Origin of the sequence: Pseudomonas sp. NFX224 (assembly GCF_048565165.1) — a bacterium.
GTDB lineage: Bacteria > Pseudomonadota > Gammaproteobacteria > Pseudomonadales > Pseudomonadaceae > Aquipseudomonas.
Map to the genome: position 1 here is coordinate 1,654,270 of NZ_CP183416.1, position 115,343 is coordinate 1,769,612.

The 115,343-nt window shown below is 59.5% G+C and carries 99 protein-coding genes (2 of these 99 only partly in view); 39 read left to right on the forward strand and 60 right to left on the reverse strand.

Annotated features, from left to right (window positions below; all coding sequences use genetic code 11):
• From kdsA to rpsB, 20 genes are all read right to left on the reverse strand, one after another.
• On the reverse strand, positions 1-339 hold the start of the coding sequence (gene kdsA, locus ACNYC6_RS07510) for a 3-deoxy-8-phosphooctulonate synthase (RefSeq protein ID WP_150704249.1). Its footprint begins 507 nt before the window's first position; 339 of the gene's 846 nt are visible here — the first part of the coding sequence; the start codon lies at positions 337-339; its stop codon lies off the left edge, out of view.
• Positions 340-344: 5 nt separating this feature from the next.
• The gene (locus ACNYC6_RS07515) at positions 345-1,976 is read right to left on the reverse strand and encodes a CTP synthase (RefSeq protein ID WP_419711753.1); all 1,632 of its coding nucleotides are present in this window, start codon (positions 1,974-1,976) and stop codon (positions 345-347) included.
• Between the two features lie 274 nt (positions 1,977-2,250).
• On the reverse strand, positions 2,251-3,579 hold the full coding sequence (gene tilS, locus ACNYC6_RS07520) for a tRNA lysidine(34) synthetase TilS (protein WP_419711754.1): 1,329 nt from the start codon (positions 3,577-3,579) through the stop codon (positions 2,251-2,253).
• A gap of 133 nt (positions 3,580-3,712) precedes the next feature.
• A complete protein-coding gene (locus ACNYC6_RS07525; protein ID WP_150704246.1) occupies positions 3,713-4,660 on the reverse strand; it encodes an acetyl-CoA carboxylase carboxyltransferase subunit alpha in 948 nt (315 codons plus the stop codon).
• Between the two features lie 140 nt (positions 4,661-4,800).
• Positions 4,801-8,322, reverse strand: a complete 3,522-nt coding sequence (gene dnaE / locus ACNYC6_RS07530) for a DNA polymerase III subunit alpha (RefSeq protein ID WP_419711755.1) — start codon at positions 8,320-8,322, stop codon at positions 4,801-4,803.
• Positions 8,323-8,538: 216 nt separating this feature from the next.
• The gene (gene rnhB, locus ACNYC6_RS07535) at positions 8,539-9,165 is read right to left on the reverse strand and encodes a ribonuclease HII (protein WP_419712927.1); all 627 of its coding nucleotides are present in this window, start codon (positions 9,163-9,165) and stop codon (positions 8,539-8,541) included.
• Positions 9,166-9,176: 11 nt separating this feature from the next.
• On the reverse strand, positions 9,177-10,307 hold the full coding sequence (lpxB, locus tag ACNYC6_RS07540; RefSeq protein ID WP_419711756.1) for a lipid-A-disaccharide synthase: 1,131 nt from the start codon (positions 10,305-10,307) through the stop codon (positions 9,177-9,179).
• 2 nt (positions 10,308-10,309) lie between these two features.
• Positions 10,310-11,086, reverse strand: coding sequence for an acyl-ACP--UDP-N-acetylglucosamine O-acyltransferase (gene lpxA / locus ACNYC6_RS07545; protein ID WP_419711757.1), 777 nt, complete (start codon positions 11,084-11,086; stop codon positions 10,310-10,312).
• Positions 11,083-11,523 (reverse strand): 3-hydroxyacyl-ACP dehydratase FabZ, encoded by a 441-nt coding sequence (gene fabZ, locus ACNYC6_RS07550; RefSeq protein ID WP_007907157.1) that lies wholly within the window; start codon positions 11,521-11,523, stop codon positions 11,083-11,085. Before fabZ ends, lpxA begins: the two co-directional genes overlap by 4 nt.
• A gap of 106 nt (positions 11,524-11,629) precedes the next feature.
• Positions 11,630-12,685, reverse strand: a complete 1,056-nt coding sequence (gene lpxD / locus ACNYC6_RS07555) for a UDP-3-O-(3-hydroxymyristoyl)glucosamine N-acyltransferase (RefSeq protein ID WP_419711758.1) — start codon at positions 12,683-12,685, stop codon at positions 11,630-11,632.
• A gap of 3 nt (positions 12,686-12,688) precedes the next feature.
• Positions 12,689-13,192 carry an OmpH family outer membrane protein gene (locus ACNYC6_RS07560; RefSeq protein ID WP_007990260.1) on the reverse strand — a complete coding sequence of 168 codons (504 nt, stop codon included), beginning with the start codon at positions 13,190-13,192 and terminating at the stop codon, positions 12,689-12,691.
• A gap of 44 nt (positions 13,193-13,236) precedes the next feature.
• Positions 13,237-15,612: an outer membrane protein assembly factor BamA gene (gene bamA, locus ACNYC6_RS07565; protein ID WP_419711759.1), complete on the reverse strand. Its 2,376-nt coding sequence runs from the start codon at positions 15,610-15,612 to the stop codon at positions 13,237-13,239.
• 74 nt (positions 15,613-15,686) lie between these two features.
• Positions 15,687-17,039 carry a sigma E protease regulator RseP gene (rseP, locus tag ACNYC6_RS07570; RefSeq protein WP_419711760.1) on the reverse strand — a complete coding sequence of 451 codons (1,353 nt, stop codon included), beginning with the start codon at positions 17,037-17,039 and terminating at the stop codon, positions 15,687-15,689.
• Between the two features lie 53 nt (positions 17,040-17,092).
• Positions 17,093-18,283, reverse strand: coding sequence for a 1-deoxy-D-xylulose-5-phosphate reductoisomerase (gene ispC / locus ACNYC6_RS07575; protein ID WP_419711761.1), 1,191 nt, complete (start codon positions 18,281-18,283; stop codon positions 17,093-17,095).
• Positions 18,280-19,086, reverse strand: coding sequence for a phosphatidate cytidylyltransferase (locus ACNYC6_RS07580; protein ID WP_419711762.1), 807 nt, complete (start codon positions 19,084-19,086; stop codon positions 18,280-18,282). Before ACNYC6_RS07580 ends, ispC begins: the two co-directional genes overlap by 4 nt.
• Entirely contained in the window at positions 19,086-19,841 is a 756-nt protein-coding gene (gene uppS / locus ACNYC6_RS07585; RefSeq protein WP_419711763.1) for a polyprenyl diphosphate synthase, read from the reverse strand. Before uppS ends, ACNYC6_RS07580 begins: the two co-directional genes overlap by 1 nt.
• 13 nt (positions 19,842-19,854) lie before the next feature.
• Positions 19,855-20,412: a ribosome recycling factor gene (gene frr / locus ACNYC6_RS07590; protein WP_403104918.1), complete on the reverse strand. Its 558-nt coding sequence runs from the start codon at positions 20,410-20,412 to the stop codon at positions 19,855-19,857.
• Positions 20,409-21,152, reverse strand: coding sequence for a UMP kinase (gene pyrH, locus ACNYC6_RS07595; RefSeq protein ID WP_003172271.1), 744 nt, complete (start codon positions 21,150-21,152; stop codon positions 20,409-20,411). Before pyrH ends, frr begins: the two co-directional genes overlap by 4 nt.
• A 210-nt stretch (positions 21,153-21,362) precedes the next feature.
• Positions 21,363-22,226 carry a translation elongation factor Ts gene (gene tsf / locus ACNYC6_RS07600; protein ID WP_419711764.1) on the reverse strand — a complete coding sequence of 288 codons (864 nt, stop codon included), beginning with the start codon at positions 22,224-22,226 and terminating at the stop codon, positions 21,363-21,365.
• A 192-nt stretch (positions 22,227-22,418) separates the two neighbouring features.
• Positions 22,419-23,156, reverse strand: coding sequence for a 30S ribosomal protein S2 (gene rpsB / locus ACNYC6_RS07605; RefSeq protein WP_419711765.1), 738 nt, complete (start codon positions 23,154-23,156; stop codon positions 22,419-22,421).
• A gap of 373 nt (positions 23,157-23,529) precedes the next feature.
• On the opposite strand from rpsB, the gene map reads away from it, so the two are divergent.
• The 5 genes from map to ACNYC6_RS07630 all read left to right on the forward strand — a co-directional run bounded on the left by map (position 23,530) and on the right by ACNYC6_RS07630 (position 30,083).
• Positions 23,530-24,312, forward strand: a complete 783-nt coding sequence (gene map, locus ACNYC6_RS07610) for a type I methionyl aminopeptidase (protein WP_419711766.1) — start codon at positions 23,530-23,532, stop codon at positions 24,310-24,312.
• Positions 24,313-24,357: 45 nt separating this feature from the next.
• The gene (locus ACNYC6_RS07615) at positions 24,358-27,060 is read left to right on the forward strand and encodes a [protein-PII] uridylyltransferase (RefSeq protein ID WP_419711767.1); all 2,703 of its coding nucleotides are present in this window, start codon (positions 24,358-24,360) and stop codon (positions 27,058-27,060) included.
• A gap of 89 nt (positions 27,061-27,149) precedes the next feature.
• The gene (dapC, locus tag ACNYC6_RS07620) at positions 27,150-28,349 is read left to right on the forward strand and encodes a succinyldiaminopimelate transaminase (RefSeq protein WP_419711768.1); all 1,200 of its coding nucleotides are present in this window, start codon (positions 27,150-27,152) and stop codon (positions 28,347-28,349) included.
• Positions 28,350-28,505: 156 nt separating this feature from the next.
• Positions 28,506-29,231 (forward strand): M12 family metallopeptidase, encoded by a 726-nt coding sequence (locus ACNYC6_RS07625; RefSeq protein ID WP_419711769.1) that lies wholly within the window; start codon positions 28,506-28,508, stop codon positions 29,229-29,231.
• 102 nt (positions 29,232-29,333) lie between these two features.
• Positions 29,334-30,083 (forward strand): peptidase M12, encoded by a 750-nt coding sequence (locus ACNYC6_RS07630; protein WP_419711770.1) that lies wholly within the window; start codon positions 29,334-29,336, stop codon positions 30,081-30,083.
• Positions 30,084-30,102: 19 nt separating this feature from the next.
• Here ACNYC6_RS07630 and ACNYC6_RS07635 read toward each other — a convergent pair whose 3' ends face one another.
• Positions 30,103-31,734, reverse strand: coding sequence for a Na+/H+ antiporter (locus ACNYC6_RS07635; protein WP_419711771.1), 1,632 nt, complete (start codon positions 31,732-31,734; stop codon positions 30,103-30,105).
• A 219-nt stretch (positions 31,735-31,953) separates the two neighbouring features.
• On the opposite strand from ACNYC6_RS07635, the gene ACNYC6_RS07640 reads away from it, so the two are divergent.
• The 4 genes from ACNYC6_RS07640 (at position 31,954) to ACNYC6_RS07655 (ending at position 35,121) form a co-directional block, all read left to right on the forward strand.
• Positions 31,954-32,316: an ArsC family reductase gene (locus tag ACNYC6_RS07640; protein ID WP_008057297.1), complete on the forward strand. Its 363-nt coding sequence runs from the start codon at positions 31,954-31,956 to the stop codon at positions 32,314-32,316.
• Positions 32,317-32,348: 32 nt separating this feature from the next.
• Complete coding sequence (dapD, locus tag ACNYC6_RS07645) at positions 32,349-33,383, forward strand: 2,3,4,5-tetrahydropyridine-2,6-dicarboxylate N-succinyltransferase (RefSeq protein ID WP_419711772.1); 1,035 nt, start codon at positions 32,349-32,351, stop codon at positions 33,381-33,383.
• Positions 33,384-33,511: 128 nt separating this feature from the next.
• Positions 33,512-34,717 carry an aminotransferase class V-fold PLP-dependent enzyme gene (locus ACNYC6_RS07650; RefSeq protein ID WP_419711773.1) on the forward strand — a complete coding sequence of 402 codons (1,206 nt, stop codon included), beginning with the start codon at positions 33,512-33,514 and terminating at the stop codon, positions 34,715-34,717.
• On the forward strand, positions 34,714-35,121 hold the full coding sequence (locus ACNYC6_RS07655; protein ID WP_419711774.1) for a SufE family protein: 408 nt from the start codon (positions 34,714-34,716) through the stop codon (positions 35,119-35,121). The genes ACNYC6_RS07650 and ACNYC6_RS07655 overlap by 4 nt, the downstream gene beginning before the upstream one ends.
• Before the next feature lie 37 nt (positions 35,122-35,158).
• On the opposite strand, the gene tcdA is transcribed toward ACNYC6_RS07655, so the two are convergent.
• The gene (tcdA, locus tag ACNYC6_RS07660) at positions 35,159-35,977 is read right to left on the reverse strand and encodes a tRNA cyclic N6-threonylcarbamoyladenosine(37) synthase TcdA (RefSeq protein ID WP_419711775.1); all 819 of its coding nucleotides are present in this window, start codon (positions 35,975-35,977) and stop codon (positions 35,159-35,161) included.
• Positions 35,978-36,241: 264 nt separating this feature from the next.
• Between tcdA and ACNYC6_RS07665 the strand changes: the two genes are divergently transcribed.
• From ACNYC6_RS07665 to ACNYC6_RS07680, 4 genes are all read left to right on the forward strand, one after another.
• Positions 36,242-38,833 carry a glycosyltransferase gene (locus tag ACNYC6_RS07665; RefSeq protein WP_419711776.1) on the forward strand — a complete coding sequence of 864 codons (2,592 nt, stop codon included), beginning with the start codon at positions 36,242-36,244 and terminating at the stop codon, positions 38,831-38,833.
• A 212-nt stretch (positions 38,834-39,045) separates the two neighbouring features.
• Positions 39,046-40,197 carry a succinyl-diaminopimelate desuccinylase gene (gene dapE / locus ACNYC6_RS07670; protein WP_419711777.1) on the forward strand — a complete coding sequence of 384 codons (1,152 nt, stop codon included), beginning with the start codon at positions 39,046-39,048 and terminating at the stop codon, positions 40,195-40,197.
• Positions 40,197-41,006 (forward strand): putative RNA methyltransferase, encoded by an 810-nt coding sequence (locus ACNYC6_RS07675; protein WP_419711778.1) that lies wholly within the window; start codon positions 40,197-40,199, stop codon positions 41,004-41,006. Before dapE ends, ACNYC6_RS07675 begins: the two co-directional genes overlap by 1 nt.
• A 75-nt stretch (positions 41,007-41,081) precedes the next feature.
• On the forward strand, positions 41,082-41,459 hold the full coding sequence (locus ACNYC6_RS07680) for a hypothetical protein (RefSeq protein WP_419711779.1): 378 nt from the start codon (positions 41,082-41,084) through the stop codon (positions 41,457-41,459).
• 134 nt (positions 41,460-41,593) lie between these two features.
• On the opposite strand, the gene ACNYC6_RS07685 is transcribed toward ACNYC6_RS07680, so the two are convergent.
• Complete coding sequence (locus ACNYC6_RS07685; RefSeq protein ID WP_007954750.1) at positions 41,594-41,803, reverse strand: cold shock domain-containing protein; 210 nt, start codon at positions 41,801-41,803, stop codon at positions 41,594-41,596.
• A 503-nt stretch (positions 41,804-42,306) separates the two neighbouring features.
• Here ACNYC6_RS07685 and plsB point away from each other — a divergent pair.
• From plsB to ACNYC6_RS07700, 3 genes are read left to right on the forward strand one after another with little or no spacing between them, the layout of a single operon-like run.
• Positions 42,307-44,811: a glycerol-3-phosphate 1-O-acyltransferase PlsB gene (plsB, locus tag ACNYC6_RS07690; RefSeq protein WP_419711780.1), complete on the forward strand. Its 2,505-nt coding sequence runs from the start codon at positions 42,307-42,309 to the stop codon at positions 44,809-44,811.
• A gap of 51 nt (positions 44,812-44,862) precedes the next feature.
• Entirely contained in the window at positions 44,863-45,261 is a 399-nt protein-coding gene (locus tag ACNYC6_RS07695; protein WP_419711781.1) for a YbaY family lipoprotein, read from the forward strand.
• Positions 45,262-45,288: 27 nt separating this feature from the next.
• On the forward strand, positions 45,289-45,978 hold the full coding sequence (locus ACNYC6_RS07700; protein ID WP_419711782.1) for a DUF4197 domain-containing protein: 690 nt from the start codon (positions 45,289-45,291) through the stop codon (positions 45,976-45,978).
• Positions 45,979-46,920: 942 nt separating this feature from the next.
• Here the strand turns inward: ACNYC6_RS07700 and ACNYC6_RS07705 are convergent.
• Positions 46,921-49,986 carry an efflux RND transporter permease subunit gene (locus tag ACNYC6_RS07705; protein ID WP_419711783.1) on the reverse strand — a complete coding sequence of 1,022 codons (3,066 nt, stop codon included), beginning with the start codon at positions 49,984-49,986 and terminating at the stop codon, positions 46,921-46,923.
• Between the two features lie 6 nt (positions 49,987-49,992).
• Positions 49,993-51,093, reverse strand: coding sequence for an efflux RND transporter periplasmic adaptor subunit (locus ACNYC6_RS07710; protein WP_419711784.1), 1,101 nt, complete (start codon positions 51,091-51,093; stop codon positions 49,993-49,995).
• Positions 51,094-51,186: 93 nt separating this feature from the next.
• Here ACNYC6_RS07710 and ACNYC6_RS07715 point away from each other — a divergent pair, with 93 nt between their 5' ends.
• Complete coding sequence (locus tag ACNYC6_RS07715) at positions 51,187-51,825, forward strand: TetR/AcrR family transcriptional regulator (protein ID WP_419711785.1); 639 nt, start codon at positions 51,187-51,189, stop codon at positions 51,823-51,825.
• A 66-nt stretch (positions 51,826-51,891) separates the two neighbouring features.
• Here the strand turns inward: ACNYC6_RS07715 and ACNYC6_RS07720 are convergent, their stop codons facing one another.
• Positions 51,892-52,674, reverse strand: a complete 783-nt coding sequence (locus ACNYC6_RS07720; protein WP_419711786.1) for a class I SAM-dependent methyltransferase — start codon at positions 52,672-52,674, stop codon at positions 51,892-51,894.
• Positions 52,675-52,767: 93 nt separating this feature from the next.
• Between ACNYC6_RS07720 and ACNYC6_RS07725 the strand changes: the two genes are divergently transcribed.
• Positions 52,768-53,388: an energy transducer TonB gene (locus ACNYC6_RS07725; RefSeq protein ID WP_419711787.1), complete on the forward strand. Its 621-nt coding sequence runs from the start codon at positions 52,768-52,770 to the stop codon at positions 53,386-53,388.
• A gap of 15 nt (positions 53,389-53,403) precedes the next feature.
• Here ACNYC6_RS07725 and ACNYC6_RS07730 read toward each other — a convergent pair whose 3' ends face one another.
• From ACNYC6_RS07730 to ppc, 7 genes are all read right to left on the reverse strand, one after another.
• Positions 53,404-54,099, reverse strand: coding sequence for an extensin family protein (locus ACNYC6_RS07730; RefSeq protein WP_419711788.1), 696 nt, complete (start codon positions 54,097-54,099; stop codon positions 53,404-53,406).
• A gap of 2 nt (positions 54,100-54,101) precedes the next feature.
• Positions 54,102-54,923: an isocitrate lyase/PEP mutase family protein gene (locus ACNYC6_RS07735; protein WP_419711789.1), complete on the reverse strand. Its 822-nt coding sequence runs from the start codon at positions 54,921-54,923 to the stop codon at positions 54,102-54,104.
• A 34-nt stretch (positions 54,924-54,957) separates the two neighbouring features.
• Positions 54,958-55,818 (reverse strand): DUF72 domain-containing protein, encoded by an 861-nt coding sequence (locus ACNYC6_RS07740; protein WP_419711790.1) that lies wholly within the window; start codon positions 55,816-55,818, stop codon positions 54,958-54,960.
• Positions 55,818-56,123: a hypothetical protein gene (locus ACNYC6_RS07745; RefSeq protein WP_419711791.1), complete on the reverse strand. Its 306-nt coding sequence runs from the start codon at positions 56,121-56,123 to the stop codon at positions 55,818-55,820. The genes ACNYC6_RS07740 and ACNYC6_RS07745 overlap by 1 nt, the downstream gene beginning before the upstream one ends.
• A gap of 294 nt (positions 56,124-56,417) precedes the next feature.
• Positions 56,418-57,092 (reverse strand): tRNA (adenosine(37)-N6)-threonylcarbamoyltransferase complex dimerization subunit type 1 TsaB, encoded by a 675-nt coding sequence (gene tsaB, locus ACNYC6_RS07750; RefSeq protein ID WP_419711792.1) that lies wholly within the window; start codon positions 57,090-57,092, stop codon positions 56,418-56,420.
• 95 nt (positions 57,093-57,187) lie between these two features.
• Positions 57,188-57,835 carry an adenylate kinase gene (gene adk / locus ACNYC6_RS07755; protein WP_419711793.1) on the reverse strand — a complete coding sequence of 216 codons (648 nt, stop codon included), beginning with the start codon at positions 57,833-57,835 and terminating at the stop codon, positions 57,188-57,190.
• A 288-nt stretch (positions 57,836-58,123) separates the two neighbouring features.
• The gene (gene ppc, locus ACNYC6_RS07760; RefSeq protein WP_419711794.1) at positions 58,124-60,754 is read right to left on the reverse strand and encodes a phosphoenolpyruvate carboxylase; all 2,631 of its coding nucleotides are present in this window, start codon (positions 60,752-60,754) and stop codon (positions 58,124-58,126) included.
• Between the two features lie 202 nt (positions 60,755-60,956).
• Between ppc and ACNYC6_RS07765 the strand changes: the two genes are divergently transcribed.
• The 3 genes from ACNYC6_RS07765 (at position 60,957) to ACNYC6_RS07775 (ending at position 62,788) form a co-directional block, all read left to right on the forward strand.
• Positions 60,957-61,301: a hypothetical protein gene (locus ACNYC6_RS07765; RefSeq protein ID WP_056856277.1), complete on the forward strand. Its 345-nt coding sequence runs from the start codon at positions 60,957-60,959 to the stop codon at positions 61,299-61,301.
• Positions 61,302-61,530: 229 nt separating this feature from the next.
• Positions 61,531-61,944 (forward strand): DUF4398 domain-containing protein, encoded by a 414-nt coding sequence (locus ACNYC6_RS07770; protein WP_419711795.1) that lies wholly within the window; start codon positions 61,531-61,533, stop codon positions 61,942-61,944.
• 46 nt (positions 61,945-61,990) lie between these two features.
• Positions 61,991-62,788, forward strand: coding sequence for an OmpA family protein (locus ACNYC6_RS07775; RefSeq protein ID WP_419711796.1), 798 nt, complete (start codon positions 61,991-61,993; stop codon positions 62,786-62,788).
• 77 nt (positions 62,789-62,865) lie between these two features.
• Here ACNYC6_RS07775 and ACNYC6_RS07780 read toward each other — a convergent pair whose 3' ends face one another.
• The 16 genes from ACNYC6_RS07780 to ACNYC6_RS07855 all read right to left on the reverse strand — a co-directional run bounded on the left by ACNYC6_RS07780 (position 62,866) and on the right by ACNYC6_RS07855 (position 79,612).
• On the reverse strand, positions 62,866-63,195 hold the full coding sequence (locus ACNYC6_RS07780; RefSeq protein WP_338584999.1) for a hypothetical protein: 330 nt from the start codon (positions 63,193-63,195) through the stop codon (positions 62,866-62,868).
• Positions 63,192-64,106 carry an alpha/beta hydrolase gene (locus tag ACNYC6_RS07785; protein WP_419711797.1) on the reverse strand — a complete coding sequence of 305 codons (915 nt, stop codon included), beginning with the start codon at positions 64,104-64,106 and terminating at the stop codon, positions 63,192-63,194. Before ACNYC6_RS07785 ends, ACNYC6_RS07780 begins: the two co-directional genes overlap by 4 nt.
• Before the next feature lie 138 nt (positions 64,107-64,244).
• Entirely contained in the window at positions 64,245-65,522 is a 1,278-nt protein-coding gene (locus tag ACNYC6_RS07790) for a flavohemoglobin expression-modulating QEGLA motif protein (protein ID WP_419711798.1), read from the reverse strand.
• Between the two features lie 34 nt (positions 65,523-65,556).
• Positions 65,557-66,111, reverse strand: a complete 555-nt coding sequence (locus tag ACNYC6_RS07795) for a hypothetical protein (RefSeq protein WP_419711799.1) — start codon at positions 66,109-66,111, stop codon at positions 65,557-65,559.
• Between the two features lie 43 nt (positions 66,112-66,154).
• Complete coding sequence (locus ACNYC6_RS07800; RefSeq protein ID WP_419711800.1) at positions 66,155-66,859, reverse strand: TetR/AcrR family transcriptional regulator; 705 nt, start codon at positions 66,857-66,859, stop codon at positions 66,155-66,157.
• 110 nt (positions 66,860-66,969) lie between these two features.
• Positions 66,970-68,472 carry a lysine--tRNA ligase gene (lysS, locus tag ACNYC6_RS07805; protein WP_150732066.1) on the reverse strand — a complete coding sequence of 501 codons (1,503 nt, stop codon included), beginning with the start codon at positions 68,470-68,472 and terminating at the stop codon, positions 66,970-66,972.
• 95 nt (positions 68,473-68,567) lie between these two features.
• Positions 68,568-69,663, reverse strand: a protein-coding gene (prfB, locus tag ACNYC6_RS07810; protein ID WP_419711801.1) for a peptide chain release factor 2 whose coding sequence is annotated in 2 segments (ribosomal slippage) — positions 68,568-69,590 and positions 69,592-69,663 — 1,095 coding nt in all. Because the reading frame shifts where the segments join, the coding sequence is not laid out codon by codon here.
• 112 nt (positions 69,664-69,775) lie between these two features.
• A complete protein-coding gene (locus tag ACNYC6_RS07815; RefSeq protein ID WP_419711802.1) occupies positions 69,776-70,777 on the reverse strand; it encodes a diguanylate cyclase domain-containing protein in 1,002 nt (333 codons plus the stop codon).
• Between the two features lie 48 nt (positions 70,778-70,825).
• A complete protein-coding gene (locus ACNYC6_RS07820) occupies positions 70,826-71,836 on the reverse strand; it encodes a chemotaxis response regulator protein-glutamate methylesterase (protein WP_419711803.1) in 1,011 nt (336 codons plus the stop codon).
• On the reverse strand, positions 71,833-74,118 hold the full coding sequence (locus ACNYC6_RS07825; protein ID WP_419711804.1) for a hybrid sensor histidine kinase/response regulator: 2,286 nt from the start codon (positions 74,116-74,118) through the stop codon (positions 71,833-71,835). Before ACNYC6_RS07825 ends, ACNYC6_RS07820 begins: the two co-directional genes overlap by 4 nt.
• On the reverse strand, positions 74,115-74,798 hold the full coding sequence (locus tag ACNYC6_RS07830; protein WP_419711805.1) for a chemotaxis protein CheW: 684 nt from the start codon (positions 74,796-74,798) through the stop codon (positions 74,115-74,117). The genes ACNYC6_RS07825 and ACNYC6_RS07830 overlap by 4 nt, the downstream gene beginning before the upstream one ends.
• On the reverse strand, positions 74,795-76,066 hold the full coding sequence (locus ACNYC6_RS07835; RefSeq protein ID WP_419711806.1) for a CheR family methyltransferase: 1,272 nt from the start codon (positions 76,064-76,066) through the stop codon (positions 74,795-74,797). The genes ACNYC6_RS07830 and ACNYC6_RS07835 overlap by 4 nt, the downstream gene beginning before the upstream one ends.
• Complete coding sequence (locus ACNYC6_RS07840) at positions 76,063-76,599, reverse strand: chemotaxis protein CheW (protein ID WP_419711807.1); 537 nt, start codon at positions 76,597-76,599, stop codon at positions 76,063-76,065. The genes ACNYC6_RS07835 and ACNYC6_RS07840 overlap by 4 nt, the downstream gene beginning before the upstream one ends.
• Entirely contained in the window at positions 76,599-78,221 is a 1,623-nt protein-coding gene (locus ACNYC6_RS07845; protein WP_419711808.1) for a methyl-accepting chemotaxis protein, read from the reverse strand. Before ACNYC6_RS07845 ends, ACNYC6_RS07840 begins: the two co-directional genes overlap by 1 nt.
• Positions 78,222-78,522: 301 nt before the next feature.
• Positions 78,523-79,245, reverse strand: a complete 723-nt coding sequence (locus tag ACNYC6_RS07850) for a tellurite resistance TerB family protein (protein WP_419711809.1) — start codon at positions 79,243-79,245, stop codon at positions 78,523-78,525.
• A gap of 118 nt (positions 79,246-79,363) precedes the next feature.
• Positions 79,364-79,612: a hypothetical protein gene (locus tag ACNYC6_RS07855; RefSeq protein ID WP_419711810.1), complete on the reverse strand. Its 249-nt coding sequence runs from the start codon at positions 79,610-79,612 to the stop codon at positions 79,364-79,366.
• A 292-nt stretch (positions 79,613-79,904) separates the two neighbouring features.
• Between ACNYC6_RS07855 and ACNYC6_RS07860 the strand changes: the two genes are divergently transcribed.
• The 8 genes from ACNYC6_RS07860 to ACNYC6_RS07895 all read left to right on the forward strand — a co-directional run bounded on the left by ACNYC6_RS07860 (position 79,905) and on the right by ACNYC6_RS07895 (position 89,954).
• Complete coding sequence (locus ACNYC6_RS07860; RefSeq protein ID WP_338584985.1) at positions 79,905-80,819, forward strand: LysR family transcriptional regulator; 915 nt, start codon at positions 79,905-79,907, stop codon at positions 80,817-80,819.
• 132 nt (positions 80,820-80,951) lie between these two features.
• Complete coding sequence (locus ACNYC6_RS07865) at positions 80,952-82,409, forward strand: gamma-aminobutyraldehyde dehydrogenase (protein ID WP_419712928.1); 1,458 nt, start codon at positions 80,952-80,954, stop codon at positions 82,407-82,409.
• 83 nt (positions 82,410-82,492) lie between these two features.
• The gene (gene ydcS / locus ACNYC6_RS07870) at positions 82,493-83,644 is read left to right on the forward strand and encodes a putative ABC transporter substrate-binding protein YdcS (protein WP_419711811.1); all 1,152 of its coding nucleotides are present in this window, start codon (positions 82,493-82,495) and stop codon (positions 83,642-83,644) included.
• A 239-nt stretch (positions 83,645-83,883) separates the two neighbouring features.
• The gene (locus ACNYC6_RS07875) at positions 83,884-84,921 is read left to right on the forward strand and encodes an ABC transporter ATP-binding protein (RefSeq protein WP_419711812.1); all 1,038 of its coding nucleotides are present in this window, start codon (positions 83,884-83,886) and stop codon (positions 84,919-84,921) included.
• A gap of 1 nt (position 84,922) precedes the next feature.
• Positions 84,923-85,870: an ABC transporter permease gene (locus ACNYC6_RS07880; protein WP_338584982.1), complete on the forward strand. Its 948-nt coding sequence runs from the start codon at positions 84,923-84,925 to the stop codon at positions 85,868-85,870.
• Positions 85,860-86,669 carry an ABC transporter permease gene (locus ACNYC6_RS07885; protein ID WP_419711813.1) on the forward strand — a complete coding sequence of 270 codons (810 nt, stop codon included), beginning with the start codon at positions 85,860-85,862 and terminating at the stop codon, positions 86,667-86,669. Before ACNYC6_RS07880 ends, ACNYC6_RS07885 begins: the two co-directional genes overlap by 11 nt.
• Positions 86,670-86,830: 161 nt before the next feature.
• Positions 86,831-88,255: a gamma-aminobutyraldehyde dehydrogenase gene (locus tag ACNYC6_RS07890; RefSeq protein ID WP_419711814.1), complete on the forward strand. Its 1,425-nt coding sequence runs from the start codon at positions 86,831-86,833 to the stop codon at positions 88,253-88,255.
• 214 nt (positions 88,256-88,469) lie between these two features.
• The gene (locus ACNYC6_RS07895; protein ID WP_419711815.1) at positions 88,470-89,954 is read left to right on the forward strand and encodes an APC family permease; all 1,485 of its coding nucleotides are present in this window, start codon (positions 88,470-88,472) and stop codon (positions 89,952-89,954) included.
• A 62-nt stretch (positions 89,955-90,016) separates the two neighbouring features.
• On the opposite strand, the gene ACNYC6_RS07900 is transcribed toward ACNYC6_RS07895, so the two are convergent.
• Together ACNYC6_RS07900 and ACNYC6_RS07905 are read right to left on the reverse strand one after the other, a co-directional pair.
• Entirely contained in the window at positions 90,017-90,574 is a 558-nt protein-coding gene (locus ACNYC6_RS07900) for a hypothetical protein (protein ID WP_419711816.1), read from the reverse strand.
• A gap of 5 nt (positions 90,575-90,579) precedes the next feature.
• The gene (locus ACNYC6_RS07905; protein WP_419711817.1) at positions 90,580-91,161 is read right to left on the reverse strand and encodes a ComF family protein; all 582 of its coding nucleotides are present in this window, start codon (positions 91,159-91,161) and stop codon (positions 90,580-90,582) included.
• A gap of 440 nt (positions 91,162-91,601) precedes the next feature.
• Between ACNYC6_RS07905 and ACNYC6_RS07910 the strand changes: the two genes are divergently transcribed.
• Positions 91,602-92,114, forward strand: a complete 513-nt coding sequence (locus ACNYC6_RS07910) for a Bro-N domain-containing protein (RefSeq protein ID WP_419711818.1) — start codon at positions 91,602-91,604, stop codon at positions 92,112-92,114.
• A 63-nt stretch (positions 92,115-92,177) separates the two neighbouring features.
• Here the strand turns inward: ACNYC6_RS07910 and ACNYC6_RS07915 are convergent, their stop codons facing one another.
• Complete coding sequence (locus tag ACNYC6_RS07915) at positions 92,178-92,363, reverse strand: hypothetical protein (protein ID WP_419711819.1); 186 nt, start codon at positions 92,361-92,363, stop codon at positions 92,178-92,180.
• Between the two features lie 415 nt (positions 92,364-92,778).
• Here ACNYC6_RS07915 and ACNYC6_RS07920 point away from each other — a divergent pair, with 415 nt between their 5' ends.
• From ACNYC6_RS07920 to ACNYC6_RS07950, 7 genes are all read left to right on the forward strand, one after another.
• On the forward strand, positions 92,779-94,404 hold the full coding sequence (locus ACNYC6_RS07920) for a glucan biosynthesis protein D (protein ID WP_419711820.1): 1,626 nt from the start codon (positions 92,779-92,781) through the stop codon (positions 94,402-94,404).
• Positions 94,405-94,681: 277 nt separating this feature from the next.
• Positions 94,682-95,596 carry a glutamate/aspartate ABC transporter substrate-binding protein gene (locus tag ACNYC6_RS07925; protein WP_419711821.1) on the forward strand — a complete coding sequence of 305 codons (915 nt, stop codon included), beginning with the start codon at positions 94,682-94,684 and terminating at the stop codon, positions 95,594-95,596.
• A 194-nt stretch (positions 95,597-95,790) separates the two neighbouring features.
• Positions 95,791-96,537 (forward strand): amino acid ABC transporter permease, encoded by a 747-nt coding sequence (locus ACNYC6_RS07930; protein WP_419711822.1) that lies wholly within the window; start codon positions 95,791-95,793, stop codon positions 96,535-96,537.
• Positions 96,537-97,208, forward strand: a complete 672-nt coding sequence (locus ACNYC6_RS07935; RefSeq protein WP_419712929.1) for an amino acid ABC transporter permease — start codon at positions 96,537-96,539, stop codon at positions 97,206-97,208. The genes ACNYC6_RS07930 and ACNYC6_RS07935 overlap by 1 nt, the downstream gene beginning before the upstream one ends.
• The gene (locus ACNYC6_RS07940) at positions 97,205-97,939 is read left to right on the forward strand and encodes an amino acid ABC transporter ATP-binding protein (RefSeq protein ID WP_007975082.1); all 735 of its coding nucleotides are present in this window, start codon (positions 97,205-97,207) and stop codon (positions 97,937-97,939) included. The genes ACNYC6_RS07935 and ACNYC6_RS07940 overlap by 4 nt, the downstream gene beginning before the upstream one ends.
• A gap of 223 nt (positions 97,940-98,162) precedes the next feature.
• The gene (locus ACNYC6_RS07945) at positions 98,163-100,058 is read left to right on the forward strand and encodes a sensor histidine kinase (RefSeq protein WP_419711823.1); all 1,896 of its coding nucleotides are present in this window, start codon (positions 98,163-98,165) and stop codon (positions 100,056-100,058) included.
• A 44-nt stretch (positions 100,059-100,102) separates the two neighbouring features.
• Positions 100,103-101,383 (forward strand): sigma-54-dependent transcriptional regulator, encoded by a 1,281-nt coding sequence (locus ACNYC6_RS07950; RefSeq protein WP_419712930.1) that lies wholly within the window; start codon positions 100,103-100,105, stop codon positions 101,381-101,383.
• Between the two features lie 52 nt (positions 101,384-101,435).
• Here the strand turns inward: ACNYC6_RS07950 and ACNYC6_RS07955 are convergent, their stop codons facing one another.
• The 4 genes from ACNYC6_RS07955 to ACNYC6_RS07970 form a co-directional block, all read right to left on the reverse strand.
• On the reverse strand, positions 101,436-102,344 hold the full coding sequence (locus ACNYC6_RS07955) for a hypothetical protein (protein WP_419711824.1): 909 nt from the start codon (positions 102,342-102,344) through the stop codon (positions 101,436-101,438).
• Positions 102,341-103,036: a hypothetical protein gene (locus ACNYC6_RS07960; protein WP_419711825.1), complete on the reverse strand. Its 696-nt coding sequence runs from the start codon at positions 103,034-103,036 to the stop codon at positions 102,341-102,343. The genes ACNYC6_RS07955 and ACNYC6_RS07960 overlap by 4 nt, the downstream gene beginning before the upstream one ends.
• Before the next feature lie 98 nt (positions 103,037-103,134).
• Positions 103,135-103,800 (reverse strand): DsbA family oxidoreductase, encoded by a 666-nt coding sequence (locus ACNYC6_RS07965; RefSeq protein WP_419711826.1) that lies wholly within the window; start codon positions 103,798-103,800, stop codon positions 103,135-103,137.
• A gap of 63 nt (positions 103,801-103,863) precedes the next feature.
• Positions 103,864-104,895: an alpha/beta fold hydrolase gene (locus ACNYC6_RS07970; protein WP_419711827.1), complete on the reverse strand. Its 1,032-nt coding sequence runs from the start codon at positions 104,893-104,895 to the stop codon at positions 103,864-103,866.
• A 203-nt stretch (positions 104,896-105,098) separates the two neighbouring features.
• On the opposite strand from ACNYC6_RS07970, the gene ACNYC6_RS07975 reads away from it, so the two are divergent.
• The gene (locus ACNYC6_RS07975; protein WP_419711828.1) at positions 105,099-110,300 is read left to right on the forward strand and encodes a dermonecrotic toxin domain-containing protein; all 5,202 of its coding nucleotides are present in this window, start codon (positions 105,099-105,101) and stop codon (positions 110,298-110,300) included.
• A gap of 111 nt (positions 110,301-110,411) precedes the next feature.
• Here ACNYC6_RS07975 and metE read toward each other — a convergent pair whose 3' ends face one another.
• The gene (gene metE / locus ACNYC6_RS07980; RefSeq protein ID WP_419711829.1) at positions 110,412-112,724 is read right to left on the reverse strand and encodes a 5-methyltetrahydropteroyltriglutamate--homocysteine S-methyltransferase; all 2,313 of its coding nucleotides are present in this window, start codon (positions 112,722-112,724) and stop codon (positions 110,412-110,414) included.
• Between the two features lie 110 nt (positions 112,725-112,834).
• On the opposite strand from metE, the gene metR reads away from it, so the two are divergent.
• Positions 112,835-113,752, forward strand: coding sequence for a transcriptional regulator MetR (gene metR, locus ACNYC6_RS07985; RefSeq protein WP_419711830.1), 918 nt, complete (start codon positions 112,835-112,837; stop codon positions 113,750-113,752).
• 56 nt (positions 113,753-113,808) lie between these two features.
• Here metR and ACNYC6_RS07990 read toward each other — a convergent pair whose 3' ends face one another.
• The 3 genes in view from ACNYC6_RS07990 to ACNYC6_RS08000 are tightly spaced (at most 22 nt apart) and all read right to left on the reverse strand, a layout consistent with a single transcriptional unit that may run on beyond the window.
• Positions 113,809-114,306: an N-acetyltransferase family protein gene (locus tag ACNYC6_RS07990; protein ID WP_419711831.1), complete on the reverse strand. Its 498-nt coding sequence runs from the start codon at positions 114,304-114,306 to the stop codon at positions 113,809-113,811.
• 2 nt (positions 114,307-114,308) lie between these two features.
• Positions 114,309-114,947, reverse strand: coding sequence for a LysE family translocator (locus ACNYC6_RS07995; RefSeq protein ID WP_419711832.1), 639 nt, complete (start codon positions 114,945-114,947; stop codon positions 114,309-114,311).
• A 22-nt stretch (positions 114,948-114,969) separates the two neighbouring features.
• A protein-coding gene (locus ACNYC6_RS08000; RefSeq protein WP_419711833.1) for an NUDIX hydrolase crosses the window boundary here: on the reverse strand, positions 114,970-115,343 show its 3' portion. 40 nt of this gene lie beyond the right edge of the window; only the last 374 of its 414 coding nucleotides appear in the window; the start codon falls outside the window, past its right edge; the stop codon is at positions 114,970-114,972.

Consider the following 115,343-nt stretch of genomic DNA (forward strand, 5'->3'; position numbering starts at 1 on the left):
CTGGATGATGTCGCAGACTTCAGCGACGACCGCGGCCTGCTCTGGCTCGTGGACGTCGGTGATGATCGGCACGCCGAAGGCTTGCTTGATGTCCTGGAAAATCCGCATGCCCTCTTCCAGGCCGGGGCCACGGTAAGAGGTCACGGAGGAACGGTTGGCCTTGTCGAAGCTGGCCTTGAACACGTAAGGGATACCCAGTTTCTGGGTAACCTTTACGTATTCTTCGCAGACCTGCATCGCCATGTCGCGGCTTTCCAGCACGTTCATGCCACCAAAAAGCACCATTGGCTTGTCGTTGGCAATCTCGATATCGCCTACGCGGATGATCTTCTGCGCCATCAGGTTTATGCCTTCTTCTGGTGTTGAGCCAAAGCAGCTTTAACGAAACCGCTGAACAACGGGTGACCATCGCGTGGCGTCGAAGTGAACTCCGGGTGGAACTGGCAAGCTACGAACCATGGATGATCCGGTGCTTCAACCACTTCAACCAGCGCGCCATCACCGGAACGACCGGAAATTTTCAGACCGGCTTCTTTTATCTGCGGCAGCAGGTTGTTGTTCACTTCATAACGGTGACGGTGACGCTCAACGATCACGTCCTTGCCGTAGCAGCCGTGAACCAGCGAACCCGGCTCCAGCAGGCAATCCTGCGCGCCGAGGCGCATGGTGCCGCCCAGGTCGGAGGTTTCGGTACGGGTTTCGACAGCGCCGGTGGCATCTTCCCACTCGGTGATCAGACCCACGACCGGGTGACCGCTTGCACGATCGAACTCGGTGGAGTTGGCGTCTTTCCAGCCCATGACGTTACGAGCGAACTCGATCACGGCCACTTGCATGCCCAGGCAGATCCCCAGGTATGGAACCTTGTTTTCACGAGCATATTGGACGGCAGTGATCTTGCCTTCCACGCCGCGCAGACCGAAGCCGCCAGGAACCAGAATCGCGTCGACGCCTTCCAGCAGCGCAGTGCCCTGGTTTTCGATGTCTTCGGAATCGATGTAGCGCAGGTTGACCTTGGTACGGTTGCTGATGCCGGCGTGACTCATCGCTTCGATCAGCGACTTGTAGGCGTCCAGCAGTTCCATGTACTTGCCGACCATGGCGATGGTGACTTCGTGCTCAGGGTTGAGCTTGGCGTCGACCACGGCTTCCCACTCTGACAGATCGGCACCGCCGCATTGCAGGCCGAAACGCTCGACGACGAAATCGTCCAGACCCTGGGAATGCAGGATGCCCGGGATCTTGTAGATGGTGTCAGCGTCTTCCAGGCCGATCACCGCACGCTCTTCAACGTTGGTGAATTGCGCGATCTTGCGACGCGAAGACACATCGATCGGGTGATCGGAGCGGCACACCAGTACGTCTGGTTGCAGGCCGATGGAACGCAGTTCCTTGACCGAGTGCTGGGTTGGCTTGGTTTTGGTTTCGCCGGCAGTGGCGATGTACGGCACCAGCGTCAGGTGCATCAGCATCGCGCGCTTGGCGCCGACTTCGAAACGCAACTGGCGGATGGCTTCGAGGAACGGTTGGGACTCGATGTCACCCACGGTGCCACCGATCTCGACCATCGCCACGTCAGCGTCACCGGCACCCTTGATGATGCGGCGCTTGATCTCGTCGGTGATGTGCGGAATGACCTGGATGGTTGCCCCCAGGTAGTCACCACGGCGCTCTTTGCGCAGCACGTGCTCGTAGACACGGCCGGTGGTGAAGTTGTTGTTCTGGGTCATGGTCGTGCGGATGAACCGCTCGTAGTGGCCCAGGTCCAGGTCGGTCTCGGCGCCGTCGTGGGTGACGAACACTTCACCGTGCTGGAACGGGCTCATGGTGCCCGGGTCGACGTTGATGTACGGGTCCAGCTTCAGCATGGTGACCTTAAGTCCCCGCGCCTCCAGGATGGCCGCCAATGATGCCGATGCAATGCCTTTCCCCAATGAAGAAACAACACCGCCCGTGACGAATATGTAGCGCGTCATGAAAAACCCTAGAAGTCTGCGTTAAAGCGGTCCGAGCCGCCGGGGAAAGCGAAGGAAGGCCGAAGCCCCCGATCACCTGCATTAATCACAGTGCACCTTTCAAAAAAACCGCCGCGTTGGGACAGACCGGAAGATGAAACACCGGTACGTTGCTCGCTACACATTTTTTGGAATCGCCCAGCAAAGACTGCTTGGTAATCGGCAACTCCTGCAATTCAGGCGAATCCACAGAAGTTGTATCAAGAAGGGAGCGTAGTCTACCGGAAAGCCCCTTTCAGCTCAAACCTTGATCTTCGTTGAGTGGCTGCCAATGCAGATTCCAGCCACCCGCTGCACCGCCATCCAGCCCCTGAAGGTTCGACACCGCCAGTAAATGCTCGCCTTTGAACAGCAGCGGCAATCTGCCGCGCACGAATTGCGGCACACCACGTTCGTTGAGCAAACGCTTCAAGTCACGATGACCACGACCCGGCAGATCCATGACCTCGCCTCCTTCACGATAGCGGATCTGCAAGGGACCATCGGGAATTTGCCCGGTCAGCGTGACAACGCCGTTATCAGGCAACGCCAGAGGCAGCGCGGGGTCGGGCCAATGGCCTGCGGCGACCAAGGGCTTCAACCAGCCACCAGACGACCACCAGATACGCCCTCCCGCCCGATGCAATTCGCCATCCGCCAAGCGCCAGATCGGTCGCGCATCGCCGGTGGCATCGCGCAAATCTTCCCAACCCGACCAGTGGTCACTGACCGGTAGCCGCGTCCGCGGTTCGAGCCAGTGGCTGAGCGCATTGCGTTGACGGGCAGCGGAGAGCTTTGCAAGCGCTGCCAACTCCAGAGACGGCAAGCCCAGCCAATCAAAATCACTTGGCGTGCCCGCCTGACTCAAGTCGATTTGCGCAAGATCATCGAGCAACCCCTGGGCCTCGCTCAGATGCGCAGCACTGCGCGCCATGGTCGCCATCGCTTGCGGCCAGCGCTCGGACAGCACCGGGAACACCTGATGGCGCAGGTAGTTGCGCGAGTACTGTCGATCCTGATTGGAAGGATCTTCGATCCAGCTCAAATGATTTTCGCTGGCATAGGCTTCCAGTTCAGCCCGCGTGACATCGAGCAATGGTCTCAGTAAATGCCCTCCTCCCAGCGGACGCTGGCGCGGCATTCCCGACAACCCCCTCACTCCGGCCCCACGTAAGAGACGAAACAACAGCGTTTCCGCCTGGTCGTCGCGGTGTTGCGCGGTGAGCAGCACTTCATTGGCTTGAGTGAACTGATTGAACGCGGCATAGCGCGCCTCCCGGGCCGCGCGCTCAAGGCTGGCGCCGGGCTGGACCTGCACGCGAACCACCCGCAGCGAAATGCCCAGCGCCTCACATTGCGATCGACAATGGTCTGGCCATGCGTCGGCCGCGGCCTGAAGACCGTGATGGACATGAATGGCGCACAGCGGCGGCAGGGGTTGGGCTTTTGCGAGGTGAGCGAGAAGGTGCAGCAGGACGGTGGAGTCGAGTCCGCCGGAGAAGGCGATGTGCCAAGCGCAGGCGTTGCGCCAAGGCTTCAGATTCAGCAAGAGTCTGGAAGGCAGATCAATTCCGGGCCGATCCATATATTTCCCTTCGCATAAATCAAATGTGGGAGCGAGCCTGCTCGCAATAGCGGTAGAACAGCCAACATGCTTGTTGAATGTTAAACCCTCATCGCGAGCAGGATCGCTCCCACATGGGTACAGCGCGGCCTGATTACAGACCGTAGCTCATCAGGCGCTCGTAACGACGGTCCAGCAGCGCCTTGTTATCGAACTTCTTCAGCATCGCCAGTTGCGAGCTCAGCTCTGCACGGATCGAAGCCGCCGCAGCGGCTGGGTCACGGTGCGCGCCACCCAGTGGCTCGCCGATCACTTTGTCGACAATGCCCAGGCCTTTCAGGCGCTCGGCGGTGATGCCCATGGCTTCAGCGGCGTCCGGTGCTTTCTCGGCGGTTTTCCACAGGATCGAAGCGCAACCTTCCGGCGAGATCACCGCATAGGTCGAGTACTGCAGCATGTTCAACTGGTCGCAAACGCCGATCGCCAATGCACCACCGGAACCACCTTCACCGATCACGGTGGCAATGATTGGGGTTTTCAGGCGAGCCATGACACGCAGGTTCCAGGCGATCGCTTCGCTCTGGTTGCGTTCTTCAGCGTCAATACCTGGGTAAGCACCCGGGGTGTCGATGAAGGTCAGGATCGGCATCTTGAAGCGCTCGGCCATTTCCATCAGGCGGCAAGCCTTGCGGTAGCCTTCCGGACGCGGCATGCCGAAGTTGCGGCGAACCTTCTCGCGCACTTCACGGCCCTTCTGGTGACCGATGATCATCACCGGCTGGTCGTCCAGGCGGGCGATACCGCCAACAATGGCAGCGTCATCGGAGAAGTGACGGTCACCGTGCAGTTCATCGAACTCGGTGAAGATGTGTTCGATGTAGTCCAGGGTGTACGGACGTTTCGGGTGACGCGCCAGACGTGCGATCTGCCAGCTGGTCAGCTTGCCGAATATGTCTTCGGTCAGCGTTTTGCTCTTGTCCTGCAGGCGGGAGATCTCATCGCCGATATTCAGCGAATTGTCATTACCGACCAAGCGCAACTCTTCGATCTTGGCTTGCAGGTCGGCGATCGGCTGTTCGAAATCTAGAAAATTCGGGTTCATAGGCGTCCGTCTTGGGTCGAGTCCCAAGTGATCTTGGGCCGGCCGGTTGTCTATTCGCGCCCTACCTTAAGGGAGAGGCGCGTTCAGGTCGAGATTAAAAATTCTGGTCAAGCTCAGGATGCGTGATGGCACCCTGACCGTTAACGGTATTGGAGGAAGACGTTGTCTCGCCCGAACTGGTCACGCAGGGCTTGAATCAATGCATCCGCCGGATCGATTCGCCAGCCTTCGCCGAACTGCAGCAAGGCTTTCGCATCGGGACTGGTGTAGTCCATGGTGATCGGGCACGCACCGCGGTGACGCTTCAACAACTCACCCAGCCAGCGTAGCTGATCGCCCTTGAGATCCTTGGCGTGCAGTTTCAAACGCAGGCTTTCTGCCAGGTTGGTGCGCGCATCTTCCATGCTCATCACCCGCTTGACCCGCAGCCGCAGGCCGCCGGAGAAGTCATCGTTGCTGACTTCACCTTCGACCACCACCATCGCGTCGGTCTGCAACAGCGACTGCGCGGAGTGGAAAGCATCGGCAAACAGAGACGCTTCGATACGGCCCGAGCGGTCGTCGAGGGTGATGAAACCCATCTTGTCGCCCTTTTTGTTCTTCATTACCCGCAGGGCGATGATCATCCCGGCAACGGTCTGCGTATCGCGAGCCGGTTTCAGGTCGATGATGCGCTGACGGGCGAAACGGCGAATCTCACCCTCGTACTCGTCGATCGGGTGACCTGTCAGGTACAGGCCCAGGGTGTCTTTTTCGCCCTTGAGCCGTTCCTTGAGGGTCAGCTCCTTGGCCTTGCGGTGATTGGCGTAGACGTCGGCATCTTCTTCAACGAACAGCCCGCCAAACAGGTCGGCATGCCCGCTGTCGTGGGTACGGGCGGTTTGTTCGGCAGCCTTGATCGCCTCTTCCATCGCGGTCAACAGGACGGCGCGGTTGCGGTCGATGTTGGCCTGATAGGCCTTCGGCTCATCATGGAAATACGGCCCCAGGCGATCCAGTGCTCCGCTGCGGATCAAACCATCGAGAGTGCGCTTGTTGATACGCTTGAGGTCGACCCGGGCACAGAAGTCGAACAGATCCTTGAACGGACCTTCCTGACGCGCCTCGGTGATCGCCTCCACCGGGCCCTCGCCCACACCCTTGATCGCGCCCAGACCGTAAATGATGCGGCCTTCGTCGTTCACCGTGAACTTGAACTCCGAAGTGTTCACGTCCGGCGCGTCGAGGCGCAGCTTCATGGTCCGCACTTCTTCGATCAAGGTCACGACCTTGTCGGTGTTGTGCATATCCGCCGACAGTACCGCAGCCATGAACGGTGCCGGGTAATGCGCTTTCAGCCATGCAGTCTGGTACGAAACCAGTCCGTAGGCGGCAGAGTGAGATTTGTTGAAGCCGTAACCGGCGAACTTTTCCACCAGGTCGAAAATGTTACCGGCGAGGTCAGCGTCGATATTGTTGGTGGCGCAACCTTCAATGAAGCCCCCCCGCTGCTTGGCCATTTCCTCGGGTTTTTTCTTACCCATGGCTCGACGCAGCATGTCCGCACCACCGAGGGTGTAACCGGCCATGACCTGGGCAATCTGCATCACCTGTTCCTGGTACAGGATGATGCCGTAAGTCGGCGCCAGTACTGGCTTGAGGCCTTCGTACTGGTAGTCCGAGTGCGGGTAGGCCAGTTCGGCGCGACCGTGCTTACGGTTGATAAAGTCGTCCACCATGCCCGATTGCAGCGGGCCGGGACGGAACAGGGCCACCAGTGCGATCAAGTCTTCCAGGCAGTCGGGCTTGAGCTTTTTGATCAGCTCTTTCATGCCGCGCGATTCAAGCTGGAACACCGCCGTGGTTTCGGCTTTCTGCAGCAGCGTGTAAGTCGGTTTGTCGTCCAGCGGAATAAACGCGATATCCAGCGGCGGTTCGTTGACCTTGGCGCGGTCGCGGTTGATGGTTTTCAGCGCCCAGTCGATGATCGTCAAGGTCCGCAGGCCGAGGAAGTCGAACTTCACCAGACCGGCGGCCTCAACGTCATCCTTGTCGAACTGGGTTACCAGGCCGTCGCCGGCCTCGTCGCAATAGATCGGCGAGAAGTCAGTCAGCTTGGTCGGTGCGATCACCACGCCACCGGCGTGCTTACCGACGTTACGCACAACGCCTTCAAGCTTGCGCGCCATCTCCCAGATTTCCGCAGCCTCTTCATCGACCTTGATGAAGTCGCGCAGGATCTCTTCCTGTTCGTAGGCTTTTTCCAGGGTCATGCCAACTTCGAACGGAATCATCTTCGACAGACGATCCGCCAGGCCATAAGACTTGCCCTGCACCCGAGCCACGTCCCGGACCACAGCTTTCGCCGCCATGGAACCGAAAGTGATGATCTGGCTTACCGCGTTGCGGCCGTACTTTTCGGCCACGTAGTCGATCACCCGGTCGCGACCGTCCATGCAGAAGTCGACGTCGAAGTCGGGCATGGAAACCCGTTCCGGGTTGAGGAATCGTTCGAACAGCAGGTCATATTCCAGCGGGTCAAGATCGGTGATCTTCTGCACATAGGCCACCAGCGACCCGGCGCCCGACCCCCGGCCAGGCCCTACCGGCACGCCGTTGCTCTTGGCCCACTGGATAAAGTCCATCACGATCAGGAAGTAACCGGGGAAGCCCATCTGGATGATGATATCCAGCTCGAAATTCAACCGGTCGACATAGACCTGACGCTTGGCTTCGTAGTCTTCGGTGGTGTCCTTGGGCAGCAGAACGCTAAGCCGCTCTTCCAGACCGTCGAAGGACACCTTGCGGAAATACTCGTCGATGGTCATGCCATCGGGAATCGGGAAGTTGGGCAGGAAGTGTGTGCCGAGCTTCACATCGATGTTGCAACGTTTGGCAATCTCAACGGTGTTTTCCAGCGCTTCGGGAATATCGCTGAACAGCTCAGCCATTTCCTCGGCGCTTTTGAGGTATTGCTGATCGCTGTAATTCTTCGAACGCCGCGGATCGTCGAGCGCACGGCCCTCACCGATACATACGCGGGTTTCGTGGGCAGCGAAGTCTTCCTGCTTGATGAAGCGCACATCGTTGGTCGCGACCAGTGGCGCACCGATCTTCTCGGCCAGGGCCACGGCGCCGTGCAGTTGCTCTTCATCATTGGGGCGATTGGTGCGCTGGATCTCCAGATAGAACCGGTCACCGAACACCGCCATCCACTCGCGCGCGAGGGTTTCGGCTTCGTCAGGGTTACCACTGAGCATGGCCTGGCCGATTTCGCCTTCTTTGGCCGCCGACAGCATAATCAAGCCAGCGCTGGCTTCGGCCACCCACTCGCGCTCGATGATGATCGAGCCGTTGCGCTGGCCGTCGATGAAGCCGCGGGAAATCAGTTCAGTGAGGTTGCGATAACCCACGGCGTTCATCGCCAGCAGGCTGATCCGGCTCAGCGCGTTATCCGGATCCTTGTTCGACAACCACAGGTCGGCACCGCAGATCGGCTTGATCCCGGCACCCATGGCGTTTTTATAGAATTTAACTAGGGAACACATGTTGTTCTGATCGGTGACCGCTACGGCAGGCATGTTCATGCCGACCAGGGTCTTGACCAGCGGTTTGATCCGCACCAGACCGTCGACCAGGGAGTACTCAGTGTGCAGGCGTAGGTGAACGAATGAAGCCGGCATAGTGATCCTGTCTAAAACGTGAAAACAACAATGCCCGGAAATCCGGCGTTTAAAGCTACTGCGCTTGGTAATACTGCGTTGAACGGCAACTCGAAATGCTCATTGACTAAAGTCAACTCCGCTTTCTCGCCGCCGTTCGCCTTGTCTTACCTGCGCTCGTGACGCTTTAAGACGCCGGATTGTACCGGGCCTTGGCAGAAAAAATCAGCCTCGCGACTAACTCTCTATAAGGCTTTCGCGCGCTTCGTAAGCGAGGCGTACCGGGGCAAACGAGCGCCGGTGAATCGGGGTCGGACCCAAGCGTGCCAGCGCTTCCAGATGAACAGGAGTCGGGTAGCCTTTATGACCGCCGATGCCGTAACCCGGATAAATCAATTCGAACGCGGCCATTTCGCGATCACGGCTTACTTTGGCCAGGATCGATGCGGCGGCAATGGCCGGCACCTTGCTATCGCCCTTGACCACAGCCTCGGAGCGCATTGGCAGTTTCGGGCAACGATTGCCGTCGATCATCGCCAGCTTCGGCTGGATGTGCAGCCCGGCAACAGCACGCTGCATGGCCAACATGGTGGCGTGCAGGATGTTCAGTTCGTCGATTTCTTCGACTTCAGCGCGGGCGATACACCAGCTCAGGGCTTTTTCGCAGATTTCGTCGTAGAGCTTCTCGCGGCGGGCTTCGGTGAGTTTCTTCGAGTCATTCAGACCGTGGATCGGACGGTTAGGATCGAGGATCACCGCCGCCGTCACCACGGCGCCACAGAGTGGACCGCGCCCGACTTCATCGACGCCGGCAACCAAATCTTCAACTTCAGCGACCAAGGTGAAATCCAGTCCCATCTGCATGCTTGTCTTACTCATTGTACTTGGCCGATCAGGTTGAGCACTGCATCCGCAGCCTGGTTGGAGGCGTCCAGACGAAGGGTGCGGTGAATTTCGTCGAAGCCACGGGTCTGCTCTTCTCCGTCCTCGATCAGAGGTGACAAGGTCTGGGCCAGCGCTTCGACCGTCGCATCGTCCTGCAGCAATTCAGGCACCAGCAGACGCTGGGCCAGCAAGTTCGGCAAGGAGACGTAAGGGCCTTTCACCATGCGTTTGAGAATCCAGAACGTCAGGGGTGCCAAACGATAAGCCACCACCATCGGTCGCTTGTACAACAGCGCTTCAAGCGTTGCTGTACCGGAGGCAATCAGCACGGCGTTGCATGCCGCCAGCGCCAGGTGCGACTTGCCATCGAGCAAGGTCAACGGCAGATCGCGACCGACCAACAGCTCTTCAAGCTGCGCCCGGCGCTGGGGGTTGGCGCAAGGCACGACGAATCGCACGCCCGGACGCAGTGCCCTTAGGCGCTGCGCCGTGTCCAGAAACAACGCACCAAGACGCCCCACTTCGCCGCCACGACTGCCAGGCATCAGCGCAACCAACGGCCCGTCAGGCAATCCAAGCTCGGCCCGCGCAGCCGCGCGGTCAGCTTCGAGCGGAATGGCATCAGCCAAGGTGTGCCCGACAAACCGCACCGGCACGCCCTTCTCTTCGTAGAATTTGGCTTCGAACGGGAACAGCGTCAGCATCAGGTCGCAGCCTTCGCGAATCTTCAGCACCCGCTTCTGCCGCCAGGCCCAGACCGAAGGGCTGACGTAATGCACGGTCTTGATCCCGGCCTGACGCAGCTTGAGTTCGATATTGAGGTTGAAGTCCGGGGCATCGATACCGATGAATACGTCCGGCTTCGCGGCGATCAGGTCGGCGACCAGCTTCTTGCGGCGTGCCAGCAGTTCGCGCAATCGGCCCAGCACTTCCACCAGGCCCATGACCGACAGGCGTTCCATCGGGAAATACGAGGTCAGGCCCTCGGCCTGCATCAGCGGACCGCCGACACCGATGAACTCCACCGCTGGGTGGCGAGCCTTGAGCGCACGCATGAGACCCGCGCCAAGAATGTCGCCGGAAGCCTCACCCGCTACCAGCGCAATACGCAGATTGGCCATGATTAACGGGTGATGCCGCGGGTCGAAGACTGGATGGAGTCGCGGAATACGGCGACTTCCGGGAACTGGATCGAAGGTTCGGCCAATTCGGTGAGTGCTTGCTCGACTGTCAGCCCCTGGCGGTAGACCACCTTGTAGGCACGACGCAGCGCGTGGATCGCATCTTCACTGAAGCCACGACGGCGCATGCCTTCGAAGTTCATGCTGCGAGCCTCGGCGGGGTTGCCGAAAACCGTGACGTAGGCAGGAACGTCCTTGCCGATGGCGGTCCCCATGCCGGAAAAACTGTGAGCACCGATGTGGCAATACTGGTGAACCAGGGTAAATCCAGAGAGGATCGCCCAGTCTTCCACGTGCACGTGGCCGGCCAACGCAGTGTTGTTGACCAGGATGCAGTGGTTGCCGATAACGCTGTCGTGACCGATGTGCGCGTAGGCCATGATCAGGTTGTGATCGCCCAAGGTCGTTTCCGAACGATCCTGAACGGTCCCACGGTGAATCGTCACGCCTTCGCGGATGACGTTATGGTCACCGATCACCAGGCGCGTTTCTTCGCCTTTGTATTTCAGATCCGGTGTGTCCTCACCTACCGAGGAGAACTGGTAGATTCGGTTGTGCTTACCGATTCGGGTCGGACCCTTAAGGATCACGTGCGGCCCGATGACGGTTCCCTCGCCAATTTCCACACCTGCGCCGATGATCGACCACGGCCCGACCTCGACACCGTCGGCCAGTACGGCCGTCGGATCGATGATTGCGCGAGGGTCAATCAAACTCATAGTTTGCGTTCCGCGCAGATGATTTCAGCGGAGCAGACCGGCTTGCCATCGACCGAAGCCTGGCACTCGAACTTCCAGATCTGACGCTTGCAGCTGAGGAACTTGGCCTCAAGGATCAGCTGGTCGCCCGGCAGCACAGGCTGGCGGAAGCGCAGCTTGTCGGAGCCGACGAAGTAGTAAAGCGTGCCGTCGGCCGGCTTCACGTCGAGCATTTTGAAGCCAAGGATCCCGGCAGCCTGAGCCATCGCCTCGATGATCAATACGCCCGGCATGATTGGATGCGCGGGGAAGTGACCATTGAAGAACGGTTCGTTGATGCTGACATTCTTGTAGGCGCGAATGCGCTTGCCTTCCACATCCAGATCCACGACCCGGTCCACCAGCAGGAACGGGTAACGGTGAGGCAGGTATTCGCGAATCTCGTTGATGTCCATCATTTCGGGGGGAAGCCTATGTAAAGATTGGGAGCGCGACTGACGCGCACTCCTCTAGCAAATCAAGGGCGCAGTTTAGCGACTGTGCACACTTGATATGGAAATGGTATCAGCCATCTGATGAAGCATTACCGCCAGGGGTCACTTCCCCTGCTTGCTTTTCCAGCTGTCGCAAACGCCGCGCGATGTCATCGAGCTGACGAATACGTGCCGCGCTTTTGCGCCACTCGGCTGCCGGCTGCATCGCCGTACCGGAAGAATACGCGCCCGGCTCGGTGATCGAGTGGGTCACCATGGTCATCCCGGTGATGAAAACGTTATCGCAAATATCGATATGCCCCACCAGCCCGACACCACCGGCGAGCATGCAGTGCTTGCCGATTTTGGTGCTGCCGGAAATCCCTACGCACGCAGCCATGGCCGTGTGATCACCCACCTGAACGTTGTGGGCAATCTGAATCTGGTTGTCGAGCTTAACGCCATTACCGATGATGGTATCGGCCAGCGCACCACGGTCGATGGCGGTATTCACGCCGATCTCCACGTCGTCACCGACCAGCACACCACCAATCTGGGCGATTTTCTGCCAGATACCTTTCTCGTTGGCAAAACCGAAGCCTTCGCCACCGAGCACGGCACCGGACTGAATCACCACCCGCTTGCCAATGCGAACGTCGTGATACAGGGTCACGCGCGGTGCGAGCCAGCCACCTTCACCGATAACGCTGCGGGCACCGATGAAGCAGTGCGCACCAATGGTGGCTCCTGCAGCAATATGCGCCCCGCTTTCGATAACCACAAAGGCACCGATGCTCGCGGCCGGATCAACCACCGCATCCGCCGCAATCACCGCCGTCGGGTGAACACCAGCAGCCGCTTTGGGCTTGGGGTCGAACAGGTGGGAAATACGAGCGTAAGCGGCGTACGGATCAGGTACCACCAGTGCATTGCCGGCAAAACCTTCAGCATCAGCGGCCTTGAGCAACAAGGCTGCGGCCTGGCTGCCTGCCAGGAACTTGCGGTATTGGGGGTTTGCCAGAAAGCTCAACTGAGCTGGGCCAGCCTCCTGCAAGGTGGCTAGCCCAGTAATTGCTTTCTCCGGGTCGCCACGCAGGGTGGCGCCGAGGAACTCGGCCAATTGGCCGAGCTTAATGGTCGCTGTCATGGATTACTTCAGCTGATTCATGCGCTCGATAACCTGGCGCGTGATGTCGTACTGAGGTTTGACATCAATCACTGCGCCACGCTCGAAGACCAGGTCAAAAGCACCTTTCTTGATGACTTCTTCCACAGCGCTATCCAGTTTCGGCTTGAGCTGCTTGAGCATTTCACGGTCGGCAACGGCTTTGGCTTCGTTCAGTTCCTTGGACTGGAACTGGAAGTCACGAGCCTTTTGCTTGAATTCAAGTTCCAGACGCTCACGCTCGCCTTGCTGCATTTTGTCGCCACCGGCCATCAGGCGATCCTGAATACCCTTGGCGCTGCTTTCCAGAGTCTTGAGCTTGGTCAGTTGAGGACCGAACTTCTTCTCGGCATCCACGGCGTATTTCTTGGCCGCATCGGATTCCAGCAGGGCCATCTGATAGTTCAGAACGGCGATTTTCATGTCGGCAAAAGCCGGACCTGCTACCAGTACGGAAGCCAGGAGAACCAATTGAGTCAACTTACGCACGATGCACCCCTAAAAATCCATTGTCGTTATCTTGGGTCAGACGCTTAGAACGTCTGGCCGAGGGAGAATTGGAACACTTGAGTTTCAGCGTCATCCGGTTTCTTGACCGGCATGGCCAGTGCAAAACTCAGAGGACCCAGTGCGGTGACCCAGGTCACACCCACACCGACGGAACTGGCCATATTGCTCAAGCTGATATCGTTGCACTTGGTGTTGGACTTCGTGCCATCGGCATTTGTGGTATCCGAGCACGACGAGTCGAACACGTTACCCACATCCCAGAATACCGAGGTACGCAGGGAACGCTGATCCTTCACGAACGGCAGCGGGAACAGAACTTCCACACCACCCTGGATCAGGACGTTACCACCGAACGGCAGCGGATCCTGGTCCGGATCGACTGCTGTGCCAGGGTTCTTGCCTGTACTTGGCGTACTGCGAGGACCCAGGGTGCTGTCCTTGAAGCCGCGAACCGAGTTGAAACCACCAGCATAGTAGTTTTCATAGAATGGCAAGCCATCGGTCGATCCGTAGCCATCGCCGTAACCCAATTCGGTATGCAGGCGCATGGTGTAGCTGTCGCTCAACGGCTGGAACAACTGGCCACGGTAATCGAGCTTGAAGAACGACAGGTCGCTGCCCGGCGTCGTGGTTTCCAGCACGAGGCTCTGGGAATGACCACGCGTCGCGAGCACGCCTTTGTTCAAGGTGGACTCGGACCAACCGGCCGAAGCCTTGAAGTTCAGGTATTTGTCGCCTTCCTTGTCAACGAAGTCGAAGATTTCGTCAACGGTGTAGACACCGGTCTTGATCTCGTCCTGCTGAGCCGTCAGGCCGAAGGTCAGACGCGAAGTCTCGCTGATCGGATAACCAACGCTCACGCCCGCACCCAGGCTGTCTACGGAGTAGCTCGCTACGTCGACGTCGAGGTCATCGTAGTCGGTGGTGCGGTAGAACGCGTTGTAACCCAGGCTCACGCCATCAGCAGTCCAGTAGGGGTCGACATAACCGAAGTTATAGCGGCTCTGGTATTCGCTGCGGGTCAAGCCGATGCTGACCTTGTTACCGGTACCGAGGAAGTTGTTCTGGGTGATCGAACCACCGAGGATCAGGCCCGCGCTCTGGGCGAAACCGACGCTAGCGGTAATCGAACCGGAGGCTTGCTCTTCAACGCTGTAGTTCACATCGACCTGGTCATCGACACCTGGCACCGCCGGCGTTTCAACGTTGACTTCCTTGAAGAAGCCCAAACGCTCCAGACGGGTCTTGGATTGGTCGATCAGGTAGGTCGAAGCCCAGCCGCCTTCCATCTGGCGCATTTCACGACGCAGCACTTCGTCTTCGGACTTGGTGTTGCCACGGAAGTTGATGCGGTTCACATAAGCACGTTTGCCCGGATCGACGGCGAAGGTGATATCTACGGTGTGATCATCATCGTGCGGCTGTGGCACGCCGTTGACGTTGGCGAAGGTATAACCCTCGTTACCCAGACGACGGGTGATCAGCTCGGAAGTGGTAGTCATCAGCTTGCGCGAGAACACTTGGCCTTTTTGCACGAGGAGCAGGGACTTGACCTGGTCTTCAGGCACTTTCAGGTCGCCGCTCAGCTTCACATCACGAACGGTGTACTTGTCGCCTTCGTTGATGTTGACGGTGATATAGACGTGCTTCTTGTCCGGGGTGATGGACACCTGTGTCGAAGCGATATCCATGTTGATATAGCCACGGTCCAGATAGTAGGAACGCAGGCGCTCCAGGTCACCGGAGAGCTTTTCACGGGCGTACTTGTCATCGTTCTTGAAGAACGACAGCCAGTTGGTGGTCTTGAGTTCGAACAGGTCGATCAGGTCTTCATCCGGGAAGACGGTGTTGCCCACAACGTTGATGTGCTGGATAGCGGCAACGGTGCCTTCGTTGATGTTGACCTTCAAGCCAACGCGGTTGCGCGGCTGCGGCACCACTTCGGTGTCGACGGTAGCCGAGTAGCGGCCCTGGGCGACGTACTGGCGCTGCAGCTCGTTACGTACACCTTCGAGGGTGGCGCGCTGGAAGATTTCGCCTTCGGCCAGACCGGACTGCTTGAGACCTTTCATCAGGTCTTCGGTGGAGATCGCTTTGTTGCCTTCGATCTCGATACTGGCAACCGACGGACGCTCGACTACTGTAATAACCAGGACGTTGCCGTCGCGGCCCAGCTGGATATCTTGAAAGAAACCGGTTTTGAACAGCGCACGAGTGGATTCCACCAGGCGACGATCATCCGCCTGTTCGCCGACGTTCAACGGCAAAGCACCAAAGACGCTACCCGCGGAGACCCGCTGGAGGCCATTGACGCGAATATCAGAGATAGTGAAGGACTCGGCGTGAACTTCGGCGATCATCAATACGGTGAGAACCGCAGTTAGCAGCAGACGTTTCATGAAGTCCTTTCTTATTCCAACTGGCAATAAACAAACTGCCGCAAAATGCGGCAGATTCGCAATTCAGCGAAGTGTTACAGACGACCCAGATCATTGACCAGAGCAAGCAACATCACTCCGACCACCAAACTGATCCCAATCTGTATCCCCCAACCCTGCACCCGATCCGACAAGGGACGACCACGCGCCCACTCGATCAGATAAAACAACAAATGCCCCCCATCCAGCACAGGAATGGGCAGTAAATTCAGAACCCCCAGGCTAATACTCAGATAAGCAAGGAAATTCAGGAAATCAGCGACACCCGACTGGGCCGAAGCGCCCGCCACTTTAGCAATGGTTATCGGTCCACTCAAGTTTTTTACCGAGAGCTCGCCGAACAACATTTTCTTGAGTGAATCGAGGGTCAGCACGCTCATGGTCCAGGTGCGTCGAGCCCCCTCTCCAATCGCGGCCAAAGGACCGTAACTGACCTCGCGAATCATCTCCGGTGGCCAGTCGACCGCCTTTACTCCCGCCCCCAGATAGCCGCTGGGCGACTTCTTCTCGCCGCGGGCAGCCAACATGACAGGGACGTCGATTTGAGCACCGTCGCGCTCGACCCGCAGCATGATTTTGGTATCAGGATGCATACGAACGGTATCGACCACTTGCTGCCAGTCATCCAGCGGCTTGTCATCAAGCGCCAACAGGCGATCACCGGTTTTCAGTCCGGCAGCCTGCGCCGGACCTTTCGGATCAAGCTCTGCCAGGACCGGCGGCAATGCCGGACGCCAAGGACGAATCCCCAGCGAGCGAATCGGGTCCGGCTCGTCAGCGCCCTTGAGCCATTTATCCAGCGCCAGCTCACGCGGCGAATCGATCGTGGTGCCCTGCTCACGGACCAGCAGCTGCAGGGAACCACTCTCCCCAAGGCGACGCACCAGTTGCAAATTCACCGCGGCCCAACCGGAAGTTGGCTCGCCGTCGATGGAGATGATTTCCTGGCCCGCGCTCAAACCCGCCTTGGCGGCGATACTTCCGGACTCTACGGCACCGATGACCGGGCGTACCTGCTCGCTGCCGAGCATGGCCACCACCCAGAAAAACCCGAGCGCCAACAAAAAGTTGGCTATCGGCCCGGCCGCGACGATGGCAATGCGCTGACGAACGGATTTGCGATTGAAGGATTGATCGAGCTGATCGGCCGGCACTTCGCCTTCACGCTCATCGAGCATTTTTACGTAGCCGCCCAGCGGAATGGCGGCCAGCACGAACTCGGTGCCTTGTTTATCGTGCCAGCGCAGCAGCGGCATGCCGAAGCCTACGGAAAAACGCAGCACCTTGACCCCACAGCGACGCGCGACCCAGAAGTGGCCGAACTCGTGGAAGGTAACCAGCACACCCAAAGCCACCAGGGTGCCGACAATCATATAGAGCGCGCTCATCTACTTTCTCCGCATTCCGATCCGGTGCTGCATGGGCCAACGCATTGCAGCATTTACCGCCCGTGACGACTCAACCATTGCTCGGCCAGCACACGCGCCTTGGCGTCCGCCGTGAACACTGCCTCGAGATCATCGACTGCTACCACAGGCTCAAGATTCAATGTTTCCTCGATGATACTCGCGATTTCCGGGTAACGAACCCGTCCGTCGAGAAACGCGGCCACAGCGACCTCATTCGCCGCATTCAGCATCGCTGGTGCGCTGTTACCCGCCTCGGCAGCCAGACGGGCCAGATGCAGACAAGGAAAACGCTCTTCGTCCGGCGCTTGGAAGTCCAGACGCGCGACGGCGAACAGATCCAGCGGCGGTACACCCGAATCAATTCGCTCAGGCCACGCCAGCGCGTTGGCGATTGGCGTGCGCATGTCCGGATTGCCCAATTGAGCCAGAACTGAACCATCGATGTAATCAACCAGTGAATGAATCACGCTTTGCGGGTGAATCACCACTTCAACCTGGGAAGGCTTGGCATCGAATAGCCAGCAGGCTTCAATCAACTCAAGGCCTTTGTTCATCATGCTGGCGGAATCGACCGAAATCTTGCGTCCCATGGACCAATTCGGGTGAGCACAGGCCTGCTCAGGCGAAACATGCGCCAATTCCGCCATCGGCGTCTGTCGGAACGGCCCACCGGAGGCTGTCAGCAAAATCCGACGCACACCAACAGCGCCGAGGCCACGGGCGAAATCCCGCGGCATGCACTGGAAGATCGCGTTGTGTTCGCTGTCGATCGGCAGCAGGACCGAACCACTCTTGCGCACGGCCTGCATGAATAATGCGCCGGACATTACCAGCGCTTCCTTGTTGGCCAGGAGGATCTTCTTGCCAGCCTCCACTGCCGCCAGAGTCGGACGCAAACCCGCCGCACCGACAATGGCCGCCATCACTGCATCGACTTCAGGGTCGGCGGCGACTTGACACAGACCTTCCTCACCCACCAGCACACGGGTCGAAAGTCCTGCGGCACTCAAGTCATCCTGCAACGCACGGGCAGCGCCGGCTTCAGGCACGACAGCAAAACGCGGCACGTGACGCACACAAAGTGCCAGCAACTCACTCAAACGGGTAAAACCGCTCAAGGCAAAGACTTGATAACGATCAGGATGACGAGCGATGACATCGAGGGTACTCAGACCAATCGAGCCGGTCGCTCCCAGAACGGTAATCTGCTGAGGACGGCTCACGGTGCAGCCATCCACAACAGCACGGCAAATACCGGGATGGCGGCGGTCAGGCTATCGATGCGGTCCAGCACACCACCGTGACCTGGCAGCAGATTGCTGCTGTCTTTGATCCCCGATTGGCGCTTGAACATGCTTTCAGTGAGATCGCCCACCACCGAGATAAACACGATCACAGCGGCACCGATCAAGCCCTTGAACAGCTCGGCAACCGTCCAGTCACGGAAGAACCCGACGAGCACGGTGATGACCAGGCTGAGGACCAGCCCACCATACACGCCTTCCCAGCTCTTGCCGGGACTGACCAGCGGCGCCAGCTTGCGCTTGCCGAAGGCCCGACCAGAAAAATACGCACCGATATCGGCGCCCCAGACGAGCACCATCACTGCCATGATCAGCCAGTTACCCAGCGGATACTTCTTGATCTCGACCAGGCCCTGCCAGGCCGGCAACAGAATCAGCAGGCCAATCACCAGCTTGCAGGCCGCACTGGCCCAATGCTCGCTGGAGCGTGGATACGTCAACACCAGGTAGGTCGCAATCCCCCACCAGATAACCGACGCTCCCAGCACCCAAGGCGAAAGGCCGGGAAGGATATGCATGATCAGCAACATCAACGCCACGACAGCGGCATAGGCGATACGCATCGGCTGGGCATCGAAGCCCGCCAGACGCGCCCACTCCCACGCACCGAGGGTCACGACCAACCCGATAAACAACGCAAAACCGGTCCCCTCGAGCAGGAAAAACCCGCACAGGGCAATCGGCAGCAGGATCAGCGCAGTGATGATTCGTTGTTTAAGCATTAAACCCGGGCTCCAGCCTCGACCTGCTCGCTCGTTTTACCGAAGCGACGCTGGCGAGATGCGAAATCGGCCAGCGCGTTTCGCATGGCGTCGTGTTTGAAGTCCGGCCAGAACAGGTCGGAGAAGTACAACTCGGCATAAGCGAGTTGCCACAGCAGGAAGTTGCTGATGCGGTGCTCGCCACCGGTACGGATGCACAAATCCGGCAACGGCAAGTCACCGGTGGCCAGGCAGGTTTGCAGCAAACCCGGCGTAATGTCTTCCGGACGCAAATGACCAGCCTGAACCTCCCGCGCCAGTCGCTGAGCGGCTTGCGCGATATCCCACTGACCACCGTAATTGGCGGCGATCTGCAGGATGAAGCGATTGGCGCCGGCCGTCATGGCCTCGGCTTCACGCATGGCAGCCTGAAGCTCAGGATGAAAGCGCGAACGGTCGCCAATGATGCGCAAGCTGATGTTGTTGTCATTCAGGCGCTTGGCCTCGCGACGCAACGCCTTGAAGAACAGGTCCATCAAGGCACTGACCTCATCGGCCGGGCGCTGCCAGTTCTCGCTGGAGAACGCGAACAGGGTCAGTACCTCAACCCCCGACTCTGCACACACCTCGATGACCGCACGAACCGCATCGACACCCGCTTTATGCCCGGCGACACCCGGCATAAAGCGTTTTTTCGCCCAGCGATTATTACCATCCATGATGATCGCGACATGGCGCGGCACCGCGGACGGCGCGACCTGCTTGGTCTTTTCCATGAAAACGCGACCCTTATACGGCCATCAGGTCTTTTTCTTTCTGCGCCAAATTCGCATCGATTTCAGCGACGTACTTTTTGGTCAGATCATCAATCTCGCCAGTGGCGCGACGCTCTTCGTCTTCGCTGATCTCCTTTTCCTTGACCAGGTCCTTCAGCGAGCTGTTGGCGTCACGACGGATGTTGCGCACGGCTACACGAGCGTCTTCAGCGACATCGCGAGCCTGCTTGGTAAAGCCCTTGCGGGTCTCTTCAGTCAGGGCCGGCATGGAGATCAGCAGCAGCTCACCCAGGTTGGTCGGATTCAGGTTCAGACCAGCGCTGCCGATCGCCTTGTCAACAGCACCCAGCATGTTGCGCTCAAAGGCAACGACTTGCAGGGTACGGGCGTCTTTAACGGTAATGTTCGCCACTTGCTTGATCGGGGTATCGGAACCGTAGTAAGGCACCATCACGCCTTCCAGAATGCTTGGGTGCGCCTGGCCGGTACGAATACGACCGAAGTTGTGCGCCAGCGATTCGACGGATTTCTTCATGCGCTCTTGAGCGTCTTTCTTGATTTCGTTGATCATTGTTGGCCTTCCTCGATCAGTGTTCCTTCAGCGCCGCCGTGCACGATGTTCAGCAGGGCGCCGGGCTTGTTCATGTTAAATACGCGCAGCGGCATCTTGTGGTCGCGGCACAGGCAGATGGCCGTCAGGTCCATAACACCCAGCTTGCGATCCAGCACTTCATCGTAGGTCAGATGATCGAACTTCTCGGCATGCGGGTCTTTGAATGGGTCAGCGGTGTAAACGCCATCGACCTTGGTTGCCTTGAGCACGACATCGGCATCGATTTCGATCGCACGCAGGCAGGCAGCCGAGTCCGTAGTGAAGAACGGGTTGCCCGTACCGGCCGCGAAAATCACGACTTCCTTGGCGTTCAGGTGGCGCATGGCTTTGCGGCGATCGTAGTGATCGGTCACACCCACCATGGAAATGGCCGACATCACGATGGCGGAGATATTGGCACGTTCAAGCGCATCGCGCATGGCCAAGGCGTTCATCACAGTGGCCAGCATGCCCATGTGGTCGCCCGTCACCCGATCCATACCGGCTGCGCTCAGCGCTGCACCGCGGAACAGGTTACCACCGCCGATCACCAGACCGACCTGAACACCGATGCCCACCAGTTGGCCAACTTCAAGCGCCATGCGATCCAGAACCTTCGGATCGATCCCGAACTCTTCCGAGCCCATCAGGGCCTCGCCGCTAAGTTTGAGTAGAATGCGTTTATAGCGAGCCTGATAACCACTGCCCTGCTGAGCCATTGCGAATCTCTCCTGCGGCGTATTTTAAAAATTCTTTGCGAGCTGTTTTCAGCTGGCGTTCACTCTAGCTTGGCGCTGCTTCAGCGCCATCGGAACATGGCTTTGTAAGCCAGTTCCAAATGGAAACCAATTAAAAATTGGTAACCCATCTGAAAAGAGGCTGCGCGCGTGAGCGGGCAGCCTCTTCAGGGCGACAGTTAAAAAACCGTCTTATTGCTTGGCGGCAGCCAGCTGTGCAGCAACTTCTTCAGCGAAGTTATCAACTGGCTTCTCGATGCCTTCGCCTACTTTGAAGTAGGTGAAGGAAACGATTTCAGCGCCGGCTTTCTTGGCCAGAGCACCAACGGTGATTTCCGGGTTCATAACGAAAGCTTGCTCAACCAGGCTGGCTTCGGCCAGGAACTTGGTGATACGGCCGGCGATCATCTTCTCGACGATTTCAGCTGGCTTGCCTTTCATCTTGTCTTCGTTCAGGGACAGGAAAACGCCCTTCTCGCGCTCGATGGCTTCTGGCGAAACCTGCGATGGCAGCAGGAACTCAGGGTTGCTTGCCGCCACGTGCATGGCGATCTCTTTGGCCAACTGAACATCGCCGCCCTTGAGAACAACAGCAACACCGATCTTGTTACCGTGCAGGTAGGTGCCGACTACGTCACCTTCAACGCGAACCAGGCGACGGATGTTGACGTTTTCGCCAACTTTGGCCACCAGGGCTTCACGAGCCGATTCCTGAGCGGCGATCAGTGGAGCTGCGTCGGTCAATTTTTCGGCGAAGGCTTTTTCTACGCTGGCAGCAACGAAGTTTTTAAAGTCGTCTTGCAGGGCCAGGAAGTCGGTCTGCGAGTTCACTTCCAGCAGCACGGCAGACTTGTCGTCAGCCTTGATGGCGATAGCGCCTTCAGCGGCAACGTTGCCCGCTTTCTTGGCAGCCTTGATGGCGCCCGAAGCACGCATGTCATCAATGGCTTTTTCGATGTCGCCGCCAGCCTTGGTCAAGGCCTTTTTGCAGTCCATCATGCCTTCGCCGGTACGCTCGCGCAGTTCTTTGACCAACGCTGCAGTAATCTCTGCCATTTCAAAATTCCTCTTGGATAGGTTATCAACCATTCCACCCGATCGAACGGGCGTTCAATTCTTCCCGAACCACCTTTGTAAGCTGCTGCACGTTACAGATGCTGTAGCTGCGCCGCCGACAAATGGTTTTCGAGGTGGCAAAAAGGGGGCCAAGCCCCCTTTTTGCTTACTGAGTCAACGCCAGGGCGTCAATTACTCAGCTGCAGCTGCCGGAGCTTCTTCAGCGAAAACTTCGGTGCCGCCAGCAGTGTTGTTGCGACCACGGATAACAGCGTCAGCCATCGAACCCATGTACAGCTGGATAGCGCGGATTGCGTCATCGTTGCCTGGGATGATGTAGTCAACGCCTTCCGGACTGCTGTTGGTATCGACTACGCCGATAACCGGGATGCCCAGCTTGTTGGCTTCGGTGATCGCGATGCGCTCGTGATCAACGTCGATAACGAACAGAGCGTCTGGCAGACCGCCCATGTCCTTGATACCACCCAGGGAACGATCCAGCTTTTCCAGGTCACGGGAGCGCATCAGCGCTTCTTTCTTGGTCAGCTTGGCGAAAGTACCGTCTTCGGCTTGTACTTCAAGGTCACGCAGACGCTTGATGGAAGCACGGATGGTTTTGAAGTTGGTCAGCATGCCGCCCAACCAGCGGTGATCGACGTACGGCGAACCGCAACGTGCTGCTTCTTCAGCAACGATCTTGCCAGCGGAACGCTTGGTGCCGACGAACAGAATCTTGTTTTTGCCCTGGGCCAGACGCTCTACGAAAGTCAGAGCTTCGTTGAACATTGGCAGGGTTTTTTCAAGGTTGATGATGTGGATCTTGTTACGCGCGCCGAAAATGTATTTACCCATTTTCGGGTTCCAGTAACGGGTCTGGTGACCGAAGTGCACACCGGCCTTCAGCATATCGCGCATGTTGACTTGGGACATGATAGTTCCTTAATAAGTCGGGTTTGGCCTCCACGTATCCCAATGACCAACCACCAGCAATTACGCTTGCGGCACCCAGGTCATCGTGTCGACACGTGTGTGGATTTAGGCTTTTCGGGGCATCCCCGGAAAGCGGCGCATTTTATATCACAGGGAAGGGAAAAACGGAACCCGGATTCTGAAAACCTGACAACCAGGGTGCTCCCTCCCTTGGAATCCGCCCAGAATGCACCATTCTATAGAGAGAAGCGATGTACAGAAGCGCGGATTTGCGCTGATCGTCTGGTAGAATCGCGTTTTTCAGGGCTGCGAACTTCGATCGCGCATTGCCCATTCCGTTTGTGAAGCGCCGTTGAGCGCAGAGAGAGCCTGTATGACCGTCACCCTCAAAACCCCCGAGGACATCGCAAAAATGCGCATCGCCGGCAAACTGGCCGCCGATGTGCTGGAAATGATTGCCGAACATGTCAAACCGGGCGTCACGACCGAAGAACTCGACCGCATCTGCCACGACTACATCATCAACGAACAGAAGGCCATCCCTGCCCCGCTCAACTACAAGGGTTTCCCGAAGTCCATCTGCACCTCGATCAACCACGTGGTCTGCCACGGCATCCCGAACGAGAAAGCGCTGAAGGATGGCGACACCCTGAACATCGACGTCACCGTCATCAAGGACGGTTACCACGGCGACACCAGCCGCATGTTCCACGTCGGCAGCGTGCCGGTCTGGGCTGAGCGCCTGTCGCAAGTGACTCAGGAATGCATGTACAAGGCTATCGAGTTGGTCAAACCCGGCTGCCGCCTGGGCGACATCGGCGAAGTGATCCAGAAGCACGCCGAGAAGAACGGTTTCTCGGTGGTTCGCGAGTTCTGCGGCCACGGTATCGGCAAAGTGTTCCACGAAGAGCCGCAAATCCTGCACTACGGCCGCGCCGGCACCGGCATGGAACTGAAGGCCGGCATGACCTTCACCATTGAGCCGATGATCAACCAGGGCCGCGCGGACACCAAGGTGCTGGGCGACGGCTGGACCGCGATCACCAAGGACCGCAAGTTGTCGGCACAGTGGGAACACACCCTGCTGGTGACCGATACCGGCTACGAGATCTTCACCCTGCGCAGCGATGACACCATCGCACGCGTTTCGGCCTGATCCGACCCGCACAGTTCCCAGCCTAATAGATAGGAAAGCCAATCGATGCCGCAGGTGGATCCCGAACTCTTCGACCGCGGCCAGTTCCAGGCTGAACTGGCTCTGAAGGCAAGCCCGATCGCGGCCTTCAAGAAGGCGATCCGCCAGGCACGCGAGGTGCTCGACGCGCGTTTTCGCAGCGGCCGGGACATCCGCCGGTTGATCGAGGATCGCGCCTGGTTCGTCGATAACATCCTGCAAAAGGCCTGGGAGCAGTTCAATTGGAGTGAAGATGCCGACATCGCATTGGTCGCGGTCGGCGGCTATGGTCGCGGCGAACTGCACCCTTACTCCGACATTGATCTGCTGATCCTGCTGGACAGCGCGGATCATGAAGTTTTCCGCGATTCCATCGAGCGTTTTCTGACACTGCTGTGGGACATCGGCCTTGAGGTCGGTCAGAGCGTTCGCTCCGTCGACGAATGCGCCCTGGAAGCCCGTGCCGACCTGACGGTAGTCACCAACCTGATGGAAAGCCGGACCATTACCGGTCCCGAGCATCTGCGCCAGCGCATGCTGGATGTCACCAGCACCGCGCACATGTGGCCGAGCAAGGACTTCTTCCTGGCCAAACGGGCCGAGCAGAAAGCCCGTCACCACAAATACAACGACACCGAATACAACCTGGAACCCAACGTCAAAGGCTCGCCTGGCGGCCTGCGGGATATCCAGACGATTCTCTGGGTGGCCCGTCGCGAATACGGCACCCTGAACCTGCGGGCGCTGGCGGGCGAAGGCTTCCTGGTGGAGAGCGAAAACGCCCTGCTGGCCTCATCCCAGGAATTCCTGTGGAAAGTGCGTTACGCCCTGCACATGCTCGCCGGTCGCTCCGAAGACCGCCTGCTGTTCGATCACCAGCGCACCATCGCCAAGTTGCTGGGGTTCGAAGGCGACGACGCCAAGCAGGCGGTCGAAAACTTCATGCAGCAGTATTACCGGGTGGTGATGAGCATTGCCCAGCTCAGCGACCTGATCATCCAGCACTTCGAGGAAGTCATCCTCGCGCCGGAAGACGAAGCGCCGCCACATCCGATCAATTCGCGATTCCAACTGCATGACGGCTACATCGAGGCGCGCAACGACAACGTGTTCCGTCGCACCCCGTTCGCCATGCTGGAAATCTTCGTGCTGATGGCCCAGCAGCCGGAAATCAAAGGCGTGCGTGCCGACACCATTCGCCTGCTGCGCGAAAACCGCCACCTGATCGACGACGATTTCCGCAACGACATCCGTAACACCAGCCTGTTCATCGAGCTGTTCAAGTGCAAGATCGGCATCCACCGCAACCTGCGGCGGATGAACCGCTACGGCATCCTCGGGCGTTATCTGCCGGAGTTCGGCTTTATCGTCGGGCAGATGCAGCACGACCTGTTTCACATCTATACGGTCGATGCCCACACCCTGAACCTGATCAAACACCTGCGTAAGCTGCAGTACACCCAGGTGTCGGAAAAATTCCCGCTGGCCAGCAAGCTCATGGGCAAGTTGCCCAAGCCTGAGCTGATCTACCTGGCTGGCCTGTACCACGACATCGGCAAGGGCAGGCATGGTGATCACTCGGAAATCGGTGCAGTGGACGCCGAGGCGTTTTGCCAGCGCCATCAATTGCCCGTGTGGGACAGCCGCCTGATCGTCTGGTTGGTGCAGAACCATCTGGTGATGTCGACCACTGCCCAGCGCAAGGACTTGTCCGACCCGCAGGTGATCCACGACTTCGCGCAGATCGTCGGTGATGAAACCCATCTCGATTACCTGTATGTGCTGACTGTCGCCGACATCAACGCCACCAACCCGACACTGTGGAACTCCTGGCGCGCCAGCCTGCTGCGCCAGCTCTACACCGAGACCAAGCGCGCATTGCGTCGCGGCTTGGAAAACCCGGTGGACCGCGAAGAGCAGATCCGCCAGACCCAAAGCGCAGCCCTGGACATTCTGGTGCGCGGCGGCAACGATCCGGACGATGTCGAGCAGTTGTGGGCGCAGTTGGGCGATGACTATTTCCTGCGTCATACCGCCGGCGACGTTGCCTGGCACACCGACGCGATTCTCCAGCAACCCTCCGACGGCGGGCCACTGGTGTTGATCAAGGAAACCACGCAAAGGGAGTTCGAGGGCGGCACGCAGATCTTCATCTACGCACCGGACCAGCACGATTTCTTCGCCGTGACCGTGGCCGCGATGGACCAGTTGAACCTGAACATCCATGACGCCCGGGTCATCACGTCCAGCAGCCAGTTCACCCTCGACACCTATATCGTGCTCGACACCGACGGTGACTCGATCGGCGACAATCCTGCGCGGGTCAAACAGATCCGCGACGGCCTGACCGAAGCCCTGCGCAACCCGGACGACTACCCGACGATCATCCAGCGCCGGGTGCCGCGCCAGCTCAAGCATTTTGCCTTTGCACCGCAGGTAACGATCCACAACGATGCCCAGCGTCCGGTGACCGTACTGGAACTGACCGCGCCCGACCGCCCTGGCCTGCTGGCCCGCGTGGGCACGATCTTCCTGGAGTTCGACCTGTCGCTGCAGAACGCCAAGATCGCCACCCTCGGCGAGCGCGTGGAAGACGTGTTCTTCATCACCGACGCGAACAATCAGCCGCTGTCCGACCCGCTGCTGTGCAGCCGGTTACAAGACGCAATCGTCGAGCAGTTGAGCGTCAACCAGGAACCCGATATCAAACTGTCGCGCATCAGTATCTGAGTTAAACCATTTCCCCCTGTGGGAGCGGGCTTGCTCGCGAAAGCGCTGTGTCAGCCAACACACAGCTCCCACATTGAAAGAGGCCCCCGATGAACAACGCTCTGTCCCAGCTCCAGCCCTACCCGTTCGAGAAACTTCGCGCCCTGCTCGGCAGCGTCACGCCCAACCCGGACAAGCGCCCTATCGCTCTGTCGATCGGCGAGCCGAAACACCGTTCGCCAAGCTTTGTCGCCGAGGCCCTGGCCAGCAATCTGGAAAAGATGGCCGTGTACCCGACCACCCTCGGCATCCCGGAGCTGCGTGAAGCCATTGCCGCCTGGTGCGAGCGTCGCTTCGGCGTGCCGAACGGCTGGATCGACCCGGCGCGCAACGTATTGCCGGTCAACGGCACCCGCGAAGCCTTGTTCGCCTTTACCCAGACCGTGGTGAACCGTGGCGACGACGCCCTGGTGGTCAGCCCAAACCCGTTCTACCAGATCTACGAAGGCGCGGCGTTCCTCGCCGGTGCCAAGCCGCATTACCTTCCTTGCCTGGATGAAAACGGCTTCAACCCGGATTTCGATGCTGTTTCGCCGGACATCTGGGAACGCTGCCAAATCCTGTTCCTGTGCTCGCCGGGCAACCCGACCGGCGCGCTGATCCCGGTCGACACCCTGAAAAAACTGATCGCCCTGGCCGATGAATACGATTTCGTAATCGCCGCGGACGAGTGCTACAGCGAACTGTACTTCGACGAACAAACCCCGCCGCCGGGCCTGCTCAGTGCCTGCGTGGAATTGGGCCGCAAGGACTTCAAGCGCTGCGTGGTATTCCACAGCCTGTCCAAGCGCTCCAACCTGCCAGGCCTGCGCTCGGGTTTTGTGGCCGGCGATGCGGACATTCTCAAAGGCTTCCTGCTTTATCGCACCTACCATGGCTGCGCGATGCCGGTGCAAACGCAACTGGCCAGCGTCGCTGCGTGGAATGATGAAGTACACGTGCGCGCCAACCGTGCGCTGTATCGCGAAAAGTATGACGCGGTACTGGAAATTCTCAGCCCGGTGATGGATGTGCAGCGCCCGGATGGTGGTTTCTACCTGTGGCCGAACGTGGCGGGAGATGACGCCGCCTTCTGTCGCGACCTGTTCGAACAGGAACATGTGACCGTCGTGCCAGGCTCTTACTTGTCGCGGGATGTCGATGGCGTCAATCCCGGCGCCGGGCGTGTGCGCATGGCGCTAGTTGCGCCGCTGGCAGAATGTGTTGAGGCGGCTGAACGGATCCGCACGTTCATTACAAAGAACAAGTAAGCTCACCACGCCTGCACTGTACAACGCAGTGCAGGCATTATTAAGTTGCCGCAACAGACCCTAACAAATAGAAACTTTACCCAATATATAACCACAACTAATCTCCAAGTCGATTCGAAGGAATCAAACTACAAAAACATGACAAGGAGATAGTCAATGCTTCATCCACACCCCTGTAAAATCATGGAGCCGGTGGACATACAAACTTCCTATGAAGCCGCCATCACTGAAAACCCTGACAATGGCAACACTGTAGCCGGTGGCGGTCGAAAAAAGAGAGGAGTTTCAACTCACTCCAAATTCTGGGCAAGTAACAGAACGCTGAAAGTAGCTTTTCTCAATCCACCGTCCGACATTCATCGTGAGACTGCCATAAAAGCAATCAAATCATGGCAGCCTTCCATCAACTTAAAACTGGAGTTTGTCAGCGGCTCAGAGGGTGACATTAGGATAACCATGGAGGCACCACTGAATTACTCCGCCATCGGCACCGATGCCACGTTGCGTGCCCCGGGTGAAAACACCATGAATATCGGCACCAGCCCTAATCATCCTTGGTTTGAAGCTGCCGTATTGCACGAATTCGGCCATGCATTGGGTCTAGAACACGAACACCAGCATCCAAAAGCCAACATACCGTGGAATAAACCTGTGGTATATGCCCACTACTGGACAGCCTTTCAATGGAGCAAAGAAGAGGTTGATCACAATTTGTTCCAATCACTGGAAATTTCAGCCGTTCGAACCACCCCTTATGATCCAACTTCTATCATGCATTACCCGGTACCCAATGAACTGACCATTGGTGACTGGTCGGTACAAAAAAATATTTCAGTGAGCCAGAATGATCGACGACTGATGCGCAAGATATACCCAAAGTAAAACCAAGCGCACAAAATACTATTTACCCGTAACAAAACAAATCTCAACACACTTGACGACAACTCCCCCATCAAAACAAACAAATTACACGGACGTAATACCATGAAAACCTTCACCCCTTGTCAAATGATACAACCTACAAATGACCTCGCTTCCTATCAAGCTGCCATTCAGGAGCGGTCTCAGAACGGCTTTATTAGTTCATCAGGCCGAAAAAAGAGAAACATCGGATCTCACACTAAATACTGGAAAAATGGAAAAACATTAAAAATCGCGATATCAAATGCAAACGATGAAGCTTTCGAAGCGGTAATAGCCGCGATCAGTAAATGGCTGCCTTACGTGAATCTCAAGTTTGAGTTTGTCAGAGGTGAAACAGGTGATATCTGGATTATTCTGAACGCCCCAATGGGGATCCAGTCCTCCGCTGTCGGCACCGACGCATTGATTGATGACATCGGAGGTACCGACGAAGAAAGGCGAGGTCCGAGCATGTATTTGAACTGGGTACCTGGCTATAGCCGCTTCGAATACGTCGTGATGCATGAGTTTGGGCATGCCCTTGGAGCTCAACACGCTCATCAACACCCTGACTCGGCAATACCCTGGAATGTACAAGGCACCTATGACTACTGTGCTCGCCAGTTTGGCTGGAGCAAGGAAGTCGTCGACGCCAACATCCTGCCCCTGCCTCGTAGCGATCAATACACCTACAGACCTTACGACGCGGATTCTCTAATGCATTACGAGGTAATACCTGAGTGGACTTTCGGAGGTTGGGGTCAGTCAGAGACGCACGCAATCAGTGACGGCGATATTGCCATGATGCGTGAAGCCTACCCAAAAAACTGAGGGCGACTACTGCAACTCGTTACTTCACCACCCCCAACTTGGCCTCACTCAAATCCAGCTCTCCCAACACCTCACGCAAAACGTCATCACCAATCTGGTGATGACGACTGAGGCTGTACAACTCCAGGCGTTGCGCCCGCAGCGCCTTCAAACGTAAACGCCGTTCCAGCAAGTCCATCTGAAAGGCCAGCGCCTGGGCTTCCGCCGAATCATTGAACACCTCCAATTGATGGCGATACTCGGACATGATCCGCGCCTTGAGCTCGGCGGCGAGCGCGGACTGGGCGGCGTCCTGCGGGTTGACCTCTTCGATTTCGAGCGCATGAATGGCCGCTTCGGCGGTTTTGCGCCAAGCCTCGCGTACCTCGTTGCGTCGTTTGTCGTCCGGGCTGGTCTCGATGCCCCGCAACATAATCGGTAACGCGATGCAGGCAACGATCAGCGACAGCAGGATCACTCCGGCGGCGGTGAAGATCAGCAGATCACGCTCGGGAAACACTTCCCCGCCCATCAGCATCGGTACCGACATCACGCCCGCCAATGTCACCGCGCCGCGCACACCGCCAACGGTCAGCAACCCGCAGGAGCGTGCGCTCGGCACTTGAGTGATCTCATCCTTTGCGCGCCAGCGTCTTATCAGAATGGACAGTCGCCAAATGCTCTGCACCCAGACGAATCGCAACACCAGCAGCACCAGGAAAATGGCCACGACATCGAGGCAGCGGTAGAGCAGCGTTGGCCACAATGAAGTCTCGTGGCTGGCCACCGCTTTGACGATGTCCGGCAACTGCAAACCGAGCAATAGAAAGATCAAGCCGTTAAACGCGAACTCCAACAGCGACCAGACACTGCGATTGAGCAGGCGGGTATTGGTCTGGCGCGGCAGCAGATCGAGCCAGCTCTGCATCATCCCCGCCGCCACGGCAGAGAGAATGCCCGACACGCCGACCCGTTCGGCCAGTACGTAAGCGGCAAACGGAAGCAACAACATAAACACGACGTGAGTGGCCGGATCATCCCAGCCGCGGGCGATCATCCATGCCCTCAGGCGCCCCACAAGCCAGCTCAGCGCCACCCCGACAGTCAGGCCGCCGACCGCCACCAAAACAAAGGAAATACTGGCATTGGCCAGCGAGAACACACCGGTCACCGCCGCGACCAAGGCAAACTTGAATGTCACCAGGCCCGAGGCATCGTTCATCAACGCCTCGCCCTGTAAAATGTGCATCAAAGGTGTCGGCAGGCGATTGCGGGCAATCGCCGAGACTGCCACCGCATCCGTCGGCGACAGTACGGCAGCCAGGGCAAACGCCACCGGCAACGGCACACCGGGCAACAACCAGTGAATGAAATAGCCGGCGCCGACCACGGTAAACAACACCAACCCAACCGCCAACGTCAGGATTGGCCCGCGCAGATGCCAGAACTCACGCTTGGGCATGCGCCAGCCGTCGGAGAACAACAGCGGTGGCAGGAACAGAAACAGGAACAACTCGGGATCGAGAGCTACATGCAATCCCAGCGTCGGCCAGGCGAGCAAGGCCCCGGCGGTAATTTGCACCAGCGGCAACGGCAGCGGAACCACCCGTCCGATCAGGCGCGAGACGCCGACCAGCATCAACAGGATAAGGACGGTGTAGGCGGTTTGCATAAAGCGGAAATCTCAGACAATCGACAGCGTTGAACTGCCATATTAGCCGCTTAGGATGCGTCTGACCGTTGTACCTATGTCGCAGCCCCCTTGTGGGAGCCACCCTGCTGGCTTCCACAGGTTTTGCAGTGGGAAATCGACCTCAAGCGCCGCGAAACCGTCCGGTCATGGCATAATCCGACACCTTTTTTCTCCAGCACCTGCAAAGGGGGCAATTCCTTGACCGTTTCAAGCAAAACGTTGCACCTTTTCGGCATCAAAGCCTGCGACACCATGAAAAAGGCGCGCACCTGGCTCGATGAACACGCTGTCAGCTATGACTTCCATGATTACAAAGCGGTCGGTATCGACCGTGAACACCTGACCCAATGGTGCAACGAGCACGGCTGGGAAGTGGTGTTGAACCGTGCAGGCACGACCTTTCGCAAGCTCGACGACGAACGCAAAGCCGATCTCGACCAGTCGAAAGCCATCGAACTGATGCTCGCACAACCTTCGATGATCAAGCGCCCGGTGCTCGATCTCGGTGACCGAACCCTGATTGGCTTCAAGCCAGATATCTACGCGGCCGCGCTCAAGTAAGCAGCCCGTTTCAATTTGTTAGAGGTATCAACATGTCCACTACCCCGTTCAGCCTGGCCTTTGGTGTCGGCACTCAAAACCGTCAAGGCGCATGGCTGGAAGTGTTTTACGCGCAGCCATTGCTCAACCCGTCGGCCGAACTGGTCGCTGCCATCGCGCCGATCCTGGGCTACAGCGAAGGCAACCAGGCCATCGCATTCACCACGGCTCAGGCCTCGCAACTGGCTGAAGCCGTCAAAGGCGTTGACGCTGCACAAGCTGCGCTGCTGACCCGTCTGGCCGAGAGCCACAAGCCACTGGTTGCAACGATCCTGGCTGAAGATGCTCAACTGTCTTCGACCCCTGAGGCTTACCTCAAGCTGCACCTGCTGTCCCACCGCCTGGTCAAGCCGCACGGTTTGAACCTGGCCGGCATCTTCCCGTTGCTGCCAAACGTGGCATGGACCAGCCAGGGCGCCATCGACCTGTCCGAACTGGCTGAACATCAACTGGAAGCGCGCCTGCGTGGCGAACTGCTGGAAGTGTTCTCGGTGGACAAGTTCCCGAAAATGACCGACTACGTGGTTCCGGCCGGCGTGCGTATTGCTGATGCCGCGCGTCTGCGCCTGGGCGCTTACGTGGGCGAAGGCACCACCGTGATGCACGAAGGTTTCATCAACTTCAACGCCGGCACCGAAGGCCCGGGCATGATCGAAGGCCGCGTATCCGCTGGCGTATTCGTCGGCAAGGGTTCGGACCTGGGCGGCGGTTGCTCGACCATGGGCACCCTGTCGGGCGGCGGCAACATCGTGATCAAGGTCGGCGAAGGCTGCCTGATCGGCGCCAACGCCGGTATCGGCATCCCGTTGGGCGACCGCAACACCGTTGAGTCGGGCCTGTACGTGACCGCTGGCACCAAAGTGGCGCTGCTGGACGAGAACAACAAGCTGGTCAAAGTGGTGAAGGCCCGTGAACTGGCCGGCCAGACTGACCTGCTGTTCCGTCGCAATTCGGAAACCGGTGCCGTGGAATGCAAAACCCACAAATCGGCGATCGAACTGAACGAAGCGCTGCACGCTCACAACTAAGTGCCGCAGGCACCTGTGGGAGCGAGCTTGCTCGCGATGCTTTTTGGCGGTCTTGCGGACGCCATCGCGAGCAAGCTCGCTCCCACAAGGTGCGGTGTACATACGCCCAAGTTAACAGGGCCGAACACATGATGATTCCCTCTCCCTGGCGCGCCGACTTCCCGGCCATCGCCGCTCTGCAACGGCAAGACCAGACCTATCTGGACAACGCCGCCACCACACAAAAACCTCAAGCCCTGCTCGACGCTTTGGCGCATTACTACGCCAATGGCGCGGCCAATGTGCATCGGGCGCAACACCTGCCCGGCGCGCACGCCACCCAGGCGTTCGAGGACAGCCGCCGCAAAGTCGCGCAATGGCTCAATGCCGGTGACAGCGGGCAGATCATTTTTACCCACGGCGCGACATCCGCGCTGAATCTCCTGGCCTATGGCCTGGAACACCTATTTCACCCGGGCGATGAGATTGTCATCAGCGCCCTGGAACATCACGCCAACCTGCTGCCGTGGCAGCAACTGGCGCACCGTCGCGATTTGAAACTGGTCATCCTGCCACTGGATACCGACGGCGTAATCGACCTTGAAGCGGCTGCAGGCTTGATCGGACCACGTACGCGCCTGTTGGCCGTCAGCCAGTTGTCCAACGTGATCGGCGCTTGGCAACCTTTGCCCGCGCTGCTGGCGATGGCCAAGGCGAACAACGCTTTGACCGTGATCGACGGCGCACAAGGCGTGGTCCATGGCCGTCATGACGCCCAGGCGCTGGGTTGCGACTTCTATGTGTTTTCCAGCCACAAGCTCTACGGTCCGGATGGCCTGGGCGTATTGTTCGGGCGCAACGACGCGCTGCAACAGCTGCGACCGTGGCAGTTCGGCGGCGAGATGGTGCTGGACGCCAATTACCACGACGCACGCTTTCGCCCGGCGCCGCTGGGTTTCGAGGCTGGAACGCCGCCGATCGCCAGTGTCATTGGTCTTGGGGCGACGCTGGATTATCTCGCCGGTCTCGACCAGGACGCCGTGTCTGCCCACGAAGCCGCGTTGCATGACTATTTGCTCAAGGGGCTGGAATCGCGCAACGGCATCCGTTTGCTCGGCAAGCCCCAACTGGCATTGGTCAGTTTTACCGTCGAGGGTGTGCATAACTCGGATCTGGCGCATCTGCTGACCGAGCAAGGCATCGCGGTACGCGCCGGCCATCACTGCGCCATGCCGTTGCTCAAACGCTTCGAACTGGCCGGGGCGATTCGGGTGTCGTTGGCGTTGTATAACGATTCCGAAGATCTTGAACGGTTCTTTGAGGCGCTGGATCAGGCGCTGGAGTTGTTGCGATGAACTTGCCTGCCGATGCCGTCACGGCGCTCGAAACCTTTGAGGCTGCCGCTGGCTGGGAACAACGCGCGCGATTGCTGATGCAGTGGGGCGAGCGTTTGCCTGCATTGAGCGATGAACAGATGTGCGACGCCAACCGCGTTCATGGCTGCGAAAGTCAGGTATGGCTGGTAGGCGAGTTGCGCGATGGTCATTGGCAGTTCCGCGCCAACAGCGATGCCCGCCTGATTCGCGGGTTGGTGGCGTTGTTGTTGGCGCGGGTCAATGGGTTGTCGGCGATTGAGTTGCAGCAAGTTGATTTAGCCGACTGGTTCAATCAATTGGGATTGGGGCGGCAGTTGTCGCAGTCGCGTAGCAATGGCTTGAATGCGGTGCTTCAGCGGATGCGGAGCCTAAGCGACGTGTAGGAGCTGCCGACGGCTGCTCCTACAGGGATCATCGCCATCAAACCTGAGGCTTGACCCGATCTGCCGGCCGCCGAACCCCAGCCACAATCTTGTCCACAGCCTTGGTCGCTGCGACCATGCCGAATGTTGCCGTCACCATCATCACCGCGCCAAAGCCACCGGCGCAGTCGAGTTTTACGCCATCGCCGACAAAACTTTTCTGCAAGCAAATGCTGCCATCCGGTTTCGGGTAGCGCAGCTGCTCGGTGGAAAACACGCACGGCACGCTGTAATGGCGGGTCACGGTACGCGAGAAGCCGTAATCACGACGCAGCGTCGAGCGCACTTTTGAGGCCAACGGATCGTTGAACGTGCGGTTCAGGTCGCAGACCTGGATCAGCGTCGGGTCGATCTGCCCACCCGCGCCGCCCGTCGTAATGATCTGGATCTTGCGACGCTTGCACCAGGCGATGAGCGCGGCTTTCGCATTCACGCTGTCGATGCAGTCGATCACACAGTCGATGTTCGGCGTGATGTATTCGGCCATGGTGTCGCGGGTGACGAAGTCCGGCACGGCATGCACGGTGCAGTCCGGATTGATCCCGCGCAAGCGCTCGGCCATCACTTCGACCTTGGGTTTGCCGACGGTGCTGTCCAGTGCGTGCAACTGCCGGTTGGCGTTGCTGACGCAAACGTCGTCCAGGTCAAACAGCGATATCTCGCCCACGCCGCAACGGGCCATGGCTTCCGCCGCCCAGGAGCCGACGCCACCGACGCCAACGATCGCCACATGGGCGGCCTTCAAGCGCTCAAGGCCCTCAATGCCATACAAACGGGCGATGCCGGCAAACCGTGGATCTTCTGTACTCATGACCATTACCCTAAAAACCGGCGCGCATTATAGGGCGGTCGGCGATCAAGAGCATCATCAAGCTATGAACGGGTATCTTCCAGAAAAACTACATCGAACGAAGATTTTCCCTACATGCTCTAACGAAAGAACTTAAGTTGAGTTGGGTTGCCCAACGTCCGGCATTTCCCTGTCTGCTGTACGTTCAGAGAACCGCCAGTGTAGGATGCGCGCCCTTTGGCGACCGCCAATGTTCTTACTGTTCCACAGCCTTTGGAACCCGAAATAGCTATGTCATCGCGTAAATTTGGACTCAACCTGGTGGTGGTGCTTGCCATCGCTGCCTTGTTTACCGGCTTCTGGGCGTTGATCAATCGCCCGGTCACCGCCCCCAACTGGCCTGAACAGATCTCCGGCTTCTCGTATTCGCCGTTTCAGCAAGGTCAATTCCCACAGAAAGAGCAGTATCCGACCGACGATCAGATGCGTCGCGACTTGGAGATCATGAGCAAGTTGACGGACAACATCCGTACTTACTCGGTCGACGGCACGCTGGAGAACATCCCGAAACTGGCGGAAGAATTCGGCCTGCGGGTGACTCTGGGGATCTGGATCAGCCCTGACCAAGAGCGCAACGAGCGGGAAATCACCCGCGCCATCGAAATCGCCAATTCTTCACGCAGCGTGGTTCGCGTGGTGGTCGGTAACGAGGCGATTTTCCGCAAGGAAATCACGGCCCAGGAACTCAGTGTCCTGCTGGACCGCGTTCGCGCCGCCGTGAAGGTGCCGGTGACGACGTCCGAGCAGTGGCACGTCTGGGAAGAACACCCGGAACTGGCCAAGCACGTCGACCTGATCGCCGCGCACGTCTTGCCTTACTGGGAATTCATCCCGATGGACAAGGCCGGCCAGTTCGTCCTCGACCGCGCCCGCGACCTGAAAAAGATGTTCCCGAAAAAACCGTTGCTGCTGTCCGAAGTGGGCTGGCCGAGCAACGGCCGCATGCGCGGTGGTGCCGATGCGTCGCCGGCCGATCAGGCGATTTACCTGCGCACACTGGTCAACAAGCTCAACCGTCAGGGCTTCAACTACTTCGTGATCGAAGCATTTGACCAGCCGTGGAAGGCCAGCGACGAAGGTTCGGTGGGCGCCTATTGGGGTGTGTTCAACGCTGCACGCCAGCAGAAATTCAACTTCGAAGGCCCGGTCGTGGCGATTCCGCAGTGGCGCGTACTGGCCATCGGCTCGGTCGTCCTGGCCCTGCTGTCGCTGACCCTGCTGATGATCGACGGCTCAGCCCTGCGCCAACGTGGCCGCACCTTCCTGACCTTTATCGCGTTCCTTTGCGGTTCGGTGCTGGTGTGGATCGGTTACGACTACAGTCAGCAGTACAGCACCTGGTTCAGCCTGACGGTCGGTTTCTTGCTCGCCCTCGGTGCCCTCGGAGTGTTCATCGTGTTGCTCACCGAAGCCCATGAATTGGCCGAAGCCGTGTGGGTGCACAAACGCCGCCGTGAATTTTTGCCGGTGGAAGGCGATTCCACGTACCGCCCGAAAGTCTCGATCCACGTGCCCTGCTACAACGAGCCGCCGGAGATGGTCAAACAGACCCTCAACGCCCTGGCCAACCTCGATTATCCGGACTTCGAAGTCCTGATCATCGACAACAACACCAAGGACCCGGCGGTCTGGGAGCCGGTGCGCGACTACTGCGAAACCCTCGGCCCACGCTTCAAGTTCTTCCACGTCGCGCCATTGGCCGGCTTCAAGGGCGGCGCGCTGAACTACCTGATCCCGCACACCGCCAAGGACGCCGAAGTGATCGCGGTGATCGACTCCGATTACTGCGTGCACCCGAACTGGCTCAAGCACATGGTGCCGCACTTCGCCGATCCGAAAATCGCCGTGGTGCAGTCGCCGCAAGACTATCGCGACCAGAACGAAAGCACCTTCAAGAAGCTCTGCTACGCGGAATACAAAGGCTTCTTCCACATCGGCATGGTCACCCGCAACGACCGTGACGCGATCATCCAGCACGGCACCATGACCATGACCCGCCGCTCGGTGCTCGAAGAACTGGGCTGGGCCGACTGGTGCATCTGTGAAGACGCCGAACTGGGCCTGCGCGTGTTCGAAAAAGGCTTGTCGGCCGCGTATTACCACGACAGCTACGGCAAGGGTCTGATGCCCGATACCTTCATCGACTTCAAGAAGCAGCGTTTCCGTTGGGCCTACGGCGCGATTCAGATCATCAAGCGTCACACCGCCAGCCTGCTGCGCGGCAAGGACACCGAGCTGACTCGCGGCCAACGCTACCACTTCCTCGCGGGCTGGTTGCCGTGGGTGGCCGATGGCATGAACATCTTCTTCACCGTCGGCGCGTTGTTGTGGTCGGCGGCGATGATCATCGTGCCGCAACGGGTCGATCCACCGCTGCTGATTTTCGCGATCCCGCCGTTGGCGCTGTTCGTGTTCAAGGTCGGCAAGATCATCTTCCTTTATCGTCGCGCCGTCGGCGTGAACCTCAAAGATGCATTCTGCGCGGCGCTGGCCGGCTTGGCGTTGTCGCACACCATCGCCAAAGCGGTGCTGTACGGTTTCTTCACCAGCAGCATTCCGTTCTTCCGCACCCCGAAGAATGCCGATAACCACGGCTTCTGGGTGGCAATTTCGGAAGCCCGGGAAGAGATGTTCATCATGCTGTTGTTGTGGGGCGCGGCACTGGGGATCTTCTTGGTGCAGGGCTTGCCGAGCAACGACATGCGTTTCTGGGTGACCATGCTGCTGGTGCAGTCGCTGCCGTACGTCGCGGCGCTGATCATGGCGTTCCTCTCCTCGCTGCCAAAACCGGCCGTCGAGGCGCAAACGGCGCCAGCGGTCTAAATCTCTGCGGATGCACTAAACGGCGGCCAATGGTCGCCGTTTTGCTTTAAGATAACCGCCATTTTGCGGGGCCTTGGCCCTAATGGCCTGACCCAATACCTGTGGGAGCGAGCCTGCTCGCGATGAGGCCGTCACATTCAAGATTTATGTTGGCTGTGAAACCGCTATCGCGAGCAGGCTCGCTCCCACATTAAGAACTTCCGGAGTTTTCCATGACGGCCCACGCCGACCTTTCGCCGACCCTTCAACTCGCCATCGACCTGATCCGCCGTCCGTCCGTGACGCCGGTCGACGCCGATTGCCAGAAGCAGATGATGCAGCGCCTGGGCGATGCCGGTTTTGCACTCGAGCCGATGCGCATCGAAGATGTGGATAATTTCTGGGCCACCCACGGCAAACACGACGGCCCGGTGCTGTGCTTCGCCGGTCACACCGACGTGGTGCCGACCGGTCCGGTGACCGCGTGGCAGATCGACCCGTTCAACGCACTGATCGACGAACACGGCATGCTCTGTGGCCGTGGCGCGGCAGACATGAAAGGCAGCCTGGCGTCGATGACGGTGGCCGCCGAGCGCTTTGTGGCCGACTACCCGGATCACAAGGGCAAAGTCGCGTTCCTGATCACCAGCGACGAAGAAGGTCCTGCACACCACGGCACCAAGGCGGTGGTTGAGCGCCTGGCCGCACGCAAGGAGCGTCTGGACTGGTGCATCGTCGGCGAACCGTCGAGTACCTCGTTGGTGGGCGACGTGGTCAAGAACGGCCGTCGCGGCTCGCTCGGCGCCAAGCTGACCGTGCGCGGCATCCAGGGCCACGTGGCTTATCCACACCTGGCGAAGAACCCGATCCACCTCGCCGCCCCGGCCCTGGCCGAACTGGCTGCAGAGCATTGGGACCACGGCAACGATTTCTTCCCGCCGACCAGTTTCCAGATTTCCAACGTCAACTCCGGCACCGGCGCGACCAATGTCATTCCGGGTGACCTGGTGGCGGTGTTCAATTTCCGTTTCTCCACCGAGTCGACCGTCGAAGGCCTGCAGAAGCGCGTGGCCGACATCCTCGACAAACACGGCCTGGACTGGCACATCGACTGGGCGCTGTCCGGCCTGCCGTTCCTCACCGAACCGGGCGCGCTGCTTGACGCCGTATCGTCGAGCATCAAGGACATCACCGGCCGCGAAACCAAAGCGTCCACCAGCGGTGGCACCTCCGACGGTCGCTTCATCGCGACCATGGGTACGCAAGTGGTTGAGCTGGGGCCGGTCAACGCGACCATCCACCAGGTCAACGAACGCGTGCTGGCAGCCGACCTCGACGTGCTGACCGAAATCTATTACCAGACCCTGATCAAGTTGCTCGCCTGATGCTTGCGTGTCCGATCTGCAGCGAACCGCTGAGTGCGGTGGACAACGGCGTGGCGTGTCCCGCCGGGCATCGTTTCGACCGCGCGCGCCAGGGTTACCTGAACCTGTTGCCGGTGCAGCACAAGAACAGCCGCGACCCTGGGGATAACCAGGCGATGGTCGAAGCCCGCCGTGATTTCCTGAACGCCGGGCATTACGCGCCGGTGGCCAAGCGTCTGGCGGAGTTGGCGGCAAGTTATGCGCCGCAGCGCTGGCTCGACATCGGTTGTGGCGAGGGTTATTACACCGCGCAAATCGCCAATGCCTTGCCGCACGCTGACGGCTATGCCCTCGACATTTCCCGGGAAGCGGTCAAACGCGCCTGCAAACGCAACCCGAAGATCACCTGGTTAATCGCCAGCATGGCCCGTGTACCGTTGGCTTCCGGCAGTTGCCAGTTCCTGGCCAGTGTCTTCAGCCCTCTGGATTGGGAAGAGGCCAAGCGCTTGCTCAGCGTCGGCGGCGGCCTGATGAAAGTCGGGCCGACCCGCGGCCACCTGATGGAACTGCGCGAGCGGCTGTACGACGAAGTCCGCGAGTACATTGACGACAAACATCTGGACCTGGTGCCGGAAGGCATGGTGCTGGCGCACAGCGAAACCCTGGAATTCAAGCTGACACTGGTCAACGGTCAAGACCGCGCCAACCTGCTGGCGATGACACCCCACGGCTGGCGTGCCAGTGCCGAACGTCGTGCGGCAGTGATCGAGCAGATCGAGCCGTTCGAGACCACCGTCTCGATGCGCTACGATTATTTCGTTCTTCAATAACCTTTTGGTCTCGGGCGGTGCCCGGGGCCGGCTAAATCCGCGAATGGATTTTTCAGACACGCAGTGAGGACATCCATGCGCCAACCCGATATCGAGATTTACCTGAAAGACGCCGACGCCGACCACAAAGCCATTTCCGCCTGGCTCGGCGCGGCATTGGGTCCGTGCACCGACTGGGTCCAGAAAGGCCAGACCTACAAGTGCAAAGCCGGCAACGTCCCGGTGACCTGGCTACCGAAAGCCGTAGGAAAGTGGAACAGCCTGTACCTGGAAAGCGACCAGACCCCGTGGGAAGACGACATCGCCTGCGCCCGCGCCGCGTTTGCCGCACTGAACGTCGAAGTGCGTTGCGCGCCGGGAACGTGGGTAGAAGAAGAAGGTGAAGAGACGGCGGATCGCTGGATTCGTATCAGCGCCGATGGTGAAGAAGAGATCACCTGGAAAACCGCTTGAAGCCTTAACACCGCCCTCTGTAGGAGCGAGCCTGCTCGCGATGGTCGTCAACGATAACGCGCCTGTTCAGGAAACGCGGCGTCATTGAGTTCTTCGCGAGCAAACTCGTTACTACAGGTTTTTTTGCGTGCGGATTACAACCCCACCACATCCTCAGCCTGCAACCCCTTCTGCCCTTCGACCACCGCATATTCAACCTGCTGGCCTTCGGTCAGTGAACGGTGGCCTTCACCGCGAATCGCGCGGTAATGCACGAACACGTCCACCCCGTCTTCGCGCTGAATGAAGCCGTAGCCCTTGGCGTCGTTGAACCACTTCACATTGCCGGTTTCACGTGTTGCCATCTGTTCATACTCCTTTTTTATTATTGATCGGGCTTTTCGCAGGAAAGCCTCGGGAACGTCAGCCTGCACATGCCGGCCCAATGAAGGCAGCGGCGACAGAGCGCCGAGTATATGACAGACGTTAAAACTCTCAACAGGAGTTTACTTCCGTGCTTTTTTGCCGATTTTCGATGAATCCGGCACACTAGGGGGCCTTCTCAATTAGTTTCCGCGCCGCGCCGGGCCTGCTGTTTTGCAGGGCAAGGCGCGAGAAGCGTGGTTTGGTCGTTCCAAATAAGCTTCGAGCAACGCAGCCCTGCAAAACAGCAGGCCCGGCCCTTCGGGTTGTGCCTTAAAGCTGGCCAGGCTGCGTTGCAGGCCTTGGAAAGGGAACAACCATTCCCTGCGGCCTGCGCCTTACCTGGCCAGCTTTAAGGCGACAACGCGGCGTGGAAACTAATTGAGAAGGCCCCCTACGCCCTCCCGAGCAAACGCTCGGTTTTATTCACTCATGCAGATGCCGTATGACCCGCTCCCCGTTCCGCCGTCTTGTGTTTGGCACCCTGCGCCGACTGCTTTACCTCTGGGTTCGCTCGGAGACGATCAACCAGTCGTCGTTCACCCTCAACCTCGACCGCAGTCGTCCGGTGTTCTATGTCCTGCAAAACCCTTCGCTGACCGACCTTGCCGTGGTCGACACCGAATGCAGCAAGGCGGGCCTGCCGCGCCCGGTGTTGCCGGTGTCCGTGGGTAATCTGCTGGAACCCGCCGCGTTTTTCTACCTGACCCCGGACCCGGACTGGCTCGGCCGCCAGGACAAACGCGGCGCACCGCCGACGTTGACCCGCCTGGTCAGCGCCCTGAGTCAGAACGCCGCCGAAGACGCGCAGATCATTCCGGTCAGCGTGTTCTGGGGCCAATCGCCCGATAGCGAATCCAGCCCGTGGAAGTTGCTGTTCGCCGACAGCTGGGCCGTTACCGGGCGCCTGCGTCGCCTGCTGAGCATCATCGTGCTGGGGCGCAAAACCCGCGTGCAGTTTTCCGCGCCGATCCACCTGCGCGAACTGATCGAGCACAACAAGGGCCACGAGCGCACCGTACGTATGGCCCAGCGCATTTTGCGGGTGCACTTTCGCAACCTGAAAGCCGCCGTGATCGGCCCGGACATTTCCCACCGGCGCAACCTGGTCAAAGGCCTGCTCAACCAGCCTTTGGTCAAGCAAGCGATCCTCGATGAAGCCGAGCGCGAAAACATCTCGCCGGAAAAAGCCAAGGCCCAGGCCCTGCGCTACGGCAACGAGATCGCCTCGGACTACACCTACACCGCGATCCGTTTTCTGGAAGTGGTGTTGAGCTGGTTCTGGAACAAGATCTACGACGGCATCAAGGTCAACCACATCGAAGGCGTGCAGAAGGTCGCCCAGGGTCACGAAGTGATTTACGTGCCGTGCCACCGCAGCCACATCGACTACCTGCTGTTGTCTTACTTGCTGTTCCGCAACGGCCTGACCCCGCCGCACATCGCCGCAGGGATCAACCTGAACATGCCGGTGATCGGCAGCCTGCTGCGCCGTGGCGGCGCGTTCTTCATGCGCCGCACGTTCAAGGGCAACCCGCTGTACACCTCGGTGTTCAACGAGTACCTGCACACGCTGTTTACCAAAGGTTTTCCGGTCGAGTACTTCGTCGAGGGCGGCCGCTCGCGAACCGGGCGCATGCTGCAACCGAAAACCGGGATGCTGGCGATCACCCTGCGCAGCTTCCTACGTTCCTCACGGATGCCGATCGTGTTCGTGCCGGTGTACATCGGCTACGAGCGTGTGCTCGAAGGCCGGACCTACCTCGGCGAACTGCGCGGCGCGACCAAGAAGAAAGAATCGATCTTCGACATTTTCAAAGTCATCGGCGCGCTCAAGCAGCGTTTCGGCCAGGTGGCGGTGAACTTCGGCGAGCCGATCAAACTGGCAGAGTTTCTCGACAGCGAACAACCGGACTGGCGCCAACAGGAACTCGGTCCGCAGTTCAAACCGGCCTGGCTCAATGAAACCACCAACCGCCTCGGTGAGAAAGTCGCGCAACACTTGAACGAAGCGGCGGCGATCAACCCGGTCAACCTCGTTGCGCTGGCACTGCTTTCCACCAGTCGACTGGCCCTGGACGACCGCGCCATGGCCCGGGTGCTCGACCTGTATCTGGCACTGTTGCGCAAAGTCCCATACTCGCCGCACACCACGTTGCCGGAAGGTGATGGTCGCGCATTGATCGAACACGTCAAGGACATGGATTTACTGTCCGAGCAGAGCGATGCCCTGGGCAAGATTCTCTATCTGGACGAGCAGAACGCCGTCCTGATGACTTACTACCGCAACAACGTTTTGCACATCTTCGCCCTGCCGGCGCTGCTGGCGAGTTTCTTCCAGAGTGCGTCGCGCATGAGCCGCGAACAGATCCTGCGCTACACCCGCGCTCTGTATCCGTACCTGCAAGCCGAGTTGTTCATTCGCTGGTCGCTGGATGAGCTGGACGCGGTCATCGATCAATGGCTGGAAGCCTTCGTCGAACAAGGCCTGCTGCGCTTCGAAAATGACGTGTACCTGCGCCCGGCACCAAGTTCGCGGCATTTCGTGTTGCTGACGCTGCTGTCGAAGAGCATTGCCCAGACTCTGCAGCGCTTCTACATGACCGTTTCCTTGTTGCTCAATAGCGGCCAGAACAGCATCAGCGCCGAAGAACTGGAAGACCTGTGCACCGTCATGGCTCAGCGCCTGTCGATCCTGCATGGCCTCAACGCCCCGGAGTTCTTCGACAAGAGCCTGTTCCGCCACTTTATTCAAACCATGCTCGACCTCGACGTACTCAAGCGCGATGAAGCGGGCAAGCTGAGTTACCACGAACTGCTCGGTGAACTGGCCGAAGGCGCGGCCAAACGGGTATTGCCGGCAGAGATTCGTTTGTCGATCCGGCAGGTGGCATTGCATCGCAGTGAAGATGCTGCCGACCAACCCGCACCACCGAACCAGACTGTCTAGATTGATCAGGGCACCCGTTGGCTCTGGTGCCCACGATACGGAGATCTACCGATGAAAAAACTGTCCCTGATTGCCGCTGCGGTGCTGCTTACAGCCTGCCAGCACCCGACGCCGGCACCAAAAGCGTCCCTCGATGGCGAAGTCTTCTACCTGCAACGCATCGCGCTGCCACCGAATGCGGTCCTGAGCGTCAGCCTGCAAGACATCTCCCTCGCCGATGCCCCGGCGAAGGTCATCGACGAACAACGAGGCCCCGTCAAAGGCCAGGTACCCTTGGCGTTCCATTTGAGCTACGACCCGCTGAAGGTAGAGCCCAACCATCGTTACTCAGTCAGCGCCCGCATTGAAGTCGACGGTCAGTTGATGTTCATCACCACCGAAAACCACCCCGTGCGACTGGACGGCACCGATCCACAGCCCGTGAAGGTCCGTGTCGACCCGGCCCGCTAAGTGTCTTTTTCAGAAAAGGAAGTTGCCATGTTTCGCCTTACCCTACGCTTCGCCGGCCTGTGCGCAGGTTTGATGATCTCCGCCAGCGCGATGGCGCTGTCCCTCAGCGACCTGTCGCAAAAAGACGCCACCGGTGGGCTCAAGGATGCCCTGACTCAAGGCGCGCAACTGGCCGTGAAACAACTCGGCACCCCGGGCGGCTTCAGCAACAACCCGGACGTGAAAATCGAACTGCCGGGCAAACTGGGCAAAGTCGCCAGCAAAATGAAACAGTTCGGCATGGGCGATCAGGTCGATCAACTGGAAACCAGCATGAACAAAGCGGCTGAAACCGCCGTGACCCAGGCCCAGCCAATCCTCGTGGATGCAGTGAAAAAAATGTCGGTGGAAGACGCCAAGGGCATCCTCAGCGGCGGTAACGACTCGGCGACCCAGTACCTGAACAAAACCAGCCGCGAACAAATCCGCGCCAGGTTCCTGCCAATCGTCAAGCAAGCCACCGACAAGGTGGGCCTGGCCCAGCAGTACAACTCGTTCGCCGGACAAGCCGCGACCATGGGCGTGATCGACACCAAGAATGCCAACATCGAAAGCTACGTCACCGAACAGGCGCTCAACGGCTTGTTCGAAATGATCGGCAAACAGGAAGAAACCCTCCGCCAGAACCCGGCGGCTGCGGCGACCAGTTTGGCGAAGAAGGTGTTTGGTACTTTGTAAGTATTAGCTGACGGCAACACCAGAAAAGCCCGCTGAGCCTTGTAAAGGTCAGCGGGCTTTTTCGTTCTCTATTGCTGCGGATCAAGGTGATCCAGCACCTCGCTCACCGATAGCTGTGCAAGGACAATCATCTGCTGAATACCGAGCACCAGATTGCACGTCGGACCGGTCAGGCCACCATAAATCGGTGGTCGCTAAAAAGCGCCACGATTATAGGTGCGCCTGTGGGCGCCTAACAAACTATTGGCGGGCTTGCAGTCCCGGTCGCTGAATTCGCAGCGACGGTCAAAGGCTAGAAACCGTGCTTCCGACAGGCAACCTGAAAGTCTTGTGGGAATGGTCTGAATGTTTGATTGGGCGATAAACACTTTTGACTGATAAGCCGTCATCGCGAGCAGGCTCGCTCCCACAATTGGATCGGGTAAATCTGTGAGAGATTGGTCGGCTGGCAGGCCGCCATCGCTGGCAAGCCAGCTCCTACAGTTGATCCGTGTATGTCTGTGAGGGATTGGTCGGCTGGCAGGCTGGCTCCCACAGAAGAGCAAATCGGCGTACTCCTCAGCTTTTCACCACTCATCAGGCCGAGCGTTAGCTCGCCTGCTGCTCTTGATCTTGATCCACCCGCCCCCTCGGAAGGCTGAGCGGAGGTGTTCATCCGGGGACTGGCGCGCAGCGCCGTTCGACGCAGTCGAACTCATTGCATGTAGGTCGAAGCGAAGCCGACCGGAGGGCAATGCCCCCGGATGAATACCGGAGCGAAGGAACGCCGAGCCTAGGCGAGGGGCCGTACGTAAGGGGCGAGCGCTTTTGGTTACTTTTAAGGCGCTTGTTAAAAGTGACTCGCCGTAAGGGCGAAACCGCCAGCGGCCGTTACCGCAGGAATGGATATGTACTCAATCAACCAAGAGCTTGGTCGGCCCGAAGGCCGCCAAGGTCAACCCCTCAATCCGACTCTTTGCGAACCCGAAACCAAGCGGCATAAAGGGCTGGCAAAAACAAAAGCGTCAACGCCGTTGCCACAATCAACCCCCCCATGATCGCCACCGCCATCGGCCCGAAAAACACACTGCGCGACAACGGAATCATTGCCAAAACAGCAGCGAGTGCCGTCAGCACAATAGGCCGGAATCGCCGCACGGTCGCCTCGATGATCGCCTGCCAAGGCTTCAAGCCCGCAGCGATATCCTGCTCGATCTGATCCACCAGAATCACCGAGTTACGCATGATCATTCCCGACAAGGCGATAGTCCCGAGCATGGCGACAAAACCAAACGGCTGACGGAACACCATCAGAAACAGCGTCACCCCGATCAACCCCAACGGTGCCGTCAGAAATACCATCGCCGTGCGTGAGAAACTGCGCAGTTGCAGCATCAGCAACGTCAGCACCACGACAATGAACATGGGCACACCGGCGTTGACCGACTTCTGCCCGCGCTCCGAATCTTCCACCGTGCCACCGACATCCAGCAAATAGCCGTCCGGCAGTTCAGCACGAATAGCATCGAGGGTCGGCATGATCTGCTTCACCAGCGTCGCCGGCTGTTCCTTGCCATAGATGTCAGCGCGAACGGTCACGTTGGGCAGGCGATTGCGGTGCCAGATCACACCTTCTTCAAAGCCGTATTCCAGGGTCGCGATCTGCGACAGGGCCACGCTGCGACCGTTGTCGGTCGGCACCGCCAGGCTTGGCAGCAACGACAACTCGGTGCGCTCATGCGCGGTGCCGCGCAGCAGGATCTCGATCAACTCGTTGTCTTCGCGATACTGGCTGACACTGGAACCGGTCAGCGAACTCTGCAAGAACCTCGACAGGTTCGCCGTGCTCACGCCCAGCGCCCGCGCACGGTCCTGATCGATGTTGAGGTACACAACTTTGCTCGGTTCTTCCCAGTCCAGGTGAACGTTGGCCACGTGCGGGTTTTCACGAACCTTGGCCGCGACTTTGCGGGCCAGCGCGCGGACTTCCTCGATGTGTTCACCCGTGACGCGGAACTGCACCGGATAGCCAACCGGCGGGCCGTTTTCCAGGCGCGTTACCCGCGAACGCAGGGCCGGGAATTGTTCGTTGAGCGTCGCGATCAACCAGGTGCGCAAGCTCTCACGCTCCTCGATGGTTTTCGCCAGGACGACAAACTGGGCGAAGCTCGCCGCAGGCAATTGCTGATCCAGCGGCAGGTAAAAACGCGGCGACCCCGTACCGACGTAGGCCACATAGTTGTCGATTCCCGCCTTGTCCTTGAGCAGCGCTTCGAGGCGTTTGACCTCATCAGCGGTGTTGCTCAAGGACGCCCCTTCGGCCAGCTTCAGGTCAACCATCAGCTCGAGTCGGCCCGATGCCGGAAAGAACTGCTGCGGCACGAAACGGAACAGCACGATGGAGGCAATGAACAACATCACGGTCGCCAGGATCACGGTTTTGCGCCAATGCACGCACCACTCCACCAGTCGTCTGACGCGCTGATAGAACGGTGTGCCGTAAGGATCAGGTTGGTCTGTGCCATGTTTGGCTGCATGAATTTTCGCCAGGTCCGGCAGGAGTTTTTCACCGAGGAACGGTACAAAAACCACGGCCACCACCCACGAGGCCAGCAGCGCGATGGTGACCACCTCGAAGATCGAGCGGGTGTATTCGCCAGTACCGGATTGCGCGGTGGCGATCGGCAGGAAACCGGCAGCGGTGATCAGCGTGCCGGTGAGCATCGGGAACGCGGTACTGGTCCAGGCATAGCTCGCGGCTTTGATCCGGTCGAAGCCCTGCTCCATTTTGATCGCCATCATTTCCACGGCGATGATCGCATCGTCCACCAGCAAGCCCAGGGCCAGCACCAATGCGCCAAGGGAAATCTTGTGCAGGCCGATGCCAAGGTAATACATGCAGGCGAACGTCATCGCCAACACCAAGGGAATCGCCAGGGCAACCACCATGCCGGTGCGTACGCCGAGGGAGAAAAAGCTCACCAGCAACACAATCGCCAATGCTTCCACCAGCACCTGCACGAACTCGCCGACACCGGTTTTCACCGCTGCCGGTTGATCGGAAACCTTGCGCAGTTGCATGCCGGCCGGGAGGTTTTTCTGGATGCGGGCGAATTCGACTTCCAGCGCCTTGCCCAGCACCAGGATGTCGCCACCGTCCTTCATGGCCACGGCCAGACCGATCGCATCCTGCGCCATAAAGCGCATACGCGGTGCCGGTGGATCGTTGAAGCCACGTCGCACATTGGCTACATCGGAAATGCGGAATGTGCGATCAGCAACGCGAATCGGGAAATTCTTGATCTCATCGACTGTCTGAAAATTCCCCGAGACCCGTAGTTGTAATCGCTCGCTGGTAGTTTCGAAGAAGCCGGCGGTGGAGACCGCATTCTGTTCTTCAAGCGCCTGTTGCACCGCCGCCAGCGGCAAGCCCAGGGTGGCGAGTTTGACGTTGGAAAGTTCGATCCAGATCTTTTCGTCCTGCAAGCCGAGCAGATCGACCTTGCCCACGTCCTTGACCCGTTGCAGCTGGATCTGGATGCGGTCGGCGTAGTCTTTGAGTACCGCGTAATCAAAGCCGTCGCCGGTCAATGCGTAGATGTTGCCGAAGGTGGTGCCGAATTCATCGTTGAAGAATGGCCCCTGAATCCCTGGCGGCAAGGTATGGCGGATGTCGCTGACCTTCTTGCGCACCTGATACCAGAGTTCCGGAATGTCCACCGAATGCATGGAGTCTCGGGCAATGAACGTCACCTGGGACTCGCCCGGGCGGGAGAACGAGACGATGCGTTCGTACTCGCCGGTTTCCATCAGCTTCTTTTCAATGCGTTCGGTGACCTGGCGCGAGACTTCCTGCGCTGTCGCCCCTGGCCAATTGGTACGGATCACCATGGCCTTGAAGGTGAACGGCGGGTCTTCGCTCTGGCCGAGTTTGGTGTAGGAAAGTGCGCCAACGATGGCCAGCAATAGCATCAGGAACAGTACGATCTGACGATTGCGCAGCGCCCAGGCGGAAAGATTGAAACCCATCGGGGATTACTCCTTGTCCGCCAGATTGACCACGCGGTTGGAGCGATCCACCGGGCGCACTTGTTGCCCGTCGAGAAGCACATGGACGCCGGCGGCCACCACCCAGTCGCTGGCGTTGAGGCCTTCGAGGACCGGGACGGTTTTCTCGCCAAAGGCCCCCACACGCACCGGGGTCTTCTTCAAGGTGTTGTTGGCGCTGACCACCCAGACGTAGGTCACGCCGCCTTCTGCGGTCAGTGCAGAAAGCGGAACCGACAACGGGATAACCTCGGCAGTCTGTACAAACACCCGGGCGCTCTGCCCCAGTTCGGCCGGGACCTTGCCGGCATTGAAAGCGATGCGTGCAGCAAAAGTACGGGACTTCGGATCGGCGGCTGGCGACAGTTCGCGGATGTGCCCGGCGAAGCGCTGATCCGGTTGCGTCCAGAGCTCCACCGACACCGGCTGACCCACCTTGAAGCGACCAAAGCTCTGCTCTGGCAAGCTGATCAACACTTCACGCTCGCCATCGGTGGCGAGCGTGAACACGGTTTGCCCTGCGGCCACCACTTGCCCGACTTCCACTGCGCGCTTCGCCACCACGCCGTCCTGCGGTGCGCGTAGCACGGCGTAACTGGCCTGGTTGGTCGATACGTTGAATTCGGCTTTGATTTGTTTGAGACGCGCTTCACCGGAACGGTAAAGGTTTTCTTGATTGTCGTACTGCGAGCGACTGACCAACTGACGATCCATTAGCGTTTTATAACGATCACGCTCGGCGCGCACCATGTTCAGATTGGCCTCGGCGGCGGCGACCTGAGCGCGAGTGGCTTCCAGTTGCAGGCGCACGTCCTGGGGATCGAGCTCCGCCAGCGGTTGGTCGGCCTTGACCCGCTGCCCTTCGTCGACCAGTCGTCGGCTGACTTTACCGCCGATGCGGAACGCCAGATCCGGCTCAAAGCGGGCACGGACTTCACCGGGATAGCTTTCGGTTGCCTGCGCCGAAGGCTCTGGCTGAACCACCATGGCCGGGCGAACGATGACTTGCGGCGCCTCCTCGTGACCACACGCAGTCAATAAAAACGCCAGGCTGACTGGCAATGCGAGGGGCAAGGCATAGCGGAACATGGTGAAGGACCTTTCGCTAATGGTGCTTGGAATAATTATACTGGCGAGTATGTTATTAATAGCAAACTCACCAGTCCAGTAATAAAAGCGAATATGCCAAACAATCTTTCAGCACCTAATGGCCCAGGCAGACCCAAGGATTTGGTCAAGCGCCAGGCCGTTCTCGACGCGGCGAAAACGCTGTTTCTGAGTAAGGGTTATGCCAATACCAGCATGGATGCCGTCGCAGCCGAGGCCGGTGTGTCAAAGCTGACGGTCTACAGCCATTTCAACGACAAGGAGACGCTGTTCTCCGCCGCCGTGGTGGCCAAGTGCGAGGAGCAATTACCGCCGCTATTTTTTGAACTGCCGGAAGGTATTGCGGTGGAAACCGTACTGCTGAACATCGCGCGCGGCTTTCATCATCTGATCAACAGTGACGAGTCGCTGAACCTGCATCGCCTGATCATGGCCTTGGGTAGCCAGGATCCGAAGTTGTCGCTGATCTTCTTCGAGGCGGGCCCCCAGCGCATGTTGCAGGGCATGGAGCGACTGCTGACCAAGGTCGATCAGAGTGGCTTGCTGAGCATCGACAAACCGCGCAATGCAGCAGAACACTTCTTCTGCCTGCTCAAGGGCGCGGCGAATTTCCGTTTGTTGTTTGGCTGTGGCGAGCCGTTGGATGACGAGGCCGCCGAGCGTCATGTGCAGGAAGTGGTGGGGTTGTTCATGCGGGCGTATCGGCCGCAGTGAACCTGATGGATTGTGGGTGTCGGGTCTGACGCCATCGCGAGCAGGCTCGCGATTGGCAGCTCGGTCTTAAGGCTTCAGCGCTTTCTTCGGATAGATGTCATACCGACTGGATTTGCCATCCAGCGCATGGCTCGGCTTCGGCCCTTCAATACACGGCGCCTTGCGCGGGCGCTTGACCACCACCCGGTGGCTGGCCAGCGCCAAGGCGGCTTCAAGCAATGCCGGCGCATCCGGGTCATCGCCCACCAACGGCCGGAACAGGCGCATTTCCTTCTTCACCAGCGCAGTCTTCTCACGATGCGGGAACATCGGGTCGAGGTAGATCACCTGCGGCGGTTCGCCTTCCCAGTTGCGCATCACTTCGATCGAGTTGCCCTTGAGCAAGCGCATGCGCGCCACGATCGGTGCCACGTCGAAATCTTCCGCGCCACGGGCCAGGCCATCCTCCAGCAAAGCGCCAATCAGCGGCTGACGCTCGATCAGGCTCATCTCGCAACCCAGGCTCGCCAGGACGAACGCATCCTTGCCCAGCCCGGCCGTAGCGTCCAGCACGCGTGGGCGCACGCCCTGGGCGACGCCAACTGCCTTGGCGATCATCTGCCCGCTACCACCACCGTACAACCGACGATGCGCCGCGCCACCTTCGACGAAATCCACCCGCACCGGGCCCGGTGCGTCCGGCCCCAGCTGTTGCAGCTGCAAACCCTGGTCCCCCACCTGCAACGCAAACTCGCCGTCATCCACCTGCAGCGGTAGGCCCAGGCGCTCGGCCCATTGCTCGGCCTGTGGTTGAAAGCTCGTGCTCAAGGCCTCGACATGGATGCGGCAGGCCGCGGGTTGATCAATCATCAGAAAACACGCTCAAAAAATTAATGATCGGCAAAAACTGCCGATAACAAAACTATCGAGCATTTTGCCAGAGCTGAGCGTCGACCGAGAGAAATGTCAGACATTCAACCCACATTCACAGGTTTTATCTCGCCCTACGGCGACTACAACCTGCGAAACACCCAGGCACTGAGCGGCGTCAGCCATATCTGGCAGGATTTCTTTGCCCGAGCGCTGGCCGAACAGTCGGGTGAAGTGCTGCCTGAATCGCTGAACTTTCCACCGGTCGATCTCGAAAGCCCGGTCGAACCCACCGTCGGCAGCGACCTGCTGGCGCACATCGTTTCCCAGCGCGAATGCGACGTGAAGGACAACGAAATCCGCCCGCCCGAGCCATTGTTCCTGCCGATTGCCGAATTCGAAATGGACCTGGCCGACAAGCCTTTCCCACCGTTCCCGGCGGAAGAAATCGTTGCCCAGCAACAACAGCAGAACTTCGAAAGCGGCTGGGTGCGTCCGATCGTGTTGACCGCGGGTCAACCGCTGCCAGAGGCCGGCCCTGCACCGCAGCCGCGTCCGCTGCACCTGCCGATCGCCGAGTTCGAACTCGACCTGTTGGACAAGCCGTTCCCGCCGTTTTCGCCGGAAGAATTGGTGGCGCAACAGAAACAACTCGATTTCGATAACGGCTGGGCACGCCCGATCGTCCTGCAGAACCTGCGCCTCGCCGCATAAGCCTCAAAGACTTCTTCAACGACAAAGCCACCACGGCCCGACATCCACATGAAAGTGATTGCGATGGGCGGCGTTGTAATCCGGGCTCAACACCACACTGAACAAGCCACAGGCGCCATCGCGCACCCGCCTCAGAAACTGCGCATCCTGATTACCCTTGGGCCAATCCTTGAGCACGCTGACGGTTCGACCGTCAGCCAGACGAAAACCGGCGATATCCAGTGCATTGGCCGACGCGTGCTGACTGAGTCGGCCATTTTCGCGACCGTAGACATTGCGACAGGCAAAGCTGCCGAGGTGGTCGACCCGCGCCACCGCTTGCCCGTAGACCAACTGCGCCGCCGGTTGCAGGGCATGATGCTCGAACAGCGCAAACGATACGGCCAGACGGCAACTGGCGAGAAAGCTGCTGCTCAAGGCCACATCACCGCCCTGCACGCGCAGGGCATCGGTCAGCGGACATGTGGCGTCGGGGCTGTTGGCCTGCGGGGTCACACGCAAACCGGAACTGCTTAAAGCCTGTTCGCAGAGTTGCGGATCATCGCGCAAGCGCATCAGTTTGTAGCGGGTCAGCAGGTTCGGCCTGGCCTTCACGTCCAGCGGTGCCCAAGGGTTCCACTGCGGCGGCACTTGCAGCCAACCGCGCCAGACGCCTACACCCGTCGCAGCGATGATCAGCAGCACCAGCAATGGCCACCCGCGCAACCGCATCGTCAGCCTTTGAACAATTGATTGGCCTGGGCATATGGCATCGAGCGCGACGTGAAGCCGAAGGTGCCGGACGTCTTGATCTCTTCGGCGGCGCGGTAGAACTCGCCCAGCGCCGCCAAGGCCAGCGCCGAACCGACACTGATGCGCTTGACGCCCATTTCGCTCAACTGCTGCACGGTCAGTTTCAAGCCGCCGGACATCAACACGTTGACCGGCTTCGGCGCCACGGCGCGGACTACCGCCAATACGTCTTCAGCACTGCGCAAGCCTGGCGCATACAACACGTCGGCCCCAGCTTCGGCGAACGCCTGCAAACGGCGAATCGTATCGTCAAGATCCGGATTGCCATGCAGGAAATTCTCGGCCCGAGCCGTCAGTGTGAAGGGAAACGGCAAGCTGCGAGCGGCAGCGACGGCCGCTTCGATGCGCGCCACGGCATGTTCGAAACAATAGATTGGAGCGCCCTCACGACCCGTCGCGTCTTCGATCGAGCCGCCGACGGCGCCCGCCTTCGCCGCACGCAAAATGCTTTTCGCGCAATCGGCGGGGTTGTCGGCAAAACCGTTTTCCAGATCCACCGCCACCGGCAGATCGGTAGCGGCGACTATCGCGCGAACGTTGGCCAGGGTGTCGTCCAGGGTCAGTCCGCCATCGGGACGCGCTTGGGAAAAAGCGTAACCGGCGCTGGTGGTCGCCAGAGCTTCAAAGCCCAGGCTCGCGAGCATTTTTGCCGAACCGGCATCCCACGGGTTGGGAATCACAAAAGCCTCGTCGCGTTCGTGCAAGGCTTTGAAGACTTGGGCTCGAAGGGTTTGCGCATCCATTGGCAGGCTCCTGAAAAGGCGAACGAATCCGCCTTCAGAGCAGGCCAAGTTGCTCGGCGGCGGGTTCTCTGTATAGCTCAGGCAGCGCCGGCAAGCCAGGCAAACGCAGCATCAATCGGCTGTGAAAACGTTGCGCCAGTTTCACCGCCAGCAGGTTGTCGGCGGTGTGCAGGAAGATATACGGCGTGCGGCCCTCTTCGATCCAGACCGCTATTTTCTCCACCCATGGCAGCAAGAACGGATCGTTGGCTTCAAGCACAGGATGGCCGATGAAGCGCACCTGCGGGAATTGGGTGAATGCGGCGGGACGAGGCGGAACTCGGGGTTTCTTCGATTGAGCGTGGAGTACCGAGGGATCGGTCGAGGTGCAGCTGAAGAGCGCGCGCGGGTCGAGACAGATGCGCTCAACGCCACGGTCCAGCAACAGGCGATTGAGCATTCGCTCGCTATCACCCTTGGCGAAAAAATCGTCATGCCGCACTTCCACCGCCAATGGCCGCTCCAGCGCATCGATGAACGCGGCCAGTTCGGGCAAGCGTTGTGGCGTGAAACTTTTCGACAGCTGCAACCACAGCGGCGATACCCGTTCACCCAGAGGGCTGAGCAAACGGGTGAAGGTTTCGGCGGCGGTCAGCTGTTCGCGCAGGTCGCCACCGTGGCTGATGTCGCCGGGGAATTTGGCGGTGAAGCGAAAGTGCTCGGGCATGGTTTCCGCCCAGCGCTGGACGGTGCTGGCAGCCGGGCTCGCGTAGAAAGTCGTGTTGCCTTCCACGGCGTTGAATACTTGGGAATAGAGATCGAGAAAATCAGCGGGTTTGGCGTCCGGCGGATACAGATAATCGCGCCAGGCGTTTTCACTCCAGGACGGGCAGCCCAGGTAGTAAGGCAACAGCATCAGATGTACAGGTCGAGACCCAGCACTTCCGCATCCCAATCAACGAAACCGGCGGTGCTGAGGTAGCTGGCCAGGGCCATCGCCACGCTTTTGCTCATGGCACGGTGGTAAAGCATGTCTTGTTGACGGGCCGGGAGATTGCTGATTTTTTGCGCAGCAGCTTTGGCGGCTCGGGCGGCCAACTGCTCTTCGGACGGAAATTGCGCCTCGCCGTCGATATCGACGGACTCGTCTTCCACCACATGGCCTTTGCGAGGCTTGCGCTTGATGGGGTAGGACTGAGAGGAAACGCCGTCTATACGCATAAGTGCATGCTCGGTATCAGTGATGGCAGTTTAGTGGCGCATTACCCACTTCGCAAACCGCCGAGTGATAACTAGAACACATAAAAGACAAAAGGTTTAAAAGCTGGGGTTAGAAAAAGGCAATTGGCCGATGGGTGGATTATTTTGTGGCGAGGAAGCTTGCTCCCGTTCGGCGGCGAAGCCGTCGCAAAACCTGAAGGCGAGTTGTGCCTGATTAAATTGGGGTCACTTCGCAGCCCAGCGGGAGCAAGCTCCCTCGCCACAGAAACTCACTCACCTCAGAGGTCGTCAAGATTACCGCGCTTTAGGCGTCGCCACTTTATCGCGCAGATAAACCGGCTGCGCCTCATCCGCCACGATCGCCTCGCCACGCGCCCAGGCAAACCGCGCCAGCGTCAGCAGGTCTTCGGCATGCGGCAACATGCCTGCATCCTGGCCACTCAGGCTGACGGCGATGCGCTCGGCATAACCCCAACCCGTACCGGCGCCGAACCATTCGCCGCTGGCATCGGCCGGCAATACGGCCGACTCGGGCGGCAATACCGCTTCAGCGCCGACCAGTCGCATCTCCCCCGCCGTCTCGCGGTAGCAGCCCCAATACACCTCGTCCATGCGCGCATCGATAGCGGCTGCGACCTGGCTGGCACCGTGTTCGCGGTAAGCGCGTTGCGCCAATACGGCCAGGTTCGACACCGGCAACACTGGGCGATCCAATGCAAACGCCAAGCCTTGCACTACACCGATGGCAATCCGCACACCGGTAAATGCACCCGGCCCGCGACCGAATGAAATGGCATCGACCGCTTGCAGAGAGGTGCCGGCATCCGCGAGCAATTGCTGGATCATCGGCAGCAGCTTCTGCGCATGCAGGCGCGGGATCACCTCGTAATGGCTCGTGACTTTGCCGTCATGCAGCAAGGCAACGGAGCAAGCTTCGGTCGCGGTGTCCAGGGCCAGCAAGGTGCTCATCGATGTTTCCGTAACAAGAGGTCAGAAAAAAGTGCGTCAGTATAAACAACTACGGCCCGCAAGCGGGCCGTAGAAGATGAAGCGATTCAGACTTTTCAGCTCAGCGCTTCAAGCACCTTGCCAGTGATCGCTTCAACGGAGCCGACGCCAGCAATGTGGCTGTACTTCGGCTTGCCCTGGGCAGCGGACAGCTTCTGGTAGAAGTCCACCAGCGGCTTGGTCTGCGAATGGTAGACCGACAGGCGATGACGCACGGTTTCTTCAGTGTCGTCCTTGCGCTGTACCAGCTCTTCACCGGTGATGTCGTCTTTACCAGCGATTTTCGGCGGGTTGTAGACGGTGTGGTACACGCGGCCGCTGGCCTCATGAACGCGGCGACCGGCGATACGCTGAACGATTTCTTCGTCATCGACGGCGATTTCGACCACGTGGTCCAGCTCGACACCGGCAGTCACCAGGGCTTCTGCCTGAGGAATGGTGCGCGGGAAACCGTCGAACAGGAAACCGTTGGTGCAGTCAGCCTGGGCGATACGGTCCTTGACCAGTGCGATGATCAGGTCGTCGGAGACCAGACCGCCAGCATCCATGATGCCCTTGGCCTTGATGCCCAGCTCGGTGCCGGCCTTGACCGCGGCACGCAGCATGTCGCCGGTGGAGATTTGCGGAATGCCGAATTTCTCGGTGATGAACTTAGCCTGAGTACCTTTACCGGCCCCGGGAGCTCCCAGCAGAATGACGCGCATCGATGTGCTCCTCAATTTTTTATATAGATAACGTCAGATTCGCCTCGTGGGGCCAATCTCAAAAATAGGGTCGTGGCCGCCCAAACGGCCAAAGGCTGATCAAGATACACAGCGGGCCCGGACCACACAAGCCGCCAAAAGTCGGAGAAAGCTGCGTCTGACGTGACCCCGCGACGGAGTGACCCAAGTCGCAACCCCATCATTAACTGTCGCCTGGCAGCACTTTTGCACTCGCCACACAACGGCATCCGACGCCTGCGCCGGATGCCGCACCCCAAGGCAAAAACCTTAGCCGGTATTGCGCAAACCGGCGGCAATCCCCGCCACAGACACCAGCAACGCCTGTTCCACCGGGCTGCCCTGCGCCACTTCCTGCTGCCGCGAACGGGCCAGCAACTCGGCCTGCAATAGATGAAGCGGGTCGAGGTAGGTGTTGCGCAAACGGATGAATTCGAGGGTGGCTGGGCTATGTGCCAGTAGCTGCGACTGACCGGTCATCCCCAGGACGATGGAGCACGCCTGCGACAATAGGTCGCGTAAGTGCGCGCCCAATGGCAACAGATCCGGTTCGACCAGACGCTCATCATAGGATCGCGCGATGTCCGCGTCAGCCTTGGCCAGGACCATTTCCAGCATATCGATGCGGGTGCGGAAGAACGGCCACTGCTCGCGCATCTGCCCCAACAACTCACCGTCTCCGCGTTCCAGCGCCTTGCTCAGCGCCGCTTCCCAGCCCAGCCAGGCCGGCAGCATCAGGCGCGTCTGGGTCCAGCCGAAGATCCACGGAATCGCCCGCAGGCTCTCGATCCCGCCGGCGCGGCGCTTGGCCGGACGACTGCCCAATGGCAAGCGGCCCAATTCCTGTTCCGGGGTCGACTGGCGGAAGTACTCGACGAATTGCGGGTTTTCCCGCACCACGGCGCGGTAGGCGCTGACACCGTCGGCGGCCAATTCATCCATCAAGTGGCGCCATTCAGGCGTCGGCGGTGGCGGTGGCAGCAGGGTCGCTTCGAGCACCGCGGCCAGATACAGATTGAGGTTTTGCTCGGCGATGTCCGGCAGGCCGAATTTGAAACGAATCATTTCACCCTGCTCGGTGGTACGGAAACGCCCCGCCACCGAACCCGGTGGCTGCGACAGAATCGCCGCATGCGCCGGACCGCCACCACGGCCTACGGTGCCGCCGCGACCGTGGAACAACAGCAACTCCACTTGTTGCTCACGGCAAATGTCCACCAAGCGCTCCTGCGCCCGGTACTGCGCCCACGCCGCCGCAGTGGTGCCAGCGTCCTTGGCCGAGTCGGAATAACCGATCATCACTTCCTGCGGCCCTTGCAGGCGCGAGCGATAGCCCGGCAGCAGCAACAACTTTTCGATCACCGGGCCGGCGTTGTCGAGGTCGGCCAGGGTTTCGAACAACGGCACCACGCGCATCGGCCGCAACACGCCGGACTCCTTGAGCAGCAGTTGCACGGCCAGCACATCGGAAGCGGCGCCGGCCATGGAAATCACGTACGAGCCAAGGGATGCTCCCGGCGCAGCGGCGACTTCCCGGCAGGTTGCCAGCACTTCGGCGGTGTCAGCGGACGGTTTGTAATGGGCCGGCAGCAATGGCCGACGGTTGTTCAGTTCGCGTGTCAGGAAGGCGATGCGCTCTTCCTCGCTCCAATCTTCGTAACGGCCCAAGCCGAGGTAATCGGTGATTTCAGTCATGGCCGCGCTGTGTCGCGACGAGTCCTGGCGCACGTCGAGACGCACCAGGAACAGGCCGAACGTCACCGCCCGGCGCAGGCAGTCGAGCAGCGGCCCGTCGGCGATCACGCCCATGCCGCACTCGTGCAGCGAGTGGTAGCACAGCTCCAGCGGATCAAGCAGTTCGCGGTTGTTTTGCAGCACGTCGGCCGGTGCAGGTGTCGGCGTCGCCAGCGCGGCGTGCGCCCAGTTGCGCGTGGCGCGCAGGCGTTCTCGCAATTGTTTGAGCACCGCCCGATAGGGTTCGGCACTGTCGCCGGCCTTGGCTTTCAGTTCGTCGCTGGCCTGCTGCATCGACAGTTCGGCAGCGAGGTGATCGACATCGCGCAGGTACAAATCGGCCGCCATCCAGCGCGCCAACAGCAGCACTTCGCGAGTGACCGCGGCCGTCACGTTAGGGTTGCCATCGCGGTCGCCGCCCATCCATGAAGCGAAGCGAATCGGTGCTGCCTCCAGCGGCAAACGCAGGCCGGTGGCGGCATGCAGGGCCTGATCGGCTTTGCGCAAATAGTTCGGGATCGCCTGCCACAGCGAATGCTCGATCACCGCGAACCCCCATTTGGCTTCATCGACCGGCGTCGGGCGCGTGCGGCGGATTTCTTCGGTGTGCCAGGCTTCAGCGATCAGGCGTTGCAACGTTGACTTGATCTGCTCACGTTCGGCGCTGGTCAGGTCGCGGTGGTCCTGGGCTGCCAGTTGCGCCGCGATGGCGTCGTATTTCTGGATCAGCGTGCGGCGTGCGACTTCGGTCGGATGCGCAGTCAGCACCAGTTCGATTTCCAGTCGTCCGAGTTGCCGGGCCAGGGCTTCGGCGCCATGACCTTCGGCACGCAGGCGTGCGAGCAGTTCCGGCAGCACCCGAGACTCGAACGGTGCCTGTTGGGACTCTTCGCGACGATGAATCAGCTGGTATTGCTCGGCGATGTTGGCCAAGTTGAGAAACTGGTTGAACGCCCGCGCCACCGGCAGCAATTCGTCTTCGGTCAACTGGTTGAGGCTCGCGCTCAGCTCCGCGTCCATGGAACCGCGACGGTCTGCCTTGGCCCCCTTGCGGATCTGCTCGATCTTGTCGAGGAAGTCGTCCCCGTACTGTTCACGAATGGTGTTGCCCAGCAGTTCACCCAACAGGTGAACGTCCTCGCGCAAGCGTGCATCAATATCGGTCATCAGCAGTTCTCCAGCAAAAAATCCGGGCGGCCTAGAACCTCAAGAGTGCCGCTCCAGACGGCTACTTACAAGCCAGTCGACGAAGGGGCTGTAAACCTTTTGCGTTGAAGCTAGTCTGAACAGTAAGCCGCGCAACAGCTGTCGCCGGCCAACGCCGGACATTCCCCCGGCCTGCCACGAGCAGGCGCGCAATGAGGTCATTATGAAAATTCGTGAACTCGCCCAGCATTGGGAAGAAAACGCCAAGGGTCGTCTGACCAAGACTGGCTACACAATTCACCTGGACGTTGAAGCCGCCGCACGTTTGGCGGCGATTACCGAGATGTACCCCAAACGGCATCCCGAAGAGCTGCTTGGCGAGCTGATCGGCGCCGCCCTGGAAGAACTCGAAAAAAGCTTCCCGTATGTGAAAGGCTCGACGGTGGTCGCCACCGACGAAGAAGGCGATCCGTTGTACGAAGACATCGGCCCGACCCCGCGCTTTCTGGCGTTGTCGCGGCGTCATCTGCACGATTTGTCCGCGGGCAACGACAAGCAGAAACACTGATTCCATTCCCCCCAGTGGGAGCGAGCCTGCTCCCACAATTTCGCTTTTAGAGCCCTGTCGATTCGATCACGGTTTTTTCGATAGCTGGCTAAATTCTCTGAACTTTCAAAAAACGCCTCGGGTCAACCCAAGTAACCACGCCTGGGACGGCCGTTTCAAAACAACCCGAAAATGACGGTTGCGGCTCCTTGCCCAGGATGGATGTTCACGTTGTTCAGGAGTTAGTCCAATGGAGTTGAAGACCATGAAAACCCGAACTGGCAAATCCTCGTTCACCCCGCTGCATGGCCTGAAAATGGCTGCCCTGGCCATCGGTGGCAGCCTCGTGCTGGCCGGTTGCGCCGGCAACCCGCCAACCGAGCAATTCGCCGTCACCGAGTCTGCAGTCAACGACGCCGTCAGCGCCGGTGGCACCGAGTTCTCCGCTGTGGAAATGAAGGCGGCGCAGGACAAGCTCAAACAAGCCGAGATCGCCATGCACGACAAAAAATACGACCAGGCCCGCATCCTGGCCGAACAGGCCGAGTGGGACGCTCGCGTGGCAGAGCGAAAAGCCCAGGCAATGAAGGCCGAACAGTCTGTGAAGGACTCTCAGAAAGGCGTTCAGGAACTGCGTCAGGAAAGCCAGCGCACCGTTCAGTAACGGGCGCGGCCTGACGTTTTTCTCAATCGACCAAAAGGACGAAACCATGAATTCCAAACACTTGATGATCCCGGCCCTGCTGGCTGCAAGCATTGCCTTGGCGGCCTGCTCGACACCGCCCAACGCCAACCTTGAACAGGCCCGCTCCAACTATTCCGGTCTGCAGGCCAACCCGCAGGCGAGCAAAGTCGCGGCGTTGGAAACCAAGGAAGCCAGTGATTATCTGGACAAAGCCGACAAGGCGTATCTGGACAAGGAAGATCAGGCCAAAGTGGATCAACTGGCCTATCTGACCAACCAGCGCGTTGAAGTGGCGAAACAAACCATCGCCCTGCGCACCGCTGAAGCCAATCTGAAAAACGCCTCGGCGCAACGGGCCCAGGCGCGTCTGGATGCTCGGGACCAGCAGATCAAACAGTTGCAGGACAGCCTCAACGCCAAGCAGACCGATCGCGGTACGCTGGTGACGTTCGGTGATGTGCTGTTCGCCACCGACAAGGCCGAACTTAAATCCAACGGCCTGATGAACATCAACAAACTGGCGCAGTACCTCCAGGAAAACCCTGACCGCAAAGTGATCGTCGAGGGCTACACCGACAGCACCGGTACGGCGTCGCACAACCAGTCGCTGTCGGAACGCCGCGCCAGTTCCGTGCGCATGGCACTGGTAAAAATGGGGGTTGATCCAACCCGCATCGTTGCCCAGGGTTACGGCAAGGAATACCCGGTGGCGGATAACACCAGCACGTCAGGGCGGGCACAGAATCGTCGGGTTGAAGTGACGATTTCCAATGATAACCAGCCGGTGACTCCGCGTTCGGCGGTGAGTTCTTACACCCAGTAAGTCGTCATCACACAAAAACCTGTGGGAGCCAGCCTGCTGGCACCCACATTGGTTCTGTGTTGCCTGTGAAAATCGGTTTATTGCTCCAGCTTCTGCGGCGTTTCCTGGCCCATGCAGCGCACGGCTTTTTTCCGATCGTTGATCAACACGCCGGTCAGGCCTTTCTGTTCGGTGTCAAACAACACCAGCACGCCATCGATGCACTGCGCCACTTGCGCGGCCGGTTCCAGGGAGACTTTGTAGTCTTCGCCCGGCACCGTCTTGAGCATGGTGAATTCGTTGAGCCGCAACGCATCCTCAGGCTTGGCGAAGTGCAGGTAGCCGTACCACCACAGGGCAGCGACGGTGCCGAGGATGCTGCAGATACCGGTGATGATCAGCGGGATGGCGTTACGTTCTTCACTCATTGCGGACTCTCTGGTGGTTCATCTTCTGAATTCCGGGGTGCCGGGTAATTGGGGATTTCACCCAGACGGCGCAGACCGTTGAAATGTTGCGGGTCTTCGAGATAGCGCAGCATGACCGTGCGCCAGACCGGGTCGGCGAACGTCTGCACATGACCGCCACGGGTCAATTGCAGGACTCGCGGCGGCGGCGCAGCTTGATACAGACGGATGCCGTTGGAAAGAGGCACGATCGGATCGTCGATGCTGTGGTAGATCAGTTTCGGCACGCCATTGAGCTGCGCCATGGAATTGATTGCGCTGTCGCCGTCCGGCACCAGCCAGGACAACGGCACCTGGAACGTCCAGAACACCCATGAGTTACTCAACGCATACTGACCGACGCTACGGTAGCTGGCGGGCACACCATCGAGCACGAAAGCCTTGAGCTGCTTTTGTCGTTCGGGATGTTGCACAAGGTAGTGAACGGCCATCGACCCGCCAAGGCTTTGGCCCAGCAGGATCAGTGGCTTGCCCTTGACCTCGGGCGCCTCGTCCAGCCATTTGAATGCGGCGTCGATGTCCTGGTAGATCGCCGGCAAACTCGGCTCGCCTTCGGACAAGCCGTAACCGCGATAATCCACCAGCAACACCTGATAACCCTCTTTCGGCAACCACCAACTCCCACCCAGATGCATCGGCAGGTTACCGCCGTTGCCGTGCAGGTGCAGCACCGTGCCTTTGACCTCGACACCCTTCTTCGCCGGCAACCACCAGCCGTGTAGCCGGACACCATCGGCCGTGGTCAGGGTCACGTCGCGGTATTCGAGTTTGGCTTTTTCCGGGGTAAATAACTGGCCGGGTTCAGGGTAGAACAGCAAGGAGCTGCAACCGCTCAGGGCCAGGAGAAGGCAAAGGGTGCCGAGGATTCTCATCCGGTGAAACCTCGCAAAATCCGGGTTGAAATACACACACCTGTGGGAGCGAGCCTGCTCGCGATGGCGGTGAATCAGGCAACATTAATGTTGAATGTAAAACCGCTATCGCGAGCAGGCTCGCTCCTACAAGGGACATCACAAAATGTTGGAGTAATCCGCCTCAATCCGGTCCAGGCTCAAATGGTTAAGGAAGTTCGAGAAGCACATCCATGCCGACAGCGCGTTCATGTCGCGAAACTGTTCCGGAAGGTACTTGGGCGGCACCACCAGACCTTCGTCCACCAACTGGCGCAACGTGCGCATGTCTTCCAGTGTGGTCTTGCCGCAAAACAGTAGCGGGATCTGCTCCAGTTTGCCTTTGCGCACGGCCAGTTGAATGTAGTTGTAAATCATGATGAAGCCCTTGAGGTAGGACAAGTCTTTGGTAAATGGCAGACCTGTCGGCACCGAGCCGCGGAAAACGCGACTGGCGTTGCTGTAGCTCTCGGGCATCTCGAAGCCTTGTTCCCGGAAGAACTCGAATACCTGCAGGAAATCCGCGCCCTCTTCCACCATGTGGATGGCTCGCGTGCGGTTGGTCAGTTTGCGCAGGCGGCTCGGGTACGAAGCAAAGGTGATGATTTCCATCAGGATCGCCAAACCTTCCTGGGTCACCGTCGACGAGGGCGGGCCTTTGGCCAGGAAGGTGCAGATCGGCTGGTTCAGGCCATTGAGCGTGGTGCCGACGTGCACCAGCCCTTCGTGGACTTCCAGGGCGCGCACGTCGCGTTCGTTGAACATCGCGTCGGTGCGGATCTTGATGTAGTCGGCCCCCGCTGCCGCATCGGCGACGATCCCGTCGGACTCAAACACCCGAATGGTTTCCTCGGCTTCGCCAAACACTTTGTTCAAGCGGGTTTGCAGCAGGTGGACGGCGTCCTTGGCGGTCAAGGTTTTCGGCTCGTCCTTGAGGTCGCCACGGCCGTCGATGTTGTTGAGGTATTCGGACAACATCATGCCCAGGTCGGACAAGGTCGGGTCACCGGCGTGGAACGCATCGGACGCAGCGCCGTACAACTCCTGCGATATCAGGCCGAAATCTTCGGTGCCGCGCGCTTCGAGCATGCGCACCACCATGCGGTATTCCTTGCACATGCGCCGCATGATCTGGCCGACCGGGTTGAACTGGCCGAGCTGGCGGGTGATGTCGCGTTCGATGTTCTGGAACTCCAGCTTCACTTTGCTGGAGTCGAACGCCAGTGGCCGGTTGAGATAGTAGTCGCGGTCCACCGCCGGCATTTCCTTGCCCTTGGCCTTGAGGAAACCCTTGCGAATGCTCTCGTCCCATTTGACCGCATCGAGCACGCGGATCGGCGTCTGCGCCAGCACAATGCGATCGGACAAAATGCGTATCGACTGCTGGTAATCGTCCACCCGAAACTCCTGTAGAAACCGTTATGTGCAGGGTTTATTTGGCTTTGGCCTGGCGCTGGTAACGCACCACTTCGACGAACACGTCGGAGTTGGCCGGGTCGTCGAGGTAGGCGGACACCTGATCCATGCTGCTTTCGACCAACACGCCATCGCCGTCGTCGGTTTGAACGTTTTGGCCGCCCAGGACCTTCTGTCCGATCGCCTGTTTAATTTGTTCAAGGTCGAGGTTGTACACCACCAGCTCATGCTTGTCGGTCAGTTCAAACCCGCCGATGGTGAAATTTCCACCGAACTGCGCCGGCACCTTCGCCGAGAAATACCAGCGACTGCCGTGGCGCGTCACGGTGAACGGATACGCTTCGCGCTCCCTGGGTTTGGCGCGGAAGTAGCTGACCGCCTGATAGTGATTGTCGCCAACGCGGGTCAGTTCCAGGTTGACCGGTTCACCCCAGGCGTTGGTGCTGGTCCATTTGCCGATCAACCCTTTGGGCGCAGGCTCGCTGGTGGGCAGCGGTTCCTTGAAGGTCACCAGACAGCCACTGAGCAGCAGGAACGACAAGGCGATCACGACGGCACGCCAGGCTTTCATTCAACACTCCCTTTGAACACATCACCGACCTTCAGCGATCGCGTTATACCGACGCCAGCACCAAATGCATATAACGCGTAAGTATGCCGAGCATTTCCTCTTCGGCGACCGGCTCGGCGTCGTTGAGCAGGCCCTGATATTCCATCCGTCCGATTATAGCCGTCAACACCTTGGCATCCTGTTGCGGCTCGCGGGAACCCAATACCTGGAAAAGCTGGCAGGAGCCCTGCAACAGAATCTGCTGATGCGAGCGCACCAGCCCGGCCAGTCGCGGGTTGAGCAACGCTTCCTGACGGAACGCCTGCTCGGCCATCAAATGTTCACGGCGGGTGATCAGTTGCCGGTGAACATAGTCCGTCATCAGCCGCGCAATGTCGTCCGCCAGTTTCGAACGCGCCGGCGGGCTGCCATCGCCACTGGCGATCATGTCGCGCAGCAAGCCTTCGTTGTTCACCCACAACTTGGCCATGTAGGCCGCGCTGCGTTCGACGTATTGAGCGAAGGTATCGGTGAGCAGGTCGTCGATATCCTTGAAATAGTAAGTGGTCGCCGACAACGGCACTTGCGCCTCGGCAGCCACCGCGCGGTGCCTGACGGCCCGCACACCATCACGCACGACAATGCGCATGGCGGCATCGAGAATGTCCTGTCGACGCTGCTCGCTGCCCTGTCGGCTGGCCTTGCGGCCCTGGTACTGAACACTTTCAGCGACCGCAGTGGCGATACCCGCTGCACCTTCTTGAGCCATTGCACCCTTCACGACAGGAATCCTCTCACTTCAAAAGTAACTATTTGATACGTTTGTACCAGACAGGCAATAAAAAGCCGCCTGAAAAGGCGGCTTTTTAATAAAAACACTTACGCTTGTGGCCGCATGTGCGGGAACAGGATCACGTCGCGGATCGACGGTGAGTTGGTCAGCAACATCACCAGACGGTCGATGCCGATGCCTTCACCTGCCGTCGGCGGCATGCCGTACTCCAGCGCGCGAACGAAGTCGGCGTCGTAGTGCATGGCTTCGTCGTCGCCGGCGTCCTTGTCGGCCACCTGCGCCATGAAACGCTCGGCCTGGTCTTCCGCGTCGTTCAACTCGGAATAGGCGTTGGCGATTTCACGGCCGCCGATGAACAGCTCGAAACGGTCGGTGACGTTCGGGTTGTCGTCGTTGCGACGGGCCAGCGGCGACACTTCGAACGGGTACTGGGTAATGAAGTGCGGCTGCTCCAGCTTGTGCTCGACCAGTTCTTCGAAAATCATCACCTGCAGCTTGCCCAGGCCTTCAAAGCCCAGCACCTTGGCGCCAGCTTTCTTGGCGATGGCGCGGGCCTTGTCGATGTCGTTCAGGTCGTCAGCGGTCAACTCAGGGTTGTACTTGAGGATCGAGTCGAACACCGACAGACGCACGAACGGCTCGCCGAAATGGAACACCTTGTCGCCGTACGGCACGTCGGTGCTGCCCAGAACCAGCTGCGCCAGCTCACGGAACAGTTCTTCGGTCAGGTCCATGTTGTCTTCATAGTCGGCGTAGGCCTGGTAGAACTCCAACATGGTGAATTCAGGGTTGTGACGAGTCGAAACACCTTCGTTACGGAAGTTGCGGTTGATCTCGAACACTTTCTCGAAACCACCGACCACCAGGCGCTTGAGGTACAGCTCCGGTGCGATACGCAGGAACATTTCCATGTCCAGCGCGTTGTGGTGAGTTTCGAATGGCTTGGCTGCCGCGCCGCCCGGAATGGTTTGCAGCATCGGCGTTTCCACTTCCAGGAAGTCACGCTTCATCAGGAAGCTGCGGATGTGGGCGATGACTTGCGAACGCACGCGGAACGTCTGGCGCACGTCTTCGTTGACGATCAGGTCAACGTAGCGCTGACGATAGCGCTGTTCGGTGTCGGTCAGGCCGTGGTGCTTGTCCGGCAGCGGGCGCAGGGACTTGGTCAGCAGGCGCACGCTGGTCATTTCGACGTACAGGTCGCCCTTGCCGGAACGGGCCAGGGTGCCTTCGGCGGCAATGATGTCGCCCATGTCCCAGGTTTTCACCGCGGCCAGGGTTTCTTCCGACAGGGTCTTGCGGTTGACGTAGACCTGGATGCGACCGGTCATGTCCTGGATCACCATGAACGAGCCACGGTTGAGCATGATGCGACCGGCAACCTTGACCGGGATTGCAGCCTCTGCCAGCTCTTCCTTGGTCTTGTCCGCGTACTGCTTCTGCAGGGCATCGCAGTAGTTTTCGCGGCGGAAGTCGTTCGGGAAGGCATTGCCCTTGGCGCGCTCGGCAGCAAGCTTTTCCTTGCGCAGGGCGATCAGGGAGTTTTCTTCCTGTTGCAGGGCTTGCGGGTCGAGTTCTAGGTCGCTCATGTCTTTAAATATTCCATCTGGTTCGTTGTCCCCGGCCTGCGGCCGGGGATCGCCGGCAAGCCGGCTCCTACAGGGGATCGCGGTGTGTCAGTAACTTACAGCCCGGATTTCAGGCTGGCTTCCAGGTATTCGTCGATGTCGCCATCGAGCACCTTGTCGCAGTCGCTGCGTTCGATGTTGGTGCGCAGATCCTTGATCCGCGAGGCATCCAGCACATACGAACGAATCTGATGACCCCAGCCGATATCCGACTTGGTGTCTTCCAGCGCCTGGGACGCGGCGTTGCGCTTCTGCATTTCCTGCTCGTACAACTTGGCCCGCAGCATTTTCATGGCGGTGTCCTTGTTCGCGTGCTGGGAACGTTCGTTCTGGCAGCTGACCACGGTGTTGGTCGGTACGTGGGTGATACGTACGGCCGAGTCGGTGGTGTTTACGTGCTGACCACCGGCACCGGAGGAACGATAGGTGTCGATCCGCAGGTCTGCCGGGTTGATTTCGATTTCCACCTTGTCATCGATCTCGGGGGAAACGAACACCGCCGAGAAAGAGGTGTGGCGACGGTTGCCGGAGTCGAACGGGCTCTTGCGCACCAGACGGTGGACGCCGATCTCGGTACGCAGCCAGCCAAAGGCGTATTCGCCCTTGATGTGCACGGTAGCACCCTTGATCCCGGCGACTTCACCGGCCGACAGTTCCATGATGGTCGCGTCAAAACCGCGTTTGTCAGCCCAGCGCAGGTACATGCGCAACAGGATGTTGGCCCAGTCCTGGGCTTCGGTGCCGCCAGAACCGGCCTGGATGTCCAGGTACGCGTTGTTCGGGTCCATTTCGTGGCTGAACATGCGACGGAATTCCAGTTTGGCCAGATTTTCCTCGAGACGGGCCAGTTCCGCGACGACATCGCTCACTGCGCCTTCGTCGTTCTCTTCGACGGCCATGTCCAGCAGGTCGCGGCAATCGGCCAGACCGGTGTTCAGCTCGTCGAGGGTTTCGACGATCTGCGCCAGCGCAGAGCGCTCGCGGCCCAGCTCCTGGGCGTATTCAGGCTTGTTCCAGACACTCGGATCTTCAAGCTCGCGATTGACTTCAGTCAGACGCTCATGCTTTTGATCGTAGTCAAAGATACCCCCGAATAGTTTCGGAGCGCTCGGACAGGTCCTTGATGGTGTTAAGGATCGGGTTGATTTCCATGGCGGGCAGCACTCGTTGGCGAACTTTTGAAAGCCGGCGAGTATAACGGCAAACAGCCTGTAACGGCAGTCCGCTTGGCTGAAAAGGCAAGCCCCTGTAGGAGTCGATGCGTTTACCCGATCCCCACCTGATTACGCCCATTGTGCTTCGCCAGATACAGGCCCTTGTCCGCCGCCGAAATCAAGTCACGGCAATTGCTGCCCGTTTGCGGGGTAATGGTCGACAGGCCGATGCTGATGGTCAGGCTCGCGCCCTCGGCCGGGGAAATGTGCGGAATTTTCAGGGCTTCCACGGTCATGCGCAGCTTTTCCGCCATCAGTCGCGCGCCGCCCTGGGAGGTGCTGGGCAGGACCAGGGCGAATTCTTCACCGCCGTAACGGGCCGGCAGGTCCGAAGGCCGGGCGCTGGCGTCACGGATGGCCGCAGCGACCTTGCGCAGGGCTTCGTCGCCTTCCAGGTGGCCGAAGGTGTCGTTGTAGGTCTTGAAGTAGTCCACGTCGATCATCAGCAACGACAATTGGCTCTGTTCACGCAGTGCGCGGCGCCATTCCAGTTCCATGTACTCGTCGAAATGCCGGCGGTTCGACAGCCCGGTCAGGCCGTCGGAGTTCATCAGCCGTTGCAGCACCAGGTTGGTGTCGAGCAACTGCTGCTGGCTGACCCGCAACGCGCGGTACGCCGCGTCACGCTGCAGCAACATCATGTAGGAGCGCGAGTGATAGCGAATCCGCGCAACCAGTTCGATGTTGTCCGGCAGCTTGACCAGGTAATCGTTGGCCCCGGCCGCGAACGCCGCGCTCTTGATCAGCGGGTCTTCCTTGGTCGACAGGACGATGATCGGAATGTCCTTGGTCGCCGGATGATTGCGGTATTCGCGCACCAGGCTCAGGCCGTCAAGGCCGGGCATGACCAGATCCTGCAGGATCACCGTCGGCTTGATGCGCACTGCATGGGCAATGGCCTGGTGCGGGTCGGCGCAGAAATGGAAGTCGATGTTTTCTTCGTTCGACAACCCGCGTCGCACCGCCTCACCGATCATCGCCTGATCGTCGACCAACAACACCATGGCGGCATTTTCGTCCGTCTTGAAGGCGTCGAGCTGTAATTCATTCATGTGCTTTCACCTGAATACTACCGGGACCAGGATTGCTGCTTAGGGTAGTCATTTTGGAAAAATCTCCAGCAATCGTGGCGCTATCTTGTCCAGCGGACGTATTTCCACGGCGGCATCGATGGCCGCGGCCGCCTTGGGCATGCCGTACACCGCACTGCTGTTTTGGTCTTGTGCGATGGTCAGGTAGCCCTGCCGACGCATGAGTTTAAGTCCCTGCGCGCCATCACGGCCCATGCCAGTGAGCAAAACGCCTACCGCATCGCCATTCCAGTAATTGGCCACGCTTTCGAAAAAAACATCGATCGAGGGCCGATAAATTTCGTTGACCGGTTCGGCGGTGTAGGCCAGCGTGCCGTTTTTCAACAAGCGAATATGGTGATTGGTGCCAGCCAGCAGGACGGTGCCGCTTTGCGGTGGTTCGCCCTCCTGAGCCAGGCGAACGTTGAGGCCGCTGGCGCTGGCGAGCCATTCGGCCATGCCGGCGGCGAACACCTGGTCAACGTGCTGCACCAGCACGATGGCCGGGGAAAAGTTCCGTGGCAGCCCCTTGAGCAAGACTTCCAGCGCCGCCGGCCCGCCTGCGGACGAACCAATGGCGATCAGGCTCTGGCGCGAGCCCGAACTGCGTGCCGGGCTTGGTGCGGATCGCTCGCGGCTGCCCTTGTCGCCGATCAGCCAGCCGATGTTCAGAATCTTGCGCAGCAACGGCGCCGCCGCTTCCTGGGCATTGCCGGCACCGAGGGCCGGGGTGTCGACCACGTCCAGCGCGCCGTGGCCCATGGCTTCGAACACCCGGTGTACGTTCTGCTGGCGATCGACCGTGACGATGACGATGGCGCAGGGCGTTTCGGCCATGATCCGTCGAGTGGCCTCCACCCCGTCCATCACCGGCATGATCAGGTCCATCAGGATCAGGTCGGGTGTCTGCTCGGCACACTTCTGTACCGCTTCCTTGCCATTGCCTGCGACCCAGATCACCTGGTGCGCCGGCTCGAAAGCCAAGGCCCGGCGCAAGGCTTCCACAGCCATGGGCATGTCGTTGACGATGGCGATTTTCATGCCCGCGCTCCTCCTATGAGCTCAACCACTGCATCGAGCAGGGCATCGTCATGAAAACTGGCTTTGGCTAGATAATAGTCGGCTCCTGCGTCCAGTCCACGACGACGGTCCTCTTCGCGATCCTTGTAGGACACCACCATCACCGGCAGCGATTGCAGGCGGTTGTCCCGGCGCAACAAAGTCACTAGCTCGATACCGTCCATGCGCGGCATATCAATGTCGGTGATCAGCAGATCGAAATCCTCCGAACGCAGGGCGTTCCAGCCGTCCATGCCGTCGACTGCGACGGCCACGTCATAACCACGATTGAGCAGCAGTTTGCGTTGCAGTTCGCGAACGGTCAGAGAATCGTCGACCACCAGAATCCGCTTGCGGGCCGCTTCGGCCGCCTGGTTGCTGTGGCGCGCGATACGTTCCAGACGCCCGGTGTTGAGCAGTTTATCCACGGAACGCAGCATGTCCTCGACGTCGACGATCAACACCACCGAACCGTCGTCGAGCAAGGCCCCGGCGGAAATGTCCTGGACCTTGCCCAAGCGCTCATCCAGCGGCAACACGACCAGCGTGCGCTCGCCGATGAAGCGCTCGACCGCCACCCCATAAATCGTATCGCGCTCGCGGATGACCACGACTTTGAGGGTCTGCTGACTGCCCTGGCTCGCCGGACGTTGCAGCAATTGACTCGCCGCCACCAGCCCGACATGCCGGCCTTCATGCCAGAAGTGCTGCCGGCCCTCGACCTGCACGATGTCCGCCGGCTCCAGATCGCACATGCGTTCGATATGCGCCAGCGGGAAGGCATAGGCTTCGTCGCCGACGTCCACCACCAGACTGCGCACCACCGACAGGGTCAACGGCACCTCAAGATGGAAGCGACTGCCCTCACCCGCCGTCTGCTCCAGCACCACCGCCCCGCGCAACTGGCGGACCATGTGCTGCACCGCATCCAGACCGACTCCGCGTCCGGAAACTTCGGTGACGGTGTCGCGCAGGCTGAAACCCGGCAGGAACAGGAACGTCAGCAGCTCTTCTTCACTCAACTGCGCGGCGGTTTCGGCCGGGGACAACTGGCGTTCGATGATGCTGCGGCGGACCTTCTCCAGATCCACGCCATTGCCGTCATCGCTCAGCTCCAAAACCAGCAACCCGGCCTGATGGGAGGCGCGCAGACGGATCAGGCCTTCCTCCGGTTTGCCGGCCAACAACCGTTGCTCCGGGGTTTCGATGCCGTGGTCCACGGCATTGCGCAGCAGGTGCGTCAGTGGCGCTTCGAGTTTTTCCAATACATCGCGGTCGACCTGGGTTTTCTCACCTTCGATCTCCAGTCGCACCTGCTTGCCAAGACTGCGGCCCAAGTCGCGAACCATGCGCACCTGACCGGTCAACACATCGGCGAATGGGCGCATGCGACAGGCCAGTGCCGTGTCGTACAACACCTGTGCACGCTGGCTGGCCTGCCAGGCGAACTCATCCAGTTCAGCGTTTTTTTCCACCAGCAACTGCTGGGATTCGGCCAGTAATCGACGGGCATCCTCCAGGGCTTCCTGGGCTTCGAGGCTCAGGGCATGGTCCTTGAGATGGACGTTGAGGTTCTCCAGCGCTCGCAGGCCGTTGTCCTGCATGCGCTTAAGGCGCTGCATGGTGGCCAGGTGAGGTTTGAGCCGCAGGGTTTCCACCAGCGACTTGCTTGACAGATCCAGCAGGCTGTTCAGGCGTTCGGCGGTCACCCGCAGCACGCGCTCGCCGTTCTCAGTGGCGCGTTTGGTCTTTTTCGGGGCGGCCGGTGGCGCTTCGATGACCGGCTCCGGGATTTCAATCTTTGCCACGGGTGCTTCGAGCTGAAGCTCGGCCATGACCGGAGCGATCGGCGCCATAGTCGGTGCGACGGCAGCGGCCGGATCGAGCAAACGCGCCATCAACCCGACATAAGCTTCAATATCAGCAGGCGCCGGCGCGCTGCCGGGGGTGGCGATGCGCATCAGCAGATCCGTGCCCTGCAGCAACGCATCTATATGTTCGGGGCGCAGGTACAGCCGCCCTTCCTGGGCACTGACCAGGCAATCTTCCATGACGTGGGCAACACTGACCCCGGCATCGACCCCGACGATTCGTGCGGCGCCCTTGAGCGAGTGCGCCGCACGCATGCACGATTCAAGTTGATCGGCCAGGGTCGGGTCACGCTCCAGCGCCAACAGACCTGCGCTCAATACCTGGGTCTGGGCCTCGGCTTCCAGGCTGAACAGTTCAAGCAAAGAGGCATCGCGCATTTGCTCGGGGGTCATGTGAGGCTCCGGGTCACGGCAGACAGCAGCTGTTCTTCATCCAGCCAACGCAGACTGCGACCTCTGAATTGCAACACGCCTCGGGTGTATTTGGCATTGGCCTGATCGCCGGATGTCGAAGCGGCTTCGAGCAGGCGCTCGTCGATGGCGTGAATGCCGTCTACCTCGTCCACCGGCACCACCACCGGTCCACCGTGGGCGGCAATGATTAGCATGCGCGGCATGACCCGCGCGCCCGTCGCCACACTGCTGACGCCGTCAAGCCCGAGCAATTCCACCAGCGACAGGCACGCCACCAACGCACCGCGTACGTTCGCTACGCCGAGCAAGGCCCGGGAGCGCTGATGCGGCAAAGAGTGAATGGCTTGCATCGGCGCTACTTCCACCAGGCTGCGCGTCGCCAGACCTAACCATTCTTCACCGAGGCGGAACATCAGCAGCGAGCGGGTTTTGACCTCGCTTTCGAGCGTGCCAACCACGTGTTCGCGATCTTCCTGCTGCAAGGCATAGCGATCCAGCAAGCGTGTCGCCGCAGCCGAATACACCGCGCAATTGCGGCAATGAATGTGCTCGATCAGCAACGGGCAAGACTTGTCGCCGTGGATACCGATGCGGTTCCAGCAATCGTCGATGGCCTGGGCATCTTCACGGGTGACGCCAAAGGTGTCGGAGGCAATCATCGTTTACGCTCACTGTCAGCGGTGCGCTCGCTACGGGCGGCGCGGTCCTGCAATCGTCTGGCTCCGACGGTATCGCCCTGGGATTGCAGCAAGGCAGCCAGGTGCATCAATGCGTCGGGATGTTGCGGTTCGAGGTACAACGCCTTGCGGTAATAGCCCTGGGCTTCCAGGACACTGCCGGCGACATCGCTGAGCAAACCGAGCCAGTAAAACACTTGGGCCACCGGTTCGTGACTGCGCAGGTAACTGTCGCACGCGGAGCGGGCCTCGGCACTTTTACCTTCATTGGCCAGCGCGGCGATGTTCGCCAGCAGCGTGGCGGCATCGGCGTTGACCGGTTTCGCAGATTGCGTAGGCCGGTCAATGCTGGCGAACGGGCGCCTGATGGCCGGCGCCGGCACGACATTGCGCACCGGTTGCGGCACCGGCAAGGGTGCAGGCACGAATATCGGCAACGGCTCAGGTTCCGCAGCGCTCTGGCGGCTGAAGGCAAAGGACTGTGGGATGCCGATCGAACGCATGCCCAATCGCCCCAGCAAGCTGCCCTCGGCCGGGCCGATAAACAGCACGCCGTCGACATGGGTCAGGCGCTTGAGCACTTCGAAAACCTGTTTTTGTGTGACCAGATCGAAGTAGATCAACAGATTGCGGCAGAACACAAAATCATAGGGTGGCTCGTTGGCGAGCAAGGTCGGATCGAGCAGATTGCCGACTTGCAGACGCACTTGATCCAGCACCCGGGCGCTGAGATGGTAACCATCATTCTCAGGCGTGAAATAACGGTCGCGATACTCGATGTCCTGCCCGCGAAAAGAGTTCTTGCCATACACCGCGCGCCGGGCTTTCTCCACCGACAACGGGCTGACGTCCATGCCTTCGACCTTGAACTGGTGCGGTTTGAACCCGGCATCCAGCAGCGCCATGGCAATCGAATAGGGCTCTTCACCGGTGGAGCACGGCAGGCTGAGAATCCGCAGGGCGCGCAGGTTGTTGATGTCGGCCAACCGTTTGCTCGCCAGTTTCGCCAGGGTGGCGAAAGACTCCGGGTAACGGAAAAACCAGGTCTCTGGAACGATCACCGCTTCGATCAGCGCCTGTTGCTCGTCGCTGGAGCCCTGCAAAATGCACCAGTACTCGTCAGCCGTCTGCGCCGCCGACGCCGCACTGCGTTGCCGCACCGCACGCTCGATGATCGCCGGGCCGACGGAGGTTACGTCGAGGCCGATGCGCTCTTTGAGAAAATCGAAAAATCGCTGGTCGCTGCTCATGGACGGTCCTCAAGCAACGTCAGGTCCAGGGGCGGCGTCGGAAACAACAGCGCTCGCACCGGCTCATCCAGCAGATCGGCCACGCGTACCCATTGCAGCAAACCTTGCGCGTCTTCACGTACAGGCCCCAGATAGGGCGCCTGGCGATTATCCAGGCCATAGGGCTGAAAATCCGCCGGGTTGCAACGCAAGGTGTCAGTGGCCTGCTCCAGAATCAGCCCGAGCCATTTCGCCGGAGCGCATTCATCCGGGCGGTAATGCACCAGCACCAGCCGTGTACTGGTGCGCGCCTGCGCCGCAGTACCGAAGGTCAGCGCACTGAGGTCGATCACCGGCACCACCGCACCGCGATAGGCAAACACCCCGGCGACCCAGTGTGGCGCGTGGGCGATGGGTTTCAATGGCAGGCGCGGCAGCACTTCCACCACGTCGATGGCCTGCAAGGCATAGCGCTCGCTGCCGATGCGGAACACCAGAAACAACGCGTGCAACGCCTGCTTCACGGCAGTGCGTTTGGCCGTGAGTTCGCTCATCAGACTTTGAATCGCGAAACGCCGCTGCGCAGCCCGACGGCCACCTGGCTCAGTTCGTCGATGGCAAAACTGGCCTGGCGCAGGGATTCGACGGTCTGGCTGCTGGCATCGCCCAATTGCACCAGCGCGTGGTTGATCTGCTCGGCGCCGGTGGCCTGAGCCTGCATGCCTTCGTTGACCATCAACACCCGCGGCGCCAGCGCCTGCACTTGATGGATGATTTGCGACAGTTGCTCGCCCACCTGCTGCACTTCGGACATGCCGCGACGCACTTCTTCGGAGAACTTGTCCATGCCCATCACACCGGCCGACACCGCCGATTGAATCTCACGCACCATCTGCTCGATGTCGTAGGTCGCGACAGCCGTCTGATCCGCCAGACGCCGCACTTCGGTGGCGACCACGGCGAAACCGCGACCGTATTCACCGGCCTTCTCGGCCTCGATGGCGGCGTTGAGCGACAACAGGTTGGTCTGGTCGGCGACCTTGACGATCGTCACCACCACCTGATTGATGTTGCCGGCCTTCTCGTTGAGGATCGCCAGTTTGGCGTTGACCAGATCTGCTGCGCCCATCACCGAGTGCATGGTTTCTTCCATGCGTGCCAGGCCTTGCTGGCCGGAACCGGCGGCCACCGAGGCCTGATCGGCTGCGGTGGACACTTCGGTCATGGTGCGCACCAGATCACGGGAAGTCGCGGCGATTTCACGGGAAGTCGCGCCGATTTCAGTGGTGGTGGCGGCGGTTTCAGTGGCGGTGGCCTGCTGTTGCTTGGAAGTGGCGGCAATCTCGGTGACCGACGTGGTGACCTGCACCGACGAACGCTGCGCCTGGGACACCAGCGAGGTCAGCTCGGCCATCATGTCGTTGAAGCCGGTTTCCACGGCACCGAACTCGTCCTTGCGCTCAAGGTTCAGGCGACCGCTGAGGTCACCGGTGCGCATGATTTCCAGAATACTCACGATGCGGTTCATCGGCGCCATGATCGCGCGCATCAGCAACAGGCCACAGAGGGCGGCGGCCAGCACTGCGATCACCAGGGAAATGCCCATGATGACTTTGGCGGTGAGCACCGCATCGTCAATGGCCGCGATGTCCGCGTCCGCCACAGACTTGTTGTGACGCAGGATGTCATTGACCTTTACTCGACCCGCTGTCCAGGCGGGCGTCAGTTCAGCGTTAAACAGGTTGACGGCTTCGGCGTTCTGGTTGCGTTTATACAACTCGATTACCGCGGCCAGGATCCGATGGTAGTCCGCATGAAGTTGTTCGAACGCGGCGTACTCGACCCGGTCTTCATCGTCGGTAATCGTTCCACGGTAGAGGTCCATCTGCTCCTTCAACCGCTCGGCGTAGCCCTTGAAGTTCGCCGCATCTTCGGCGGTAAAGCCCTGCCCTTCCTCCATCCCGAGCATGGCCTGAATGCGCATATAACTGTCGGACCACGCCCCACGAATCATCGAGCTGTAATACAGGCCTGGCAAAGCGTCATCACGCACGCTGGCTTCGCTGCTTTCGATCTTCAGCAGCCGGGAATACGAGACGACCACCATCAGCAACATGATGGCGATAATTACCGCAAAGCTCGCCAAAATGCGTTGGCGCAACGTCCAGTTCTTCACAGTCAGTCCTCGGGAGCATTTCGAAATGCGGGGAGTATAGCCGAGGGCGCTGTTTCATTTATAAGACGGTTTCGCACCACTTCTCATCTCGCCGGAAAAAGCCGGGATGGGCTCTGGGTGGGGACTTTCCGTTAATTGGGGTGTCGGGGGTTAGGGGTGATTCGGCAGAAAGGGGCCGTGGAATGGTCATTGAGGAATAGAGTACTGCTCAAGAGATCAAAAGATCGCAGCCTGCGGCAGCTCCTGCAAATGGACACCGATCCAATGCAGGAGCTGCCGCAGGCTACGACCTGTTCAGGATCTACGTGGAAGCCTGACGAACCTGCTTCTCCAACTCCGCCTTCAATCCCGGCTCAAGCTTGAGCTGGCGAGCCAGTTCGTCGAGGTAGGACTTCTCCATGAAGCTCTCTTCATCCACCAGCATCACACTGGCGATGTACATCTCGGCAGCCATTTCCGGGGTCCTGGCGGCGCGGGCGACATCGCTCGGGTCCAGCGGCTTGTTGAGTTCGGCGTGCAGCCAGTGTTGCAGTTCCTGATCGTTGTCGAGCTTGGTGAATTCACCCTCGATCAGCTCGCGTTCGCGCTCGTCGATGTGCCCGTCAGCCTTGGCCGCCGCCACCAGCGCCTTGAGAATCGCCTGGCTGTGCTGCTCGACTTGAGCCGCCGGCAAGCGGTCGAGGGTATGTGGTTCTGTCTTCGGTGCACTGCCTTGCTGCGCCTGCCAGTTGCCGTAGGCTTTGTAGGCAATCACGCCCAAAGCGGCCAGGCCGCCATAGACCGCGACCTTGCCGCCAACCTTGCGCGCCTTCTTGCTGCCCAGCAGCAGGCCCATCGCTCCCGCAGCCAAAGCACCCCCGCCAGCACCAGAGAGCAGGCTGCCGAGGCCGCCCGAGCCGCCACTGCCACCGAGCAAACCGCCGAGCCCGCCGGCAGCGGATTTGTTCTGCGTCCCGCCGGCCTTGTTCTGCAACATGTCCTGGCCCGATTTGAGCAACTGATCGAGCAATCCACGGGTGTTCATTTTTCCGCCTCCAAAAAAGGGTTCAACCGGACACTAAGGCCATCAGCCTAGATCGAAAGTGCCCGGTGATCCCCGGCGGGTGTGCTTCCAGATGTTGCTGTTCGGCCGATATCGGTCGTCAGGGGTAAGTCAGCGTCACCCGGTAATTTCCCGAGCGCACCGGTTGATTGGCGGCGTCCAGCAATACGTATTGCCGGGCGAACATCCCCCGGCCCTCAGAGCTCTCAACCAGCAGCTGGATTTGATGGACTGTCGAGTCGAGCGAGCTGACCGAACCCACCGGCTCCACGCTTTGCACTTCGACGCCAACGCCGCGCGCCAGGGCCGGGCAGCCATTCAATGCAAGACCGTTGGCCGTATCAGACACGACGCAGGGTGCCTCCACGATGGCGCCCTGAAAATGGATAGACATTGGAGTAGATGCAAAACAACTCCCGCTCAGACTCCACAACACCCCCAACCCGACCGACATCTTCCTGACATTCATTTCGACACCTCCATTGAAAAGGCTCATGCCTGATAAGGAGTGTCGGCGAAAAATCGAAATAGGTTAGGCCGTCGGCGAAGTTCTTCGCAGTGTGCCAGCCTGCCGGTATCCATGAGAAAAAAAGATATACACTCGAACAATTCTAGAAAAACCGCCCACCGGGTACTTTCCAATGATGACCTTGCGTCAGATCCGTCATTTCATTGCTGTGGCCGAGACCGGCTCGATTTCTGCCGCCGCGCAAACCGCGTTCATTTCCCAATCAACCCTGACCCTGGCGATCCAGCAACTGGAAGAAGAGATCGGCGTCAGCCTGTTCAACCGCCATGCCAAGGGCATGACCCTGACCCACCAGGGTCACCAGTTTCTGCGCCAGGCGCACTTGATTCTGGCCACCGTGGACAACGCCAAACGCAGCCTGCAACAAAGCACCGATCAGGTCGCCGGGCAGTTGATCATCGGGGTGACCAGCCTGGTGGCCGGTTATTACCTGGCGGATTTGCTCACGCGCTTCCAGCGCGCTTATCCCAACGTCGAAATCCGCGTGATGGAAGATGAGCGCCCGTACATCGAGCATTTGCTGGTCAGCGGCGAGATCGATGTGGGCGTGCTGATCCTTTCCAACCTGGAAGACCGTCACGCCTTGCAAACCGAAGTGCTGACCCATTCGCCCCACCGGCTATGGCTGCCGGCCCAGCATCCGTTGCTGGAACACGACAGCATCAACCTCGCTGATGTGGCCCGCGAGCCGCTGATTCAGCTGAATGTCGATGAAATGGACCGCAACGCCCAGCGCATGTGGACGGCGGCCTCGCTGCAACCGCGCATCACCTTGCGCACCGCCTCGACCGAAGCGGTGCGAAGCCTGGTTGCCGCCGGCCTGGGCGTTTCGATCCAACCGGACATGACCTATCGCCCATGGTCACTGGAGGGAGACATCATCGAAGCGCGGCCCATTGCTGACCTGAGCCAGACCCTAGACGTCGGCCTGGCCTGGCGTCGCGGCACGGCGCGCCCGGCCTTGGTCGACCCGTTTCTCACCGTCGCCCGGGAACAACCCCATGGCGGACGCAAGCCATCTATTTAATCGAACGCCACCTTCAGTATTTAGAATTTGTCGACCTCGGGTCCGCGCACTAGTCTTGCTGCATCTATATAAGACGGCCGGCCCCGAGACACAGGGAGCAGCATGGCCACACCAGAAAAGAGAACCCGAAAAATGGCTGGCGCGCAGACCCCGTTGTTCACCGCCTTGTTAATCGATGGTGAATTAGTCGCAGGGCAAGGCTGTGTCGAGCCGATTCTCAACCCGGCCACCGGCGAAGTCCTGACGCAGATCGCCGAAGCCAGCACCGAACAAGTCGAAGCCGCCATCCTCGCCGCCCACCGCGCCTTCGCCGGTTGGTCGCGGACCACGCCGCAGCAGCGCTCGAACCTGCTGCTGGACATCGCCAACGCCATCGAAAAAAACGCCGACCTGCTCGCCCGCCTCGAATCCCTGAACTGCGGCAAGCCACTGCACCTGGCCCGTCAGGACGACCTGAGTGCCACGGTCGACGTGTTCCGTTTCTTCGCCGGGGCCGTGCGCTGCCAGACCGGCCAGCTCAGCGGCGAATACCTGCCGGGCTACACCAGCATGGTGCGGCGCGATCCTATCGGGGTCGTGGCATCGATTGCGCCGTGGAACTACCCGATCATGATGGCCGCGTGGAAAATCGCCCCGGCCCTGGCCGCTGGCAACACGCTGGTGTTCAAGCCGTCGGAGCACACGCCGCTGTCGATCCTGGCCCTGGCCCCGGCGCTGGCCGAGATCCTGCCGCGCGGTGTGATCAACATTGTTTGCGGCGGTGGTGAAGGCGTCGGCAGCCATTTGGTCAGTCATCCTAAAGTGCGCATGGTGTCGCTGACCGGCGATATCGTCACTGGCCAGAAAATCCTCCAGGCCGCCGCCAAAACCCTCAAGCGCACCCACCTCGAACTCGGCGGCAAAGCCCCGGTGATCGTCTGCAACGATGCCGACATCCAGGCAGTCGTCGAAGGCGTGCGCACTTATGGCTATTACAACGCCGGGCAGGATTGCACCGCCGCGTGCCGGGTTTATGCTCAGGCCGGGATTCACGACCGCCTGGTGAGTGAACTCGGCGCCGCCGTCAGCAGCCTGCGCTTCGCCGGCAAGCGCGATGCCGACAACGAAATCGGCCCGCTGATCAGCACTCGCCAGCGCGATCGCGTGGCCAGTTTCGTCGAGCGCGCCCTCGGCCAGCCGCACATCGAGCGGGTGACCGGTGCCGCGGTGCATTCCGGTGCCGGCTTCTATTACCAGCCGACGTTGCTGGCCGGTTGCAAGCAAAGCGATGAAATCGTCCAGCGCGAAGTGTTCGGGCCGGTGGTCACCGTGACCCGTTTCGATCAACTTGAACAAGCGGTGGACTGGGCCAACGATTCCGAATACGGGCTGGCGTCGTCGGTCTGGACCCAAAACCTGGACAAGGCCATGCAGGTCGCGGCTCGCTTGCAATACGGCTGCACCTGGATCAACAGCCATTTCATGTTGGTCAGCGAAATGCCCCACGGCGGCCTGAAACGTTCGGGCTACGGCAAAGACCTCTCCAGCGATTCGCTCCAGGACTACAGCGTGGTGCGGCACATCATGGCGCGCCACGGGCAACATCTCTGACTACGCTAATAACAAGCCGCTGACGGCATGCTTCACCACGTTCACAACTGCCCCGACCATAATTTAAAGAAGAGGGAATTCCCATGTTCGTGCACAAGACCGCACTGCTCAGTGCAATCACCACCGCGCTGCTGGCCAGTGCCAGTGTCCAGGCCGCCGAGCCGCTGAAGGCTGTCGGCGCAGGCGAAGGTCAACTGGATATCGTGGCGTGGCCGGGCTATATCGAACGTGGCGAAAGCGACAAGGCCTATGACTGGGTGACCGGTTTCGAGAAAGAAACCGGCTGCAAGGTCAACGTGAAAACAGCGGCCACCTCCGACGAGATGGTCAGTCTGATGGCCAAGGGTGGCTACGACCTGGTGACCGCGTCCGGCGACGCCTCGTTGCGGCTGATCGTCGGCAAGCGTGTGCAGCCGATCAACACGGCGCTGATCCCGAACTGGAAAGACCTCGACCCGCGCCTCAAAGATGCGCCGTGGTACGTGGTCAACAAACAGACCTACGGCACCCCGTATCAGTGGGGCCCGAACGTGTTGATGTACAACACCAACGTATTCAAGACCGCACCGACCAGCTGGGGCGTGCTGTTCAATGCGGAAAACCTGCCGGACGGCAAACCGAACAAGGGCCGCGTGCAGGCCTATGACGGCCCGATCTACATTGCCGACGCGGCGCTGTACCTCAAATCGGCCAAACCGGAACTGGGCATCCAGAACCCCTACGAACTGACCGAAGCGCAGTACAAGGCTGTGCTTGATCTGCTGCGCGCGCAGCAGCCGTTGATCCACCGCTACTGGCACGACACCACCGTGCAAATGAGTGACTTCAAGAACGAAGGCGTGGTCGCGTCAGGCGCCTGGCCGTATCAGGTCAACGGTCTGATCAACGAGAAGCAGCCGATTGCTTCGACCATCCCGAAAGAAGGCGCCACCGGGTGGGCCGACACCACCATGTTGCACGCCGAAGCCAAGCACCCGAACTGCGCCTACAAGTGGATGGACTGGTCGCTGCAACCGAAAGTCCAGGGTGACGTAGCGGCGTGGTTCGGTTCGTTGCCAGCCGTACCGGCCGCGTGCAAGGAGAGCGAACTGCTCGGAGCCGAAGGCTGCAAGACCAACGGTTTCGACCAGTTCGACAAGATCGCCTTCTGGAAAACCCCGCAGGCTGAAGGCGGTAAATTCGTACCGTACAGCCGTTGGACCCAGGACTACATCGCGATCATGGGCGGTCGTTAACACCTCCTCACCTGAGGCGAGGGAGCTTGCTCCCGCTGGGTGGCGATGCCGCCCCGAAACCAGTCAATGCGGTCAGTCAGTCAAACCGCATCAACTGTTTTAGGGAGTGCTCCGCCCTGGAGCGCCAGCCCGGTCCAGCGGGAGCAAGCTCCCTCGCCACAAATGCACTTTGATTTTGTTTTTTCAGAAGTCCAGGCAGGGCCGCTGCGACGGCCCTCGCCTTTTTGGAGCACCGCACCATGACGCTTGCAGTCCAGTTCACCAACGTTTCCCGTCAGTTCGGCGAAGTGAAAGCCGTAGACCGGGTTTCCATCGACATCCAGGACGGCGAGTTTTTCTCCATGCTCGGACCTTCGGGTTCGGGCAAAACCACCTGTTTGCGCCTGATCGCCGGTTTTGAACAACCGAGCGCAGGCTCCATCCGCATTCATGGCGAAGAGGCCGCGGGCCTTCCGCCCTATCAGCGTGACGTGAACACCGTGTTCCAGGATTACGCGCTGTTCCCGCACATGAACGTTCGCGACAACGTCGCCTACGGCTTGAAAGTCAAAGGCGTCGGCAAAACCGAACGCCTCAAGCGTGCCGAAGAGTCCCTCGACATGGTCGCCCTCGGCGGCTACGGCGAGCGCAAACCGGTGCAGCTTTCCGGTGGTCAGCGCCAGCGTGTGGCCCTGGCTCGCGCATTGGTCAACCGTCCGCGTGTGCTGTTGCTTGACGAGCCGCTCGGTGCGCTGGATTTGAAACTGCGCGAGCAAATGCAAGGCGAGCTGAAAAAACTGCAACGCCAACTCGGCATCACCTTCATTTTCGTCACCCACGACCAGACCGAAGCGTTGTCGATGTCCGACCGCGTCGCCGTGTTCAACAAGGGCCGCATCGAACAGGTCGACTCACCACGCAACCTGTACATGAAGCCGGCGACGACCTTCGTGGCTGAGTTCGTCGGTACTTCCAACGTGATTCGCGGTGATCTGGCCAAGCAGTTGAGCGGCAACCCACAGCCGTTTTCGATTCGCCCGGAACACGTGCGTTTCGCCGAAGGGCCGCTGGCCAGCCACGAGATCGAAGTCAGCGGCTTGCTGCACGACATCCAGTACCAGGGCAGCGCCACCCGCTATGAACTGAAACTGGAAAACGGCCAGACCCTGAACATCAGCCAGGCCAACAATCAGTGGATCGACAGCAGCGCGCAACACCAGACCGGGCAGCGCCTCAGCGCACGCTGGGCGCGGGAAGCGATGGTCCAGTTGCACGACACCGTTGCCGGCGGGGTGTGAAATGAGCACTTTGGCCATTTCTCCAACCTCGTCGGGCGGCTCGCCATTGCGCAGGTTCTCCAACCTGCTGTATCGCCGGCCAAACCTGTACCTGTCGATGTTGCTGGTGCCGCCGCTGCTGTGGTTCGGCGCGATTTACCTGGGCTCGCTGCTGACCTTGTTGTGGCAAGGTTTCTACACCTTCGACGACTTCACCATGGCGGTCACGCCGGACCTGACCCTGGCGAACTTCGCCGCGTTGTTCCAGCCTTCGAACTTCGACATCATCCTGCGCACACTGAGCATGGCCATCGTCGTGTCGATCGCCAGCGCCATCGTCGCGTTCCCGATTGCCTACTACATGGCGCGCTACACCACCGGCAAAACCAAGGCGTTTTTCTACATCGCGGTGATGATGCCGATGTGGGCCAGCTACATCGTCAAGGCCTATGCCTGGACGTTGCTGTTGGCCAAGGGCGGCGTGGCACAGTGGTTCGTCCAGCATCTGGGGCTGGAACCGGTTTTGCAGTTCGTGCTGGGCATTCCGGGCGTCGGCGGCAGCACCTTGTCGACCTCGCACCTGGGGCGTTTCATGGTGTTCGTCTACATCTGGCTGCCGTTCATGATCCTGCCGATCCAGGCCTCGCTGGAACGCCTGCCGCCATCGCTGCTGCATGCCTCCGCCGACCTCGGCGCCAAGCCTCGCCAGACGTTCATGCAAGTGATTCTTCCATTGTCGATTCCGGGGATTGCCGCGGGCTCGATCTTCACCTTTTCGCTGACCCTGGGCGATTTCATCGTGCCGCAACTCGTCGGCCCCCCGGGTTACTTCGTCGGCAGCATGGTGTACGCCCAGCAAGGCGCGATCGGCAACATGCCGATGGCCGCCGCGTTCACGCTGGTGCCGATCGTGCTGATCGCCATCTACCTGTCCATCGTCAAACGTCTGGGGGCCTTCGATGCACTCTGAGAAAGCCTCAATAGGCCTGAAAATCGCAGCATGGGGCGGGTTGGTGTTCCTGCATTTCCCGATCCTGATCATCTTCCTGTACGCCTTCAACACCGAAGACGCGGCGTTCAGCTTTCCGCCCAAGGGCTTCACTCTGAAGTGGATCGGCGTGGCGTTCTCGCGGCCGGACGTGCTGGAAGCGATCAAGCTGTCGTTGCAGATCGCCGCGATTGCCACATTGATCGCCATGGTCCTTGGCACGCTGGCATCGGCGGCGTTGTACCGCCGGGACTTCTTCGGCAAGCAAGGCATCTCGCTGATGTTGATCCTGCCGATTGCACTGCCGGGGATCATCACCGGGATCGCGCTGCTGGCGACCTTCAAGACACTGGGCATTGAGCCTGGGATGTTCACCATCATCGTCGGCCACGCGACCTTCTGTGTGGTGATCGTCTACAACAACGTCATCGCCCGTTTGCGCCGTACCTCGCACAGCTTGATCGAGGCCTCGATGGACCTCGGTGCCGACGGCTGGCAGACCTTCCGCTACATCATCCTGCCGAATCTCGGTTCAGCGTTGCTGGCGGGCGGTATGTTGGCGTTCGCGCTGTCGTTCGACGAAATCATCGTCACCACCTTCACCGCCGGCCATGAACGCACCCTGCCGTTGTGGCTGCTCAACCAGCTCAGCCGCCCACGGGACGTGCCGGTGACCAACGTCGTGGCGATGCTGGTGATGATGGTCACCATGCTGCCGATTCTGGGTGCCTATTACCTGACGCGCGGTGGTGAGAGCGTTGCGGGGAGCGGCGGTAAGTAACTTCTTAATCGACAACGACTTTCCCCTGTGGGAGCGAGCCTGCTCGCGATAGCGATCTGACAGTCGACATCTTAGGTGAATGTTAGTCAGTCATCGCGAGCAGGCTCGCTTCCACAAGGGTCGGTTTTCAAAACAAGAACTGCTTTGAAGAGGACAATGCCATGCAAACCAAACTCTTGATCAACGGCCAACTGCAAGACGGCGAAGGCCCCGCCCAACCCGTATTCAATCCGGCGCTGGGCCGTGTGCTGGTGGAAATCAACGAAGCCAGCGAAGCCCAGGTCGATGCCGCCGTACGCGCCGCCGATGCTGCGTTCGACGGCTGGTCGCAAACCCCGCCGAAAGAACGTTCGCTGCTGCTGCTCAAACTCGCCGATGCCATTGAAGCCCACGGCGAAGAGCTGGCCAAACTGGAATCGGACAACTGCGGCAAGCCTTACAGCGCTGCGCTGAACGACGAGATCCCGGCGATTGCCGACGTGTTCCGCTTCTTCGCCGGCGCCAGCCGTTGCATGAGCGGCTCGGCCGGTGGCGAATACCTGCCCGGCCACACCTCGATGATCCGCCGCGACCCGGTGGGCGTGATCGCCTCCATCGCACCGTGGAACTACCCGTTGATGATGGTCGCCTGGAAAATCGCCCCGGCCCTCGCCGCCGGCAACACGGTGGTGCTCAAGCCGTCGGAACAAACCCCGCTGACCGCCCTGCGTCTCGCGCAACTGGCGTCGGAAATTTTCCCGGCCGGTGTGCTCAACCTGGTGTTCGGTCGTGGTCCGTCCGTGGGTAGTCCGCTGGTCACTCACCCGAAAGTGCGCATGGTGTCGTTGACCGGTTCGATTGCCACCGGTTCGAACATCATTTCCAGCACCGCCGACACCGTCAAACGCATGCACATGGAACTCGGCGGCAAGGCGCCGGTGATCATCTTCGACGACGCCGATATCGATGCCGCCGTCGAAGGCATTCGTACCTTCGGCTTCTACAACGCCGGGCAAGACTGCACCGCTGCTTGCCGCATTTACGCGCAGGAAGGTATCTACGACACATTCGTCGAGAAGCTCGGCGCGGCGGTCAGCAGCATCAAGTACGGTTTGCAGGATGATCCGGCCACCGAACTCGGCCCGTTGATCACCGCGCAACACCGCGACCGCGTTGCCGGTTTCGTCGAACGCGCCATCGCCCAGCCGCACATTCGATTGATTACCGGCGGCAAAGCGGTTGAGGGCAACGGTTTTTTCTTCGAACCGACCGTGCTGGCCGATGCGCAGCAGGATGACGAAATCGTCCGCCGCGAGGTGTTCGGGCCGGTGGTGTCGGTGACCAAATTCACCGATGAAGCTCAAGTGCTGGGCTGGGCCAACGACTCGGACTACGGCCTGGCCTCCTCGGTGTGGACCGCCGACGTCGGCCGCGCCCATCGCCTGTCGGCGCGTTTGCAGTACGGCTGCACCTGGGTGAACACGCACTTCATGCTCGTCAGTGAAATGCCGCATGGCGGTCAGAAACTATCCGGGTATGGCAAGGACATGTCCATGTACGGACTGGAGGATTACACCGTCGTTCGGCATGTGATGTTCAAGCACTAAAAGCATCGCCAGCAGGCTGTCTCTCACCGTTTGGAATGCATTTCCCTGTGGGAGCCAGCCTGCTGGCGATTGCGTCACCCCGGCTTCAAGGTAGAAACCGGCACTAAGCACCATCAGGAATTCAAAACAATAACCACCGATCCTGGCGGCGCCCTCAAAGCCCCGTCACGGTTTCGGACATCCGAAATCTGCCGATTTTGTGGAGCAAACACACATGAGTGCATCACCCGATCTCTCAGCAGCCCTTGCCGACAGCGATGCCGAGCAATTGCGCAAACTGGGTTACACCTCCAACTTCAACCGCAGCATGAGCCTGTGGGAAAACTTCGCCCTGGGCTTCACCTATCTCTCTCCGGTCGTAGGGGTTTATACCCTCTTCGGCCTGTGCCTCGCCGCTGGCGGGCCACCCATGTTCTGGGCTTATTTGCTGGTCGGTTGCGGCCAGTTGCTGGTGTGCCTGATCTTCGGCGAAGTGGTTTCGCAGTTCCCGATTTCCGGTGGCGTGTACCCGTGGGCTCGCCGCTTGGTGGGCAAACGCTGGGCGTGGATGGTCGGCTGGATCTACTCCATCGCCCTGTGCGTCACCATCGCCGCCGTTGCGGTTGGCGCCGGTCCGTATCTGGCCGCCATGCTCGGTTTTGAACCGAGCAACAACACCAACATCGTCATCGCCCTGGTGCTGACGCTGTTCGCCACGCTGGTCAACCTCAGCGGTACCAAAGTGCTGGCGCGCATCGCCATGTTCGGTTTTCTCTGTGAACTGGTCGGCGCGGTGATCGTTGGTGTTTACCTGCTGATCTTCGAGCGCCACCAGTCGATCAGCGTGCTGTTCAACACCTTCGACATCAGCGTCAACGGTTCGTACCTGCCGGCGTTCCTCACCGCATCGCTGGCGGGGATGTTCCTGTACTACGGCTTCGAGGCCTGCGGCGACGTGGCCGAAGAAACCCCGAACCCGAGCAAGAAAATCCCGGTGGCCATGCGCATGACCATCTACATCGGCGGCATCGCGGCAATGTTCGCCTGCCTGGCGTTGATCCTGGCCGTGCCGGACATGCAAGCGGTGATCAATGGCACCGACAAGGACCCGGTCGGCACCATCCTCAACAACGCCTTCGGCCCGGTCGGTTCGAAAATGGTGATGGGCGTGGTGATGATTTCCTTCATTTCCTGCGTGATCAGCCTGCAAGCGGCGGCCAGTCGTCTGCTGTATTCCTACGCCCGTGATGAAATGGTCATCGGCAGCCGACTGCTGAAGAAGATTTCTCCTACGACTCAGGTGCCGGTTGCCGCGCTGTTCGTGTCCGGCGTCCTGCCGGCACTGATCATCATCCTCGGCTTCTTCCTGCAAGACGCGGTCGCCACCATCGTCAGCTTCGCCGCCATCGGCATCTACCTGGCGTTCCAGATGATCGTCCTCGCGGCCCTGTATGCGCGCATGAAGGGCTGGAAGCCGAGCGGCAAATTCACCCTCGGCGCCTGGGGCTGGGCGGTGAACATCGGCGCGCTGGTCTATGGTGTCGGTGCCATCATCAACATGGCCTGGCCACGTACGCCGGACGCTGCGTGGTACATCAACTACGCGATGGTGCTCAGTACCGCCATCGTGATTGGTCTGGGCCTGCTCTACATGTGGATCGCCAAGCCGTATGACCACGGCATGGCACCTGCGGGGGATGCTTGGAAGGTTAGTCGGTAACGGGGATTTACCCGGCGCCAAAGGTGGCGCCGGGTCGTCAAAAATATTTGAAGAAAATAATATTAAAGCGATAGTTCTGTCTGATCATGCTTCAGCAAAGATATGCGATCGAACAGTTTAATTTTTTCATTTGCTTTTTGCTTGGCGTGATCAGACATGGACGCGATTAACTCTTCAAGTTGGCTCACGCTACCAACCACTTTAAACACCTTTTCACCATCAACAAAAACAAGAGATTTTTTATTTCGCGACAACAACTCAATCACATTACTAAGTGTTCCAGTGCTCTTTGCATCCCATATCATCAATCCGTAGTCAGCCGCCTCGGCCATCACAACATCTTTTTCGGTAAAAAAGGCTCGCGATCCTTTGGAATGCTTGCTTTCCACTGTTCTGGCCGGCCATTTCCCCAAGTTGTTTCGTGGGGCCATACCGCTGCAATAAATGGTAGTTTTTGATCGAGACAAGCTCAGGAGATACTCTTGAATAGAGGTGTCAGCACCACCGGCGTCGCCAACCACGACCTCAAACTCAGACGCAACAATATTATCGATACGCTCTTTAACCTTCGGATCAAGGCATTTGATATTGATAGAGCCTGCAATAAATACAGTTGTCATTTAGATCACTTCCAAGTTAGTGCCACCACGTAAATGCTCTGCACCTTTTGACACTTACGTAAAGCTGTACAGGCTGCCTCCATTGATGCACCACTATCAAACAAATCATCAACAACCAAAACGTTCCAGCAGCCAGCGTTGATAATCACATCATTCACACTAAAACCTTCTCCAATAGCAGCAACCTTTTCAGCTTTGGAGTGCAAATCCTTGAGCGATTGTCCGGTAATGGCCTTTCGGAGTAAATCCGAAAAAACCGGTTTCCCTACAATACGCCCCAACTCAACTGCAACCTCGGTAACCGGTTGTCGCGGGCGAACATTCGAGGCTGGCATAGGAACGACGAATCCCACTTGATCCAGCTTCGGAAAAACATTCGTTGCCACGGCTTGAGCACGTGGCCCCACTTGATTCCAATCCTTCTGGTATTTGAGCTGGTAGGTCGCCTCTCCTACCTCAGTACGATGATTATCAAAGCATGGATTTCCGCGCTCATCGTTTCCGAGAAAGGTACTACTTATCATGTGCTTGTCCAGCACCCATCCCTGATCCCAGGGACCGCTTATCTGTTTGAGGGATACTTTCAAGGCACTCTCCATTTTGCACCGTCTGATGAGCGCAAAAAATAATGGAAAAAACGCGCTTGAAGTCCCTTGCTCCTGTACCTCACGCAAAAACAGGAAATTCCTACAGACACAGCCTTCCTGAAAAACCCTCGATTCCTACAACACCCGTCGCCAGAGTAGACTTGGCGCCGCGAGCGCCTGACCGATAGGCTTCATCCCGTCGCTGCCAAATCAGCGGCCCGGAGTCGAAGCCGGAACACATCAACATGGCGCATCCGCGCCCCCATATGAGCTGGGGCATTTTTTTGCCTTTCAGTTTCGCGTTATGGCGGGCCGTGTGGCGCGGGCCTCTCGACTTCCATGTTGATCGAGAATGTTCCGACTTCGAACGCCCCACGGTCCGCCACCCAAATCTGTCGAAGGATTATTGGCGGCTCCTTTCTTCAACATGGAGTCGAAAAATGCACAAGCACACATCACATCCGACTGAAACTCCTTCCTGCTTCATTCCTAATGTCTTCACCCGCCACAACCGCTTCCTCCATGCCTTCATGCAAGACAACCAAGCCTGGTTCTGCGTCCAGGATCTGGGTCGCTTGATGGGCAAACCACTCAATGAACGCCTGACCCTCAAACTCGATCCCGATCAACGTCGCACCGTCTGGCTGCTCAAGGACGGCAAAACGGTCGAAACCCTGATGGTCAGCGAATCTGGCATGTACGCCTTGCTGGTCCACCACTTCGTCCCGGAAAACCGCAATCTGCGTCAGTGGTTGAGCAACGAAGTCATACCCTCGCTGCGTGATGCGAAATCAGAGCCTGTGGAAAACCTGCCAAGCTTGAGTTCCTTGAATTGGGCCGGAGTTTCGGTGCCCTTGCTGCATTACCAACATCACGCCTGGATCAAGTGGCGAGACATGCCTGAGTTGATGCAGGTGCAGCGCCCCTTCCCAATCGCCGGCACTTGCAGTTGAAGGGATAAATCGGGCTGATCAAAAAGGGACCGACTTCACAGTCCGTCCCTTTGGGTTGCCTCCTCAAAACCGCGAAACACTCCTCATCGCATCCACCAGATACCTCATCGCAATCCGGTCGCTTTCCGACAGTTCCCGATAGCGTTCCACCAGTTTCAGTTCCTCACTGTTGAGACGGCGTCTTCGCCGCCCGCTGGCCAGGCACGCAAAGATTCCCAACATTTCGGTGATGCCTTGTACTTTCGACATGGACGATGTCCTTCTCTACGTCAAAGAAAACTTCAGAAACCGCATCGCCCTAACCCTTTTTCAGCAGCGCCTCGTGCCAACTGAACCGCACCGGCCCGAAGGGCATAAACCGGTCATGAACACAGAATAGAAACAATCACGGCGCTGAAAAGCGGTTTTTAGAGTAATTAGTCGAAAAAAGCAGAAATGCCCTTGAAATCAGAAGTCCCTGTCGGAAATGTTTCTCGACATGTCTTGTTTCATTGCCGCGCTAGCGTGGTGCCATCAATCAATTTTGCTCTGCAATCGAACGGTTTAAGCTATCCGGCATCTGTTTGAGAGTCCGTAGCGTTTGGCCGAAGGCATGTCCGAACCGAATTTTCTGATCCAGCACGTGCCAGGAACGGCGCGGGATTGTTCACGACAGGTTGTATTTATGCACCGCAGGAACTTGCTCAAAGCCTCCATGGCCATCGCTGCCTATACCGGTTTGTCCGCCAGCGGCCTGCTCGCCGCCCGCGCCTGGGCCGCCCCTGGCACCGCCGATGGCGAGGCCAAGGCCTTCGATTTCGAGGCGCTGAAAGCGCAGGCCAAGCAACTGGCCAGCAATCGCTATCAGGACACCAAACAGGTGCTGCCACCGACCCTGGCAACCATGACCCCGCAGAACTTCAACGCGATCCGCTACGACGCCGATCATTCGTTGTGGAAAGACAACAAGGGTCAGCTGGACGTGCAGTTCTTCCACGTCGGCATGGGGTTCAAGCAGCCGGTGCGCATGTACAGCGTCGATCCGAAAACCCGCATGGCGCGCGAAGTGCATTTCCGCCCGTCACTGTTCAATTACGAAAAGACCACGGTCGACACCAAGCAACTCACCGGTGACCTGGGCTTCTCCGGCTTCAAGCTGTTCAAAGCGCCGGAGCTGGACAAGCACGACGTGGTGTCCTTCCTCGGCGCCAGCTACTTCCGCGCGGTGGATGCCACCGGCCAATACGGCTTGTCGGCCCGCGGTCTGGCGATCGATAGCTACGCCAAGAAGCGTGAAGAATTCCCCGATTTCACCAAGTTCTGGTTCGAGACGCCGGACAAGGACAGCACCCGCTTCGTGGTCTACGCCCTGCTTGACTCGCCGAGCGCCACCGGTGCCTACCGTTTCGACATCGACTGCCAGGCCGAGCGTGTGGTGATGGAAGTCGACGCCCACGTCAATGCGCGTACCGCCATCGATCAACTGGGCATCGCGCCGATGACCAGCATGTTCAGTTGCGGCACTCACGAACGCCGGATGTGCGACACCATTCACCCGCAAATCCACGACTCCGATCGCCTGGCAATGTGGCGTGGCAATGGCGAGTGGATCTGCCGTCCGCTGAACAATCCGGCCATCCTGCAATTCAATGCGTTCGCCGACACCGACCCGAAAGGTTTCGGTCTGGTGCAGACCGATCACGAGTTCGCCAGCTACCAGGACACCGTCGACTGGTACAGCCGCCGTCCGAGCCTGTGGGTCGAACCGACCACGGCGTGGGGCGAAGGCTCGGTCGACCTGCTGGAAATCCCGACCACCGGCGAGACCATGGACAACATCGTCGCCTTCTGGACACCGAAGAAACCGGTGGCGGCCGGTGACTCGCTGAATTACGGCTACAAGCTCTACTGGAGCGCACTGCCGCCGGTTGGCACGCCGCTGGCGCGGGTTCATGCGACCCGTTCCGGCATGGGCGGCTTCACCGAAGGCTGGGCGCCGGGCGAGCATTACCCGCCAGTCTGGGCCCGTCGTTTTGCCGTGGACTTCACCGGTGGCGGCCTGGACCGCTTGCCCGAAGGCACGGGCATCGAGCCGGTGGTCACTTGCTCGAACGGCGAAGTGAAGGATTTCAGCGTGCTCAAGCTCGATGACATCAAGGGCTACCGCATCCTGTTTGACTGGTACCCGACCAATGACAGCGTCGCCCCCGTCGAGCTGCGCCTGTTTATCCGCACCAATGACCGCACGCTGAGTGAAACCTGGTTGTACCAGTACTTCCCACCCGCGCCGGACAAGCGCAAATACCCGTGATCAGCAGGTAGCACCCTGCCACCATTCGGTTTTCCGAACGCGACCTGCGGGTCGGTTCGGTTAACCGGATTTCCCAACCTCAATATCCGCGCAACAAATATTTAATTTCCTTATAAATCAATACATTGACCAATTCGCACTGGTCTGGCACGAGTCATGCTCTACACTTCTTCGACGGATGTCCTTTGCGCGCACTCTCAGTAGCGCTCTGGCATTTGCAGCACAAAAAGGGCCGATGAACTGGCTCCATAAAAAAAACAAAGTCGAGGAAAATTTGATGCGCATCGTTCCCCATATCCTGGGCGCAGCCATTGCTGCCGCTCTGATCAGCACTCCAGTTTTCGCTGCCGAACTGACCGGCACGTTGAAGAAGATCAAAGAGTCCGGTGTCATCACCCTGGGCCATCGCGACGCTTCCATTCCGTTTTCCTACATCGCAGATGCTTCCGGCAAACCGATCGGCTACTCCCACGACATCCAGCTGAAAGTCGTTGAAGCGCTGAAAAAAGACCTGGATATGCCGAACCTTCAGGTCAAGTACAACCTGGTGACCTCGCAAACCCGTATCCCACTGGTGCAGAACGGCACCGTGGACCTGGAATGCGGTTCCACCACCAACAACGTCGAGCGTCAGCAGCAAGTTGACTTCTCCGTTGGTATCTTCGAAGTCGGCACCCGCCTGCTGTCCAAACAAGATTCGACTTACAAAGATTTCGGCGACCTCAAAGGCAAGAACGTTGTGACCACCGCCGGCACCACGTCCGAGCGCATTCTCAAGGCGATGAACGCCGACAAGCAGATGGGCATGAACGTGATCTCCGCCAAGGACCACGGCGAGTCCTTCCAGATGCTGGAAAGCGGCCGCGCCGTGGCTTTCATGATGGACGACGTATTGCTGGCCGGTGAAATGGCCAAGGCGAAGAAGCCAGCTGACTGGGCTGTGACTGGTACTCCACAGTCGTTCGAGATCTACGGCTGCATGGTTCGCAAAGGTGACGAGCCATTCAAGAAGGCTGTGGATGACGCCATCAAGGCAACCTACGCTTCGGGCGAAATCAACAAGATTTACGACACATGGTTCCTCAAGCCTGTCCCACCTAAAGGCGTGAACCTGAATTTCCCGATGAGCGACAAGGTCAAGGAATTGATCGCCACCCCGACTGATAAAGCGGCTGACGACAAGAAATCCTGATTTCTGACTAACCTTATCTCCTGAGAGGGCCATTGCCCTTTCAGGAGGTGGTCACTCCCTGCTGGCATTTATTGGAAACACTCGCACCGGTCGCTGTCGAGCCGATGCTGTGTGCCTGATCGTCAAGGTCGGGTGGGAACGGAGCTTCCCCCAAGCGGGCACTTGTACATCGATTGATCTGAGGGGAGACCCTAATGAATTACAACTGGGACTGGGGCGTGTTCTTCAAGTCCACCGGCGTGGGCAGCGAGACCTATCTCGACTGGTACATTGCAGGTCTGGGCTGGACCATCGGCATCGCCATCGCGGCCTGGATCATCGCCCTGACACTGGGCTCGATCCTGGGCGTCATGCGCACCGTACCGAACCGCATCGTATCGGGCATCGCCACCTGCTACGTCGAACTCTTCCGCAACGTGCCGCTGCTGGTTCAGCTGTTCATCTGGTACTTCCTGGTGCCCGACCTGCTGCCGGCCGACCTGCAAGAGTGGTACAAGCAGGACCTGAACCCGACCACCTCGGCGTTCCTCAGCGTCGTCGTGTGCCTGGGGCTGTTCACCACCGCCCGCGTTTGCGAACAGGTGCGCACCGGCATCCAGGCCCTGCCAAAAGGCCAGGAATCCGCAGCCCGCGCCATGGGTTTCAAGCTGCCGCAGATCTACTGGAACGTGCTGCTGCCCCAGGCCTACCGGATCATCATTCCACCGCTCACCTCGGAATTCCTGAACGTCTTCAAGAACACCTCCGTGGCTTCGCTGATCGGTTTGATGGAACTGCTTGCGCAGACCAAACAGACCGCCGAGTTCTCCGCGAACCTGTTCGAAGCCTTCACCCTGGCCACGCTCATCTACTTCACCCTGAACATGAGCCTGATGTTGCTGATGCGTCTGGTCGAGAAGAAAGTCGCCGTACCGGGCCTGATCTCCGTAGGGGGTAAATGATGGAATTCGACTTCTCGGGCATCGTCCCGGCCATTCCCGGCCTGTGGAACGGCATGATCATGACCCTCAAGCTGATGGTCATGGGCGTGATCGGCGGGATCATCCTCGGCACCATCCTTGCCCTGATGCGACTGTCCCACAACAAAGTGCTGTCGAACATCGCTGGCGCCTACGTTAACTATTTCCGCTCGATCCCGTTGCTGCTGGTGATCACCTGGTTCTACCTGGCGGTACCGTTCGTATTGCGCTGGATCACTGGCGAAGACACCCCGATCGGCGCATTCACCTCCTGCATCGTGGCCTTCATGATGTTCGAAGCGGCGTACTTCTGCGAAATCGTCCGTGCCGGTGTGCAGTCGATTCCCAAGGGGCAGATGGGCGCAGCACAGGCTCTGGGCATGACTTACGGCCAGATGATGCGCCTGATCATCCTGCCGCAGGCGTTCCGCAAGATGACGCCGCTGTTGCTGCAACAGAGCATCATCCTGTTTCAGGACACCTCGCTGGTCTACGCCGTCGGCCTGGTGGACTTCCTCAATGCTTCGCGCGCCAGTGGCGACATCATTGGCCGCTCCAATGAGTTCCTGATTTTCGCGGGTCTCGTGTACTTCATCATCAGCTTTGCCGCCTCGCAGCTGGTCAAGCGTCTGCAAAAAAGGTTCGCCGTATGATCTCTATCAAAAGCATCAACAAGTGGTATGGGGACTTCCAGGTACTGACTGATTGCAGCACCGAGGTCAAAAAAGGCGAAGTGATCGTGGTGTGCGGGCCATCCGGTTCCGGCAAATCGACCCTGATCAAATGCGTCAACGCGCTGGAGCCGTTCCAGAAAGGTGACATCGTGGTCGACGGCACCTCCATCGCCGACCCGAAGACCAACCTGCCGAAACTGCGTTCGCGCGTGGGCATGGTGTTCCAGCACTTTGAGCTGTTCCCGCACCTGACCATCACCGAAAACCTGACCATTGCGCAGATCAAGGTGTTGGGCCGCAGCAAGGAAGAAGCCACCAAGAAAGGCCTGCAACTGCTGGAGCGCGTCGGTCTCTCGGCCCACGCCCACAAACACCCTGGCCAATTGTCCGGTGGCCAGCAACAGCGTGTGGCGATTGCCCGTGCGCTGGCGATGGACCCGATTGTCATGCTGTTCGACGAACCGACTTCGGCGCTGGACCCGGAAATGGTCAACGAAGTACTGGACGTGATGGTGCAACTGGCTCACGAAGGCATGACCATGATGTGCGTGACCCACGAAATGGGCTTCGCCCGTAAAGTGGCCGACCGCGTGATCTTCATGGACGCCGGCAAGATCATCGAAGACTGCAAGAAAGAAGAGTTCTTTGGCGACATCAGCCACCGCGCCGAGCGTACGCAGCACTTCCTCAACAAGATCTTGCAGCACTAAGAAAGACGGTAACTGGATTGCCCTTGTGGCGAGGGAGCTTGCTCCCGCTGGGTCGCGTAGCGGCCCCAAAACCTGAAAATGCATTGTGTCTGACACACCGCATTTATCGGTTTTACGACTGCTTTGCAGCCGAGCGGGAGCAAGCTCCCTCGCCACAGGTTCCGCGTTCGGCAGGAAACCAGAGCAAACCCGTTGCCATGCTGGTTGACCCAAGGCATCTGTGATGAAATGCGACCCCAATCTCTACCGCGCCACGTCGCCATCACTCGCCGTGAAACCCCGTCTGATTCGCCACCTGTTCCTGCCGCCGCTGATCATCGCGCTGATGATCGGACTGGGTTACATCGGCTTCTGGGTCAGTGAACACTATGGCATCCGTAGCCTCAGCGAAAACGGCCAGCGTCAGCTGGAACTTCACGCCCGCGCCGTCGAAAGCGAAATCAGCAAATACACCTACCTGCCCAGCCTGCTGGAACTCGAAACCAGTGTTTCCAAGCTGCTGGCCGACCCGAGCCCGGAATACCGGCAAACGGTCAATGATTACCTCGAAGGCCTGAACCGGCGTAGCCGCAGCCGGGCCATCTACGTGATGGACACCACCGGTCGTGTCATGGCCACGAGCAACTGGCGCGATGTCGACAGTTACCTCGGCGAAGACCTGTCCTTTCGCGCCTATTTCCAGAACGCCGTGCGCGGTCAGCCGGGGCGCTTCTACGGCATCGGCAGCACCAACGGCGAACCCGGCTACTACCTGGCCCATGGCCTGGAAGAACACGGCAAGATCATCGGCGTCGCGGTGGTCAAGGTCCGCCTCGAAGCCATGGAAGAACGTTGGCAACGAGCACGCCTGGAAGCCTTCGTCAGCGACGAAAACGGCATCATCATTCTCTCCAGCGATCCCGCGCGGCGCTTGAAATCCGTGGTGCCGCTGAGCGATGAAACCAAAGAGAAACTCGCTCGCAGCCTGCAGTACTACTGGTTCCCGCTGAATGAACTGCAACCGCTGGCCCGGGAAACCCTGTCCGAAGGCGTGGAAAAACTCACCTTCCCGGCCAACAGCGAACTGGTGTCCGACGATGAAAACATCAGCTACCTCTCGCAAACCCGGCCCTTGAGCGATACACCGTGGAATTTCACCCTGCTGACGCCGCTGCAGGATCTGCGCCGCGAAGCGATCAATCAGGGGATTCTGGTGGCCGTGGCATTTGCCCTCGTGGCGTTCCTGCTGATCGCCTGGAACGAACGGCGCAAGGTGATCGCCACTCGCCTCGCAGCCCGGGAAGCCTTGCAGGAAGCCAACAATCAACTGGAGCGTCGGATTACCGAACGCACCGTTGATCTGCGCGCCAGCAACGAACGGCTCAAGGGTCAGATCCGCGAACGGCGTCATGCCGAAGAGACCCTGCGCCGCGCCCAGGATGAACTGGTGCAGGCCGGAAAACTCGCGGCCATCGGCCAGATGTCCACCAGCATCGCTCACGAACTGAACCAGCCACTGGCTGCATTGCGTACCTTGTCCGGCAACACCGTGCGTTTTCTGGAGCGCGGTCAACTGGACGTTGCCAGTACCAACCTCAAGACGATCAACGAACTGATCGACCGCATGGGCCGCATCACCGCCAGCCTGCGCTCCTTCGCCCGGCGCGGTGACGACAAGGGGCAGGCGTGCCTGGGCAAAGGCGTGGACGCGGCGTTGCAGTTGCTCGATGGACGAATGAAAAACACGCAGTTGCACCGCCATTTCGAAGCGGTGCAGGTGCAGATCGACCAGACTCGTCTGGAGCAGATTCTGGTCAATCTGATCGGCAACGCTCTCGATGCCATGCAGGCGCAGCCGCAACCCGAGCTGTGGCTTGAAGGCGACATCGTCGATGGCAAATACCGCCTGCGTGTGCGCGACAACGGCCACGGCATCGACGCCGAAGCGCGCAAGCATCTGTTTGAACCGTTCTTCACCACCAAACCCGGCGAACAGGGCCTGGGCCTTGGCCTCACCCTGTCCGCGAGCCTGGCCGCCGCCACCGGCGGGCATCTGGGTGTCGAGCACCCGGCCAGCGGTGGCACCGCGTTCGTCCTCAGTTTACCGTTGGTAAGCCCCACTCCCGCCGAGCCAATATGAACAACGACCTTAGTGTTTTGATCGTCGAAGACGACCCCCACGTGCTGCTCGGCTGCCAACAGGCGCTGACCCTGGAAGACATTCCCTGCATTGGCGTGGGCAGCGCCGAAGAAGCCCTGGAGCGGGTCGGCGACAATTTTGCCGGCATCGTCATCAGCGACATTCGCCTGCCGGGCATCGATGGACTTGAATTGCTCGGTCGGCTCAAGGAGCGTGATCGCAGCTTGCCCGTCGTGCTGATTACCGGTCACGGCGACATTTCCATGGCCGTCGGCGCGATGCAGAAAGGCGCCTACGACTTCATGGAGAAACCGTTTTCTCCGGAACGGCTGGTGGACGTGGCCCGCCGCGCGCTGGAACAGCGCAGCCTGGCGCGGGAAGTGTCGTCGTTGCGTCGGCAACTGGCCGAGCGTGATTCCCTTGAAGGGCGGATCATCGGCCGCTCGCCCGCCATGCAGAATCTGCGTGAGTTGATCGCCAACGTCGCCGATACTTCGGCCAACGTGCTGATCGAGGGTGAAACCGGTACTGGCAAGGAACTGGTCGCCCGTTGCCTGCATGATTTCAGTCGGCGTCACACCAAACAGTTCGTCGCACTGAACTGCGGTGGCCTGCCCGAAAACCTGTTCGAAAGCGAGATTTTCGGTCACGAAGCCAACGCCTTCACCGGCGCTGGCAAACGGCGCATCGGCAAGATCGAACACGCCGACGGCGGCACGCTGTTCCTCGACGAAGTCGAAAGCATGCCCCTGCCCTTGCAGATCAAACTGCTGCGGGTATTGCAGGAACGCACCCTTGAGCGCCTCGGTTCGAACCAGAGCGTGGCGGTGGATTGCCGGGTGATCGCGGCGACCAAATCCGACCTCGACGAATCAAGCAAGGCTGGCGAGTTCCGCAGCGACCTGTATTACCGCCTCAACGTGGTGACCCTGGAATTGCCGCCGCTGCGCGAACGTCGCGAAGACATCCTGCAACTGTTCGAATACTTTTTGCAGCAGTCATCCCTGCGCTTCGACCGCATCGCACCGGAACTGGATAACCAGACGCTGTCGAGCCTGATGAGCCACGACTGGCCGGGCAACGTGCGCGAACTGCGCAACGTCGCCGAGCGTTTTGCCCTCGGCCTGCCGGCGTTCAAAAAACCTGGCGCGGGCGGCAGCACTCCGGGCCTGGCCTTCGCCGAGGCGGTGGAAGCCTTCGAACGCAACCTGTTGAGCGATGCCTTGCAACGCAGCAGCGGCAACTTGACCCAGGCCAGCCAGGAACTGGGCATGGCCAAAACCACCTTGTTCGACAAGGTTAAGAAGTACGGGCTGAGCCACTGATGGAGCTGACCGCTCCTACAAGTCCAGGCAAGGTTGAAACCTGGGAGCTCCGTTACCGCCCGTAGACCTCCTCAAGCTGCGCCTGGGTCAGCGCATCTTCAAACGGCACCGGTACTGATTTCACCGCGCCATAGAGGTTGCGGTAACGCCAATAGCTACCGTTGTTCGCCAGTTGATAACCGCGCTCGACCACTCGCTGACCATCAAGCACATAACGCAATGTTTCCTGAGCCGCCGGCGGTGGCGTCGGTTGCATCAGGTCGGTAGCCAGTACCCGCATGGACTCGTCGATGCATTCGTCGAGCACCGCGGTGACCTTTGCCAACTCAAGGCTGCCGTCATCGATGCATTGGCTGCCACAGCGACGGATCGGCCGGCTGGTCACCTCAATGCGCATGCGGTACAACGGCGAACCCGAAATATCCTGGACCTGAACCTGATTGACCAGGACAAAACTGCCGCGATCCGGCGTCAGCATCACTTTTGGTTCGATCAACAAACGCGCCGTGACCTGCCCTTCACCCTGCCTGAGCCCAGCCACTTGTGAAGCCTGTTGATAGCGCTGCTGCAAACGCTCCTGCAGAGGCACGCCGGCGAGCAAATCCGCCATCGGCCGCGAGTCCTTCAGGGCGGATTTTTCCGCATCACGCTGCAAGGTGCCGCTGCCCATCTGGGTGTTGACCAGACTGGCCACCAACACGCCGGCCAGCCCGGCACCGGTGCCCGAGTTCAGCAGCAGGGCCTGACTGGACGACGCTGCCTTCAAAGCGTCCTTGCTGTCGATCACCGTGCTGGCACCGACAAAATCTTGCGGCACCTGCACATCGGCCTTGAGCCCGTGCGCCTGGACGTAAGGCAAAGCCGTCTGATCCTTGAAACCAGCCTCGGGAGCGGGTTTCTGCGCACAGCCGCCCACCATCAGCAGGGCAAACGCGCTGGCCGCTAGGATTGAGCGCTTCATTTGGCGAACGGGGTAATCATTTGTTGGCGGCTGTTATCCACAGCCTGGTAGAACGCGTTGGACAGGTTGGTATAGGTCGGCTCGTCCCACTCGCCCTGTGCGGCTTGTACCGCGACAAATGGCTGGAACCAAAGCAGTTTGTTGTCGGCCAGATCAACCACCATGCCCTGCCCGCCTACCTGCGCCATCGGCACACTGGTCGGCACGATGCTGTAGTAGCTGCGGGTCGCACCGGTGGCGGTGACATACACCAGCAACAGGCGATCGATGCCATATTTGGCTTTCATCGGAGTCAGGTCTTTGATCGTGTAGCCTTCGCGAAACTTGGTTTCCTTGAAGGCCTTCAGGTCTACCTTCTCGTCAATGCGCTTGGCTTTGTAACCCTTGGCTTGCAATTTGGCGACGATGGCATCCGGCAGCGTATCGAAATCGCGTACTTGCCAGGTTTTGACGTTGTCACTGAGTTTGCTGTTGACGCCCGCGTTGATTGCGTAATCGAGAAGCCCCTGGTTACCGGTCAACGCCAGTACTGGCGGCGGCAATTGGCTGATCGCGACCCCGATGGTCGGCTCTTTCGAATCCCAGAATTGTTGGTCGAGCGCTACCGGAGGTTGAACGTTGGCACAGCCGGTTAGGGCCAGGCAGGCGAGCAAAGTCAGTGCTGCGAATGTACGTAGAGCGTGGAATGTCATGGATCAAATCCCTATGATTGAAAACGTTGCTGCGTGTATCGGCAGCGACGGCCAAAACCATAGTGGCACATTGACACTTATTTGACGACCGAAATCCGTCAGCTAACCGTTCCGCCCTTCGCTTCACTCATGATCTGCCGAATCGCCGCCACGAAGGACTCCACCGGTTGCCCGCCCGTGACGGCGTATTGGCCGTTGAAAACTACCGTCGGCACCGAACTCACCCCGCGCGACAGCCACAACTGTTCTTCCTCACGAACCTCGGTGGCGAATTCTTCCGATCCCAGAATCGACTCGGCCCGTTGCCTGTCCAGACCGACGCTTTGCGCGATTGTTACCAGCTGAGGGTGATCGGAAGGATTGCCGCCGTCACTGAAATACGCCTTGAACAACGCTTCTTTCAGTTGCTGTTGCAGCCCTTCCAGTCCCGCCCAGTGCAATAGGCGGTGAGCATCAAAGGTGTTGTAGATACGGCTGTTGCCGTCGGTGCGAAACGCAAACCCGACCTCGGCACCGCGCGCGCGGATCATCTCGCGATTCTTTTGCGACTGCTCCGGTGTCGAGCCGTACTTCTCGGTGATGTGCTCGGTGATGTTCTGTCCTTCAGGTCCCATCTTCGGGTTCAGTTCGAAGGGCTGGAAACGGATCTCGGCACGCACCTCGTCACGCAAGATGTGCAGGGCTTTGGTCAGACCATACAAACCCACGACGCACCAGGGGCAGGACACGTCGCTGACGAAATCGATTTTCAGTGGGGCACTCATCATTCACCTCGCTGGCTGGAAAGGCACCGGAAAACCTGCACGATACACCCAATGTAGAAGGTGTCAGAGCAGGTTGTGCTCAGCCACCGGCTCGATCTGCGCCCAGTGCGAAGTGTCCTCGCGGTGTTCGCGCAAATACGGCAGTACCGCCGCCAGTAACGGCGCCTTGAACGTCTCCTGGAATCGATGCGCCAACCCCGGAATCAACTTCAACTGGCTGCCGCGCAAATGCGCCGCCAGATGCACACCATGCATCACCGGCAACAACGGATCGGCGGTGCCATGCACCACCAGCGCCGGGACGCGCAATTGATTGAGTAACGCCACTCGGCTTGGCTCGGCGAGGATTGCCATGATCTGCCGTTTCACACCCTCGGGATTGAACGCCCGGTCATACGACAGTGCGGCCTGATGCAACAACGCCTGGCGATCATCAACGACTGTCGGGCTGCCCAGTGCCGCCAGCAAGTCGGCCTGTTGCTCCAGGGCCACTTCACGATTCGGTGCGCCGCGACGCGACAGTAATTGCACCAGTGCCGCACTCGGTGCCGGCAGGCCTTCGGCGCCGGAAGTGGTCATGATCAGGGTCAGGCTTTCCACCCGTTGCGGTGCCATGGCCGCCATGTGCTGGGCAATCATGCCGCCCATGCTCGCACCCAGCACGTGAAATTGCTCGATGTGCAAGGCATCCATCAGGCCCAGGCCATCGTCGGCCATGTCGGTCAGCGAATACGGTGCCGAGACTGGCAAACCGAGCTTGTAGCGCAGCACTTCGAACGTCAGGTTGGCTTCAAGCGGCGCTTGCCGCCACGTCGACAGGCCGACATCGCGGTTGTCATAACGAATCACCCGAAAGCCCTGCTGACACAGCGCGACCACCACCTCATCGGGCCAGTGAATCAACTGCCCGCCCAAGCCCATCACCAGCAGCAATGCCGGGTCCGAGGCGCGGCCGATGCTCTGATACGCCAGGCTTACCTGGGCCAGATCTACCCGTTCGGTCGGTACATTGACGTCACAACGAGACGCCGCCAGGGACGGCAGGCCGAACAAAAATGCGGCCAAAAATACAATTCTTGATAAAAAAACACGCATGAAAAACACCAAAACGCAGAACCCCAGTAGAGCGCGAGTCTGATGAAGTTTGTTCAAGCGCGCTGCCACACTTCCATGACAGTTTGATGAAGAGTGCCGGGCGGTCATTGCCTTGCGATAACTATGTACCACCAACGCTGTTCACGACGGACCTCTAATGGCCCCATCGCCGGCATGGCCCGGCCCATTGGAGATCTGTCGTCATGCTCGACGAACCCATGCCCCCACCGGCCGACTTCGGCCTTGTTCCCCTTGTCGCGAGTGTGGATCAGTCACTGTTGCTGAGTGCATTGGCCCGCTGGAAAGAATGCCGCAAGCAGTGGCTCGACCTCATGGCGCAAAGCCCCCGACCGCCACTCGACAGCATGTGGTGGAACGCACGCGCACGCGGCACTGACATTTCCCGCAAAGCCCAGGCAACCCGGCTGTATCGGCAGCATTTCGAGGCTTCTAGCCAGGTGGCTTTTGCCCTTGGCAGCTTGCAGGCTGAACAGATGAAAACGCTGGAGGCGGCGCCCGATGCGGCCGTTATCTCTGTCGAACAGCTCACACTGAGCAGCGCCGATGGCCGTCGCGCCGAACTGCCGGGCGCCCTCGTCATCTCTCAGGGCGACCCTCACCCGGTTGCTCAAATGCTCTACCTGCCCGCCCACCAAACGTCATGGCGTTCTTTTTCCAGCCGCAACGATCTGCAATGCTGGCTGATTGACCACCAACAGCAATTGCTCGGTCCATCGCAAATCGATGCCGGCACCGTCACTGTTGCCTACACCGCTCTGGCAAGCAACCCGCTGGAGCTCGGCGCCGAATCCCTGCTGAGCGAACTGTCCAGCGCTGAAGCGGATCTACGTGGCAGCGCTTTAGCCCAGGCGCCCGACCTGCCAGTCAGCGGGGAGCCCTCCAGCGACAACGCTGCCCTGTTCGGCCTGCTGAGTCCGGATATTCCGCTAGGCTTGCGACGCAAGGCTCTGACCCAGCAACAGTCAGCGCTGGAAGACCTGCTGGGCAAGGACTTCCAGGGCAACACCGATGATCCGCGCCGGCAACAGCTGCAACGGCAACTGGATGCCCTGAATACCGCAGAGCAAGCCAGCGTTCGCGCCGCGACGGCCCTGCTTACCAGCGCAAACCCGTTGCGGATGCTGGAGCTGCGCAGCCTGCCGAACGCCGATTATGCAGCGCTGTACCACGCCCGCCTCGCCGGGTTGCGCGCCGAAGCCGATGCGCAGTTGACCCTGAACCAGATCAGTCGCGAAGAACATCAGTGGCTGAAGACAGCGTTGGACGCGCCGGATGGTCTGGACGGCCATTCAGACGTGGTGGTCGCACGCATTACCCTTCAGTTGATCGAGTCCGATGGCGCCAGCTCGACGACCCAGGCACAGGAGCTGGACGGCGTGCTGGTGTTTACCCACCCGTCCGCGTTGCAGTCCGACCCGTCGCAAAGTCTGTTGCTGTACTGGCCCGGTCGCTACGGTGGTCTGCAACGCTTTGACTCCCGGCAAGCGCTTGAGCGAACGCTGTTCAAACTGACGACCCGTAATCAGTCGCTGTTGCTTTCACCGTTGAGCGTCAACCCGTTTGAATACGCCTTGCAGAACCAGCTCTACCGCAGTGAACAACAGGCCGTGCGATTGATCGCCGAGAACCCCGTTGCGTCCCATGCAAACCAGCGTGCCGTGAAGATGGATAACCTGCGCGAGCAGACGCTCGCTCGCCTGACCGTGGCGATTCCCGCCGCGCGAGAACTGGCCTTCGCGCAATGGCTGGAACAGACCAACAGCAGTGGCTTGGCCAATAACTTGCCGCCATGGCTCGGCGCACTCACCGATGCTCAACGCGCGCAGCTCAAGGGGCTGTTCACGTCCTGCATCACGGCGATGAAACGCGCCCATGAACTGCTTGAACGCGAGCTGCCACCGAGGGAGGCCTTCAGCAAAAAAGCCATCGACGCCCGCCTACGGCAGGACTTCGGTTTGATGCAAAACGTCGAGGTGACGCTGGACCTGCCCGACGACACCTATTGGCAAAGAATCCTGATCGAGGGTGCCGCCCCGGGGACGCCGCAGCAGAACGTACTGTTCGCCAGCCCGCAACGAAGCCGGTTGTCGCTCGCCGAACTGGCGCAAGGCAACATCGACCAAGCGCTGTGGTTGCGATTGTCTTTCATGAAGGTCGAGATCACTGCCGACGACGAATCGGAGCGCGAGACACTCAAAAGCGGGATCACCCAGGCCTGGTTGCGCAAAATGATCACCGAGCTGGACCTCGCCGGGGAATATGAAAAGCTGATCCGCGACACATTCCTGGGAACGTCGAGCGCATCGACTTTCAGCAACGAACATCGGCGTGAATGCCTGAGCGAACCCTGGCGCCTGATGCTCAAGTTGCAAGGCGAGGTTGCCATGCTGCAACGGCAGATCAGCGCCGCGGGCCTGCAAGTGCTGCAGATCGCCATCGACGCCAATCGCCGCGAGGATTACGCGGCCGACGGCAAGCGCATCGTGTTGCTGCCAGCGCACCTGACCGTGGGCGGCGAAGATACACAGAATCGCGGGCCAAGCACCTTGGCCGGCGTGACCTTCATCGTAGAGCAGATCAGCGGCCTGACCCTGCTCTACCTGCCCGACAGTCCCGATGATCAATTTCTGCGCGAGTACGCCAGCCTCGAAGAGGCGCGCAAAGCCTTGTTCAATCTGTGCCTGCACACGCGAATGGTCAGCTACCTGGCGGACCGCGCCCTGACCGGCGAAACCGCCCGACACGTCAGCCGGACCAATCAGGCACTGCTGAAAAATTACGATGCCCTGATTGGCATCGGTACACCGTGGCCGGCAACCACCTCGCTGGCGGCCCATTTGCTCAATGTGCACATGGGCCGGTTGCTGGAAGCCCATCGCGCGACATCACGCTCTAACGACGCCTTGTTCCTTGAGCGCGTCGCGTTGAAGTCCGGAGCGATGTTCAATTATCTGAAAATGGCCGTGGGCATGTTGCCGTTCGTGGGCGCCGCCGTGGCGTTGTACGACGCCTGGAGTAGCGCCAACCTGGCGGTTGCGGCGTTCCTGCGCGGGCAGGTCGGTCATGGCCTGGCCGAGGTTGAAGCGGTGCTGCTGTCGCTGATTGACGCGGCAATGGACGTGCTGCCCGGCGCCGCGGCGACGTCGACTGTTACCCGCGCCGCCACTCGAACCCGCCAATTGCGCAGCGTGACGAAAAGCGCAGGCGCCTTGCACAAGGCCACGCAACGACAGGCCCGGCATACCCTGGAACGCTTCAGGGGCTACGAGTACGAACACCCGATTTCGCTGGCCGGCCTGCAACCGGGCAGCCACGGCGCCTATCGCACTGTCTATCGACACGCCGACGGCGATTTCATGATCAGCCACGGGCGCATCTACCGCATCGAACTGAGCAACAATCCACAGCAGTGGCGCTTGCACGGCACGTGGGCTCGCCCGTACAAACAGCCCATCGCCCTCGATGAGGCGGGGAACTGGAATACCCATTACGCGGTGTACGGCACGGTAATCGAGGGCGGCGGTGCCGGTGGCGGAGCGGTGCTCGGCCACATGGCCGACGGGCTGGACCCATTGTGGCCGGCCGCCATTCGCCGCTGGTTGCCGCGCTGGTGGACCGATCGCGCCTTGCGCCGTCAACTGACCCTGACCAATACCGCCGAAGCCTACACCCGGCAGCTCGATACCCAGACCCGCGCCAGCAACACCTTGCTGACCGACTACTTCGATACCCGGCCTGTTGCGCAGCGACCGACGCGAGCCCAGGTCGACCTCGCCTGCGCCAACGATATCGAGCTTGCGCAAAACCAATACCGGAACCTGGAGGAACTGATGCTGTACAGCCATGGCCGAAAACGCACGGCGATCGAAGACATTCAAAGTCGCTGCGCCTGGATCATCGTCGACCGCTCGATTCGCAGAGTAGATTTGGCCAGGGAGCGTTTGCTCGAGTACGTGGACCGCATCGATCAGCTCATCGTGCGTTCCGACATGGCGCCAGCCTATGATCCCACCCCACACATACAGCTGAAGGCGCAACGCAAGAAGATACGCAAAGACTTCATCAAGGAGTTTGACCACCTTCATGACCGCGTCGAAGACGCCCACCGATGGAACCGTCGGATCACTAACCGCACGCAAAAGTCGACGCTCAAACCACAAATCGAGACCTTGAGCACCAAACTCAGCGACGCCAATTATTACTACCTGAAATCGGCGCATGTACTGGAAATCATCACCGACTATGACGCCGTCACTGATCTGTCCTGGTTTTACTTTCACAAGCAACTCCATCAGGCGCGCAACAAGGTTGGACGCGCCCTGCTCACCCAGCAAGAACTTCCGGCAGTGCGCGCCAGCTTCAGCCAACGTAACAAGGTGCTCGAAGACTGCCTGGCGACCTATACCGAATTCCGCCGCCAGCTCACCGCCTGGACGCTCGGCTATCCGCAGCATCTGGATCTGCCAGAGGTCGAGGTGTTTCTGGACAACCTGAACAAGGTCGAAGAATTCGCGCACCATGCGATCAAGAATCGACCGTCCACTACACCGATCGAGGGACATAGTGGCAAACAACTCTTTGAGACCGAGGACAACCAGTTGTTGATCGGGGTCGCCAGCACCGATCCCGTCACCAAACAAAAGCGCTTCACTCTTGAAGGTATCACTGGCCATTCGGAAACCTGGCAACCTCGTGCCAGTGGCAAATATCACCTGAGTGAACCCGAGATCAGCGCTCAACCTCAGTTGCCGATGGATGTCGGGCCATTACTGATCGAAGCGAAGAAAAGGCTCGGCGCGATAGAGGCGTACAGAGTCCAGGTCGAGGGGTATGCGCGGCGAAACATGCTGCCGGTCGACCTTGAACACATGATGAGCAGTGAGGCTGCGGAACTGAACATGCGTGCCAAGGCCATCGAAGGGCTGTCACCCACCGAGACGGTCGCCGTGCAATTGCGCAACCGCGCAGATGAGTTGTTGCGCACTGGACGCACGCTACGGATCGATCAATCGATGAACAGCAAAACCCCGACCGAGGGCTATCTGGACGATTTGCTGGAACAACGGGTTGTGGATATCCGCAAGGAAGGCGTCCTGCGGGATCTAGGCAAACGCCCGGACGGACGCAGGGATTTCCTGCAGGAATACGAGGTGCGCGATCTACGCGGTGAAACGGCGCAAACCTTGTGGTACGCGCACTTTCACTACACCTCGGCGAAGCCTGCGTTCAACGAGTTCGTCAAGGGTCATTTGAAGTTGCCGGAACAGCGCAACCTCGGCCTGCAATGGCAACAGGCTGCTGCCGCCAGTGGAGCGCCGGTTGAAGCAATCTGGCGCGGCGACATCGGCAAGCCGTTCGGGGTCAAACACTTCTCGGATCTCTGAAAAACGAAAAACCCTGTAGGAGCGAGCCTGCTCGCGATGGCGGTCTGACATTCAATATCTGCATTGACTGACACACCGTTATCGCGAGCAGGCTCGCTCCTGCAGGGGGAATCAGGCCAACTGACTGCGCAACTGCCGTGCCGCCGCCACCATGTTCACCAACGCCGCTTCAGTCTCCGGCCAGGCGCGGGTTTTCAGACCGCAGTCGGGGTTGACCCACAGGCGCTCGGCGGGGATGCGCTGTACGGCCTTGGCCATCAACTTGACCATCTCGGCCGTGTCCGGCACCCGTGGCGAGTGGATGTCGTAGACGCCCGGGCCGATGTCGTTCGGGTAGTCGAACGCTTTGAAAGCCTCCAGCAATTCCATGTCCGAACGCGAGGTTTCGATGGTGATCACGTCGGCATCCATCGCCGCGATGGCTTCGATCACATCGTTGAACTCGCTGTAGCACATGTGCGTGTGGATCTGCGTTTCATCACGCACACCGCTGGCGCTCAGGCGGAACGCTTCCACCGCCCAATCCAGATATTCCTGCCATTGCGCCCGGCGCAGCGGCAAGCCTTCGCGGAACGCCGCTTCGTCGATCTGCACGATCTTGATACCGGCGGCTTCCAGGTCCACCACTTCGTCACGCAGGGACAGGGCCAGTTGCTGCGCCTGGACTTTGCGCGACACGTCTTCACGCGGGAACGACCACATCAGCATCGTCACGGGACCAGTGAGCATGCCTTTCATGACCTTGTCGGTCTGATTCTGGGCATAGGTGATCCAGTCGACGGTCATGGCTTTCGGACGGCTTAGGTCACCGTAGATGATCGCGGGTTTCACACAACGAGAACCGTAGCTCTGCACCCAACCGAAACGGGTGAACAGATAGCCGTCCAGTTGTTCGGCGAAGTATTCGACCATGTCGTTGCGTTCGGCTTCACCGTGCACCAGCACGTCGAGGCCCAGGCGTTCTTGAATCTGCACGGCGTGGCGAATTTCATGGTGCATGGCGTCGGTGTAGTCGTTGGCCGACAGCTTACCTTGCTTGTACGCCTGGCGCGCCAGGCGGATCGAACCGGTCTGCGGGAACGAACCGATGGTGGTGGTTGGAAATGCTGGCAGTTTCAGGCGTGCGCGCTGTTGTTCGATGCGCTTGGCAAACGGTGACTGCCGCTGGCTGTCCGCCGCGCTGATCGCGTTGATACGGGCTTGAACCTCAACCTTATGAATGCGCGGCGACTCGGCGCGGCTCGCAGCAATCGCGCGACTTTCTGCCAGGGCGGTTTGCACTTTTGGCGCTTGCGGGTCGTTCAGGGCATCGCGCAGCACCGCGATTTCACCGCACTTTTGCACGGCGAACGCCAGCCAGCTTTTCAGTTCAGGGTCGAGTTTGTCTTCGCGCTCCAGGTCCACCGGGCTGTGCAGCAGCGAGCAGGAACTGCTGACCCACAGATTGTCGCCAAAACGCTCCTGGGCAAATTTCAGTTGCGCCAGCACCGGCTCCAGTTCGCAGCGCCAGACGTTGCGACCGTTGACCAGGCCCACCGAGAGAATCTTGTAGATCGGCAAGCGATCGAGCACGTGCAGCAGTTGATCCGGCGCACGCACCGCATCGATGTGCAGACCTTGCACCGGCAGGCCGACGGCCAGGCCGAGGTTGTCTTGCAGGCCGCTGAAGTAGGTCGCCAGCAGTTTTTTCAGCGGCGAATATTGAAGGATGTGATAAGCGCGTTCGAAGGCGTTCTTCCATTCCTGCGGCAGATCGAGGGTCAGGATCGGTTCGTCGATCTGTACCCACTCCACGCCTTGGGCAGCGAGGCGACCGAGGATTTCTCCGTAGATTGGCAGCAGGCGCTCCAGCAGATCGAGCTTGTCGAAATCGTTGCCTTTGGCTTTGCCCAGCCACAGGTAAGTCAACGGACCGATAATCACTGGTTTGACGGTATGACCCAAGGCCTTGGCTTCTTCGACTTCTTCGAACAACTGTTCCCAGCTCAGTTTGAATGGCTGGTCGGCGGTGAATTCCGGGACCAGGTAGTGGTAGTTGGTGTCGAACCACTTGGTCAGTTCCTGGGCGTATTGTGCTTTGCCATGTTCGCCGCCGCAGCAGCTTGCAGTGGCGCCACGGGCCATGGCGAACAGGGTGTCGAGGGTCGGCAGGCCGCGCTCGTCCTTGGTGCTGTCGAAACGCTCGGGGACTACACCGAAGGCCAGGGAGTGAGTCAACACCTGGTCGTACCAGGCGAAGTCGCCGACCGGCAGCAAGTCGATGCCGGCGTCTTTCTGCAATTGCCAGTGGGTGGCGCGCAGTTGGCGGCCGACGCTTTTCAGCGCGTGCTGGTCGATGTCGCCCTTCCAGTAGGCTTCGAGGGCTTTTTTCAGTTCGCGGTCGGCGCCGATGCGCGGGAAACCTAGGGTGTGGGCCACGGCCATGTCGAATGCGCTCCTGTATAAAAGATGGCGCTATTGTCGACAGCCAACCCAACATGAGACAAACTCAACCTTTTCGTGTTGATCACAAGTTTTTCTCATGGAGCCCTCCGGTGCTTGAAATCCGTCACCTCAAGACCCTCCACGCCTTGCGCGAAGCCGATAGCCTGGTGGACGCGGCCGACCGCCTGCACCTGACCCAATCGGCGCTGTCCCACCAGTTCAAGGAACTGGAGGAGCGCATGGGCATGCCGCTGTTTGTGCGCAAGACCAAACCGGTGCGTTTCACCAGCGCCGGTTTGCGCCTGTTGCAACTGGCCGATTCCACCCTGCCGTTGCTGCGCGCTGCCGAACGTGACATCAGTCGACTGGCCGGTGGCACCGCCGGGCGCCTTCACATGGCCATCGAATGCCACAGCTGCTTCCAGTGGCTGATGCCGACCATCGACCAGTTCCGTGATGCGTGGCCGGAAGTCGAGTTGGACCTGGCGTCGGGTTTCTCCTTCGCCCCGCTGCCGGCCCTGGCCCGTGGCGATCTGGACCTGGTCGTAACGTCCGACCCGGTGGACCTGGTCGGTATTACATACGTGCCGCTGTTCACCTACGAAGCGATGCTCGCCGTGGCCAATCAACACAAACTGGCGAGCAAGGCCTACATCGTGCCGGAAGACTTGCTCACGGAAACCTTGATCACTTATCCGGTGGAAAGGGACCGACTGGACATCTTCACGCGCTTCCTGGAACCCGCCGACGTCGAGCCGGCCCAGGTCCGCACCTCGGAACTGACGGTGATGATGATGCAACTGGTGGCCAGCGGACGCGGCGTGTGCGGCATGCCCCATTGGGCGCTGCATGAGTACAGTTCACGGGGTTATGTGAAGGCCAAGCGGTTGGGCGAGAAAGGTTTGTTCGCGACGCTGTATGCGGCGATTCGGGCTGACATGCTGGATGCGCCGTACATGCGCGATTTTCTGCTGACGGCGAAGGACACATCGTTTTCGACATTGGATGGGGTGAGTGCCGTCCGCTGAAATGCGAACACATGTAGGAGCGAGCCTGCTCGCTCCTACATGTGTTCGTGGTGGACTTATATTTCGCGCCACATGTGGATCTTGTCGAAGTACTCCTCCCCCACCCGCACCCCCATCGGCTCAAGGCCGAACTGGATGAAGCCGCAGCGCCGGTACAGGTTGAACGCCGCGTCATTGCCGGCGGTAACGGTCAATTTGATCAGCCGCAGATCCTGATGGGACCGCGCTTCGGCCAGAACCGCCTCCACCAATTGAAAGCCGAGCCCACGCTGACGCACGTTGGCCGATACGTACATGCCAAACAGCGTCGCCTTGTGTCGCGCCTTTTCCCGAGGTTCGAAAGCCAGCCCGACAATGCCGGCCAACTTGCCCTCTTCGAACGCGCCGAACACCACGTCGAGCTTGCCGGTCAGGCGCGCTTCCCACCAGCTCAGCGGCATCGTCGCACGCTCGCGCGCACTCGACGTGAAGGCTTGCGGGTGCACGTCGTAGGCCTCAAGCATCAGTTCTCGATAGTCCAGCGCATGACTGGCATCCAGTCGCTCGATCCACATGTTCAGGCCATCCGCTTTTGCTCAAGCATCAAGCGCAACGCCAACGCCGACAACACAAAACCCATGAAATAACGCTGCATCGCCAGCCAGGTCGGGTTGTTGACGAACCACGAAGCGATGCCCGCCGCAAACAGAGCGATCATCAGGTTGACGCTGAAACTGACGCTGATCTGGGTCAGCCCCAGCACGATGCTTTGGGTGAACACCGAACCGTGTTCGGGCGTGATGAACTGCGGAAACACCGAGAGGTAGAACACCGCGATTTTCGGGTTCAGGGCACTGGTCAGAAAGCCCATGGTGATCAGTTTTCGCGAAGAGTCCGGCGGCAACTGTTGTGCCTCGAACGGCGACCGCGCACCGGGCTTGACTGCCTGCCAGGCCAGCCACAACAGGTACAGCGCGCCCGCCCACTTCAGCACTTCATAAGCTAACGGCACCGCCAGGAACACCGCGGTCAAACCGGCCGCAGCGGCGAATAGATGCACGAAGAAACCCGCGACCACACCGAGCAACGACGTCACTCCGGCCTTGCGCCCCTGGCAGATCGAACGGGAGATCAGGTAGATCATGTTCGGCCCCGGCGTCAGCACCATCAGCAATGCAGCAGCAGCGAAAATCAGCAGGTCCTGGAGCGGGATCATGGCGGTTCCTATGCGTGAATGATCAGGCGATCGAGGTCAGCGAAGCTCGATAAAACGGCAGGATCAGGTCCCGTGTCAATGGCGCCAGAGTGACATCGCCATCGGTCGACGGGTCGATCCAGATCACCTCTTCAATCTCCGCCGCAGGCGTCACGTCGATATCGATGTGAAGCTGAAAAATCTCGGCATGAACGGTAAAGCCCGGCTCGTTAGCGGCCGGTGCCGAAAACTGTCCGAGGAACGTGGCCTGCGCCGGGTCGATGTCCAGTCCCAACTCTTCTTCCAGCTCCCGGGCCAGGGTGTGGATAGGCAATTCATGGGGCTCGATCTTGCCGCCCGGCTGCATGAACGCCTGAGTGCCGCGCTTGCGCACAAGCAGGGTTCGACCATCGGGAC

Coding starts and splice junctions, on each gene's coding strand:
- ACNYC6_RS07515 (WP_419711753.1), bottom strand. CDS start 1,976: ATGACGCGCTACATATTCGTCACGGGCGGTGTTGTTTCTTCATTGGGG.
- tilS (WP_419711754.1), bottom strand. CDS start 3,579: ATGGATCGGCCCGGAATTGATCTGCCTTCCAGACTCTTGCTGAATCTG.
- ACNYC6_RS07525 (WP_150704246.1), bottom strand. CDS start 4,660: ATGAACCCGAATTTTCTAGATTTCGAACAGCCGATCGCCGACCTGCAA.
- dnaE (WP_419711755.1), bottom strand. CDS start 8,322: ATGCCGGCTTCATTCGTTCACCTACGCCTGCACACTGAGTACTCCCTG.
- rnhB (WP_419712927.1), bottom strand. CDS start 9,165: ATGCAGATGGGACTGGATTTCACCTTGGTCGCTGAAGTTGAAGATTTG.
- lpxB (WP_419711756.1), bottom strand. CDS start 10,307: ATGGCCAATCTGCGTATTGCGCTGGTAGCGGGTGAGGCTTCCGGCGAC.
- lpxA (WP_419711757.1), bottom strand. CDS start 11,086: ATGAGTTTGATTGACCCTCGCGCAATCATCGATCCGACGGCCGTACTG.
- fabZ (WP_007907157.1), bottom strand. CDS start 11,523: ATGATGGACATCAACGAGATTCGCGAATACCTGCCTCACCGTTACCCG.
- lpxD (WP_419711758.1), bottom strand. CDS start 12,685: ATGACAGCGACCATTAAGCTCGGCCAATTGGCCGAGTTCCTCGGCGCC.
- bamA (WP_419711759.1), bottom strand. CDS start 15,612: ATGAAACGTCTGCTGCTAACTGCGGTTCTCACCGTATTGATGATCGCC.
- rseP (WP_419711760.1), bottom strand. CDS start 17,039: ATGAGCGCGCTCTATATGATTGTCGGCACCCTGGTGGCTTTGGGTGTG.
- ACNYC6_RS07580 (WP_419711762.1), bottom strand. CDS start 19,086: ATGCTTAAACAACGAATCATCACTGCGCTGATCCTGCTGCCGATTGCC.
- uppS (WP_419711763.1), bottom strand. CDS start 19,841: ATGGAAAAGACCAAGCAGGTCGCGCCGTCCGCGGTGCCGCGCCATGTC.
- frr (WP_403104918.1), bottom strand. CDS start 20,412: ATGATCAACGAAATCAAGAAAGACGCTCAAGAGCGCATGAAGAAATCC.
- pyrH (WP_003172271.1), bottom strand. CDS start 21,152: ATGGCTCAGCAGGGCAGTGGTTATCAGGCTCGCTATAAACGCATTCTA.
- tsf (WP_419711764.1), bottom strand. CDS start 22,226: ATGGCAGAGATTACTGCAGCGTTGGTCAAAGAACTGCGCGAGCGTACC.
- rpsB (WP_419711765.1), bottom strand. CDS start 23,156: ATGTCCCAAGTCAACATGCGCGATATGCTGAAGGCCGGTGTGCACTTC.
- map (WP_419711766.1), top strand. CDS start 23,530: ATGACCGTCACCCTCAAAACCCCCGAGGACATCGCAAAAATGCGCATC.
- ACNYC6_RS07615 (WP_419711767.1), top strand. CDS start 24,358: ATGCCGCAGGTGGATCCCGAACTCTTCGACCGCGGCCAGTTCCAGGCT.
- dapC (WP_419711768.1), top strand. CDS start 27,150: ATGAACAACGCTCTGTCCCAGCTCCAGCCCTACCCGTTCGAGAAACTT.
- ACNYC6_RS07625 (WP_419711769.1), top strand. CDS start 28,506: ATGCTTCATCCACACCCCTGTAAAATCATGGAGCCGGTGGACATACAA.
- ACNYC6_RS07630 (WP_419711770.1), top strand. CDS start 29,334: ATGAAAACCTTCACCCCTTGTCAAATGATACAACCTACAAATGACCTC.
- ACNYC6_RS07635 (WP_419711771.1), bottom strand. CDS start 31,734: ATGCAAACCGCCTACACCGTCCTTATCCTGTTGATGCTGGTCGGCGTC.
- dapD (WP_419711772.1), top strand. CDS start 32,349: ATGTCCACTACCCCGTTCAGCCTGGCCTTTGGTGTCGGCACTCAAAAC.
- ACNYC6_RS07650 (WP_419711773.1), top strand. CDS start 33,512: ATGATGATTCCCTCTCCCTGGCGCGCCGACTTCCCGGCCATCGCCGCT.
- ACNYC6_RS07655 (WP_419711774.1), top strand. CDS start 34,714: ATGAACTTGCCTGCCGATGCCGTCACGGCGCTCGAAACCTTTGAGGCT.
- tcdA (WP_419711775.1), bottom strand. CDS start 35,977: ATGGTCATGAGTACAGAAGATCCACGGTTTGCCGGCATCGCCCGTTTG.
- ACNYC6_RS07665 (WP_419711776.1), top strand. CDS start 36,242: ATGTCATCGCGTAAATTTGGACTCAACCTGGTGGTGGTGCTTGCCATC.
- dapE (WP_419711777.1), top strand. CDS start 39,046: ATGACGGCCCACGCCGACCTTTCGCCGACCCTTCAACTCGCCATCGAC.
- ACNYC6_RS07675 (WP_419711778.1), top strand. CDS start 40,197: ATGCTTGCGTGTCCGATCTGCAGCGAACCGCTGAGTGCGGTGGACAAC.
- ACNYC6_RS07680 (WP_419711779.1), top strand. CDS start 41,082: ATGCGCCAACCCGATATCGAGATTTACCTGAAAGACGCCGACGCCGAC.
- ACNYC6_RS07685 (WP_007954750.1), bottom strand. CDS start 41,803: ATGGCAACACGTGAAACCGGCAATGTGAAGTGGTTCAACGACGCCAAG.
- plsB (WP_419711780.1), top strand. CDS start 42,307: ATGACCCGCTCCCCGTTCCGCCGTCTTGTGTTTGGCACCCTGCGCCGA.
- ACNYC6_RS07695 (WP_419711781.1), top strand. CDS start 44,863: ATGAAAAAACTGTCCCTGATTGCCGCTGCGGTGCTGCTTACAGCCTGC.
- ACNYC6_RS07700 (WP_419711782.1), top strand. CDS start 45,289: ATGTTTCGCCTTACCCTACGCTTCGCCGGCCTGTGCGCAGGTTTGATG.
- ACNYC6_RS07705 (WP_419711783.1), bottom strand. CDS start 49,986: ATGGGTTTCAATCTTTCCGCCTGGGCGCTGCGCAATCGTCAGATCGTA.
- ACNYC6_RS07710 (WP_419711784.1), bottom strand. CDS start 51,093: ATGTTCCGCTATGCCTTGCCCCTCGCATTGCCAGTCAGCCTGGCGTTT.
- ACNYC6_RS07715 (WP_419711785.1), top strand. CDS start 51,187: ATGCCAAACAATCTTTCAGCACCTAATGGCCCAGGCAGACCCAAGGAT.
- ACNYC6_RS07720 (WP_419711786.1), bottom strand. CDS start 52,674: ATGATTGATCAACCCGCGGCCTGCCGCATCCATGTCGAGGCCTTGAGC.
- ACNYC6_RS07725 (WP_419711787.1), top strand. CDS start 52,768: ATGTCAGACATTCAACCCACATTCACAGGTTTTATCTCGCCCTACGGC.
- ACNYC6_RS07730 (WP_419711788.1), bottom strand. CDS start 54,099: ATGCGGTTGCGCGGGTGGCCATTGCTGGTGCTGCTGATCATCGCTGCG.
- ACNYC6_RS07735 (WP_419711789.1), bottom strand. CDS start 54,923: ATGGATGCGCAAACCCTTCGAGCCCAAGTCTTCAAAGCCTTGCACGAA.
- ACNYC6_RS07740 (WP_419711790.1), bottom strand. CDS start 55,818: ATGCTGTTGCCTTACTACCTGGGCTGCCCGTCCTGGAGTGAAAACGCC.
- ACNYC6_RS07745 (WP_419711791.1), bottom strand. CDS start 56,123: ATGCGTATAGACGGCGTTTCCTCTCAGTCCTACCCCATCAAGCGCAAG.
- tsaB (WP_419711792.1), bottom strand. CDS start 57,092: ATGAGCACCTTGCTGGCCCTGGACACCGCGACCGAAGCTTGCTCCGTT.
- adk (WP_419711793.1), bottom strand. CDS start 57,835: ATGCGCGTCATTCTGCTGGGAGCTCCCGGGGCCGGTAAAGGTACTCAG.
- ppc (WP_419711794.1), bottom strand. CDS start 60,754: ATGACCGATATTGATGCACGCTTGCGCGAGGACGTTCACCTGTTGGGT.
- ACNYC6_RS07765 (WP_056856277.1), top strand. CDS start 60,957: ATGAAAATTCGTGAACTCGCCCAGCATTGGGAAGAAAACGCCAAGGGT.
- ACNYC6_RS07770 (WP_419711795.1), top strand. CDS start 61,531: ATGGAGTTGAAGACCATGAAAACCCGAACTGGCAAATCCTCGTTCACC.
- ACNYC6_RS07775 (WP_419711796.1), top strand. CDS start 61,991: ATGAATTCCAAACACTTGATGATCCCGGCCCTGCTGGCTGCAAGCATT.
- ACNYC6_RS07780 (WP_338584999.1), bottom strand. CDS start 63,195: ATGAGTGAAGAACGTAACGCCATCCCGCTGATCATCACCGGTATCTGC.
- ACNYC6_RS07785 (WP_419711797.1), bottom strand. CDS start 64,106: ATGAGAATCCTCGGCACCCTTTGCCTTCTCCTGGCCCTGAGCGGTTGC.
- ACNYC6_RS07795 (WP_419711799.1), bottom strand. CDS start 66,111: ATGAAAGCCTGGCGTGCCGTCGTGATCGCCTTGTCGTTCCTGCTGCTC.
- ACNYC6_RS07800 (WP_419711800.1), bottom strand. CDS start 66,859: ATGGCTCAAGAAGGTGCAGCGGGTATCGCCACTGCGGTCGCTGAAAGT.
- lysS (WP_150732066.1), bottom strand. CDS start 68,472: ATGAGCGACCTAGAACTCGACCCGCAAGCCCTGCAACAGGAAGAAAAC.
- ACNYC6_RS07815 (WP_419711802.1), bottom strand. CDS start 70,777: ATGAATGAATTACAGCTCGACGCCTTCAAGACGGACGAAAATGCCGCC.
- ACNYC6_RS07820 (WP_419711803.1), bottom strand. CDS start 71,836: ATGAAAATCGCCATCGTCAACGACATGCCCATGGCTGTGGAAGCCTTG.
- ACNYC6_RS07825 (WP_419711804.1), bottom strand. CDS start 74,118: ATGACCCCCGAGCAAATGCGCGATGCCTCTTTGCTTGAACTGTTCAGC.
- ACNYC6_RS07830 (WP_419711805.1), bottom strand. CDS start 74,798: ATGATTGCCTCCGACACCTTTGGCGTCACCCGTGAAGATGCCCAGGCC.
- ACNYC6_RS07835 (WP_419711806.1), bottom strand. CDS start 76,066: ATGAGCAGCGACCAGCGATTTTTCGATTTTCTCAAAGAGCGCATCGGC.
- ACNYC6_RS07840 (WP_419711807.1), bottom strand. CDS start 76,599: ATGAGCGAACTCACGGCCAAACGCACTGCCGTGAAGCAGGCGTTGCAC.
- ACNYC6_RS07850 (WP_419711809.1), bottom strand. CDS start 79,245: ATGAACACCCGTGGATTGCTCGATCAGTTGCTCAAATCGGGCCAGGAC.
- ACNYC6_RS07860 (WP_338584985.1), top strand. CDS start 79,905: ATGATGACCTTGCGTCAGATCCGTCATTTCATTGCTGTGGCCGAGACC.
- ACNYC6_RS07865 (WP_419712928.1), top strand. CDS start 80,952: ATGGCTGGCGCGCAGACCCCGTTGTTCACCGCCTTGTTAATCGATGGT.
- ydcS (WP_419711811.1), top strand. CDS start 82,493: ATGTTCGTGCACAAGACCGCACTGCTCAGTGCAATCACCACCGCGCTG.
- ACNYC6_RS07875 (WP_419711812.1), top strand. CDS start 83,884: ATGACGCTTGCAGTCCAGTTCACCAACGTTTCCCGTCAGTTCGGCGAA.
- ACNYC6_RS07880 (WP_338584982.1), top strand. CDS start 84,923: ATGAGCACTTTGGCCATTTCTCCAACCTCGTCGGGCGGCTCGCCATTG.
- ACNYC6_RS07885 (WP_419711813.1), top strand. CDS start 85,860: ATGCACTCTGAGAAAGCCTCAATAGGCCTGAAAATCGCAGCATGGGGC.
- ACNYC6_RS07890 (WP_419711814.1), top strand. CDS start 86,831: ATGCAAACCAAACTCTTGATCAACGGCCAACTGCAAGACGGCGAAGGC.
- ACNYC6_RS07895 (WP_419711815.1), top strand. CDS start 88,470: ATGAGTGCATCACCCGATCTCTCAGCAGCCCTTGCCGACAGCGATGCC.
- ACNYC6_RS07900 (WP_419711816.1), bottom strand. CDS start 90,574: ATGACAACTGTATTTATTGCAGGCTCTATCAATATCAAATGCCTTGAT.
- ACNYC6_RS07910 (WP_419711818.1), top strand. CDS start 91,602: ATGCACAAGCACACATCACATCCGACTGAAACTCCTTCCTGCTTCATT.
- ACNYC6_RS07915 (WP_419711819.1), bottom strand. CDS start 92,363: ATGTCGAAAGTACAAGGCATCACCGAAATGTTGGGAATCTTTGCGTGC.
- ACNYC6_RS07920 (WP_419711820.1), top strand. CDS start 92,779: ATGCACCGCAGGAACTTGCTCAAAGCCTCCATGGCCATCGCTGCCTAT.
- ACNYC6_RS07925 (WP_419711821.1), top strand. CDS start 94,682: ATGCGCATCGTTCCCCATATCCTGGGCGCAGCCATTGCTGCCGCTCTG.
- ACNYC6_RS07930 (WP_419711822.1), top strand. CDS start 95,791: ATGAATTACAACTGGGACTGGGGCGTGTTCTTCAAGTCCACCGGCGTG.
- ACNYC6_RS07935 (WP_419712929.1), top strand. CDS start 96,537: ATGGAATTCGACTTCTCGGGCATCGTCCCGGCCATTCCCGGCCTGTGG.
- ACNYC6_RS07940 (WP_007975082.1), top strand. CDS start 97,205: ATGATCTCTATCAAAAGCATCAACAAGTGGTATGGGGACTTCCAGGTA.
- ACNYC6_RS07945 (WP_419711823.1), top strand. CDS start 98,163: ATGAAATGCGACCCCAATCTCTACCGCGCCACGTCGCCATCACTCGCC.
- ACNYC6_RS07955 (WP_419711824.1), bottom strand. CDS start 102,344: ATGAAGCGCTCAATCCTAGCGGCCAGCGCGTTTGCCCTGCTGATGGTG.
- ACNYC6_RS07960 (WP_419711825.1), bottom strand. CDS start 103,036: ATGACATTCCACGCTCTACGTACATTCGCAGCACTGACTTTGCTCGCC.
- ACNYC6_RS07965 (WP_419711826.1), bottom strand. CDS start 103,800: ATGAGTGCCCCACTGAAAATCGATTTCGTCAGCGACGTGTCCTGCCCC.
- ACNYC6_RS07970 (WP_419711827.1), bottom strand. CDS start 104,895: ATGCGTGTTTTTTTATCAAGAATTGTATTTTTGGCCGCATTTTTGTTC.
- ACNYC6_RS07975 (WP_419711828.1), top strand. CDS start 105,099: ATGCTCGACGAACCCATGCCCCCACCGGCCGACTTCGGCCTTGTTCCC.
- metE (WP_419711829.1), bottom strand. CDS start 112,724: ATGGCCGTGGCCCACACCCTAGGTTTCCCGCGCATCGGCGCCGACCGC.
- ACNYC6_RS07990 (WP_419711831.1), bottom strand. CDS start 114,306: ATGTGGATCGAGCGACTGGATGCCAGTCATGCGCTGGACTATCGAGAA.
- ACNYC6_RS07995 (WP_419711832.1), bottom strand. CDS start 114,947: ATGATCCCGCTCCAGGACCTGCTGATTTTCGCTGCTGCTGCATTGCTG.